This is a genomic window from Pelagibius sp. (genome assembly GCF_965249265.1).
Taxonomy (GTDB): Bacteria; Pseudomonadota; Alphaproteobacteria; order Kiloniellales; family Kiloniellaceae; genus Pelagibius.
Window position 1 is genome coordinate 4517501 of the sequence record NZ_OZ252224.1, and the last position, 113691, is coordinate 4631191.

The 113691-nt window shown below is 64.4% G+C and carries 102 protein-coding genes, 2 tRNA genes, 1 rRNA gene and 1 pseudogene (1 of these 106 running past the window's edge); 34 read left to right on the top strand and 72 right to left on the bottom strand.

Annotated elements, in window-relative coordinates; all coding sequences use genetic code 11:
• Positions 1–131 precede the first annotated feature (131 nt).
• From ACP146_RS21090 to ACP146_RS21100, 3 genes are all read right to left on the bottom strand, one after another.
• A tRNA-Ala gene (locus tag ACP146_RS21090) sits at positions 132–207 on the bottom strand.
• A gap of 129 nt (positions 208–336) precedes the next feature.
• Positions 337–413, bottom strand: a tRNA-Ile gene (locus ACP146_RS21095).
• A 253-nt stretch (positions 414–666) separates the two neighbouring features.
• Positions 667–2166 (bottom strand): 16S ribosomal RNA (locus tag ACP146_RS21100).
• 581 nt (positions 2167–2747) lie between these two features.
• Between ACP146_RS21100 and ACP146_RS21105 the strand changes: the two genes are divergently transcribed.
• Positions 2748–4313 carry a peptidoglycan DD-metalloendopeptidase family protein gene (locus ACP146_RS21105; RefSeq protein ID WP_422368725.1) on the top strand — a complete coding sequence of 522 codons (1566 nt, stop codon included), beginning with the start codon at positions 2748–2750 and terminating at the stop codon, positions 4311–4313.
• Between the two features lie 206 nt (positions 4314–4519).
• Complete coding sequence (locus ACP146_RS21110) at positions 4520–5152, top strand: LysE/ArgO family amino acid transporter (protein WP_422368726.1); 633 nt, start codon at positions 4520–4522, stop codon at positions 5150–5152.
• 56 nt (positions 5153–5208) lie between these two features.
• On the opposite strand, the gene ACP146_RS21115 is transcribed toward ACP146_RS21110, so the two are convergent.
• The 4 genes from ACP146_RS21115 to ACP146_RS21130 form a co-directional block, all read right to left on the bottom strand.
• The gene (locus tag ACP146_RS21115; RefSeq protein WP_422368727.1) at positions 5209–6090 is read right to left on the bottom strand and encodes a dienelactone hydrolase family protein; all 882 of its coding nucleotides are present in this window, start codon (positions 6088–6090) and stop codon (positions 5209–5211) included.
• Between the two features lie 158 nt (positions 6091–6248).
• Positions 6249–6899 carry a flavin reductase family protein gene (locus ACP146_RS21120; protein ID WP_422368728.1) on the bottom strand — a complete coding sequence of 217 codons (651 nt, stop codon included), beginning with the start codon at positions 6897–6899 and terminating at the stop codon, positions 6249–6251.
• 28 nt (positions 6900–6927) lie between these two features.
• Complete coding sequence (gene clpB / locus ACP146_RS21125) at positions 6928–9519, bottom strand: ATP-dependent chaperone ClpB (protein WP_422368729.1); 2592 nt, start codon at positions 9517–9519, stop codon at positions 6928–6930.
• A 290-nt stretch (positions 9520–9809) separates the two neighbouring features.
• Positions 9810–10850 carry a cytochrome-c peroxidase gene (locus tag ACP146_RS21130; protein WP_422368730.1) on the bottom strand — a complete coding sequence of 347 codons (1041 nt, stop codon included), beginning with the start codon at positions 10848–10850 and terminating at the stop codon, positions 9810–9812.
• Positions 10851–11193: 343 nt separating this feature from the next.
• Here ACP146_RS21130 and ACP146_RS21135 point away from each other — a divergent pair, with 343 nt between their 5' ends.
• Positions 11194–12813, top strand: a complete 1620-nt coding sequence (locus tag ACP146_RS21135) for a BCCT family transporter (protein ID WP_422368731.1) — start codon at positions 11194–11196, stop codon at positions 12811–12813.
• A 178-nt stretch (positions 12814–12991) separates the two neighbouring features.
• On the opposite strand, the gene ACP146_RS21140 is transcribed toward ACP146_RS21135, so the two are convergent.
• Entirely contained in the window at positions 12992–13405 is a 414-nt protein-coding gene (locus ACP146_RS21140; protein ID WP_422368732.1) for a universal stress protein, read from the bottom strand.
• A gap of 468 nt (positions 13406–13873) precedes the next feature.
• Between ACP146_RS21140 and ACP146_RS21145 the strand changes: the two genes are divergently transcribed.
• Positions 13874–14629 carry an MOSC domain-containing protein gene (locus ACP146_RS21145; protein ID WP_422368733.1) on the top strand — a complete coding sequence of 252 codons (756 nt, stop codon included), beginning with the start codon at positions 13874–13876 and terminating at the stop codon, positions 14627–14629.
• 31 nt (positions 14630–14660) lie between these two features.
• Here the strand turns inward: ACP146_RS21145 and ACP146_RS21150 are convergent, their stop codons facing one another.
• From ACP146_RS21150 to ACP146_RS21190, 9 genes are all read right to left on the bottom strand, one after another.
• Positions 14661–15314: a DUF4167 domain-containing protein gene (locus ACP146_RS21150; protein WP_425032971.1), complete on the bottom strand. Its 654-nt coding sequence runs from the start codon at positions 15312–15314 to the stop codon at positions 14661–14663.
• Positions 15315–15512: 198 nt separating this feature from the next.
• Positions 15513–16418 (bottom strand): peptide chain release factor N(5)-glutamine methyltransferase, encoded by a 906-nt coding sequence (gene prmC, locus ACP146_RS21155; protein WP_422368735.1) that lies wholly within the window; start codon positions 16416–16418, stop codon positions 15513–15515.
• Positions 16415–17491: a peptide chain release factor 1 gene (gene prfA, locus ACP146_RS21160; RefSeq protein WP_422368736.1), complete on the bottom strand. Its 1077-nt coding sequence runs from the start codon at positions 17489–17491 to the stop codon at positions 16415–16417. The genes prmC and prfA overlap by 4 nt, the downstream gene beginning before the upstream one ends.
• 9 nt (positions 17492–17500) lie before the next feature.
• Positions 17501–18820, bottom strand: a complete 1320-nt coding sequence (hemA, locus tag ACP146_RS21165) for a glutamyl-tRNA reductase (RefSeq protein ID WP_422368737.1) — start codon at positions 18818–18820, stop codon at positions 17501–17503.
• 13 nt (positions 18821–18833) lie between these two features.
• A complete protein-coding gene (hisS, locus tag ACP146_RS21170; protein WP_422368738.1) occupies positions 18834–20090 on the bottom strand; it encodes a histidine--tRNA ligase in 1257 nt (418 codons plus the stop codon).
• Between the two features lie 17 nt (positions 20091–20107).
• Positions 20108–21268: a flavodoxin-dependent (E)-4-hydroxy-3-methylbut-2-enyl-diphosphate synthase gene (gene ispG, locus ACP146_RS21175; protein WP_422368739.1), complete on the bottom strand. Its 1161-nt coding sequence runs from the start codon at positions 21266–21268 to the stop codon at positions 20108–20110.
• A 130-nt stretch (positions 21269–21398) separates the two neighbouring features.
• Positions 21399–22787, bottom strand: coding sequence for a RodZ domain-containing protein (locus tag ACP146_RS21180; RefSeq protein WP_422368740.1), 1389 nt, complete (start codon positions 22785–22787; stop codon positions 21399–21401).
• 153 nt (positions 22788–22940) lie between these two features.
• Complete coding sequence (ptsP, locus tag ACP146_RS21185; RefSeq protein ID WP_422368741.1) at positions 22941–25220, bottom strand: phosphoenolpyruvate--protein phosphotransferase; 2280 nt, start codon at positions 25218–25220, stop codon at positions 22941–22943.
• Between the two features lie 62 nt (positions 25221–25282).
• Complete coding sequence (locus ACP146_RS21190) at positions 25283–26503, bottom strand: aspartate kinase (RefSeq protein ID WP_422368742.1); 1221 nt, start codon at positions 26501–26503, stop codon at positions 25283–25285.
• Between the two features lie 226 nt (positions 26504–26729).
• Here ACP146_RS21190 and ubiG point away from each other — a divergent pair, with 226 nt between their 5' ends.
• Positions 26730–27500, top strand: coding sequence for a bifunctional 2-polyprenyl-6-hydroxyphenol methylase/3-demethylubiquinol 3-O-methyltransferase UbiG (gene ubiG / locus ACP146_RS21195; protein ID WP_422368743.1), 771 nt, complete (start codon positions 26730–26732; stop codon positions 27498–27500).
• A 12-nt stretch (positions 27501–27512) separates the two neighbouring features.
• Here the strand turns inward: ubiG and ACP146_RS21200 are convergent, their stop codons facing one another.
• A complete protein-coding gene (locus ACP146_RS21200) occupies positions 27513–27935 on the bottom strand; it encodes a DUF1178 family protein (RefSeq protein WP_422368744.1) in 423 nt (140 codons plus the stop codon).
• A 29-nt stretch (positions 27936–27964) separates the two neighbouring features.
• Here ACP146_RS21200 and ACP146_RS21205 point away from each other — a divergent pair, with 29 nt between their 5' ends.
• Entirely contained in the window at positions 27965–28558 is a 594-nt protein-coding gene (locus tag ACP146_RS21205; protein ID WP_422368745.1) for a class I SAM-dependent methyltransferase, read from the top strand.
• Between the two features lies 1 nt (position 28559).
• On the opposite strand, the gene grxC is transcribed toward ACP146_RS21205, so the two are convergent.
• Both grxC and ACP146_RS21215 read right to left on the bottom strand, forming a co-directional pair.
• A complete protein-coding gene (grxC, locus tag ACP146_RS21210) occupies positions 28560–28823 on the bottom strand; it encodes a glutaredoxin 3 (protein ID WP_422368746.1) in 264 nt (87 codons plus the stop codon).
• 117 nt (positions 28824–28940) lie between these two features.
• Complete coding sequence (locus ACP146_RS21215) at positions 28941–29729, bottom strand: double zinc ribbon domain-containing protein (RefSeq protein WP_422368747.1); 789 nt, start codon at positions 29727–29729, stop codon at positions 28941–28943.
• A gap of 136 nt (positions 29730–29865) precedes the next feature.
• Between ACP146_RS21215 and ACP146_RS21220 the strand changes: the two genes are divergently transcribed.
• Positions 29866–30825, top strand: a complete 960-nt coding sequence (locus ACP146_RS21220) for a methyltransferase domain-containing protein (RefSeq protein ID WP_422368748.1) — start codon at positions 29866–29868, stop codon at positions 30823–30825.
• Between the two features lie 11 nt (positions 30826–30836).
• On the opposite strand, the gene ACP146_RS21225 is transcribed toward ACP146_RS21220, so the two are convergent.
• The 5 genes from ACP146_RS21225 to ACP146_RS21245 form a co-directional block, all read right to left on the bottom strand.
• Positions 30837–31109, bottom strand: a complete 273-nt coding sequence (locus tag ACP146_RS21225; protein WP_422368749.1) for a ribbon-helix-helix domain-containing protein — start codon at positions 31107–31109, stop codon at positions 30837–30839.
• 194 nt (positions 31110–31303) lie between these two features.
• Positions 31304–31696 (bottom strand): 8-oxo-dGTP diphosphatase MutT, encoded by a 393-nt coding sequence (gene mutT, locus ACP146_RS21230; protein ID WP_422368750.1) that lies wholly within the window; start codon positions 31694–31696, stop codon positions 31304–31306.
• 124 nt (positions 31697–31820) lie between these two features.
• Complete coding sequence (gene argJ / locus ACP146_RS21235; RefSeq protein WP_422368751.1) at positions 31821–33053, bottom strand: bifunctional glutamate N-acetyltransferase/amino-acid acetyltransferase ArgJ; 1233 nt, start codon at positions 33051–33053, stop codon at positions 31821–31823.
• Between the two features lie 41 nt (positions 33054–33094).
• Positions 33095–34024 carry a peptidylprolyl isomerase gene (locus ACP146_RS21240; protein WP_422368752.1) on the bottom strand — a complete coding sequence of 310 codons (930 nt, stop codon included), beginning with the start codon at positions 34022–34024 and terminating at the stop codon, positions 33095–33097.
• A gap of 113 nt (positions 34025–34137) precedes the next feature.
• Positions 34138–35124, bottom strand: a complete 987-nt coding sequence (locus ACP146_RS21245; protein ID WP_422368753.1) for a peptidylprolyl isomerase — start codon at positions 35122–35124, stop codon at positions 34138–34140.
• 186 nt (positions 35125–35310) lie between these two features.
• Here ACP146_RS21245 and secA point away from each other — a divergent pair, with 186 nt between their 5' ends.
• Positions 35311–38052: a preprotein translocase subunit SecA gene (gene secA / locus ACP146_RS21250; protein WP_422368754.1), complete on the top strand. Its 2742-nt coding sequence runs from the start codon at positions 35311–35313 to the stop codon at positions 38050–38052.
• Positions 38053–38356: 304 nt separating this feature from the next.
• Here the strand turns inward: secA and acdA are convergent, their stop codons facing one another.
• Both acdA and ACP146_RS21260 read right to left on the bottom strand, forming a co-directional pair.
• Positions 38357–39562: a 3-sulfinopropanoyl-CoA desulfinase gene (acdA, locus tag ACP146_RS21255; RefSeq protein WP_422368755.1), complete on the bottom strand. Its 1206-nt coding sequence runs from the start codon at positions 39560–39562 to the stop codon at positions 38357–38359.
• 79 nt (positions 39563–39641) lie between these two features.
• Positions 39642–40625 (bottom strand): flippase-like domain-containing protein, encoded by a 984-nt coding sequence (locus ACP146_RS21260; RefSeq protein ID WP_422368756.1) that lies wholly within the window; start codon positions 40623–40625, stop codon positions 39642–39644.
• Positions 40626–40830: 205 nt separating this feature from the next.
• Between ACP146_RS21260 and ACP146_RS21265 the strand changes: the two genes are divergently transcribed.
• Positions 40831–41238, top strand: a complete 408-nt coding sequence (locus ACP146_RS21265) for a diacylglycerol kinase (RefSeq protein ID WP_422368757.1) — start codon at positions 40831–40833, stop codon at positions 41236–41238.
• A gap of 60 nt (positions 41239–41298) precedes the next feature.
• On the opposite strand, the gene ACP146_RS21270 is transcribed toward ACP146_RS21265, so the two are convergent.
• The 10 genes from ACP146_RS21270 to ACP146_RS21315 all read right to left on the bottom strand — a co-directional run bounded on the left by ACP146_RS21270 (position 41299) and on the right by ACP146_RS21315 (position 52569).
• Positions 41299–42288, bottom strand: coding sequence for an ABC transporter ATP-binding protein (locus ACP146_RS21270; RefSeq protein ID WP_422368758.1), 990 nt, complete (start codon positions 42286–42288; stop codon positions 41299–41301).
• Positions 42288–43322 carry an ABC transporter ATP-binding protein gene (locus tag ACP146_RS21275; RefSeq protein ID WP_422368759.1) on the bottom strand — a complete coding sequence of 345 codons (1035 nt, stop codon included), beginning with the start codon at positions 43320–43322 and terminating at the stop codon, positions 42288–42290. Before ACP146_RS21275 ends, ACP146_RS21270 begins: the two co-directional genes overlap by 1 nt.
• Positions 43323–43350: 28 nt before the next feature.
• Positions 43351–44250, bottom strand: coding sequence for an ABC transporter permease subunit (locus ACP146_RS21280; RefSeq protein WP_422368760.1), 900 nt, complete (start codon positions 44248–44250; stop codon positions 43351–43353).
• Positions 44250–45173, bottom strand: coding sequence for an oligopeptide ABC transporter permease OppB (oppB, locus tag ACP146_RS21285; RefSeq protein WP_422368761.1), 924 nt, complete (start codon positions 45171–45173; stop codon positions 44250–44252). Before oppB ends, ACP146_RS21280 begins: the two co-directional genes overlap by 1 nt.
• A gap of 128 nt (positions 45174–45301) precedes the next feature.
• Complete coding sequence (locus ACP146_RS21290) at positions 45302–46888, bottom strand: peptide ABC transporter substrate-binding protein (protein ID WP_422368762.1); 1587 nt, start codon at positions 46886–46888, stop codon at positions 45302–45304.
• 321 nt (positions 46889–47209) lie between these two features.
• Positions 47210–48166 (bottom strand): acetyl-CoA carboxylase carboxyltransferase subunit alpha, encoded by a 957-nt coding sequence (locus ACP146_RS21295; RefSeq protein ID WP_422368763.1) that lies wholly within the window; start codon positions 48164–48166, stop codon positions 47210–47212.
• Positions 48167–48333: 167 nt separating this feature from the next.
• Positions 48334–49311 carry an HpcH/HpaI aldolase/citrate lyase family protein gene (locus ACP146_RS21300; RefSeq protein WP_422368764.1) on the bottom strand — a complete coding sequence of 326 codons (978 nt, stop codon included), beginning with the start codon at positions 49309–49311 and terminating at the stop codon, positions 48334–48336.
• 157 nt (positions 49312–49468) lie between these two features.
• Complete coding sequence (gene xerD, locus ACP146_RS21305; RefSeq protein WP_422368765.1) at positions 49469–50497, bottom strand: site-specific tyrosine recombinase XerD; 1029 nt, start codon at positions 50495–50497, stop codon at positions 49469–49471.
• A gap of 22 nt (positions 50498–50519) precedes the next feature.
• On the bottom strand, positions 50520–52448 hold the full coding sequence (locus ACP146_RS21310) for a hypothetical protein (RefSeq protein WP_422368766.1): 1929 nt from the start codon (positions 52446–52448) through the stop codon (positions 50520–50522).
• Positions 52429–52569 (bottom strand): hypothetical protein, encoded by a 141-nt coding sequence (locus ACP146_RS21315; protein WP_422368767.1) that lies wholly within the window; start codon positions 52567–52569, stop codon positions 52429–52431. Before ACP146_RS21315 ends, ACP146_RS21310 begins: the two co-directional genes overlap by 20 nt.
• A 183-nt stretch (positions 52570–52752) precedes the next feature.
• Between ACP146_RS21315 and ACP146_RS21320 the strand changes: the two genes are divergently transcribed.
• The 4 genes and pseudogenes from ACP146_RS21320 to ACP146_RS21335 all read left to right on the top strand — a co-directional run bounded on the left by ACP146_RS21320 (position 52753) and on the right by ACP146_RS21335 (position 56598).
• Positions 52753–53370 (top strand): shikimate kinase, encoded by a 618-nt coding sequence (locus tag ACP146_RS21320; protein ID WP_422368768.1) that lies wholly within the window; start codon positions 52753–52755, stop codon positions 53368–53370.
• A pseudogene (gene aroB, locus ACP146_RS21325) lies at positions 53367–54473 on the top strand (3-dehydroquinate synthase); the annotation flags it as partial. The gene ACP146_RS21320 and the pseudogene aroB, both read left to right, overlap by 4 nt.
• Before the next feature lie 170 nt (positions 54474–54643).
• The gene (locus ACP146_RS21330) at positions 54644–55960 is read left to right on the top strand and encodes an HlyC/CorC family transporter (RefSeq protein WP_422368769.1); all 1317 of its coding nucleotides are present in this window, start codon (positions 54644–54646) and stop codon (positions 55958–55960) included.
• Between the two features lie 191 nt (positions 55961–56151).
• A complete protein-coding gene (locus ACP146_RS21335; protein ID WP_422368770.1) occupies positions 56152–56598 on the top strand; it encodes a cyclic nucleotide-binding/CBS domain-containing protein in 447 nt (148 codons plus the stop codon).
• A gap of 63 nt (positions 56599–56661) precedes the next feature.
• Here ACP146_RS21335 and creD read toward each other — a convergent pair whose 3' ends face one another.
• Positions 56662–58137 carry a cell envelope integrity protein CreD gene (gene creD / locus ACP146_RS21340; RefSeq protein ID WP_422368771.1) on the bottom strand — a complete coding sequence of 492 codons (1476 nt, stop codon included), beginning with the start codon at positions 58135–58137 and terminating at the stop codon, positions 56662–56664.
• Positions 58138–58370: 233 nt separating this feature from the next.
• Between creD and ACP146_RS21345 the strand changes: the two genes are divergently transcribed.
• On the top strand, positions 58371–58922 hold the full coding sequence (locus ACP146_RS21345) for a DUF2889 domain-containing protein (RefSeq protein WP_422368772.1): 552 nt from the start codon (positions 58371–58373) through the stop codon (positions 58920–58922).
• Positions 58923–59042: 120 nt separating this feature from the next.
• On the opposite strand, the gene ACP146_RS21350 is transcribed toward ACP146_RS21345, so the two are convergent.
• A complete protein-coding gene (locus ACP146_RS21350; RefSeq protein ID WP_422368773.1) occupies positions 59043–59714 on the bottom strand; it encodes an NnrU family protein in 672 nt (223 codons plus the stop codon).
• Between the two features lie 173 nt (positions 59715–59887).
• On the opposite strand from ACP146_RS21350, the gene ACP146_RS21355 reads away from it, so the two are divergent.
• Entirely contained in the window at positions 59888–61063 is a 1176-nt protein-coding gene (locus ACP146_RS21355; RefSeq protein ID WP_422368774.1) for an NnrS family protein, read from the top strand.
• Here the strand turns inward: ACP146_RS21355 and ACP146_RS21360 are convergent.
• Entirely contained in the window at positions 61060–61347 is a 288-nt protein-coding gene (locus ACP146_RS21360) for a BolA family protein (RefSeq protein WP_422368775.1), read from the bottom strand. The two genes, ACP146_RS21355 and ACP146_RS21360, sit on opposite strands and share 4 nt — an antisense overlap.
• Before the next feature lie 71 nt (positions 61348–61418).
• Between ACP146_RS21360 and ACP146_RS21365 the strand changes: the two genes are divergently transcribed.
• From ACP146_RS21365 to cobT, 4 genes are all read left to right on the top strand, one after another.
• The gene (locus ACP146_RS21365; RefSeq protein WP_422368776.1) at positions 61419–62363 is read left to right on the top strand and encodes a DMT family transporter; all 945 of its coding nucleotides are present in this window, start codon (positions 61419–61421) and stop codon (positions 62361–62363) included.
• 102 nt (positions 62364–62465) lie between these two features.
• Positions 62466–63032 (top strand): J domain-containing protein, encoded by a 567-nt coding sequence (locus ACP146_RS21370; protein ID WP_422368777.1) that lies wholly within the window; start codon positions 62466–62468, stop codon positions 63030–63032.
• A gap of 77 nt (positions 63033–63109) precedes the next feature.
• A complete protein-coding gene (gene cobS, locus ACP146_RS21375; protein WP_422368778.1) occupies positions 63110–64114 on the top strand; it encodes a cobaltochelatase subunit CobS in 1005 nt (334 codons plus the stop codon).
• A 10-nt stretch (positions 64115–64124) separates the two neighbouring features.
• Positions 64125–65996, top strand: coding sequence for a cobaltochelatase subunit CobT (cobT, locus tag ACP146_RS21380; protein WP_422368779.1), 1872 nt, complete (start codon positions 64125–64127; stop codon positions 65994–65996).
• A gap of 187 nt (positions 65997–66183) precedes the next feature.
• On the opposite strand, the gene ACP146_RS21385 is transcribed toward cobT, so the two are convergent.
• Positions 66184–66951: a dienelactone hydrolase family protein gene (locus ACP146_RS21385; RefSeq protein WP_422368780.1), complete on the bottom strand. Its 768-nt coding sequence runs from the start codon at positions 66949–66951 to the stop codon at positions 66184–66186.
• Between the two features lie 184 nt (positions 66952–67135).
• Between ACP146_RS21385 and ACP146_RS21390 the strand changes: the two genes are divergently transcribed.
• Entirely contained in the window at positions 67136–68131 is a 996-nt protein-coding gene (locus ACP146_RS21390; protein WP_422368781.1) for an esterase-like activity of phytase family protein, read from the top strand.
• 264 nt (positions 68132–68395) lie between these two features.
• Here ACP146_RS21390 and rpmB read toward each other — a convergent pair whose 3' ends face one another.
• The 4 genes from rpmB to ACP146_RS21410 form a co-directional block, all read right to left on the bottom strand.
• Positions 68396–68689 carry a 50S ribosomal protein L28 gene (rpmB, locus tag ACP146_RS21395; RefSeq protein WP_422368782.1) on the bottom strand — a complete coding sequence of 98 codons (294 nt, stop codon included), beginning with the start codon at positions 68687–68689 and terminating at the stop codon, positions 68396–68398.
• Between the two features lie 244 nt (positions 68690–68933).
• Positions 68934–69926, bottom strand: coding sequence for a methylmalonyl Co-A mutase-associated GTPase MeaB (gene meaB / locus ACP146_RS21400; RefSeq protein WP_422368783.1), 993 nt, complete (start codon positions 69924–69926; stop codon positions 68934–68936).
• 58 nt (positions 69927–69984) lie between these two features.
• Entirely contained in the window at positions 69985–70422 is a 438-nt protein-coding gene (locus ACP146_RS21405; RefSeq protein ID WP_422368784.1) for a VOC family protein, read from the bottom strand.
• A gap of 106 nt (positions 70423–70528) precedes the next feature.
• The gene (locus tag ACP146_RS21410) at positions 70529–71884 is read right to left on the bottom strand and encodes an IS4 family transposase (RefSeq protein ID WP_422364713.1); all 1356 of its coding nucleotides are present in this window, start codon (positions 71882–71884) and stop codon (positions 70529–70531) included.
• Between the two features lie 270 nt (positions 71885–72154).
• Between ACP146_RS21410 and ACP146_RS21415 the strand changes: the two genes are divergently transcribed.
• Genes ACP146_RS21415 through ACP146_RS21425 form a run of 3 tightly spaced genes read left to right on the top strand, consistent with a single transcriptional unit; the run spans position 72155 to position 73260 of the window.
• Positions 72155–72403, top strand: a complete 249-nt coding sequence (locus ACP146_RS21415; protein ID WP_422368785.1) for a hypothetical protein — start codon at positions 72155–72157, stop codon at positions 72401–72403.
• Complete coding sequence (locus tag ACP146_RS21420; RefSeq protein ID WP_422368786.1) at positions 72393–72773, top strand: hypothetical protein; 381 nt, start codon at positions 72393–72395, stop codon at positions 72771–72773. Before ACP146_RS21415 ends, ACP146_RS21420 begins: the two co-directional genes overlap by 11 nt.
• 31 nt (positions 72774–72804) lie before the next feature.
• On the top strand, positions 72805–73260 hold the full coding sequence (locus ACP146_RS21425) for a hypothetical protein (protein ID WP_422368787.1): 456 nt from the start codon (positions 72805–72807) through the stop codon (positions 73258–73260).
• A gap of 165 nt (positions 73261–73425) precedes the next feature.
• On the opposite strand, the gene ACP146_RS21430 is transcribed toward ACP146_RS21425, so the two are convergent.
• The 3 genes from ACP146_RS21430 to nrtS all read right to left on the bottom strand — a co-directional run bounded on the left by ACP146_RS21430 (position 73426) and on the right by nrtS (position 78033).
• Complete coding sequence (locus tag ACP146_RS21430; RefSeq protein WP_422368788.1) at positions 73426–75267, bottom strand: ABCB family ABC transporter ATP-binding protein/permease; 1842 nt, start codon at positions 75265–75267, stop codon at positions 73426–73428.
• Positions 75268–75507: 240 nt separating this feature from the next.
• Positions 75508–77664: a methylmalonyl-CoA mutase gene (gene scpA / locus ACP146_RS21435; protein ID WP_422368789.1), complete on the bottom strand. Its 2157-nt coding sequence runs from the start codon at positions 77662–77664 to the stop codon at positions 75508–75510.
• 105 nt (positions 77665–77769) lie between these two features.
• Positions 77770–78033, bottom strand: a complete 264-nt coding sequence (nrtS, locus tag ACP146_RS21440; protein ID WP_422368790.1) for a nitrate/nitrite transporter NrtS — start codon at positions 78031–78033, stop codon at positions 77770–77772.
• A 307-nt stretch (positions 78034–78340) separates the two neighbouring features.
• Between nrtS and ACP146_RS21445 the strand changes: the two genes are divergently transcribed.
• Positions 78341–79204, top strand: coding sequence for an AraC family transcriptional regulator (locus ACP146_RS21445; RefSeq protein ID WP_422368791.1), 864 nt, complete (start codon positions 78341–78343; stop codon positions 79202–79204).
• A gap of 81 nt (positions 79205–79285) precedes the next feature.
• On the opposite strand, the gene ACP146_RS21450 is transcribed toward ACP146_RS21445, so the two are convergent.
• A complete protein-coding gene (locus ACP146_RS21450) occupies positions 79286–80461 on the bottom strand; it encodes a YbfB/YjiJ family MFS transporter (protein WP_422368792.1) in 1176 nt (391 codons plus the stop codon).
• An 81-nt stretch (positions 80462–80542) separates the two neighbouring features.
• Entirely contained in the window at positions 80543–80914 is a 372-nt protein-coding gene (locus ACP146_RS21455; protein WP_422368793.1) for a winged helix-turn-helix transcriptional regulator, read from the bottom strand.
• 170 nt (positions 80915–81084) lie between these two features.
• Here ACP146_RS21455 and ACP146_RS21460 point away from each other — a divergent pair, with 170 nt between their 5' ends.
• A complete protein-coding gene (locus tag ACP146_RS21460) occupies positions 81085–81801 on the top strand; it encodes a hypothetical protein (protein WP_422368794.1) in 717 nt (238 codons plus the stop codon).
• On the opposite strand, the gene ACP146_RS21465 is transcribed toward ACP146_RS21460, so the two are convergent.
• From ACP146_RS21465 to ACP146_RS21480, 4 genes are all read right to left on the bottom strand, one after another.
• Positions 81788–82375 carry a histidine phosphatase family protein gene (locus tag ACP146_RS21465; RefSeq protein ID WP_422368795.1) on the bottom strand — a complete coding sequence of 196 codons (588 nt, stop codon included), beginning with the start codon at positions 82373–82375 and terminating at the stop codon, positions 81788–81790. The genes ACP146_RS21460 and ACP146_RS21465 overlap by 14 nt on opposite strands.
• A gap of 65 nt (positions 82376–82440) precedes the next feature.
• Complete coding sequence (locus tag ACP146_RS21470; protein WP_422368796.1) at positions 82441–84237, bottom strand: adenylate/guanylate cyclase domain-containing protein; 1797 nt, start codon at positions 84235–84237, stop codon at positions 82441–82443.
• Between the two features lie 37 nt (positions 84238–84274).
• A complete protein-coding gene (locus ACP146_RS21475) occupies positions 84275–85150 on the bottom strand; it encodes a TIGR01459 family HAD-type hydrolase (RefSeq protein WP_422368797.1) in 876 nt (291 codons plus the stop codon).
• Positions 85151–85266: 116 nt separating this feature from the next.
• A complete protein-coding gene (locus ACP146_RS21480) occupies positions 85267–86583 on the bottom strand; it encodes an EAL domain-containing protein (protein ID WP_422368798.1) in 1317 nt (438 codons plus the stop codon).
• Positions 86584–86808: 225 nt separating this feature from the next.
• Here ACP146_RS21480 and arsC point away from each other — a divergent pair, with 225 nt between their 5' ends.
• A complete protein-coding gene (arsC, locus tag ACP146_RS21485; protein WP_422368799.1) occupies positions 86809–87156 on the top strand; it encodes an arsenate reductase (glutaredoxin) in 348 nt (115 codons plus the stop codon).
• A 67-nt stretch (positions 87157–87223) separates the two neighbouring features.
• Here arsC and ACP146_RS21490 read toward each other — a convergent pair whose 3' ends face one another.
• Positions 87224–88234, bottom strand: coding sequence for a quinone-dependent dihydroorotate dehydrogenase (locus ACP146_RS21490; protein WP_422368800.1), 1011 nt, complete (start codon positions 88232–88234; stop codon positions 87224–87226).
• A gap of 94 nt (positions 88235–88328) precedes the next feature.
• Positions 88329–88688 (bottom strand): DUF952 domain-containing protein, encoded by a 360-nt coding sequence (locus tag ACP146_RS21495; RefSeq protein ID WP_422368801.1) that lies wholly within the window; start codon positions 88686–88688, stop codon positions 88329–88331.
• 384 nt (positions 88689–89072) lie between these two features.
• On the opposite strand from ACP146_RS21495, the gene ACP146_RS21500 reads away from it, so the two are divergent.
• On the top strand, positions 89073–89705 hold the full coding sequence (locus ACP146_RS21500) for a LexA family transcriptional regulator (protein ID WP_422368802.1): 633 nt from the start codon (positions 89073–89075) through the stop codon (positions 89703–89705).
• A 179-nt stretch (positions 89706–89884) separates the two neighbouring features.
• Positions 89885–90730, top strand: coding sequence for a branched-chain amino acid aminotransferase (locus ACP146_RS21505; RefSeq protein WP_422368803.1), 846 nt, complete (start codon positions 89885–89887; stop codon positions 90728–90730).
• 69 nt (positions 90731–90799) lie between these two features.
• Here the strand turns inward: ACP146_RS21505 and ACP146_RS21510 are convergent, their stop codons facing one another.
• From ACP146_RS21510 to ACP146_RS21550, 9 genes are all read right to left on the bottom strand, one after another.
• Positions 90800–91477 carry a response regulator transcription factor gene (locus tag ACP146_RS21510; protein WP_422368804.1) on the bottom strand — a complete coding sequence of 226 codons (678 nt, stop codon included), beginning with the start codon at positions 91475–91477 and terminating at the stop codon, positions 90800–90802.
• A 204-nt stretch (positions 91478–91681) separates the two neighbouring features.
• On the bottom strand, positions 91682–93259 hold the full coding sequence (locus tag ACP146_RS21515) for an ATP-binding protein (protein ID WP_422368805.1): 1578 nt from the start codon (positions 93257–93259) through the stop codon (positions 91682–91684).
• 16 nt (positions 93260–93275) lie between these two features.
• On the bottom strand, positions 93276–94955 hold the full coding sequence (locus tag ACP146_RS21520; RefSeq protein ID WP_422368806.1) for an ATP-binding cassette domain-containing protein: 1680 nt from the start codon (positions 94953–94955) through the stop codon (positions 93276–93278).
• Positions 94952–96049, bottom strand: a complete 1098-nt coding sequence (locus ACP146_RS21525) for a hypothetical protein (protein ID WP_422368807.1) — start codon at positions 96047–96049, stop codon at positions 94952–94954. The genes ACP146_RS21520 and ACP146_RS21525 overlap by 4 nt, the downstream gene beginning before the upstream one ends.
• 144 nt (positions 96050–96193) lie before the next feature.
• Positions 96194–97054 carry an alpha/beta fold hydrolase gene (locus tag ACP146_RS21530; protein WP_422368808.1) on the bottom strand — a complete coding sequence of 287 codons (861 nt, stop codon included), beginning with the start codon at positions 97052–97054 and terminating at the stop codon, positions 96194–96196.
• 69 nt (positions 97055–97123) lie between these two features.
• The gene (locus ACP146_RS21535; RefSeq protein ID WP_422368809.1) at positions 97124–97696 is read right to left on the bottom strand and encodes an aspartyl/asparaginyl beta-hydroxylase domain-containing protein; all 573 of its coding nucleotides are present in this window, start codon (positions 97694–97696) and stop codon (positions 97124–97126) included.
• A 235-nt stretch (positions 97697–97931) separates the two neighbouring features.
• Complete coding sequence (locus ACP146_RS21540) at positions 97932–98576, bottom strand: hypothetical protein (RefSeq protein WP_422368810.1); 645 nt, start codon at positions 98574–98576, stop codon at positions 97932–97934.
• A gap of 257 nt (positions 98577–98833) precedes the next feature.
• Positions 98834–99610, bottom strand: a complete 777-nt coding sequence (locus ACP146_RS21545; protein ID WP_422368811.1) for an anti-sigma factor family protein — start codon at positions 99608–99610, stop codon at positions 98834–98836.
• Positions 99610–100107 (bottom strand): RNA polymerase sigma factor, encoded by a 498-nt coding sequence (locus ACP146_RS21550; protein WP_422368812.1) that lies wholly within the window; start codon positions 100105–100107, stop codon positions 99610–99612. The genes ACP146_RS21545 and ACP146_RS21550 overlap by 1 nt, the downstream gene beginning before the upstream one ends.
• Before the next feature lie 131 nt (positions 100108–100238).
• On the opposite strand from ACP146_RS21550, the gene ACP146_RS21555 reads away from it, so the two are divergent.
• Complete coding sequence (locus ACP146_RS21555) at positions 100239–101540, top strand: S8 family serine peptidase (protein WP_422368813.1); 1302 nt, start codon at positions 100239–100241, stop codon at positions 101538–101540.
• A 95-nt stretch (positions 101541–101635) separates the two neighbouring features.
• On the opposite strand, the gene ACP146_RS21560 is transcribed toward ACP146_RS21555, so the two are convergent.
• From ACP146_RS21560 to ACP146_RS21575, 4 genes are all read right to left on the bottom strand, one after another.
• Positions 101636–103216: a lysine--tRNA ligase gene (locus ACP146_RS21560; protein ID WP_422369681.1), complete on the bottom strand. Its 1581-nt coding sequence runs from the start codon at positions 103214–103216 to the stop codon at positions 101636–101638.
• A 103-nt stretch (positions 103217–103319) separates the two neighbouring features.
• On the bottom strand, positions 103320–103802 hold the full coding sequence (locus ACP146_RS21565; protein WP_422368814.1) for a periplasmic heavy metal sensor: 483 nt from the start codon (positions 103800–103802) through the stop codon (positions 103320–103322).
• 12 nt (positions 103803–103814) lie between these two features.
• Entirely contained in the window at positions 103815–104330 is a 516-nt protein-coding gene (locus ACP146_RS21570) for a hypothetical protein (protein WP_422368815.1), read from the bottom strand.
• Positions 104331–104522: 192 nt separating this feature from the next.
• Entirely contained in the window at positions 104523–105077 is a 555-nt protein-coding gene (locus ACP146_RS21575; RefSeq protein WP_422368816.1) for an RNA polymerase sigma factor, read from the bottom strand.
• 179 nt (positions 105078–105256) lie between these two features.
• Here ACP146_RS21575 and ACP146_RS21580 point away from each other — a divergent pair, with 179 nt between their 5' ends.
• Positions 105257–108091 (top strand): ATP-dependent DNA helicase, encoded by a 2835-nt coding sequence (locus ACP146_RS21580; RefSeq protein WP_422368817.1) that lies wholly within the window; start codon positions 105257–105259, stop codon positions 108089–108091.
• Positions 108092–108094: 3 nt separating this feature from the next.
• Here ACP146_RS21580 and ACP146_RS21585 read toward each other — a convergent pair whose 3' ends face one another.
• Positions 108095–108634 carry a PAS domain-containing protein gene (locus tag ACP146_RS21585; RefSeq protein ID WP_422368818.1) on the bottom strand — a complete coding sequence of 180 codons (540 nt, stop codon included), beginning with the start codon at positions 108632–108634 and terminating at the stop codon, positions 108095–108097.
• Positions 108635–108914: 280 nt separating this feature from the next.
• A complete protein-coding gene (locus tag ACP146_RS21590) occupies positions 108915–109895 on the bottom strand; it encodes an AEC family transporter (RefSeq protein WP_422368819.1) in 981 nt (326 codons plus the stop codon).
• A 130-nt stretch (positions 109896–110025) separates the two neighbouring features.
• Here ACP146_RS21590 and ACP146_RS21595 point away from each other — a divergent pair, with 130 nt between their 5' ends.
• The 4 genes from ACP146_RS21595 (at position 110026) to ACP146_RS21610 (ending at position 113347) form a co-directional block, all read left to right on the top strand.
• A complete protein-coding gene (locus ACP146_RS21595) occupies positions 110026–110430 on the top strand; it encodes a tellurite resistance TerB family protein (RefSeq protein WP_422368820.1) in 405 nt (134 codons plus the stop codon).
• A gap of 237 nt (positions 110431–110667) precedes the next feature.
• Complete coding sequence (locus ACP146_RS21600) at positions 110668–110931, top strand: usg protein (RefSeq protein ID WP_422368821.1); 264 nt, start codon at positions 110668–110670, stop codon at positions 110929–110931.
• Positions 110932–111134: 203 nt separating this feature from the next.
• Positions 111135–112217: a COX15/CtaA family protein gene (locus ACP146_RS21605; RefSeq protein ID WP_422368822.1), complete on the top strand. Its 1083-nt coding sequence runs from the start codon at positions 111135–111137 to the stop codon at positions 112215–112217.
• 56 nt (positions 112218–112273) lie between these two features.
• Entirely contained in the window at positions 112274–113347 is a 1074-nt protein-coding gene (locus ACP146_RS21610; protein WP_422369682.1) for a CobW family GTP-binding protein, read from the top strand.
• Between the two features lie 53 nt (positions 113348–113400).
• Here ACP146_RS21610 and ACP146_RS21615 read toward each other — a convergent pair whose 3' ends face one another.
• On the bottom strand, positions 113401–113691 hold the 3' portion of the coding sequence (locus ACP146_RS21615) for a hypothetical protein (RefSeq protein WP_422368823.1). Its footprint extends 138 nt past the window's final position; only the last 291 of its 429 coding nucleotides appear in the window; its start codon lies beyond the right edge, outside the window; its stop codon occupies positions 113401–113403.

Below are 113691 nucleotides of genomic sequence, written 5' to 3' on the forward strand. Positions count from 1 at the left end.
CCGCTCAGTCCTCGCTAAAAGCGGCTGCGCGCCTGTCAGGCCCGGCCCAGATTTCTAGAGAGCCTTTCCGTATCGCTCGGCAAAAAACAGTCCCCCGGACTGTTTTTCGGACTGTTTTTCCTGGCGAGCGATGGTGGAGGCGGACGGGATCGAACCGACGACCTGAAGCTTGCAAAGCTACCGCTCTCCCAACTGAGCTACGCCCCCTTGGATCTGCGCAGGTATCAGGCCTGATGTAAGTCCCGAGCGCCCGATAGGCCGGCGCTTCTTCCGCAAAGAGCTTTTCACTATCGCTCGGCAAAAACAGTCCCCCGGACTGTTTTTCCTGGCGAGCGATGGTGGGCCAGGGAAGACTTGAACTTCCGACCTCACGCTTATCAAGCGCGCGCTCTAACCAACTGAGCTACTGGCCCCTTTGAGCTATGGACCGGTTCAGTGGTCCGGCTGAGCGCGTCTTCCAAAAGGAAGATGCCTTTAAGCCTGTCTTTCATCCATGGAAGGGATACGCAGACGGCGGACCTGGCGCCTTGCCGGATCTGCCTTGTTACAGGCGCTGCAAGCAGCACCTGTGGGATCTTTCGTCTTCGGCGTTTTTTGTAAGCAATCGTCTTGAGTTCTCTGGCCCTTATGTCTTTCGACTGGCCAGAGGCTCGGGACGATCCTTAGAAAGGAGGTGATCCAGCCGCAGGTTCCCCTACGGCTACCTTGTTACGACTTCACCCCAGTCGCTGACCTTACCGTGGTCGGCTGCCTCCCAAAGGTTAGCGCACCGGCTTCGGGTAAAACCAACTCCCATGGTGTGACGGGCGGTGTGTACAAGGCCCGGGAACGTATTCACCGTGGCATGCTGATCCACGATTACTAGCGATTCCACCTTCATGCTCTCGAGTTGCAGAGAACAATCCGAACTGAGACGGCTTTTTGGGATTGGCTCGGCATCGCTGCCTCGCTGCCCACTGTCACCGCCATTGTAGCACGTGTGTAGCCCAGCCCATAAGGGCCATGAGGACTTGACGTCATCCCCGCCTTCCTCCGGCTTGTCACCGGCAGTTCCCCTAGAGTGCCCGGCCGAACCGATGGCAACTAAGGGCGAGGGTTGCGCTCGTTGCGGGACTTAACCCAACATCTCACGACACGAGCTGACGACAGCCATGCAGCACCTGTGTGGCGTCCAGCCGAACTGAAGGATCCTGTCTCCAGGAACCGCGACGCCCATGTCAAGGGCTGGTAAGGTTCTGCGCGTTGCTTCGAATTAAACCACATGCTCCACCGCTTGTGCGGGCCCCCGTCAATTCCTTTGAGTTTTAATCTTGCGACCGTACTCCCCAGGCGGTGTGCTTAACGCGTTAGCTGCGCCACCGAGACACTAAGTGCCCCAACGGCTAGCACACATCGTTTACGGCGTGGACTACCAGGGTATCTAATCCTGTTTGCTCCCCACGCTTTCGCGCCTCAGCGTCAGTACCGGACCAGATGGCCGCCTTCGCCACCGGTGTTCTTCCTAATATCTACGAATTTCACCTCTACACTAGGAATTCCGCCATCCTCTTCCGGACTCTAGATTATCAGTTTTAGAGGCCGTTCCTAGGTTGAGCCCAGGCCTTTCACCCCTAACTTGATATTCCGCCTACGCGCCCTTTACGCCCAGTAATTCCGAACAACGCTTGCCCCCTCCGTATTACCGCGGCTGCTGGCACGGAGTTAGCCGGGGCTTCTTCTCTGGCTACCGTCATCATCTTCACCAGTGAAAGCGCTTTACAACCCTAAGGCCTTCTTCACGCACGCGGCATGGCTGGATCAGGGTTGCCCCCATTGTCCAATATTCCCCACTGCTGCCTCCCGTAGGAGTCTGGGCCGTGTCTCAGTCCCAGTGTGGCTGATCATCCTCTCAGACCAGCTATAGATCGTCGGCTTGGTAGGCCGTTACCCCACCAACTACCTAATCTAACGCGGGTTCATCCCAGGGCGCTAAAGCTTTCCCTCTTAAGGCGTATGCGGTATTAGCCGCCGTTTCCAGCGGTTGTCCCCCACCCCGGGGTAGATCCCCACGCGTTACTCACCCGTGCGCCAGTGTCCATCTCTCCGAAGAGAAACTTCTCCTTCGACTTGCATGTGTTAGGCCTGCCGCCAGCGTTCGTTCTGAGCCAGGATCAAACTCTTAGGTTGACCTCACTCGAAAGCCCCAATTCTCCATAAGGAAAACCAGAACCCCAAGCTCATCAACGGGATCCTCTCAATTAAACGCGCGAAATCTTCCAACTAAACCCAGCATCAGCCCAGCCCCAGCAAAAACCAAAGCCAAACCAATAGCCAGACCGTCAAAAGATCCGTCATTTCCATGAATACGCGAACATCAAAAGGCCCCAATGCCAAAACATCAAAACCCCAGACAATCCAGGCTCAACAACAAGCCCGCCGCCCGCGTATCCCTTCCATATCAAACAATGTCAAACAGCAGCGCGGCAGCGTTTGGCTCGGGGCCTTGGCTGCCGCGGAGGCCGGGTTATAGGGCCCGCCCAGGGGGACTGTCAAACCCTTTGTGAAAAGAATTTTAAGGCTGCGGGAAGTTTTTCGGTCCCGCCGTGTCATAGCATGGGCATTAACCGCCTTTGAGGTTGACAACCCCTTGTACGATCAGCGATTTTCAAAATTTAGTTAACGATTTGGTGGTATCACATTTACCGCCGTCGTGGCTGGCCACGGGGGGCCTTCCATAGATTCGTCCAGTTGCGGAGCTTTTTGATATCGTGACGAACCGTCAAGCAGGGCTCGAATCGCTCGTGCGATTCGCGAAGAAAGTCAGTTTTCCCGCAATTCTCGCCATTCCGCTGGTCGGCGGCGCCGTCGCCGCCAGTTGGTCCTCGGCCGACATCACCGGCAGCGACAGCCTGCCGGCGAAAGCGCAGGGTCCGGCAGCGATCACGCCGAACGAAGTCTTGCCGGCCGGCGTCTCTCCCGCCGCCGGTGACAAATCCGACCCCCTGGCCCAGCAGCAGACGGCTTTGCCCCCTGAGGCACTGTCCAGCGAACCGCTGCCGAGAGCCTCTTCTCTCACCGTTGCCGGCACCCTCGCCCAGCAGGGCGAAGCCGAAGCTCTGGAAGAGTCGGAGGCCGCACCGCCGCCGATCACCCGCCAGATCGTCGTCGCCCCGGGCGACACCTTGATGAAGCTGCTGGTCCAATCCGGTGTGGAGCGCCAGCACGCCTATCAGGCGGTCACCGCCATGGAGCCGGTCTTTTCCGCCCGGCGCCTGAGGCCCGGCCAGGAAATCGACCTCGCTTTCGCCGATACCGGCGATACCGGGACCGAGAGCGACAGCCTTGGCCCCCTGCTTGCGGTCAGTTTCCGCCCCACCCTGGAACGCGACATCCAGATCAGCCGCGCCGATCCGGCCGAAGACTTCGCCGCCGAGGCCATCGAGCGCCCCGTGGCGCGGCAATTGGCCTATGCCCAGGGCAGCATCCAGTCGAGCCTCTCGGTCGCCGCCCGCGAGGTCAACGTCCCCAACCCGGTGCTGGCAGAGGCGATCCGCGCCTTCAGCTACGACGTCGACTTCCAGCGCGAGATCCAAAAGGGCGACGACTTCGAATTTTTCTACGAGATCTTCGTCGACGAAGACGGCCGACAGGTGCGTACCGGCGAACTGCTGTTCGCCGCCATGACCCTTTCCGGCAGCCGCACGGAGCTCTATCACTACGAGCGCAGCGACGGCAGCGCCGACTTCTACACGCCGAAAGGCACCTCGGTGCGCCGATCGCTGATGCGCACACCGATCGACGGCGCCAGGCTCTCCTCCGGCTTCGGCATGCGCAAGCATCCGATCCTCGGCTATTCGAAAATGCACAAGGGCACCGACTTTGCCGCGCCGCGCGGCACCCCGATCTATGCCGCGGGCAACGGTGTCGTTGAAAGAGCCGGGCGCAACGGCGGCTACGGCAAGTATGTGCGCATCCGCCACGGCTCCAACTACAAGACCGCCTATGCCCACATGCACCGCTACGGCAAGGGCGTCAAGGCAGGCGCCCGGGTGAAGCAGGGCCAGATCATCGGCTACGTCGGCTCCACCGGCCGCTCCACCGGTCCGCATCTGCACTACGAGGTCATCCTGAACGGCAAGCAGGTGAACCCCTTGAAGGTCACCCTGCCCCGCGGCGACAAGCTGAAGAAAAGCGAGATGGCCGACTTCGCCGCCCACCGGGCCGAGGTCGACCGCCAAGTGGCCATCGCCATGGGCGGCATCCTGATGGTACAGAAGGCTTGCGAGGATGCGGAGCCTCTGGAGCAGGGTTCGGCGACCGACCGAGAGTGCTGAGCGGGCCAAAAGCCTGAAGACATGAGGACAGGGTCCATGCACGGTTGCCTTCTGATCGCCGGTTACCTGGAAAAACGTTCGCGACGCCGAAACTAGGGCTACCTCCCTTGTTCAGGGAGAGGATTCCGGTTTATCGGTAGTCATCGCCCCACCCTGGCGGCCAATAGCCGGAGACGGGCCGGGGCGTTCGCGGAGTTTTTCGAATCATGTCCACAGAACTTACGGCGGCGATCGCTGGCCTCGGCCTGGGCGCGAGCCTGATCATCGCCATCGGCGCCCAGAACGCCTATGTCCTGCGCCAGGGCCTGCGGCGGCAGCATGTTTTTGCCGTCGCCTCCCTTTGTTTCGTCATCGACGCCGGCCTCATCACCCTGGGGGCGGGCGGTTTCGCCAGCCTGCTGCAGGCCGTACCCAGCCTTCCCGACATCGCCGCCTGGGGCGGCGCCGCCTTTCTCGGCGCCTACAGCCTGCGGTCCTTCCACGCCGCCCTCAAACCGGGCAGCCTGACGGCGCAGAACGGCGAAGGGACGGCGGGCGGCAGCCTGCGGGCGGCGGTGCTCACCGTCCTGGCGCTCAGCCTTTTGAACCCCCATGTCTATCTCGACACGGTGATCCTATTGGGCGGTATCGCCGCCCAGTATCAGGGAACCGAGCGCCTGGCCTTCGCGATCGGCGCCGTCGTCGCATCGGGTCTCTGGTTTTACGGGCTCGGCTTTGGCGCGAGACGTCTGGCGCCGTTCTTTGCGAGCCCGAAGTCCTGGCGTCTGCTGGATGCTTTCGTCGGCTGCGTCATGGCCGCCATCGCCATCAGTCTGGTGGCCAGCCAGCTAAACGGATAGCCCTGGCATCGGGACCGGCCCCGGCCGGCCCCGAACACCTCACCGCCGGACGGGTTCTATACCAGATGCTGTTTGAACAGGGCGATGGTCCGCTCCCACGACAAATCGGCCGCCGCCTCGTTGAAGCGCGGGGTCGAGTCATTGTGAAAGCCGTGCCGGGTGCCGGGATAAACATGCGCCTCATAGTCGGCCCCGCTGGCCTTCAGGGCCGCCTCGTAATCGGGCCAGGTCGCATTCACCCGCTCATCGTCTTCTGCATAGTGGATTGCCAAGGCCGCCTTGATCTTCGGCACGTCGGCGGTTTCCGGCGCCCGGCCATAGTAGGGCGCCCCGGCCGAGAGATCCTCGCCCAAAGCGACCGCCAGAAGGTTGGTCATCATGCCGCCCCAGCAGAAGCCGGTGGCGCCGAGCTTGCCGCTCGACAGGCTGTGGGACTTCAGAAAACGCGCGGAGTTGATCATGTCCTGACGCAGCTTCGGCTGCTCCAGGGATCTCTGCATGGCGCGGCCGTCGTCGTCATTGCCGGGGTAGCCGCCGATCGGGGCGAGCCCGTCCGGCGCCAGAGCCAGGAAACCCTCGACTGCCGCCCGCCGTGCGACATCGGCGATATAGGGGTTGAGGCCCCGATTTTCATGGATCACCAGGACCGCCGGGAAAGGCCCTTCACCGGCCGGCTGGACGAGGTAGCCGCGCATCTCGCCTGAAGTGCCGCCGGGCGAGGGATAGGTGACGTAGGTCGCCTTGATGCGCTCGTCGTTGAAGGAAATGGTCTCGGCCGCGGCATAGTCCGGCAGCATGGCCTGCGCCATCGCCAGGCCCGAAACGCCGGCGACGGTGAGGGTCGAAGCCCGGTTCAGGAAATCGCGGCGGCTCAGCCGGCCATGGCAATATGCGTCGTAGAGTGCGTAAACGCGGTCATCAATCTTCCCTTTGCCCATCTCCCTGTCTCCTCTGCCTGTTTGCTGGAACGATCATTCAATTACTTCAGTCAGAGAATAGCGGCAGCTTCATGAAAACCGGAAGAGACAATCATCGGCTTCACGCGGTCTTGTTGCGCAAGAACCGTCGTCGGGAACAAAAGCTTATTCAGAGATTTCTAATCGGCAGCATCTTCCGCCAAGGGCCAGGACGGCCGGGACATGGCAAAAACCTCGTCCACCCTGGTGTAGTCCATGTAGCCGAGGCGGGCGATGGGCTTCAGCTTGGCCATGTCGACCAGGCCGTCGGTCAAGACCGCTTCGTCGATGTGGAGACCGATCACCTGGCCGAAGACCACGGCGTTGCGCGCCGTCGGGTCGTCCGAGGGCAGGTCGACGGTCTGCAGATAGGTGCATTCCATGTGGATGGGCGAAGCCTTCACCCGCGGCGGGGCCACCAGCGTCGACGGAATCATCTCAAGCCCGGCAACTTCGGCTTCGTTCACACCGGCCGGGGCCGGGGCCGAGGTCTGGTTCATCGCCTCTCGCAAGTCCCAGGTAACGACGTTGCAGACGAACTCCCCGGTGCGCTCGACATTGGCCAAAGAGTCCTTGGCGCCATCCGGCGGGCCGTCGGCCTTACGCCCGCCCGGGGCGAACATCACCACCGGCGGGTCGCCGGCCACGCCGTTGAAGAAGCTGTAGGGGGCGAGGTTCACCCTTCCCGCCTCGTCGACGGAGGTGATCCATCCAATGGGACGCGGCACCACACAGGCCTTGAAAGGGTTGTGCGGCAGACCGTGGTCGCCGACCCGGGTATCGTAGAACATCAGGCTCCCCCTACAAACGCCGGCAGGCTCACGCCGCCGCGACCATCTCACCGTTGATCGTCAGGCCCTCGGGCCCGCCGCTGACGGAGACGGTATCGCCGTCGCCGATCTTGCCTTCCAGGATCAGGCTGGCCAAGGGGTTCTGAAGCTCCCGCTGGATGACCCGCTTCAGCGGCCTGGCGCCGTAGACCGGATCATAGCCCTTGTCGGCCAGCCAGACCTTGGCCTGTTCGTCCAGGTCCAGCACGATCTTGCGCTCGGCCAGCATGGCCAACAGGCGGGCCAACTGAATATCGACGATGCCGGTCATCTGCGGCCGGGTCAGGCGATGGAACAGCAGCACCTCGTCGAGGCGGTTCAGAAACTCCGGCCTGAAGGCGCCGCGCACAACCTCCATCACCTCGCCGCGCACGGCGTCGCTGTCCTGGCCTTCCGGCTGAGCCGCCAGAATGTCGGCGCCGAGGTTCGAGGTCAGGATGATCATGGTGTTGCGGAAGTCGATGGTGCGCCCCTGGCCATCGGTCAGGCGTCCGTCGTCCAGCACCTGCAGCAGGATGTTGAAGACATCGGGATGGGCCTTTTCGACCTCGTCGAAGAGCACGACCTGATAGGGCCGGCGGCGCACCGCTTCGGTGAGCGCCCCACCCTCCTCGTAGCCGACGTAACCCGGCGGCGCACCGATCATGCGGGCGACCGCATGCTTTTCCATGTACTCCGACATATCCAGGCGCACCATCGCGGTCTCGTCGTCGAAGAGAAAACGCGCCAGCGCCTTGGTCAGTTCGGTCTTGCCGACGCCGGTGGGACCGAGGAAGAGGAAGGAGCCGATCGGCCGGTTGGGGTCCTGCAGACCGGCACGGGCCCGCCGCACGGCGTTGGAGATGGAGACAATGGCCTCCTCCTGTCCGATCACGCTGCTGCGCAGAGCGTCTTCCATGGCGAGCAGCTTCTCGCGCTCGCCCTCCAGCATCTTGTCGACGGGAATGCCGGTCCAGCGGGAGACCACGGCCGCAATGTCGCCGTCGGTCACCTCCTCATTCAGGATGTGATGCTCCTGGGCCTTCGCCGCGGCCTCAAGCTGGCTTTCCAGACCCGGGATCACGCCGTACTTCAATTCGCTGGCGCGGTTCAGGTCGCCCTCGCGCTGGGCGATGTCCAGCTCGCCGCGCGCCTGATCCAACTGTTCCTTCAGCTTCTGGGCGTCGGCCAGCTTGTCTTTTTCGGCCTGCCACTGACCGGTCAGTTCGGCCGACCTGGCTTCAAGCTCGGCGATCTCTTTCGTGAGCTTCTCCAGCCGCTCTTTGGAGGCCTTGTCGCTTTCCTTCTGCAGGGCGTTCTCTTCGATCTTCATCTGCACGAGGCGGCGGTCGAGTTCGTCGATCTCCTCGGGCTTGGAGTCCATCACCATGCGCAGGCGGCTGGCGGACTCGTCGACCAGATCGATGGCCTTGTCCGGCAGGAAGCGGTCGGAGATGTAGCGGTTCGAAAGAGTGGCCGCGGAGACGATGGCCGAATCGGTGATGCGCACGCCGTGATGCAGCTCGTATTTTTCCTTCAGGCCGCGCAGGATCGAAACGGTTTCCTCGACACTCGGCTCCGGCACGAAAACCGGCTGGAAGCGCCGCGCCAGGGCAGCATCTTTTTCGATGTGCTTGCGGTATTCGTCCAGCGTGGTGGCGCCGACACAATGCAGATCGCCGCGCGCCAGCGCGGGCTTCAGCATGTTGGAGGCATCCATGGTGCCCTCGGCCTTGCCGGCGCCGATCAGGGTGTGCAGTTCGTCGATGAAAACGATAATCTCGCCGCCGGCTTCGGAGATTTCCTGCAGCACCGCTTTCAGGCGTTCCTCGAACTCGCCGCGGAACTTCGCCCCCGCCACCATGGCGCCGAGGTCGAGCGACATCAGCCGCTTGTCCTTCAGATTGTCCGGCACGTCGCCGTTGACGATGCGCTGAGCCAAACCTTCGACGATGGCGGTCTTGCCGACACCGGGCTCGCCGATCAGCACCGGATTGTTCTTGGTCCGCCGCGACAGCACCTGCACGGTGCGGCGGATTTCTTCATCACGCCCGATCACTGGATCGAGCTTGCCTTCGCGCGCCACTTCGGTCAGGTCGCGGGCGTATTTGTTCAGGGCTTCGTACTGATCTTCGGCGGTCGCCGTATCGGCGCGCCGGCCCTTGCGCATGTCGTTGATGGCTTGGTTCAGCGACTTCGGCGATACCCCGGCGGCATCCAGCGCCTTGGCCGCCTCGCTGCCCGGCAGCATGGCAATGGCCAGCAGAATGCGTTCCGCCGTCACATAGGAATCGCCGGCCTCTTCGGAGAGCTTCTCGGCCTGGGCGAAGAGGTCGTTGGTTTCCTGCGCCAGATAGAGCTGGCCGGCCCCCGCGCCCTCCACCTTCGGCTGCTTGGCGAGCGCCGAGTCCACCGCCTTCATCGCCGCCTCGGGCTTCCCGCCTGCCGCGCGGATGAGATTGCGCGCCAGGCCCTCGTCATCGTCGAGCAGCACCTTCAAGAAATGCTCGGGCGTCAGACGCTGATGATGTTTCCGGCTGGCGAGAGTCTGCGCGGCCTGAAGGAATCCGCGTGAGCGTTCCGTATAGCGATTGAGATCCATCTATATCCCCTTCTCCCGCACCCGTGAGCGGCATGCAGGTGAGTTATGCCATGGTACTGCACCCATCGCGCCCATCCCAGCGGCACGCGAGAGCCCAGTTTTCCTTGGAAAACCGGCCAAACGGCCCGGCATCCTTAGAACATATGGGCTGTTGCAAAAAAGACACAAGGCCCTTCAAGTCACCATTTTCACTGATAATCCTCAATATTTTCGAACGGTCACCGCTTGCCTTCCGTCTCGGCGCCGGCGGCAGGTCAAAAGCCCGCCGCCGGCGCCGAAGGAGGACCGGTTCAGCGCAGGATCTCGGCGGTCGGGCGCGGGGTCGTCGCGGTCTCCGCCGGCAGGACCGGCAGCGTCACCTCGGGAACCGAACCCGTCAGGCTGTCCAGAAAGGCCACGATCGAGTCGGCTTCTTCTTCCGAGAGCGCCTCGCCGAGCTGCGACTCGGCCATGATCTGTACCGCCACCTTCAGATCCCAGACCTTGCCCGAGTGGAAATAGGGCGCCGTCACCGCAACGTTGCGCAGCGGAGAAGCCCGGAACACATACTCGTCATCAACCGTCTCGGTAACGGCGAAGCGGCCCTTGTCGTCCGGCGGCAGAATGTCTGCACCCGGTTTTTCGATCAAGCCGAAGGGATAGTACCCCTGCCCGCCGAGGTTGACGCCGCTGTGACAGGAGACGCAGCCCTTGTCGACGAAAAGCGCCAAGCCTCTCGCCGCTTCCGGCGTGATCGCCTGATCGTCCCCGTTCAGGAAAGCATCAAAAGCGCTCGGCGTGATCAACGTCGCCTCGAAAGCCTCGATCGCCTTGGCCATGTTGTCGAAACTGATCGGCTCTGCATCCTCGGCAAAGGCGGCGGCAAACCACTCGGTGTATTGCGGCATGCTCCTCAGCGTCGCGACCACGGTTTCCGGTGTGTTCGCCATTTCGACCCCGGCCTGGATCGGCCCCTTGGCCTGGGCCTTCAGGTCTTCGGCCCGGCCGTCCCAGAACTGCGCCTCATTGAGGACCGCGTTCAGTACCGTCGGAGAATTTCGCGGCCCCTTCTGCCAGCCGTGGCCGATCGAGGTTTCAAGGTTGTCGTCACCACCGGTCGCCAGGTTGTGACAGGAATAGCAGCTGAACACCCCGGACGCCGAAAGCCGCGGATCGAAGAAAAGCGCCTTGCCCAGGGTGATCTTCTCCGGCGTGATCGGATTGTCCTTCACACTGGGAATTGTCGAGGGTAGCGGCTTGAAATACTCCAAGGCGGTATCGCGCAACTCGCTCGCTCCGGCGGCGCTCACCATGCATGCGGAAATGAAGAGCGTTGAAATGAAGTGTCTCATCCTGATCTCCTTGAGTTTCTGGAAAAGATCTCCCAAATTCAACGGACAAGGGCGCTGATTTACATCAATTCTAAACTGCGGCATGCTGTCGCAATCCTGCGGTCAGGCGCCACCGGGCTGTCGCAAATTGACAATAGGCACTACTGATTCAGACGGTTCGACGAAGCCGGAAATTCGTATCGTTGATGATCCGCGGCATCAGAAAAAACAACACCGGCCGGCGGAATCAATCGGGCTGCTGAAAAGTACAGCCTCTGAACAGCGAGCGCTCTTACGACGGAGTCCGGACAACGGAGTCCGGGAAACCCCGTCCGGGAGTCTTTCGATACAAATGGGGGTCAGCATGAGCAATCCCGATAAGGTCGACTACAAGGTCGGTCAGGATAACATCACGCCTTTCGGACTGGACATTCACAACCCGGTCTTTCTCATCTCCGGGCTTTCAATCGTCGCCTTCGTTCTGATCACCCTGGCGTTCCAACAGGAAGCAACCGGGTTCTTCAACTGGTTGAGGCCCTTTTTGACCTCCACCTTTGATTGGTTCTTCCTGCTTTCCGGCAACATCTTCGTTCTCTTCTGCCTGATGCTCGTCGTTACCCCCTTGGGGAGCGTGCGCCTGGGGGGCGTCGACGCCAAACCCGACTATTCCTACCTCGGCTGGTTCGCCATGCTGTTCGCGGCCGGCATGGGTATCGGCCTCATGTTCTTCGGCGTGTCCGAACCGATGTCGCACTTTGGTTCGGCGATGGGCGGCGTCACGCTGGAGGGCGGCGTGCGCAGCGACTGGGCACCCCTGGGTGCTGCTGCCGGCGACATCGAAGCGGCGCGCAATCTCGGCATGGCGGCGACCATCTTCCACTGGGCCCTGCACCCCTGGGCGATCTACGCCGTGGTCGCGCTGGCGCTGGCCTTCTTCGCCTATAACTACAACCTGCCGCTGACCCTGCGTTCCGCCTTTTATCCGATCTTCGGCAACGCCGTCTGGGGCTGGACCGGTCACATCATCGACACCCTGGCGGTCTTCGCCACGCTGTTCGGTCTGGCGACCTCGCTGGGCTTCGGCACCGAGCAGGCTTTGGCCGGTCTCAACTTCCTGTTCGATACGCCGACCGGCAACGGCGCCCGGGTGCTGTTGATTGCCGCCATCACCGCCGCCGCCCTGATATCGGTCCTGCGCGGCCTCGACGGCGGCGTGAAGGTGCTCTCGGAAATCAACATCGGACTGGCCGCCCTGCTGATGGCCTTCATCATTGTCGTCGGACCGACCACGGCGATCTTCGACAGCGTTGTCTCCGGCGGCCTCGCCTACGTGAAAGAGATCGTACCGCTGTCCAATCCCTTCGGCCGTGAGGACGCCAACTTCTCCCAGGGCTGGACGGCCTTCTACTGGGCTTGGTGGATTTCCTGGTCGCCCTTCGTCGGCATGTTCATCGCACGGGTTTCGCGCGGCCGTACAGTGCGGGAGTTCGTGACCTGCGTGATATTCGTCCCGACTCTGGTCAGCATCATCTGGATGGGCGCCTTCGGCGGCACCGCCATCGAACAGGTGATCGCCGATCCCACCGCTGCAGTACAGTCGGCAGCCTTGGAACTGAAACTCTTCGAGATGCTGAAAAACCTGCCGCTGGCCAGCATCACCTCATTCCTCGGTATCGTGCTGGTGATCGTGTTCTTCGTCACTTCGTCGGATTCCGGTTCGCTGGTGATCGATACCATCACCGCCGGCGGCAAGACCGACGCGCCGGTGTCGCAACGGGTGTTCTGGTGCACCTTCGAAGGTCTGGTGGCGGCCACCCTGCTGCTGGTCGGCGGCGCGGGTGCGCTGACCGCGCTCCAGGCCATGGCAGTCTCCACCGGCTTTCCCTTCACCATCGTGCTGCTGGTGATGTGCGTCAGCCTCTTCATCGGGCTTTCCAGGGAGCGCAAGATGATGGCGGGCACAGCCGCGCGCCAAGCCGAGTAGCAATGGGAAGATGGCAGGCCGACCTGCCGGACCCGGTTTCGAATTGGGCCTCTCCAGGATGGAGAGGCTCTTTCGTTTTCACTTACCAGCCATGCCAAGCCTGAAAGAACCAAGCGCCCGGCTGGCTGCGCTCAGCCGGTCCCGACTAGTGGCAATTCCAACGACCACCAGTCCGTGCCTAGCGAACGACAAAGACCGAGATTGCGCTGTGTGCGGAGAGATAGCCCGCGTTTGACGAAAAGATGTGCTCGGCGAATCCCGGCACGTGCGAAGCCATGACGATGAGGTCGGCACCGATTTCCGCCGCCTCGCGGCCCAGCCTATCGTCCAGTTCCACGGCCGGGTCGGGCGTGACAATGGCATGCGCGGTCACTTCCAAACCGCGCTTGGCGCCCTCCGCAGCGGCAAAGGCGTTCAGCTTGGCGGCGAACTCTTCAGGGCTGCCGGCGACCGCGCTGGGGGTGGACGCCGTTACCCCGACCAGATGCAGGGAGGCCTGGTAGTGCTTCGCCAGGTCCGCAGCGGTCGTCAGGGCCTTGTCCAGCTTTTCGACATGGCCGAGGTCCACCGGGATCATGATTTTCCGATACATAGGGTCTCCTGTGATCTCCGCGGCCGGGCGATCCACGGTCGGTGCATTGGGCCGCAAGATCTTCAGCCTGCATGACCTCTGCGAGACCGGGCAATGAGCCACGTCAAGCAGGCGGCAGCCGTCCGCCGGGGAAAAGAAGAAACCCCTGCCGTGCCTTTCGGCTGACAGGGGCGGGTCATTGCCCAAGAGTAGGATCAGGAGAGATCAATGCATACCCCGCCACGAGGACACTGCGTACCTTGAGGCCCGGACACGAAAACCATCGCGACCCCGGCCCCCGGAACCCGCCGAATCGGCAGCGAAGAGCACGGGCGAAACATAGCGCCGCCATTCTGCAATTGCAACTCATTATCAATTGCAGAATGGCCTTTTTTGGCACCCCCGCGCGACGCCGATCGCCGGCCCACGGCTTGACTCCGCCGCGGCGAAGGCGGTTAGTTGCAGTGCAACATTTCTGAAAGACGGCAAATGAACGCGCAAGTGCAGCAGATCTATCGATTTCCGGTGAAGGGCCTGAGCCCCGAGCCCTTGAATTCTGCCGCCCTGACGCCGGGCGCCGGGCTGCCGGAAGACCGCCGCTTCACCCTGGCCTACGGCCTGACGACCGGTGCCAAGCGCGGTTTCTTTCAGCTGACCAGCGAGGAAAAGCTGGCTCAGTTAAGCCTGACCTACGATGACGCGGAGCCGCGCCTGACCATCCAGCGCCAGGGCCGCCAGGTGGTCAGCGCCGATCCCAGCGATCAGACCGGCCGCATACTGCTGAATCAGTTTTTTGCCGGTTTTCTGGCGGGCTCTCCCCGGGGGACACCGTCGTTTCAGGAGTCCACGGCGGAAGACCGGTCCGAGGCCCTGCCGGAAAGCATCTCGATCATCAATCTGGCGAGTGTGCGCGACTTCGAACGGGTAGCCCGCGCCAGCGTCGATCCGATCCGCTTCCGCGGCAATATCCTGATCGGCGGCCTGCGGCCCTGGGAGGAGTTTTCCTGGCTGGGCAAGGAGTTGGCGCTGGGCGCGGCGCGGCTGAAAATCACGGAGCGCACGGCACGCTGTGCCGCCACCAATGTGAACCCGGATACCGCCCAGCGCGACATGAACATCCCCCTCACCCTGCGCAAGGGCTTCGGGCACATGGATATGGGGGTCTATGCCGAGGTTGCCGTCGCCGGCACCGTAAAAGTCGGCGACAGTGTTACGCTTGCAAGCGAAACGCCTGCCCGCAGCTAGATCAGCAATTTACCAGAGACCAATATCCCGATCAGGGCGCGGCCGGATCGCTCTCGGCTTCAACAATGCCCGGTTCGACGGCAGCGCTCTCCGCGGGCTTCTCTGTCTTGCGGCCACCGGTCTCTTGATCAGCAGCCTTTGGCTTACGCGGGCGTCCGCGCCGCTTCGGCCCGGCCGGCTTGCCTTCACTCTGCTGGCTGACAGGGTCCTGTGCAGCCGATTCCTGTTTGGCCGATACTTGATTGGCCGATACTTGATTGGCTGATTGCTCTGCGCCGTTCTGGAAATCGCCAGCCGCTTCTGCTGCCGGGCTGGATTGGGCGGCCGTTTCCTCAGCCCCGCCATTCACCGGAGTCGCCGCCTCGGCCTCCGCAGCCGCTGCGGACGGCCGGTTATCCTGACGCCGATCGGGGCGTTGCGGGTCTGTCGAGTCGCTCAAGATCCGATAATAGTGTTCGGCATGCTGGAAATAGGCTTCGGCCGCAACGCGGTCGCCGGACGATTGTGCATCGCGGGCCAGTGTCAGGTATTTTTCATAGACCTGTCTGGCATTCCCCCGAACCCGCCCATCGGGTCCATTGCTGTCATAGTTGTTGGGTCTTGAAGGACCGCCACCACCATGCTGCTTGCGATTTGTCCGGCCACGCGGTCTACGCCCACCGTTATTGGAACCTTGTCTCATCATTCGCTTGCTTCAGAATGGATAAAGTGCCGCTCGCGCTCCTTAGAACCACTGCGGACCATCTCCGCTAGCGGTAAACCACACACAAGTAAATTTGGGGTGGTGACGCGTCTCCCGAGACGCTTGGAGCCCCTTGGCTCGGCAAGTTCAAGGTAGAGGCCTTTCGGCGGATTTCCAACTGTTTTTTTACTTAACCGGCATCTAATCCGAGGCAGATTCACGACTTTTGCGCGCCTGCGTGGCAAGAACGCAACGTTCGATCCCGGAAAGGTCACGGGCCGTCCAAACCGTTGAAAAACCGGCCTCCTCCAGAAGACCTTTCACGGCCGCGGCCTGGCCTGCGCCGACCTCCAGGGCCAACAGACCGGTCGCGCGCAGAACCGCCGCCGCCTTTGGGATCAGAGCCCGATAGGCATCCAATCCGTCGGCCCCGCCGTCGAGAGCCCGGGCCGGATCGTAGGCCGAAACCTCCGGTTCCAGGGTCTCGATATCGCCCGTCGGAATATAGGGCGGATTGCTGATGACGATGTCCCAGGGCTCACCGCTTTCCGCACTCGGCAGGGCGTCTTGCCAGGACCCCGCGACAAAGGCCGCCCGTCCGGCCAGCCCCAGGCGCCGCGCGTTCTCCGTTGCCACGGCAACCGCGCCGGGGGCAATGTCAATGCCCAGCCCGCTGGCCCGCGGCAGCTCGCTGATCAAGGCCAGAAGCAGACAGCCCGAACCACTGCCGAGATCGAGCAGGCGCATCGCTTCGTCGTATTGTGCCGCCCATTGCAGCACCGTTTCGACCAGTGTCTCGCTGTCCGGCCGCGGATCGAGAGTCTCCGCATCGAGCAAAAGCTCCAGGCTCCAGAACTCGCGCCGCCCGAGAATGCGGGAGATCGGCTCCCGCCGCAGCCGGCGCGCCACAGCCGCCTCCACCGTCGCCGCCTCGCTGTCGCTGAGGCGCCGCTCCGGACTGGCCAGTAGAAGCTCAGGCCCACCACCCAGCAGGCTGCAGACCAGCAGGCGGGCATCGCGGCGCGGCGCTTCGATCCCGGCATCGGCCAACCGCCTTGCCGCCTCCGCAACGGTTTGTTCGAGGGTCGGCGCTTGAGAAACCGTCACTGCAGTTCGGCCAGCTTGGCGGCCTGATCCGCCGCCGTCAGCGGGTCGATCAATTCGTCGAGTCCCTCGCCGGTCAGAACCCGCTCCAGCTTATAGAGCGTCAGGTTGATGCGGTGGTCCGTCACCCGGCCCTGGGGAAAGTTGTAGGTGCGGATGCGCTCGGAGCGGTCGCCGCTGCCGACCTGGCTGCGGCGGTCCGCGGCGCGCTCGGCATCCTGCTGCAGGCGCTGAACCTCGAACAGGCGGGCCCGCAAAACCTTCATCGCCTTGGCGCGGTTCTTGTGCTGCGACTTCTCATCCTGGCACTGCACCACCACGCCGGTCGGCAGATGGGTGATCCGCACCGCCGAATCCGTGGTGTTGACGTGCTGACCGCCCGCCCCCTGGGAGCGGTAGGTGTCGATCCGCAGGTCTTTTTCCTCGACGTGAACGTCGACCTCTTCGGCCTCCGGCAGCACGGCAACGGTGGCCGCCGAGGTATGGATTCTCCCGCCGGACTCGGTAACCGGTACGCGCTGCACGCGATGCGCGCCGGACTCGTATTTCAAATGGGCAAAGACGCCGCTGCCGGTGATGGAAGCGCTGGCTTCCTTGTAGCCGCCCAGCTCGTTCTCCGATGTATCGATCAATTCGAAGCGCCAGCCCTGCTGTTCGGCGTAGCGTTGATACATGCGCATCAGGTCGGCGGCAAAGAGCGCCGCCTCATCGCCACCCGTGCCTGCGCGGACCTCCAGAATAACGTTTCTTGCGTCGGCCTCGTCTTTGGGCAGCAGCAGAATCTTCAGGCGTTGCTCAAGCTCCGGCAGGCTTGCCTTCAGATCATGGAACTCCTGCTCGGCCATGGCCCGCATCTCGCTGTCGGATTCGGGATCGGCCATCAGCTCCGCCAGATCGCCCATTTCGTTCTGGGCATTGCGCAGAGCCTCGATCCCCTCGACCACCGGGGTCAGGTCCGAGAATTCCTTCAGCATCGCCGTGTGCTCGGCGGAACCCGGATTGTCGTGGGTCGCCACCAGGTTCTGCAGCTCGTCGTAACGGCTGAGCACGCGGTTCAGGCTTTCATCGAGATTCACGTCTCGTCCTCACTCATCTTCTTTTTTCGTTTCCGCTTTGCCGTCTTCCGGGCGCAGCGCAAACAGCTTGCGCAGGCTGGCTTCCATATCCTCACCGGATTTGAGGTCTTCCGCCGCGGTTTTGCGCAGCACCTCGGAGGGATCATGCAGCAGCTTGTTCACCAGCAGCCGGGTAGCCTCCTCGGCATCGTCGGCGCCGCCGTCAAGGACAGCCTTGCGTACCGCCTCGAAGTGACTGCGCAGCGCCACCAGGGAAGGCGTTGCCGTGCGCGCCGCCTGGGCACGGCAGAAACGCTCAAGCTCCTCTTCCAGCACCGCCCAGGCCATGGCGTTGGCCGCGGCGCGTCCGCCGGACTGGGTCTTGGCCAGGCGCTCCAGATCGTCGAGGTCATAAACAAATGCGCCTTCAAGGCCGGCGGCGGAGGGTTCGATATCCGAAGGCACGCCGGCATCGATCACAAGCATGGGGCGCCGGCGGCGCTGCCGCAGGGCGGCCTCGATCTGTTCGGCATCGAGGGAAAAGCGCCCGGAACTGGAATCGGAAATAACGATATCCGCTTCCGCGAGATGGTGGTCCAGGTCCTCCAAAGGCGCGAAGTTGCAGGCCAGCCGTCTGGCCGTCGCCTCGGCACGGGCGGTTGACCCGTGCATCACGAGCAGGCGCTCGACACCGGCAAGCCTGAAGTCGCTGCAAAGCATCTCGCCCATCTCACCAAGGCCAAGCCAAAGCAGGGTCAGCACATCGAAGCGGCCGTGCAGATCTTCGGCGACCTGCGTGGCCACCAGTGTCATGGATCCCGCCTGCTGGCCGATCGGCGTCTCACTGCGGATGCGCTTGGCGGCGCCAAAGGCCGCCTGCATCGCCGCATCAATGACCGGCCCCGATAAACCGGCAGAGACCGTCGAGCGGTAACAGAGCTTCACCTGGCCTAGAATCTGCGGTTCGCCGACGACGACGCTGTCGAGCGACGCCGCAACCGCGAAAAGATGGCGCAGAGCCTCCGCCCCCGTGAAGCAATAGCTCTTGCCGGCCAGGGCCGTCGGTTCGATCCGCGCAAAATCCGCAATCAACTGCAGCAGTTCGGCGGCAACGCTCTGGCCGGGGCGGGCAAGCACCGCGAACTCAAGACGCTCGCAGGTGGCAATGACCAGACCTTCGGCGCAATTTGCCCGACGCAGCGACTCCAGGAGGATCGCCTGATCCGGTTCCTCATCGAAGAAGCGCGCCCTCAGGCCGGCATCGAGACCACGGTGGTTGACGCCAACCAGGACCAGTCTCTGGAGGGCTTCCGGATTCAGCGCCTGAACATCGCCGTTGCTGTCGGACATCGCGGCGGCTTCGCTAAGCGAGGCGGGAGAGGCGCTCGACCAAAGAACTGAGGGAGACGAGCTCCTGCTCTCCCGAATCCAAATCACGCAGCGTCGCAGACTGCGACGCCAACTCCTCATCGCCCAGAAGCAGCGCCGCGCGCGCGTTCTGTTTGTTTGCCCGCTGCAGGCGTTTCTTCAGGTTGCCCGAGTAGCCCAGTTCGACGGTAAACCCGGCATGGCGCAGTTGCTGTGTCAGCGCCAGCGCCGTCACCGCCGCCGCCTCACCGACAGGAACAACAACGACGGGGCGCGGCGCCGGCTCCTTGCAGTCACTCAGCATGGCCAGACGCTCGATCCCCGCCGCCCAGCCGACGCCGGGGGTCTGCGGCCCGCCCATGGTCTTGATCAGGCCGTCATAGCGCCCGCCGGCCATGACCGCGCTCTGGGCGCCCAGTCGGTCGGTAGTGAACTCGAAAGCCGTATGACAGTAGTAGTCGAGACCGCGCACCAGCCGCGGATTGAGTTGATAGTTGATGCCGAGATTGTCGAGACCGGCCCGCACGGCCGCGAAGAAGTCCACGCTCTCCTGGTTCAGGTAGGCCTCGAAGAGCGGGGCACCGGCGACCAGCTTGCGGTCTCCCTCGTCCTTGGAATCGAGAATACGAAGCGGGTTCCTCTCCAGGCGGCTGCGGCTGTCTTCCGACAGGCTGTCGATGTGGCCGGAGAAATACTCGACCAGCGCCGCACGATAGGCAGCCCGGCTTGCCGGATCGCCCAGGGTATTCAGTTCCAGCACCACGGCGTCGCCGAGGCCGAGTTCTTCCAGAATGTGCGCGCCGCAGGCGATGACCTCGATGTCGGCCTGGGGCTGGGGCACGCCGATCAGTTCGACACCGATTTGGTGGAACTGCCGCTGGCGGCCCTTCTGCGGACGCTCATGGCGGAACATCGGCCCGGCATAAAAGGCCTTCACCGGAATCTGCTGGGCCAGGCCGCCGGAGATAAAGGCGCGCGCGACCCCGGCGGTGTTCTCGGGCCGCAGGGTGATGCTGTCGGTCTCCTCCGTCCGTCCACCGGCAATGAAGGTGTACATCTCCTTGGTGACGACGTCGGAGGTATCGCCCAGGGTGCGCTTGAAGACCTCGGTAAACTCGAAGATCGGTGTCGCCATCTCCTGAAACCCGTAGCGCAACGCAATCATGCGCGACGCCTCTACCACCGCGCGGTGGCGGCGCATGGCCTCGGGCAAAAGGTCGTGGGTACCCCTGACGGGCTGCAGGCTGCTCAAGATTTTCTCCGGAGGGGCTAAGAGGCCGCGGCGGCCGCTACCGTGTTTTCGTTGGCACCCTCGCCGGCTTCCTCTGCCGCCTTGGCCGCCTCGATCTCAGCCGCCTTGCGCTCCACCATCTCCACCAGGTGATCGACGATGTTGTCGTCCTTCAGGCGATGGTCGGGCAGTCCGTTGATGTAGACCTGATGGGTACCGCGGCCGCCACCGGTAAAGCCCACATCGGTCATCAGCGCTTCGCCGGGACCGTTCACCACGCAGCCGATGACCGAGACGGTGAGCGGTGTGGTGATGTGGGCCAGACGCTTTTCCAGAACCTCGACGGTCTTGATGACCTCGAACTGCTGGCGGGCGCAGGAGGGACAGGAGATCACATTGACGCCGCGGTGACGCAGGCCGAGAGACTTCAGGATGTCGAAGCCGACCTTGATTTCCTCCACCGGGTCGGCTGAGAGCGATACCCGGATGGTATCGCCGATCCCGGCCCAAAGCAGGTTGCCGATGCCGATCGACGACTTGATCGTGCCGCTCTGCAGGCCCCCGGCCTCGGTGACGCCGAGGTGCAGGGGATAGTCACAGGCCTCCGCCAGGGCGGTGTAGGCGGCGACCGCGAGAAATACGTCGGAGGCCTTGCAGGAAATCTTGAACTCGAAGAAGTCCTCGTCTTCCAGAATCCTCGCATGGTTCAACGCGGACTCGACCATCGCCTCGGGACAGGGCTCGCCGTACTTCTCCAGCAGCTCGCGCTCCAGAGAGCCGGCATTGACGCCGATGCGCATGGCACAGTTGTTGTCCCGCGCGGCTTTCACCACTTCGCGCACCCGCTCGCGCGACCCGATATTGCCGGGGTTGATGCGCAGACAGGCGGCACCGGCCTCGGCCGCTTCGATCCCGCGGCGGTAATGGAAATGGATGTCGGCAACGATGGGAACCGTCACCTCCGGCACGATCTTCTTCAACGCCGCAGTCGATTCCTCGTCGGGGCAGGAGATCCGCACGATATCGGCCCCGGCCACTTCCAGAGCGCGGACCTGGGCGATCGTCGCCTCCACATCGCTGGTCAGCGTATTGGTCATCGACTGCACGGTGATCGGCGCGTCGCCGCCCACCGGCACCGAGCCGACATGGATCTGGCGCGATTTGCGCCGGTAAATGTCCCGATAGGGCCTTACGCTCATGCGATCCTTCCTGCGGGCAGCGGGTTGCGAGAGACCCGCCGGAGACGGGGTCACGCCATCGCGCGCAAGATGCGCTGAAACCGCAGAAACTTCAAGGCTGGCCGGAAGGCCGGATCAGAGCGGGTGTGCTCTAGCGACCGCCGTCGCTCAAGAGTTGCTCGGGATCGAGGGGAACATTGCGGCGAACCGCCCCGACCGGGCCCAGCGGCGCCAGGGGCGTGCCGTCGATCGTGATTTCCAGACCGCCCGCATTGCCGGTCAGAAGGGTCAGATCCTCTTGATTCGGCACCCGGTAGCTGTCGCCGACGCGCAGCACCCGGGTAAGCAGCAGCGTTCCCTCGCGGTCGCGAACCTGGACCCAGGCATCCTGAGTGGCCTTCAAAACGATCCGGGCATCGGTATTGTCGCCGCCATAGACCTGCGGTTCCTGATTCAGAAGGAAACTGCTGGGCTGTCCGTTCGTCGGAGCGGCCGGAATGGCATAGGCGGTTTGGCCGGAACCGGCGGCCAAGGAGCTGTCGCCGGTCTCGCCCGACTGGGTGGCCTCCGACGCCGGCGCAGCGGCGAGCGGTGGCTCGGCTTGCTCGAAGGTCACCACCGGTGCCGGCTGCGGTGCTTCGTTGGCGGGCGCCGAGGAGGAGTCAGCCGTATTCGACGGTGTAACCGGCAGCGCTGCGGACTGTTGCGGGGCGTCTTCGGAAGCCAGCGGATCTGCGGCTGAGGGCGCCGTTTCCACGGCTTCGGGCGCCTCTGGCGCCGCCTGGCCGGCAGAGGCTTCGGCCGGCGCGGGCACTGACGCCTCGGCGGTAGCCGCTTCTGCCGGCTCGCTGGCCGTCGAAGCGGCAGCAGGCGCCGTCGGCGCGGTTTCAACGCTTGCTGTGGTGCTGTCGGTGGTCTCGGCAGATGCAGCGGCTTCTGTCTCGACCGTCGCCGGACTGCCGCTCGCCACCGCCGCTACGGCGGGCGCTTCCGCCGGCGGTTCTTCGGTCACCAGTTCCTGGAGCCGCTCGGGCACCGGCGAGACCAGATCGGAAATCGTCTCACCCTTGTTGGACAGATAGAACCAGACCCCGTAAGCGCCGGCAAAGAGCAGGGCCGCAACCAGGAACACCGCGCCGCCGGGCATCTTGCCCTCCGGCGCCGGGGTCGGAAAATGCAGCTTGGTCTGACCGTCCAGGCCCTGCACCTCGTTCTTGAAGCGCTCGACGATGGAATCGCCGTCCAGGCCGAGGAATTCGGCATACGTCCGAACAAAACCGACGGCATAAGTGGCGCCGGGCAAATTCTCGTAATTAGCGCGTTCGATGGCATCGAGATAGGAATAGCGAATGCAGAGCACCTGGGCGATCGAGCGCAGATCCTGGCCATACTGCTGGCGCGCCCGAATCAGGGTATCGGCGACCTTTTCGCCTTCCAGTGCCTGGGGGACGGCAATCTCCGGCGCGGGTTCGGAAACCACCTCGGAGATTTTGTCAGGATCGACGAGCTTCGGCTCGCTTTTCTTGGCTGTCTGGGCCACAGGTCCTCACCAGATTCTGCAATCGGGACTGTTTTTTGCCCTGCAGGTGCGGGCTAACGGGAGCCGTCCTCGAACGGTTGTTCCGCGAAAGCCAGATTGACCGGCACCACAATCCCGACAAGTTAACAATTTTCTCTTCGACACAGCAACGCGTTAGATGGGGATGTCCTGCTCGAGCGCATAGGACCTTAACTGTTCTCGGATACTGTGATCGGGTAAAGTTAATAAACGATTGATGTTAATCGTCAGCTCGTTGAGGTCGAGGCTGCGGACCATGGTCTTCACCGGTCCGACGAAGCCCGGCGCCATGGAAAGCCGCCGCACCCCGCAAGCCAGCAACGCCAGCGCTTCCAACGGCTGTCCCGCCATCTCGCCGCAGACCGTCAGGGGAACGCCATGGGCATCGCACTGGCGGGCAACATCGCGCACCAGCGTCAGCATTGCCGGTGAAAGCCCGTCGTAGCGCCGGGCCAGCCGCGGGTTGCCCCTGTCCGCCGCGAAGAGGAACTGCATCAGATCATTACTGCCGAGGGACAGGAAGTCGCAGCGCGGCAACAACTGCGGCAGTTGCAGAGCCAGCGCCGGCACCTCCAGCATGGCGCCGACCTTGATATCCGCCGGCAGCCGGTCTCCCAGGGCCTTCTCACGGTCAATCTCGCGCTGCAGCAGCGCTTTCGCGGCCTCGAACTCCGCCACTTCGCTGATCATCGGAAACTTGACGATAAGGTTGCGCCCCGCGGCCGCCCGCAACAGGGCACGAAGCTGCTGGCGCAACAGCGCGGGCCGGTCCAGGCCGATGCGCACCGCCCGCCAGCCCATCGCCGGGTTGTCTTCCTGGCCGCCGCGCCAGTAGGGCAGCAGCTTGTCGCCGCCGACGTCCAGGGTGCGGAAAGCAACCGGTTTGGAGCCGGCCTCATCGAGGATGCGGCTGTAGATATCCGCCTGGGTTTCCACACCGGGAAAGGAATCGCGGATCATGAAGGGTACCTCGGTCCGGTAGAGTCCGATCCCCTCCGCCCCGGCATCTTCCAGATGGGTCAGGTCGATCATCAGCCCCGCATTGATCAGCAGGGTGACCTCCTGGCCGTCGCGGGTAACCGACGGCAGATCGCGCACCGCCCGAAACGCCGCCTGCTGCCGTTCCTTGTGCGCAATGCTTTCCTTGAAGCCCGCGCGCACCGACTTGCTGGGCCGCAGCAGAACCTGCCCGGTTTCACCGTCGACGATAACACTCTCGCCGTCGCCGATCTGGGTCGTGATGCCGTCGCAGCGCCCGATCATCGGGATCTGCAGGGCGCGCGCGACGATGGCGACATGAGAGGTGGGGGCGCCCTGTTCCAGAACCACCGCCCGCAGACGCTTCTGGTCGTAATCGAGCAGCTCGGCGGGCCCCAGATCATGGGCGACCAGCACCATGTTCTCCGGCAGGTCGTCGCGGCGCTTTTCGTCGAGCCCCAGCAGATGATGCAGGAGGCGGTTGCCGAGGTCGTCAAGATCGGCGAGACGGGCCCGCAGATAGGGGTCCTTGATGGCCGCCATCCGCGCCCGGGTCTCGTTCTGGACTTTCTGCACCGAAGCCTCGGCCGTCAGGCCGCCGCGCACGGCATCATGCATGCGCCGCAGCCAGCCGCGGTCGTCAGCAAACATGCGGTAGGTTTCCAGCACCTCGCGGTGCTCGCCTTCGGGCGCCATATCCTGACGCGCCAGCATGGCGTCCAGGGCGCTGCGCATCTCGCCCATGGCGGCATCCAGGCGCTCACGGTCGGCCTCGGGGTTTTCGCTGACCACCTGGGAGATCACGATGCCGCGGTGATGCGGTACCGCGACACCGATGGCCAGCCCCTGGTTCAGCGCGATGCCGCTGAGCCGCGCCGGCATCGGGCCGTTGTCGTCGTCCTGCCCGCTGCCGGCGTGCTCCAGAAGACGATCACCGGACAGCAGTTCCGCCAGGACCATGGCGACGGTCTCTAGCGCCTCCACCTCCTCCTCGCCGTAGCTGCGTTGCGTGCGGTTCTGGACCACCAGAACCCCGAGCACCCGACCGCCGCGCATGATCGGTACCCCCATCAGGGAGTGATAGATCTCCTCGCCGGTTTCCGGACGGTAGGCGAAATTTGCGTGGCTTTGCGCATCAGCCAGGGCGACCGGCCGGGCCTGGGCGGCAATGAGACCGACAAGACCTTCGTTCACCTGCAGCTTGGTTTTATGCACCGCCGCCGGTTTGAGGCCCTTGGTCGCGAAGAGTTCGAGCGTCTCGCCGCTGCGCATGGCGTAAACCGAGCAGACCTCGGCAACGATATGCTGGGCGATCAGGTCGACGACCTTGTCCAGACGTTCCTGGCTGGAACCGCCGGCCTTCATCAGGTCGCGCAGCAGACGCAGGAGGCGGCGCGAGCCTGCCCAGCCGTGTTCCAAGTCAGAAGAGGCGGTCATATCCGAAGGCTCCGCCGCGCCAACAGTTGCTTTAGAGGAGTAATCGCATCGCCGCGCCGCAACTAGGCGGCATCCAAGCCGTAGGCGCTGTGCAGCCCGCGCAGCGCCAGTTCAGTATACTCCTCGGCGATCAGCACCGAGACCTTGATCTCCGAGGTGGAGATCACCTGGATATTGATGCCGCGGTCGGCCAGCGCCTTGAACATCTGCTGGGCGACACCGGCGTGACTGCGCATGCCGACGCCGATCACCGACACCTTCACGACATTGGGATCCGACAGCAGTTGGTCGAAGCCAAGTTCCCCCTGGCTGCGCTGCAAAACCTCCTCGGCCCGCTCCAAATCCGACTTGCTGACCGTAAAGGTGAGATCGGTGCGGTCGGTCTCCGCCGAGATGTTCTGAACGATCATGTCCACGTTGATCGCCGCATCGGCCAATGGGCCGAAGATTTTCGCGGCGACGCCCGGTTGATCCAGAACCCGCAGCAGGGTGATTTTGGCCTCGTCCCGGCTGTAGGCTATTCCGCTGACAACGGCTTGTTCCACGATCTCTTCCTCGTCGACGACTAGGGTACCAGGGTTGTCCGAAAAACTGGAGCGAACCTGGATACGGACATGGTGCTTCATGGCCATCTCGACCGAACGGGTCTGCAGCACCTTGGCCCCCTGAGAGGCCATCTCCAGCATTTCCTCGTAGGTGATCTTATCCAGCTTGCAGGCCTTCGCAACGATCCGCGGATCGGTGGTGTAGACGCCGTCCACATCGGTGTAGATGTCGCAGCGCTCCGCATTCAACGCCGCCGCCAGCGCCACCGCCGAGGTGTCGGAACCGCCACGGCCGAGCGTCGCAATCCGCCCCTGGGCGTCGACCCCCTGAAAACCGGCGACGACGGCGACCTGGCCTTCCGCAAAGCGGCGCTCCATCTCGTCCACCGCAATGCCCTCGATCCGGGCGCTGCCGTGCGCGTCATCGCAGCGGATCGGAATCTGCCAGCCGAGCCAGGAGCGGGCGGAAACCCCGAGGTCCTGAAGCACGATGGCCAGCAGGCCGGCGGTGACCTGTTCGCCGGAAGAGACGATCACGTCATATTCCCGCAGGTCGGCCAGAACCGCCGCGTCGCGGACCAGGTCGACCATGGAATTCGTGACCCCGGCCATGGCGGAGACCACCACGGCAACCTCGTTGCCCTGATCGGCCTCTGCCTTCACCCGGCGCGCGGCATTGCGGATCCGATCCAGATCGGCAACCGAAGTGCCCCCGAATTTCATCACAATGCGGGCCATAGCTGTCCCTGGTCTAAGGCGGTGATCTCAAGCGTGACGCCGATCTTGCGGCTGCAATCTCCCGGGCAGGGCATTGCCCAAAAGACGGCGGATATCCATACTCTTAGCGCCCCCTCGACGCAAGTCTGCGCGGGGTCAGGCAGGGCATTGAAAATCGGCAGGCATTCCCCTTTTTCCCGAATGGCCTAAATTCCCGATAGGGCCCGTTATCTGACAAGGAAACAGCATGAGCCAAGTCGCGCAGCACAAGGAAGGCACCGCCGCGGCCAGCGTCGATCCGGAGGAGATCGCCAAGTTTACCGCCATGGCGGAGGCCTGGTGGGACCCGGACGGCAAATTCCGCCCCCTGCATCGCTTCAACCCGGTGCGCCTGGAATACATTCGTGATCGCCTTTGCCGTCACTTCGGCCGCAACCCCAAGGAAGAACGGCCGCTGGCCGGGCTGCGCCTGCTGGACATCGGCTGCGGCGGCGGATTGTTGAGCGAACCCCTGGCGCGGTTGGGGGCCGAGATGACGGGCCTGGATGCGGCAGAGAAGAACATCCGTATCGCCGCTCTGCACGCCGCGGAATCGAAACTCGACATCGACTATCGCCATGCCACGGCCGAGGATCTGGCGGCGGCGGGGGATACTTTTGATGCCGTCCTCAATATGGAGGTGGTCGAACATGTCGCCGATGTGGACAGCTTCCTGGGCGCCTCGGCAGCCCTGGTACGCCCAGGCGGCGTCATGATCGTCGCCACCTTGAACCGTACCCCCAAGTCCTTCCTGCTGGCCATCGTCGGCGCGGAATACGTGCTGCGCTGGCTGCCGCGGGGGACCCACGAATGGCGCCGCTTCGTCCGCCCCTCGGAACTGAGCCAGGGCTTGCGGCGGGCCGGGCTGGAGATCGCCGAGATGACCGGCGTCGCTTTCAATCCGCTGACCGACCGCTGGCGGCTGGCGCCGCGCGACCTGGATGTGAACTACATGATTTTGGCTGAGAGGCCGGACTGAAGCGGGATCGGCCTAAGAATTCTCTCGCGGCAGCCAGGGAACCTTCTGGACGGAGACGCCCTCTTCCTCCAGGGCCTGAGCCTCTGCGTCAGAGGTCTCGCCATAGATGCCGCGGGTCTCGGCCTCGCCGTAGTGGATCTTCCGCGCCTCCTCGGCGAACTGCGGACCGACATAGTCGCAGTTCTGTTCCACGTGATTGCGAATTTCCTTAAGCATGCCGCGGATCTTCGCCGCTTTTTCCTTGTCGGCGACCGCAACCTGCCGCGCCTCGCCCTTGGCGACATTGGGCGCCATCAGCGCCTTTTCGACCTTCTTGGTGCCGCAGACCGGGCAAAGCACTTTGCCCGCGGCCACCTGCTCGGCATAGCTGGCGCTGTCGGGGAACCACGCCTCGAAGACATGATCCTTGCGGCATTTCAGGTCGAAGACAATCATGGTCCTTTAGCCTTAGCGAAAGAAGCCTCTTGAAACAAGGTGATAGTCAAAGCGGACAGGGTCCGCAGATCCGGACGAAAGGTCCCGAAAACAACGGCCAGCCGCCCGCGAAAGCAACCGCCCCCTCGCCCTGGATCGTGCGCTTTGCGCCGCTTGTCAGGTCTGGCGGCAGCGTCCTGGACCTGGCCTGCGGCTCCGGCCGCCACAGCCGGCTGTTTCTGGACCTCGGGCACCCGGTTCTGGCCGTCGACCGCGACGTCTCGCGCTTTAAAGGACCGGACCAGCAGGCGAATCTGGAGATCCTGGCCTGCGATCTGGAAACCGGCGGCGTTCCCGCCTTTCTGAACCGCCGTTTCGACGCCATCGTCGTCACAAACTATCTCTACCGGCCGCTCTTGCCGTCGATCGCCGCCGCGCTGGCGCCCGGCGCACTGCTGCTCTACGAAACCTTCGCCCGGGGAAACGAGAAATTCGGCCGACCAAGCAACCCCGATTTCCTGCTTGAGCCCGGCGAACTGCTGACGTGCTTCGGCGGCGGCCTGCGGGTGCTGGCCTACGAGGATCTGGAGGTCAGCGCGCCCAAACCCGCCGCCGTCCAGCGGATCTGCGCCCGCCGTGATTAACTCAAGTCGCGGCCTGCAGCAGGGGTTCCAGCTTGTTGCCCGCTTCCAGCGCATAGAGGTCGTCGCAGCCGCCGACGTGCCGGTCATTGATGAAGATCTGCGGCACCGAGGTGCGCCCGCCGCTCCGCTCCACCATCTCGGCTTTACGCCGCGGATTCAACATCACATCGATTTCCGTAAAGGCGGCGCCTTTCTTTTCGAGCAGCTTCTTGGCCCTGTAACAGAAAGGACAAAGCATGCTCGAATAGACTTCGATCTTCGTCATGATTAACGACCTACCCATAGAACTTCCAACTACCCCATCCGAGAAAGTGGGCCTCCGAGGGGCCGTTGTCCAGGGGCGCAGTCGTCCGAAGGGGCTGCTCGTCCAGGGGTTGCCGGTTCAATCGCGCAGAGCGCGGGCGAGAACCACGACGTCCACCGCCGCGGCCCCGCCCGAAAGAGCGGCCCGGGCGCAGGCCGAGACCGTCGCGCCGGTGGTCATGACGTCATCGACCAGCAGCAGCCGGCGGCCGCGCAGGGCATCGCGGCGCCCGGGGCGCACCGCAAAGGCGCCGGCAACGTTGCGGCGGCGGCGATCGGCGCTCAGCCGGCCCTGGCTGGGGGTCGCCCGGCGGCGCACCAGCAGGTCGGGCAGTCCGGGCAGTCCGCTGCGCTTTGCCAGCGCCTCGGACAACAGGGCCGCCTGATTGTAGCGGCGCAGAAAAAGCCGCCGCCAATGCAGCGGCACCGGGGCAATGAGGTCGCAGTCCGCAATCAAGTCGGCTGCCACCCGTTCCATCCAGAGCGCAAAGGTTCCGGAGGCCTCGGTGCGGTCGGCGTGTTTGAAGCCCAGAACCAGCCGGCGGCTCGCGTCGTCATAGCGCAATACCGCGCGCGCCCGCTGAAAAGGCGGATCGTTGCGCAGGCAGGCACCGCAGCTCAAACCACCCTCGGCGCCGTGGTGCGGATCATGGCCGGGATCGTGATCAAAAGGCAGGCCGCAACGGCTGCAATAAGGTTCACTGACGAAGCTCATGGCCGCCCAACAGGCAACACAGAGCGCCGCTTGCTGGTCGATCAGGAGACCACAGGAAAGACAGCGGGGCGGCAGGATAAGGTCAACGGCGCCCCGCCAGGCGGCAACCGCCGTCCCCGATACGGTGCGCCGCAGTGCGCCCTTGGGTGCCATGTTCTTTTCCATTCCCGACAAATCTGATGGAGCGTTTGGCGCGGGTCAATCGGTCAAAGACTTTACCTGCCTTGAGCCGCTGTTGATGTGGGTTCTCGCCTTGGGCTTTCCCGGAGCGGCGGCGGAAGCCATATTGATGGACATGAGTGAGTCGCCTGAAATCTTCGACCGGCAGGGCCTGCGGCTGCACCGCGACCGGGCGGCGGCTGGTATCGCCGGCCATGACTTTCTGATCCGCGAAGTGGGCGAACGTCTGCTCGAGCGGCTGGAGGACATCAGGCGGACTTTCCCCCTCGCCCTCGACCTCGGCTGTCACAACGGCATCGCCGCTGAAATCCTGCGCAAACGGCACAACGGCCGACTGGAAAAGCTGCTCCAAGCCGACCTCTCGCCGGCCATGGCCAGGCTGGCCGCGGGCAACGGCAACGCTGCCCTGGTTTGCGACGAAGAAGCCCTTCCCTTCGCCACCGCGTCCCTCGACCTCGTGGTCTCCGTCCTCAGCCTGCATTGGGTCAACGATCTGTCCGGCTGCCTTCTGCAGATCGGTCAGGCACTGAAGCCGGACGGCCTGTTTCTGGCCGCCATGATCGGCGGCAACAGCCTGCCAGAGCTGCGCGAATCCTTGATGCAGGCGGAGATCGAGATCGAGGACGGGGTCAGCCCGCGGGTTTCGCCCTTTGCCGACCTGCGCGACATGGGCGGCCTGCTTCAGCGCGCCGGTTTTGCCCTGCCGGTTACAGATATCGACAGCATCACGGTCACCTACCCCTCCGCCCTTGCCTTGATGCAGGACCTCAGGGGCATGGGGGAAACCAATCTGGACCGCAACCGCCGGCGCAGCGTGACACGCCGTCAAACCCTGCTGCGCGCCGCGGCGATCTATGCCGAGCGTTACGGCGACGGCGAGGGCCGCATCCCGGCACGGTTCGAGATCATCTACCTGACGGGCTGGCGGCCTGATGCCTCGCAGCCACAGCCATTGCGTCCCGGCAGCGCCGCTGCACGCTTGGCCGAAGCGCTCGACAGTAAGGAGATCGCAAGCGGAGATACCGCTCTACCGGTAGGTAGAACGGCTGGACGCCCTGAGCCTTCATAACCTGGAAGCCGCTAGCGTTGTGCTGCTTTCGGGTTTTCGCCGTGCGAAATCCCCGCATGTCCATCCTCCGTGGCGGCGGCACGGAAATAATTGAGGATAAAGACACGCACACCGGCCGTCAGTCCGGATTGAGTCCGTTCACGATCGATCTGCGCACAGAGATCATGAACCGTCCTGGACTCACGGGTACAGATTTCGTTGAGCGCATCCCACATTTCCGGTTCCAACCGGATGCTCGTACGTCTGTCCGAAAGCGTGATGTTACGACTGATAAGAGTAGACACAAGCCTCCGAGGGAATATCTCTAATCAATAATCCGGAACTAATTTACCGGTCGATCTTAACGTCCGACAACCACCAGTAGCAAGCTTTCAAGAGACCTACCCGGGAATGTCGTAGAGATCGACCTTGGTCAACGAAATTCCTCGGGCTTCGGCGGCTGAGGGCACGCTCAGGCCGCGACCCGTAGGTGAACAAACTAAAGAAGATCGCGCAATACGGCGATCAGCGGTGCATCAGCCGCCGGCATTTCATAGTCACCGAGGCGCGGCGGTTTCACCCAGGCGAGCGCCTGGCCTTCGCGCGCCTGCACCGTACCGCGCCAGGTCCGGCAAACGTACAACGGCATCAGCAGATGAAACGACTCGTAGGCATGCGAAGCAAACGCTATGGGCGCAAGGCAGCTTTGCCGCGTGTCGATGCCCAGTTCTTCCTGCAGTTCCCGGACCAGCGCGGCTTCCGGTGTTTCGCCCGCATCGACCTTGCCGCCCGGAAACTCCCAGAGCCCTGCCATGGAACGGCCCTCGGGGCGCTGGGCTAGGAGAACCCGGCCGTCTGCGTCGACCAAAGCCGCCGCCGCAACCAGCAACATGGGTTGCGCTTCGCCCTGCCGTTCGTCGGCGCTCCAGCAGCCGGCGCTGTCCGGTTGCCCAGGACCGTCTGGTTGCCCAGAGTCATCTGGTTGCGATGCGTTACCCGGCGTATCCGGCAAGCCGTCAGCTCCGATAGTCGGCATTGATCGAGATGTATCCATGGGTCAGATCACAGGTCCAGACCGTCGCCTTGCCGCGGCCGACGCCGACATCCACCTCGATTTCAATGTCTGCGCCCTTCATGTGTGCGGCGACCGGCGCCTCATCGTACCCCGGAACCACCTCACCGGCAGCCGCAACGGCGACACCGCCGATCCGGATCGCAAGGCGGTCGCGGTCGGCCCGCTCGCCGGACTTGCCGACTGCCATGACAATGCGCCCCCAATTCGCGTCTTCGCCGGCGATGGCCGTCTTCACGAGCGGCGAGTTACCGATCGCCAGACCGATGCGCCGCGCCGCCACCCGCGACGCAGCGCCGCTGACCGTTATGGTGACAAACTTGCCGGCACCCTCACCGTCACGTACCACCTGCTGCGCCAGATCGCGGAGAAGGGATTCCAGATCGGCCCTGAAGCGTTCAAGGCGACGGTCTCCGGCAGAAGTAATCCGCGGATGCTTCGCCTTGCCGCTCGCGGCCAGCAGCAGCGTATCGCTGGTCGAGGTATCGCCGTCGACGGTGATGCTGTTGAAACTCTGATCGGCGCCCCTTTTCAAAAGCGCCTGCAGAACCGGGGCGGGAAGCTTGGCATCGGTGGTGACGAAGGCCAGCATGGTCGCCATGTCCGGGGCGATCATGCCCGAGCCTTTCGAGATACCGCAGAGGGTGACCGGCTTGCCGTCGATCTCGCTGAGACGAGAGGCCCCCTTCGGAAAAGTATCGGTGGTCATGATCGCTTCCGCCGCGGCCTTCCAGGCATCGGGCTTCAGACCGGACGTCAGTTTCGCCAGCTCGCCGACCACCAGTCCGTCGGGCAGGGATTCGCCGATAACGCCGGTCGAGGCAACCAGTACCTCGCCACGCCTACAGCCGAGCCGCTTGGCGGTGGCGGCGACGATGCGATCGACCGAGGCGGTTCCGGCCTTGCCGGTGAAAGCATTGGCATTGCCGGAATTCACGACGATGGCGCGCAGGCGTCCGCGGGGAAGCTGCGCCCTGCACCACTCGATCGGCGCTGAGGCGGTCTTGGAGCGGGTGAGAACCCCGGCAACGGTGCTGCCGGGCTCGAAGGCGATCATGCAGAGATCGGTCCGGCCCTTGTATTTGATACCGCAAGCCGCCGTGGCCAGGGTGACACCGGTCACCGCAGGCATCGACGGAAAGCGCCGCGGCGCCAAGGGAGATCTCTTCAAAGCCACGACGCGGCCTCCACAGACATACCCTGCACTGCGTGCTGTCTTTAGTTGCTGGTTTCGGGGGCCGCTTCGGGAGTCCCTTCCGGGGCCGTTTCAGGAGCGGCTTCCGGGGCTGCTTCTTCCGCCGGCTCCGGCCCGCCGAGCAGAACCTCGACCTCGGCGCGCTCCCGCAGTTCGGCGTAGAGTTCCTCGACAACCTCCTGGGAAATCTGCTCACGGAGCTGTCCGTCCAAGGCCTCGATGCTCGGCGGTTCGCTCATGCGGCTTTCTTCAAGCTTGATGATGTGAAAGCCAAACTGCGTTTGCACGGGTTCGGCCGAATGGCTGCCGACCTCCATGGCAAAGGCGGCATCGGAAAACTCCGGCACCATCTCGCCGGCCGAAAACGGCGGCAATTGACCACCGTTGGTCTTGCTGGGACCGGTGGAGTGTTCTTCGGCCAGCGCGGCAAAGTCGGCGCCGCCGTCCAGATCGACGATCAGCGCTTTGGCCGCGTCCTCGGTCTCCACCAGAATATGGCGGGCCACGAGTTGAGGCTGCGGCGGATTCTCCGCGAGATAAGCCTCGTAGGCCTCTCCCAGCCGCGCCTCGGTAACCCTTGCATCGATGGTGCGCTGGATATAGGTCTGCCGGATAATAATGCCTTCGATCTCCGCCACGCGCGCCTGCACTTCGGCATCCTCGGCCAGATCGGCCTTGCGGCCGGCATCGGTCACCAGGGCGTTGTTCACCAACTGCTGAACCAGCTGCGGCATCAGAAAGGCCGCCTGTCCCTGCAACTGCGGCGGCAGGGTCTGAATGAAGGCGATGAGGTCCGACTGGCGGATTTCGTCACCGTTGACGCGGGCAATGACGGCGTTCTCTTCCGGCGCCTCGGCGGCGGGATCCGCTGCACTGTCCTGGGCGAGAACGGGTTGGGAGGCCAGCATCGCGCCGCTGAAAAGCAGGGCGGCGGCCAGGGGTTTTCTGAACATCTGGGGAAATCTCCTTAAGCAGCCGCTGGGCCGGGATCGGCGCGGGAATGCGGCAGAATGTATGTTGTCTTCCGGTGCTTGTCGCTTTTGCGCAGGGTCGCCGACGTCGGGGATCATTGATCGCTACTCTCGCCGCCGGCGCCCGAGGCCGTATCTTCGGGAAACATTTCCAAAGAGGCACGCTGACGCAGACTGCCGACCAGACGGCCCATGGCCTCGCGGGTGAGTTCTTCACGCAACTGGTCACGCATATCGAGAAAAGAGGGAACGTCATCGTCGCGGCGGTCGACCAGAAGGATGACATGCCAGCCGAACCCGGTCTCCACCGGCTCGGCCGTGTAGCTTCCCGGCTCCAGCGCGTTCAAGGCTTCGGCAAAATCCGGGTCCATGCGGCGGGAGAAGAAGTAGCCGAGATCGCCGCCGCGCTCCGCCGAGGGACCGATGGAGCGCTCCCGCGCCAAGGTCGGGAAAACCTCGCCGGCATCCAGCTCTGCGATGACCGCTTCAGCCTCCTCCTCGGTCTCGACGATGATGTGGCGGGCGCGCACCTCAAGATTGGCGCGTCTGAGCGCAACCATTGCGTCGTAGCGGGCCCGAACCGCGGCCGTCGTCACGTTTTCGGCGACATAGCGCTCCAGAAAGACGTTGGACAGCAGCCGGTCTTCCAATTCGACACGGCGGCGGCGCACCTCCTCGTCCTCGCTCAAGCCCTGCTCCCGGGCCGCTTCGGCCAGCAGGCGGACATCGACGAGGCGGTCCAGCAGGGCCGGAAACACCGATTCCAACTGTTCCTGGTAGCGTTCCGGCAGATCCTGGGCCGAGGCCATCACCGCGGCCCAGCGGATTTCATGACCGTTGACGCGGGCCACGACCGGATTCTGAAGCGCCATCTGTTCCATGGCATCGCCGAGACGCGCAACCTCGGCCTTGTCCTCTGCCGCATCCGCGCCCTCTGCGTCCAGCGCCGACTTGGGCAGCGGCAGAAGCAGATCCTCACCGCTCTCCTGGGCCGCCAACGGCGCCGCCGTGAACAGCAGGAACACACCAAAAACGGCAGATATCCGTCGAAAAATCGCCTGCAAGGCGGGCAGACTGGCCACTGCTGCTCTACCTCTCCTGAAGTCCGCGTCCCCAAGGCTCACCGCTACGCATCATGCATGCCGAGGGCCATATCACAAGGGGCGAGAAGGCCCCAGCCGCCATCGTTGACAGCCTGAAGCCAGGGCCCTATGTGTCACTGCACGGATATTCCGGCCCCGGCCCTTTCTTTGCTCTAAGGATTTAACATGTTCGGCGCGCTCGCCAAGCGGCTGTTTGGAACCGCTAATGACCGGTTCCTGAAAGGCCTCCATTCAACTGTTACGGCGATCAATGCCCTGGAGCCCAAACTTCAGGAGCTGAGCGACGACGACCTGAAGGGGCAGACCGAGGCTCTGAAAAAGCGGCTCGCCGCCGGCGAGACCCTCGACGACATCCTGCCGGAAGCCTTTGCGACGGTGCGAGAGGCCGCCAAGCGCACCTTGGGCCAGCGGCACTATGATGTGCAGCTGATCGGCGGCCTGGTGCTGCACCAGGGCATGATCTCGGAAATGAAGACCGGCGAGGGCAAGACCCTGGTCGCCACCCTGGCAGTCTATCTGAATGCCCTCGGCGGCAAGGGCGTGCACGTGGTCACGGTGAACGACTATCTGGCCAGCCGCGATGCCGCGTGGATGGGCCAGGTCTATCGCTTTCTCGGACTGGAAGTCGGCTGCATCGTCCACGGCCTGACCGAGGAAGAGCGCCGCGCCGCCTACGCCGCAGACGTAACCTACGGCACCAACAACGAGTTCGGCTTCGACTACCTGCGCGACAACATGAAGTTCAGCCTGGAAGAAATGGTCCAGCGCGACTTCAATTTCGCCATCGTCGACGAGGTTGATTCCATCCTGATCGACGAAGCGCGCACGCCGCTGATCATCTCCGGTCCGGCGGAGGACTCCTCGGAATCCTACGTCGCCGTCAACAAGCTGATCCCGTCTCTGGTCGAGGAAGACTACGAAAAGGACGAAAAGGCCCGCACGGTCACCTTTACCGAGACCGGCGCGGAGCACATGGAAGAACTGCTGCGCGAAGCCGGCCTGATTGAAGAGGGCAGCCTCTTCGATATCCAGAATGTCAGCCTGCTGCATCATGCAAACCAGGGACTGCGGGCGCACAAGCTGTTCCAGCGCGACACCGATTACATCGTGAAGGATGACAAGGTCGTCATCATCGACGAATTCACCGGCCGTATGATGGAGGGCCGGCGCTATTCGGAAGGTCTGCACCAAGCCCTGGAGGCCAAGGAAGGCGTCTCGATCCAGCAGGAAAACCAGACCCTCGCCTCGATCACCTTCCAAAACTATTTCAGGCTCTATCCGAAACTGGCCGGCATGACCGGTACGGCCATGACCGAGGCGACCGAGTTCCAGGAAACCTACAGCCTGGAAGTCATCGAAATTCCGACCAATGTCACCGTGATCCGTGAAGACTTCGACGACGAGGTTTATCGGACGGCCGACGAAAAGCATCAGGCGATCCTGGAGCAGATCCGCGACTGCCAGGGGCGCAACCAGCCGATCCTCGTCGGCACGGTTTCGATCGAGAAGTCCGAGCTGCTCGCCGGCCTGCTGGCCAAAGAAAAGATCAAGCACCAGGTGCTGAACGCCCGCTTCCACGAACAGGAAGCCTTCATCATCGCCCAGGCAGGCGTGCCCGGCGCCGTTACCATCGCTACCAACATGGCGGGCCGCGGCACCGACATCCAGCTCGGCGGCAATCTGGAGATGCGCATCAGCCAGGAGGCCGCTGCCATCGAAGACGAAGCCGCCCGCGCAAGAAAGATCGAGAAGATCGAGGCGGAGATTGCCGAGGCCAAGAAGGTGGCGCTCGAAGCCGGCGGGCTCTACGTGATTTCCAGCGAGCGCCACGAAAGCCGGCGCATCGACAACCAGTTGCGCGGCCGTTCGGGCCGCCAGGGCGACCCCGGCGCCTCCAAGTTCTTCCTTTCCCTGGAAGACGACCTGATGCGCATCTTCGGTTCGGAGCGTATGGACTCCATGCTCCAGAAGCTCGGCCTGCAGGAAGGCGAGGCCATTGTCCATCCCTGGGTCAACAAGGCACTGGAAAAGGCGCAGCAAAAGGTCGAAGCGCGCCACTTCGAAGGCCGCAAGTACATCCTGAAGTACGACGACGTGATGAACGACCAGCGCAAGGTCGTCTTCGAGCAGCGCAAGGACCTGATGCGCGCCGAAGACGTGCGCGAAACCGTGGCCGAGATGCGCGAGGAAGTCATCGAATCGATGGTCGAGCGCTGCATTCCGGCCAATGCCTATTCCGAACAGTGGCAGATCGACAGCCTGCACGAGGAGGCGCTGCGGCTCTTCGGCCTCGATCTGCCGGTTCACGACTGGGCGAAGGAAGAGGGCATTGCCGACCAGGAGATCCGCGAACGCATCACCGGCGGCGTCAATCAGAAGATGGCCGCCAAGTCGGCGAACTTCGGACCGGAGATGATGCGTGGCCTGGAAAAACAGATCCTGCTGCTGGTCCTCGATCGTCAGTGGAAAGACCATCTGCTTTCTCTCGACCACCTGCGCCAGGGCGTTCAGCTCCGCGCCTACGGCCAGCGCGACCCGCTGATCGAATACAAGCGCGAGGCTTTCGATCTCTTCGAAAACATGCTGTCGGAAGTGCGCGAAGAGACCATCAGCCTGCTCAGCCGCGTCGAACTGCGCCCCTCGATGGAAGAGGTCGTGGTGCCGCGTCCGCAGCAGGAAATGCATGAAGGCCGCCAGGACGTCGCCCTGGCAGGCGCAGGTGCCGGCGCCGACGGTGCGCCGCCCGAAGCCGCGCCGCCACCGCGCCAGCAACCCGTCTCAAGCCGCGCCGCCGCTGCGGAAATCGATCCCAACGACCCCACCACCTGGGGCAAGACGCCGCGCAACGCGCTCTGCCCCTGCGGTTCCGGCAAAAAGTATAAGCACTGCCACGGCAAGCTGGGCTGAGCCGATTTGTCGTCATGCTCGGACTTGTTCCGAGCATCCATCGACATGGCAAGCTGCGACCTGCACTGGATCGGATCATGTTTTGCGGAACCACTTTGTGGTTGCGCCAAAACATTTGAATCCGATCGCATCAAACAGTTAGAGCAGATTCACCGGGTTGGATCGATCGCTGACGCGATTCCATCAAACCCGGATCTGCACTGGGGAAATCACGCTATCAGACGCTTGGGTCGCTGACGCACGGACCCTCGGGACAAGCCCGAGGGTGACAGAGCGCCAAATCCGCCGGGAAACCCAGATGGCTTCAGTCGCCGGCCCGCGCCAGGTTTAGATAGCCGTCGCGGCTCTGCGGCAGTTTGCGCCCCAGGATGCGCCCGGCGATCATGGTTCTGAGGACCTGTGCCGTGCCGCCGCCGATGGTGAACATGCGGGCGTCGCGCACCATGCGCTCCAGCGGGTTGCTGCGTGAATAGCCGGCGGCGCCGAAGAGCTGCAACGCGTCGTTGGTGACTTTGATCGCCATTTCCGAAGCGAAGACCTTGGCTTGGGCGGCTTCCAGGGCATCGGGAAAGCCCGCGCAGTCGGTTGCCTGGCGGATCAGCCCGCGGGCGGCGGAAAGCTGGGTCGCCATATCCGCCAGCATCCACTGCAGGCCCTGAAACTCACAGATCGGCCGGCCGAACTGTTCGCGCTTCTGGGTGAAGGCCAGCGCTTCTTCATAGGCGCCCTGGGCAATCCCCAGGGCCACCGTCGCCGCCCCCGCACGCTGGGCGTTATAGGCTTCCATCAAGGCGCCGAAACCGCGCCGCAGCCCCTGTTCCGGGCGCAGCAGCATGTCTTCCGGCACTTCCAGATTATCGAAGAGGATTTCGGTTTCCGGGATGCCACGCAGGCCCATGGTTGGTTCGCGGCGGCCGACGGTTAAACCCTTGGGTGTTCCCGTCTCAGGATCGCGCAGGACGATGAAGCCGCCGATGCCCTGTTCGACGCCGTTTTCGAAGACCCGCGCGAAGATGAGATGCAGCCGCGAAACGCCGCCGCCGGTGATCCAATGCTTGCCGCCGTTCAGGACATAGCGGTCGCCCTGTTTGTCGGCGCGGGTGGTCATTTCCGTCGCCGCCGAGCCCGCGCCCGGCTCGGTGATGCAGATCGCCGGCTTGTCGCCGGCCAAGACCTGCGCGGCCGCCAGGCGGCACTGCTCTTCACTGCCATAGGCCATGATGGCACCGATGGCGCCCATGTTGGCTTCCACTGCGATGCGCCCGGTGACGCCGCAGACCTTGGCCATCTCCTCGATCACCAGGGTCGCTTCTAGATAACCCAGGCCGGGACCGCCGTAGTCCCGCGGAATCGTCATGCCGAAGAAGCCGGCCTCGCGCAGCGCCCGGCAGTTGTTCCAGGGATAGGCCTCCTGCCGGTCGACCTCCGCCGCCATCGGCGCGATTACCGCCTCGGCAAGCTGAGCCGCCCGCGCCTTGATGGATTCCTGTTCCGCCGTCAGCCGTGCCATCACTCTCCGCCTTTTGTTGAGCGGCGAGTATGGGAACCCCGGGGGCCGGCGGTCAAGGCGATCTGCGGATGGTCATACCCTAGCGTGCCGCCAGGGCAAGGCGGCCTTCGCTGATCTGATAGAACAGCAGCCCGGGCAGGCCGACCAGCAGCTCGCGCATGCGCTTGGCAAGGGATACCGAGAGCGCCACCTCCGCCGGCACACCGACCAGGGCGCCGAGCAGAACGAAGCCGCCTTCCTGAACGCCGTAAGCACCGGGCACGGCAAAAGCGGCGGAGCGCAGCGTCTGGGCCAGGCACTCGATCATCAGCGCCTCCAGAACACTGACAGGATGGCCGAGCAGGGCAAGCGCCAGCCAGACCTCGGCAGCGAGGACCAGACGGGACACAAGGCGGATGACGAGATGGGCGAAGAGCCGTCCCGGTGCCGCTCCGACGGCGCTGAGCGCCGCATCCAGCCCGCCGAGGCGTTCGACGAGGCCGCCGGCCTCCCGGCCCTTCAGGTGTTTCATGAACACACGCTCGCCGGCTGCCACGAGACGGAGCAGCAGTCCCCGGCGCTGGGCCAGGAAGAATGCCGGAATCAGGGCCAGAAGCAGAACCGCGAAGAGGACCGCGCCGGGCACCACCGCGCTGTCGCTGGCCAGAACGAGAACGAGGCCGACGCCGATCAGAGCGACGAAGGCCTGACCGGCGGTCTGCAGCACCTTGTCGACAATGGCGGTCGCCACCATCATCGGCGCCGGCGCCGCCCGCCGCGCCAGCCAGACCGCCTTGGCCACCTCGCCGCCGATCTGGGCCACCGGTAACAGCCAATTGATCGAAACCGCAATCCAGGACGCCAGGCAAAGCCGCTGTAGGGAGGGACGATTCCCCGCCGGAAAAATCACCGACCAGGCAAGACCGGAAAGCAACAGGGGTATGAGGAACAGAGGCACCAGCCAAAGCAGGCGAAAACCGGCCTCGCTCAAGGCCTTGGCAACATCGCCGAAGCCCTGCCAGGCGACGACAGCCACCGCCAGAGCAAGGCCGATGAAAAGTGCGGGAAGAGCGAGTCTACTCACTACAAATCGACCGAAAGTCGTTGAATTGCCTGTTGGCAGACCGCCAGATGACCTGTCACATTTGTGCAACGCCTCAACCGGCGGTCTCCCCAGGCTGGTTACGGATCTTTCATTACAGTCAGTGTTACCTATCTAAGGGGTTCTGAATCAAAGACTAAAGCCCCCAAACAGCTTTCCGTTTATTCCATTAGTGTGATTGGCCGCGATGAATCAGGATAGAGAGCAGAAACCTCAGGAACGCGTCGAAGAACTAAGCTTGGCCGCGCCGCCGGTCCGCTTTGCCCGCCTAAGCTATGCCTGGAGCGGGATCATCACCGCCTGGAGCGAAGAAGCAGGGTTCCGCAATCATGTGCTGGGCGCCCTGGCCATGGTGACCACGTTGGTCATTCTCGAACCCGCCATGGTCTGGTGGGGCGTCGCCCTGCTTTGTTCGGCCTTGCTGCTGGCTTTGGAACTGATCAACTCGGCAATCGAGCGGGTCATCGATCACATCGACGGCAATCTTCACCCCCGCATCAAGGCCATCAAGGACATGTCCGCGGCCGCCGTGGTGGTGGCGTCTTTCGGTGTTTTCCTGCTCGGCATCGTCATGATCGCCGATACCCTGGCATAGCGCCCGCAGCACGGCATCGCCAATCCGCAACCCAGCGAGCCGCCTTGCATTGATCGCTGTCTATTCGCGCCAGTGATGGCAGGCGACCATGCGGCTGTGGCCGCTGCCGTCTTCCTCCAACGGTGGGCGCTGCTCGGCGCAGAGTTCGGTCGCCTTGGGACAGCGGGTGCGGAACACGCAGCCCGAGGGCGGGGCCATGGGTGACGGCAGATCGCCCTGCAGCACCAGGCGGTGCTTGTTGCGTTCCTTGTCGGGATCGGGGATCGGCACGGCGGAGATCAGCGCTTTGGTGTAGGGATGCCGCGGCGACTCGTAGATCGAGGCCCGGTCGGCAATCTCCATCACCCGGCCGAGGTAGAGCACCATGATCCTTTGACTGATGTGGCGGACCACCGAAAGATCGTGGCTGATGAAGAGCAGCGAGAGGCCGAACTCTTCCTGCAGGCGCATGAGAAGATTGATGATCTGCGCCTGGATCGACACATCCAGGGCGGAGACCGGCTCGTCGCAGATGATCAGCTTCGGCCCCAGCACCATGGCGCGGGCGATACCGATGCGCTGGCACTGGCCGCCGGAGAACTCATGCGGATAACGGTTGATCATCTGCGGCAGCAGGCCGACCTTGGCCATCATGTCCTTCACCCGCGCCTTCATCGCATCCTTGCCGATGTTCGGTTCGAAGGTGCGCAGCGGCTCGCCGATGATCTCCCCCACCGTCATGCGCGGATTGAGGCTGGCCAGCGGGTCCTGGAAAATGATCTGCATCTCCTGGCGCTTGGCGCGCAGGGCGTCGTGATCGAGGCCGGAGAGATCCTCGCCCAGCCAGACCACCTTGCCGTCGGTCGGCGGAATGAGCTGCAGAACGGCCCGGCCGAGGGTCGACTTTCCGCAACCCGATTCGCCCACGATGCCGAGGGTCTCGCCGGGACTCAGTTCGAAGCTCACGCCGTCGACGGCCTTCAGCGGCGTATAGCGCCCGGCGAAGATGCCGCCGGTGCGGATATTGAAGTGGACCTTCAGATCGTGGACCGAAAGAATTGGGGCCGCCATCACACTCCCCCCTGATTTTGGTTCTGCGCTGTCGGTTGTTGATCGGCCAGAGAATCCAGATGACAGGCCTTGCCCCGCCGCGCGTCCAGGGCCTGCAGGGCCGGCGCCTCGACCCGGCAGGTATCGAAGACATAGGGGCAGCGCTCCTGATAGGCGCAGCCCGGCGGCAGCGCCTGCAGGTTCGGCGGTTGGCCCGGAATGGCATTCAACTCGCTGGCGCCGGCCTGGTCCAGCCGCGGCATGGACCCCAGCAGCCCGAGGGAATAGGGATGCTGGGGACGATAGTAGATGTCGCGCACGTCGCCCTTTTCGACCACCCGGCCGGCATACATCACCATGACCCGGTCGCAGAGCCCCGCCACCACGCCGAGGTCGTGGGTGATCATGATGATGGCGGTGCCGAAATCACGCTTCAGATCGCCCATGAGGTCGAGGATCTGGGCCTGGATGGTGACATCGAGCGCCGTCGTCGGTTCGTCGGCGATCAGCAGGTCCGGCTCGCAGAGCAGCGCCATGGCGATCATCACGCGTTGGCGCATACCGCCGGAGAACTCGTGCGGATAGAGATCGAAACGCGCCTTCACCCCGGGAATACCGACCCGGTCGAGCAACTCGATACTCCGGGCGCGCGCCTCGGTCTCGCTGACCCCCTTGTGTTCCACCAGTACCTCGGTCATCTGCCTGGAGATGCGCAGAAAGGGGTTGAGCGAGGTCATGGAGTCCTGAAAGATCATCGACATGGTCACGCCGCGGATCTTGTTCAGCTCGCGCGGCGACATCCCGATAAGTTCTTTGTCACGATAGCGCGCCGAACCGATGCTGCGGCCGTTCTTGGCCAGCAACCCCATGATCGACAGGAAGATCTGGGTCTTGCCGGAACCGGACTCGCCGACCACACCGACGCTCTCGCCCTTGGCGATGTCGAAGCTCACCGAGTTGACAGCGTGTACCTCACCGTCAGGGGTTGCGAAGCGGGTATCGAGATCCTTGACCTCCAGAACCTTCGGGGCTGCGCCTGTGTTGTCTGTCGTCATAACTGTCGATCCTTCCGAAGAACCACGTTTACCGATCCTTCGGATCGAGGGCGTCGCGCAGGCCGTCACCGATGAAGTTGAAGGCGAAGAGCGTCAAGGCGAGGAAGGTTGCCGGGAAAATCAGCATCCAGGGCGATTGCTCCATCACTCTGGCCCCCTCGGAAATGAGCACGCCCCAGGAAGTCAAAGGTTCCTGCACGCCCAACCCCAGGAACGATATGAAGCTCTCGGTCAGAATGACCTGGGGGATGGTCAGCGTCATGTAAACGATGACCGGTCCCAGGACGTTGGGAATGATATGGCGAAAGATGATCTTGGTGTTGGATACGCCGCCCGCATGGGCCGCCTCGATGAATTCCTTGCGTTTCACCGAGAGTGCCTGCCCGCGCACGATGCGCGCCATCGTCAGCCATTCGACTGCGCCCAGGGCGATAAAGATCAGGAAGATGTTGCGGCCGAAAATGACCATCAGCAGGATGACGAAGAACATGAAGGGCAGCGAATACATCACATCGACAAAGCGCATCATCAGATTGTCGATACGCCCGCCCATGAACCCGGCGATGGCGCCGTAGGTAACACCGATTACAAGACTGACGGTGGTCGCCAGGATGCCGACCATCAACGACACCCTGGCGCCATAGAGCGTACGCACGAAGAGGTCGCGGCCGTTGCCGTCGGTGCCGAACCAATGCGCATTGGCAAAGTCGGGCGGCACCTGAATACGGTCCCAGTAAAGCTCGTCATAAGGATGCGGACTGAGAAAGGGCGCAAAAATCGCCATGATCGCGACAACGCCGAGGATGATCATGGAGACCACCGCGGCTTTGTTGCGGAGCAGGCGTTTACGGGCGTCCTGCCAAAGGCTGCGCCCTTCCAGTTCTTCCATGCCGGCCATGGCATCGGCAGAGGCGGTGGTATGGATCATCACGAATAACTCACCTTGGGATCGAGCACGGCATAGAGCAGATCGACGATCAGATTGAGCACCATGATCAGCACGGCATAGAAAATCATCACACCCATCACCAGGGTATAGTCGCGGCTGAGCGCACCCTGAATGAAGTAGCGGCCAATGCCCGGGATATCGAAGATCGTCTCGATCACCACGGAGCCGGTGATAACGGCAGCGGTTGCCGGACCGAGATAGGAAACGACGGGCAGTAGAGCGCCCCTCAGCGCATGGCGCACGACGACAAGCTGCTCACGCAGGCCTTTCGCGCGGGCCGTGCGGACGAAGTTGGCGTTCAACACCTCCACCATCGACCCGCGGGTCAGACGCGAGATGTAGGCAATCTGCGGCAGGGCCAGGGCGACGATAGGCAGGATCTTGTTGGCCAGGGCACCGCCGCCCCAGCCCGCCACCGGCAGCCACGACAGATAAACACCCAGTACGAGGGTCAAAAGCGGCGCCATCACAAAGTTGGGTATGGCGATTCCCACCATCGCCGCCCCCATGACCGAATAGTCGGTCATGGTGTTCTGGCGCAGCGCCGCAAAGGCGCCGAGCGATACGCCGATAATCATGGCCAGAAGAATCGCCGTGCCGCCGATCTGCAGGCTGGCCGGAAAGCCCGACATGATGAGCTCGGCCACCGAAAAGTCCCTGACCCGGAAAGAGGGACCGAAGTCACCTTGGACCAAGCCACCGAGATACTTGAAGTACTGCTGCCAGAGCGGCAGGTCGAGATTGTAGTGCGCCAGCACGTTTTTCTCGATCGCCGGCGGCAGGACGCGGTCGGAATCGAACGGCCCGCCGGGCGCAAGGCGGATGAGGAAAAACGCCAGCGTGATGATGACGAAAAGTGTGGGTACCGCGACCAGAAGACGGCGTATCGCGTAGGCAACCATGGAACCAGCTCCCCTGATCCCTGTCGTCGCCGCGCCAAAGAAGACCGACGGGCGCCAAGGCGGCCCGCCAACCCTAAGCGGCTCGGCGAAAGAACCCTCCGCCCCTTAGAGGCGGAGGGTCCCTACGATCAGGGTTTGATCGACAGAAAGCGGGTACGCTGAATGTCTTTCACATTCGCTTCCCAACCGACCACGTTCTCCGAGACCAGGTTCTTGGAGACGTAGTAGTAGATCGGGATAACCGGCTGGTCTTCCATGGCGACGGCCTCAGCGGAACGCAGGTACTGTGCCCGCTTGTCCATGTCCGTGGTCGTGGCGGCCTTGGCCATGTAGTCGTCGAACTGGGGATTGGAGTAGCGCCCATAGTTCTGGCGACCGGTCCGCGTCTCCAGAAGATAGAGGAAGTTCTGCGCATCGTTGTAGTCGGCAATCCAGCCGGCGCGGGCGATGTCGAAGTCGTTCTGCTCGAGCTTGTTGTAGTGCGGCGTCACTTCCTGATTGAAGAGTTCGGCCTGCACGCCGAGCTGCTTCCACATGGCGGACACGGCAATCGCGATACGCTTGTGGTTCTCACTGGTGTTGTAGGAAAGCGTCAGCTTGACCGGATTGTCGGGCCCGTAGCCGGCCTCGGCCAGCAGCGCCTTGGCTTTCTCGACCCGCTCCTTGTAAGGCACCTCCATCCAATCGACGAAGGCCGGATCGCCGTAGTTGCCGGTGCCGGGCGGAACGAAGCTGTAGGCCGGAACCTCACCGGTCTTCAACACCTTGTCCGTGATCGCCGCGCGGTCGATGGCCATGGAAAGGGCCTGGCGCACGCGCTTGTCGTCGAAGGGCGGCTTGGTGGTGTTGACCGGGTAATAGTAGATGCCCAGGTAAGGCGCGACGCGGGTCTGATCCGGCAGGTTCTTCTTCAGGAAGTCGAACTGTTCGGAGGCAAAGTCCTTGGCAATATCGATTTCGCCGGAGCGGAAGCGCTTTTGCACGGCACCACGATCCTCAGAGGGGAAGAACTCCACCTTGTCGATGGCGACGTTCGCGGCGTCATAAAAATCTGCGTTTTTGATCAGACGCACATGGGTATTGGGCACCCACTCGTCCAAGACATAGGCGCCGTTACTGGCAATGTTTTCTTTCTTGATCCAGTCGTCGCCGTGGGCTTCCACCAGGTGCTTGGGCACGGGGAAAGCGGTGTAGTGCGTGAGCTGTTCGATGAAGTAAGGCGTCGGTGCTTCCAGAGTGATTTCCAGCGTCTTGCTGTCGATCGCCCGCGCGCCGAGTTTCGACGGGTCGGTCAGGCTGGCGTTGTTGATGTTTTCGGCATTGCTGATGGGATAGAGCAGGGAGGCGTACTTGGCGGCCATTTCCGGCGAAAGAATGCGGCGCAGCGCGAAGACGAAGTCGTCGGCGGTCACCGAGGTGCCATCGGACCAGCTGTGATCGCGCAGCTTGAAAGTATAGGTCAGGCCGTCGTCGCTGATGGTCCAGCTCTCGGCGGCGCCGGGAACCACTTCGCCGTCAGGACCCTCAGTCGTGAGCCCCAGGAACATGTCACCGATGATGCGGTTTTCCCAGACGCCGGCGACGTGATGAGGGTCCAAGGTCGCTGGTTCGCCCATGTTCCCTACACGAAGGACCGTCTCGGCCTGCGCCGTTCCGGCCAGCGCGACTACAAGGCCAAAGCCCAGTGCCGCGCGTTTGAAGTTTTTGAGAAACATGTAACGCTCTCCCATTGTTGTTGTTGTGAAGCCTTCCCCACCTCCGCAGCGGTTCCCCCCCGGAAATCCGACGCCTTACCGGTGAGCCGACGCCTGCACGCCGGTCGTTAACCGTCATAATAGAGCCCCAACAGGCTAGCGTTACAAGCCTCCTTCTGTAGCAAAATGCAGGGAAGGGTTGTTACGTATACATACAGATTTTGTTCCTAGACATTACGGCCAGGAATGCTGTTTAGGCATGGACTCATAACCGGATCGCATGATGGTCCAGGAACCCGGCGACAGCCTGCCGGGAAGGCGGTGGGGTGAGGGAAACCGGCTTCAGCCGAGCCCGGTCTTGCCCATGTCCAGGAACTTCTCGCGGCGCTGTTGCTTCAGGTGTACGCCGGGTTCACGCAGCAGTTCGCGGATGCCGGACTCCAGCTCGTCACCAACGGCAGCAATCGTCGAGTCACCCCCGCGATGGGCGCCGCCCAGAGGCTCGGCGATGATGCCGTCGATGACCCCCAGCTTCAGCAGATCCTGGGCGGTCAGGCGCAACGCTTCGGCCGCGTCCTGGGCCTGTTCGGCGGAGCGCCAGAGAATCGAAGCACAACCTTCGGGCGAGATAACCGAGTAGATCGAATGCTCCAGCATGAACACCCGGTTGGCTGCGGCCAGGGCAATGGCGCCGCCGGAGCCGCCCTCGCCGATGATGACCGAAAGCAGCGGCACCTGAACGTCCAGACAGACCTCGATGGAACGCGCGATGGCTTCAGCCTGGCCGCGCTCCTCGGCACCGACGCCGGGATAGGCACCGGCGGTATCGACCAGAGTGATGACCGGCAGGCCGAAGCGCTCGGCCATACGCATCAGGCGCTGGGCCTTGCGGTAGCCTTCGGGCCGGGCCATGCCGAAGTTGTGCTTCACACGGGAGGTGATGTCGGCGCCCTTTTCGTGGCCGATAACCACGACAGAATAGCCGCGGAAGCGCCCGAGGCCGCCGACGATGGCATGATCCTCGGCAAACAGGCGATCGCCGGAAAGCGGCGTGAAGTCCTCCACCAGGGCGGAAATGTAGTCGCGGAAGTGCGGCCGGTCGGGATGGCGCGCCACCTGGGTTTTCTGCCAGGCGGACAGCTTGCCATAGGTCTGGCGCAGCAGCCGGTCGACCTTGCCCTGGAGCTTTTCGACCTCCTCGGCAATGTTGATCTCTTCGTCGTCGGAGAGATGCCGCAACTCTTCGATTTTGCCTTCGAGCTCGGCGATCGGCTTTTCGAAATCAAGGAAGTTATGCATGTCAGACTGTCTAGCACAGCCGCCGGGGCCTGGCACGCCTTAGGTGACGGACCTGTGACACTGTCAGGCAGCCCTCAACGGCATCTTGTGTTGCGGCGATGACGAAACCGCTCGCCCCCGGAAACCCCGGCAATCCTTGGGGTATCCGGGGAACCGGGTCAAAAACCTCAGCCCTTGGCGATCTGCCGGGCCTTTTTCACCATCACCTCGGCCTGCTTGATAGAGGCGATGTCGATCAGCCGGCCATCCAGTGAGACCGCGCCCTTGCCTTCCTTGGTCGCTTGGCGCATCGCCTTGATGATGCGCTTGGCCTTGTCCACTTCGGCCTTGGAGGGGCTGTTGACCTCGTTAGCCAGTTCGATCTGGCTCGGATGAATGGCCCACTTGCCCTCGCAACCCAGCACCGCGGCACGATTGGCCTGGGCGCGGAAACCCTCGGGATCCGAGAAATCGCCGAAGGGCCCGTCGATGGGCCGCAGGCCGGCGGCGCGCGCCGCCACCACCATGCGGGCGATGGCGTAGTGCCACATGTCGCCCCAGTGATAGAGACGCTCGCCCGCATCGTCGGGGTCGGTCAGCACGCCGTAGAGTTCGTTGGGGCCGCCGATGACCGTGGTCCGCGCCTTGGTCGAGGCGGCATAGTCGGCGACGCCGAAGTGCAGGCTCTCGTTGCGCGGCGAGGCCTTGGCGATCTCGTCCACATTGGCCATACCCAGCGCGGTTTCGATGATCATCTCAAAGCCAATGCGTTTTTTGCGCCCGACCGCCTCTTCGGCCTGGCTGACCAGCATGTCGACGGCATAGATGTCGGCGGCGGTGCCCGCCTTCGGGATCATGAAGAGATCGAGACGCTCGCCGCCCTGCTCGATGATGTCGATGACATCGCGGTACATGTAATGGGTGTCGAGGCCGTTGATGCGCACCGACATGGTCTTGTTGCCCCAGTCGATGTCGTTCAGGGCTTTGATGATGTTCTTGCGGGCCTGGACCTTGTCGTCCGGCGCTACCGCGTCCTCAAGATCCAGGAAAATGACATCGGCGTCGGACTCCGCGGCCTTCTTGAAGAGTTTCGGGTTGCTCCCCGGCACGGCCAATTCACTGCGGTTCAGGCGTGCGGGCGCCTGTTCGACGATGGTGAAGCTCATGGAAATCCCTCTGCTGGATCTGGGAATGGATCAAAGGTCGGAACGCCGGCACGCAACGCCGGAGACTCCCGGCTGCGGCACCCCGACGGGCTCGCGGGCAAACTGGTCATACCACTTGCGTTTGTCAACCCGAACCTCGCCCGAATCAGCCGATTTCTCAGCCCGTCCGGCCTCTTGACGCCGGGCCTTTCGGTGCCGGCTCCTTGGCGAGGGGATGGTGGGTCTGAACCAGGGTCTTCAGCCGCTCGCCCAGAACATGGGTGTAGATCTGCGTGGTCGAGATGTCGGCATGGCCGAGCATCTTCTGCAGCGAGCGCAGGTCGGCGCCGTGGTCCAGCAGGTGGCTGGCGAAAGCATGCCGCATCACGTGGGGCGAAACCTTGGCCGCATCCAACCGTGCCCGGCGCGCCAGATCCTTCAAGAGCTGGCCGACACGGTGGCGGGTGATGTGGCCGCTGGCCCCGCGGGACGGAAACAGCCAGGGCGAGTCCAGGCGCACCGCCCCTGTCTTGCCGGCCGTCTTGCCGGCCGTCTTATCGGCTGCCTTGCCGCCCTTGCCCGCCTTCGGCAGGAAATCGCCGCGGACCGCAAGATAGTCGGAAAGGCTCTGCCGGGCGGCATCGCTGAGCGGCACCATGCGTTCCTTGTTGCCCTTGCCGCGCACAATCAGCAGGCGTTGATCGCGCTGGGTCGCCGCCAGGCGCAGAGAGACCAGTTCCGAGACCCTGAGGCCGGTGGCGTAGAGCAGCTCCACCAAAGCCGCCAGGCGCAGGCCCTCCGCATCCTGGCTGGCGCGCGCCTCGGCCAGCAGGGCATCGACCTCCGCCTCGCTCAATACCTTCGGCAGAGACCGGCCCTGCCGGGGCGAGTCGATGGCGGCGCTCGGATCGTCTTCGCGCAGTCCCTCGCCAACCAGGAAGCGATAGAACTGGCGCAGTGCCGAAAGCCGCCGGGCCGCCGTGCGCGGCGCCATGCCGGCCTCGGCAAGGCGGCTGAGAAAAGCCTTCAGGTCCGCCGTGGTCGCCGCTTCCAACCGCCCGCGGCGCGGCCGCAGAAAGTCGGCGAAGGTTTCGAGATCGCGGCGATAGGCCTCCAGCGTGTTCTCCGCCGCGCCGCGTTCCGCCGCCAGCATCTCCAGAAAGGGTTCCAGTTGCGGCGTCGTCACAAGGGCTTGCCGGGCAGGCATGGACCGTTCCTAAGCGCCGTGCCTAAAGCCCGGCATCGAAAGCGGACTCCAGGGCAAGAGCCCGGGCTTCACGGCCGAGGCCGAGGGTGTTGAGGGCGGAGACGGCATATCCGAGAGCAAGAGGATGGGCATCCCCCGCTGGCCCGTCACCCAAAACAAGTGCCGCGAGCAGGACGCTCTCCCCCCGCCGGCCGGCCGCAGCCGCATCGCCAAGTGCCAGGAGCTGCGACAGGTTTTCCAGGGGCGGCAGGCCGGCCCCGGCAGAACCATCGAGCATGCCGGGCCAGGCAGCGGGTTCGTCCTGGCCGAGGGAACGCGACAGAATCATCGCCAGCAACAACCGGTTTTCGGACGCCCCGCCCTCACCGGCTTCGCCTCCCCCGACTTCAGGGGCCGCGATTTCGGGGGCTGCGATTTCGCGGGCTGCGAGCGGCTCGCCGCCGCCGACCAAGCGGGCATAAGGCTGCAGGGCTTCGTAGGCAGCCTGGGAATCCGGATTTTTCAATCCGTCGACCCTGAGGACTCCGGCCCAGGCCCCGGCCCTTTCGAACTGGCCGACACGGTAAAAGCTGCGCGTCGCCGCCGGGGCGAACCAGGCCAGTTCCAGGACCGGCGCCAACGTCTCCAACAGGGGCTGAACCGCCCGGGTCATGGCGTGGCCGCGGCCTGCCGCCTCCGCCGCCGTCAGGGCGGCAATCAGGAACTCGGCCTTTGCGGAGGCGATGTTTTCGCTGTCGGCAGCGTGGAACAGCAGCGCCCGGCCGCGCAGCCCGCCCGCCTGTTCGGCGCGCGCCAGCGGGTCGGCAAGCTCCGCCGCGTCGAAAGGAATGGCGTTATAGGCCTCGGCCAGAGCCGCACCCGGCAGGATGGCGGCTTGGACCAGCCGCTCCATGGCCATTGCCCGGTCGAGTGCGGAGGCCTGATCCATCGCGGCAAGACCGTGCAGCAGCAGCGGGGCGCCGCTCTCGGCAAGACCCGCCGGCGGGGCAGCCTTGCCGACCCTCAGCATCGCCAGCGTCAGAGGCGTCGCCGTATCGGCGGTAAGGCCGTCGGGTTCGCCGCCGATAAAGAGGTTGCTGGCTCCATAAAACGCGGGATCGCCGTCCGGGTCCTGTTCGCGCAGCAGGTCGAGCGCCAGGAAGGCCTGGTCGCGCTGCTCGGCGGAAAAGAGGCAAAACACCAGGGCCCGAGCCCAATAGGGCTCCGCCGGAAAGCGCGCCACGACGGTGCGGACCTGCGTGCAGGCCTCCTCGTCCCGGGCCTGCAGCAGCAAGCCGTCGACACGGGCCTGGGCCAGCCAGGAGTCGTCGAGACGTTGCGGCACGATGTCGAGCAAGCGGCTGAGGCCGGCCAGTTCGCCCATGGCATAGAGGCGCTCGGCCCGCAGGCGCAGGAAGGTGCTGTCCTGCGATCCGGCGACGGCATCGGCCAGGGTCGCCGGTCCCGCGGCCTTGTCCCGCCGTTCAGGCGCCTGGGCATTGCTCAACAGCAGGCGGGTGGTCAGGGCCCGCAGGGTCGGCGAGGCCGGATCCCCGGGCAGTGCGGCAATCAGTGCCTGGACAAAGCCGCGGTCGCTGCCGGCCCAGGCATCACGGCCCAGACCGCCGAAATCCGGCTCCAGGATGCCGAGGGACTCGCTGTCCAGCGCCTCCAACTGGTCAACCTGAATACCCTCGTACTGGGGCGTGTCCCCCAAGGAGGAATCGGGGCGCGACGAGTCGGGCGGCGTCGATTCCGGTTGAGACGGGGTCTGCTCTGTTTCCGGCGCAGCCTCCGGCTCGGCGACGGTCGGCGGAAACAGGCTGATCGGCGCCTCCTGGGCTGCCGCGGGGGACAGCGAGGCACTGCTCAGCACAAGGGCGGTCGCCAGAGGCAAGGCAAGACGCTGGGGCATGACGATCAATCGGATGGCGGCGTGCAGGCCGCAGCAGTCAGCGCGGGAAGCGTTCATCGGGCAGCACCTTTTCGACCGGTGCCGACGGCGGCGGAATGTCCCAGGTGAGAAGAAAGAATCCGCCGGACACGATGAGGCCGGCAAGAACGACGAGGGCGATGAGGCTAGTCTTTTTCATCAAAACCTTTGTCTGCAGTCCGAAAGGCCCAGCTTCTCGGACCGGTTCAAATGGTCCGGCCGGTGCCGCAGGGCACCACCGTAGTACTTGCGCGCGCCCGAAGATTCTATGATATGGTCCGAATCTGGCGCGAAGGCGGCAGTTTACCTAGGGTCTATCACCGTTGCAATGATCGGCAGGCGCGTGGCTCGCACAGGCTCAGACGGCTCAGCGCCGACAGCAGAAAAGCTGAAACTTCCCCGCACCATTGCCCTGGTCGGCTTGATGGGTGCGGGCAAGTCCTGTATTGGCCGCCGCCTGGCGGCGGCTCTTGAGCTGCCTTTCGTCGATGCCGACAAGGAAATCGAGGCGGCGGCCGGCTGTTCCGTGCAGGACATCTTCACCGAACATGGCGAGGCCGCCTTTCGCGCCGGCGAGCGGCGGGTGATCGCCCGCCTACTGGACCAGCCGACAGTCATTTTGGCCACCGGCGGCGGCGCCTTCATGGATGCCGATACCCGCGCACTGATCCGCGAGCGGGCAATCTCGGTCTGGTTGCGCGCCGATCTCGACCTGCTGCTGCGGCGCACCGGACGGCGCAACACCCGTCCGCTGCTGAAACGCGGCGACCCTCGTCAGATCCTCAGCGACCTGATCGAACAGCGTCATCCGGTCTATGCCGAGGCCGACGTCGTGGTCGATTCCGTCGACGGTCCGCCCGAGATGACCCTGGCCCGCGTAACGGAGTCCATCCGCAGCTATCTGGAGAATCACGACGCGGCCGGGCAAGATCTTTCCGGAGGGCGGAGCGCGGCCCAGTGACCGATCATCAGAGCCTGACCGTCGACCTGGGCGACCGCAGTTACGACATCCTCATCGGCACCACCGTGCTGGCCGAGGCCGGCAGGCTGATGCGGCCACTGCTGAAGAGCGACCGGGTGGTCATAATCACCGACACGAATCTTGCCGAGTTTCATCTCGCAAGGCTGGAGCGCGCGCTGGACGATGCCGGACTGCAGCACGACAGCATCGCCGTTCCCCCGGGGGATTCCAGCAAGTCGCTGGATCAATTGGGCAGCCTCATCGACAAGCTGCTCGCGGCCAAGGTCGAACGCAGCACCACCGTCATCGCGCTCGGCGGCGGCGTCATCGGCGATCTGGCGGGTTTTGCCGCCGCCGTCACGCTGCGCGGGCTCGACTTCATTCAGATCCCCACCAGCCTGCTGGCCCAGGTCGACAGTTCGGTGGGCGGCAAGACCGGCATCAACAGCCGGCACGGCAAGAACCTGATCGGCGCCTTCTACCAGCCGCGCCTGGTGCTGGCCGACACCTCGATCCTGACCACCCTGCCGCGCCGGGAAATGCTGGCCGGCTATGCGGAGGTGGTGAAATACGGGCTGATCCAGGATGCCGCCTTTTTTGCCTGGCTGGAATCGCACGGCGCCGATCTGATCGAGGGCGACCGCCCCGCACTGGAACACGCCGTACTGACAAGCTGCCGCTGCAAGGCCGCGATTGTTGCCGCGGACGAACGCGAAGGCGGCCGCCGGGCGCTGCTGAACCTCGGCCATACCTTCGGCCACGCGCTGGAAGCCGAAACCGGCTATGGCGGCGAACTGCTGCACGGCGAGGCCGTCGCCGTCGGCATGGTGATGGCCTTCGATCTCTCGGTGCAGCGCGGCCACTGTCCGCCCGAAGACGCCGACCGGCTGCGCCGTCACCTGGCCGCCGTCGGCCTGCCGACCGGCTTTGCCGACCTGCCTCAGCGCCATTGGGATGCCGGACGCCTGCTCGATCACATGAGCCGCGACAAGAAGGTCGAACGGGGCCGCATCAACTTTATCCTGGCCCGCGGCATCGGCGAGGCCTACATCGAAGGTGCGGTGGAAAGTGATGAGGTTATGGCACTGCTGACCGCCGCCATCGGCCAATCGGACCAGCTCGCGAACGAAAACAGCGCTGCCGACATCACGTCCCGCGCAACCCTGGGCAGCTAGGGCACCTTCACTGCCATGCCCCAGTGCCCCCTCCAGGCTAAAGCAGACCTGCAACAACCCAGCCCACAACACACCCCACAACGCACCGCAGACGGATAATGGACATCGACATCGTCATCACCCTCGGCGCCATTCTGGCGTTGCTGGTTGTTTCCGCCTTCTTCTCCGGATCGGAAACCGCGCTGACCGCCGCTTCGCGCCCGCGCCTGCATAACCTGGCACACTCCGGCAACCGCCGCGCCAACCTGGTGAACGACCTCTGGCACGAGAAGGAGCACCTGATCGGCAGCATTCTGCTGGGCAACAATCTGGTGAACATTCTGGCCTCGGCCCTGGCCACCAGCGCCCTGATCGCTCTGTTCGGGGAAGCCGGCGTTGTCTACGCGACCCTGGGCATGACCATGCTGGTGCTGATCTTCGCCGAGGTGCTGCCCAAGACCTACGCCCTCCAAAATGCCGACCGCGCCGCTCTCGCCGTGGCCCCGGTGCTGCACGTTATCGTCCTGCTGCTGAAGCCGGTCTCAATGGCTATCCAGGTGCTCGTGCGGATGGCGCTGTCGATGCTCGGAGTCCAGGTGCGCCATACGCTGTCCGGCGAAGCTTCAGAGGAACAGCTGCGCGGCGCCATCGACCTGCACCAGGGCGAAGGCGAGGGCGAGGAGGAAAAGCACGAGCGGGAGATGCTGCGCTCGATCCTCGACCTCGGCGACGTCTGGGTCGAGGAGATCATGGTCCACCGCAAGGAGGTGGTGGCCATCAACATCGATCAAAGCCCCGCGCAGATTGTCGAGGAGGTGCTGGCCAGCCCCTATACCCGCCTGCCCTTGTGGCGCGACGATCCCGACAACATCGTCGGCGTGCTGCACGCCAAGGCCCTACTGCGCGCGGTGCAGGCCGCCAACAACAACCTGGACGGCCTCGATATCGTGGCCATCGCCAACGCCCCCTGGTTCATCCCGGAGACAACCGACCTGCTGTCACAGTTGCAGGCTTTTCGCAGCCGTCACGAACACTTCGCGGTGGTGGTCGACGAATACGGCGAGGTTCTGGGTATCGTCACCCTGGAAGACATTCTTGAAGAGATCGTCGGCGACATCGCCGATGAGCACGACGTGGAAATGGAGGGCGTGGTTATCGAGCGCGACGGCGCGGTCGTCACCGAGGGCAAGGTAACCCTCCGCGACCTGAACCGGCGCTTTGAATGGCGCCTGCCGGACGAGGAAGCCTCCACCATTGCCGGCCTGATCCTGCACGAAGCACGCTGCATCCCCGAGATCGGGCAGCTCTTCACCTTTCATGGCTTCAATTTCGAGATCCTCGAGCGCAAGCGCAATCAGATCACCTCGATCCGCATCAACGAGACGCCGGAAGCCGATACCAAGACGCCGGAAGAAGAGCCCGCCAACCCTCAGTGATGCCCAAAAGTCCTGGAGCCCATCACCAGCATAGCGCGTATCGGAAAGCGGCGGCGGCTGAAAGCGCCCTCACCCTTGCCACAGGCGGGATACAGCCTGTCGCTTGACGGCCCAGGCGGGCGCCTGCACAATTGGACGCAACATCAGTCCATAATGTCTCGCGAAAATCAGCGTGCAGGCGGGAGGAATATATGCACCGAAAAGTTGTTCCTGACATTGTCAACGAGCAGCGCATCGAGCTGCTTCCGGCAAGCACCACCGTCCGCGAAGCGACCCGCAACATGTCCGAGCGCCACATCGGCGCCGTTCTCGTCGGAACCGCAGAGGACCTGCAAGGGATCTTCACCGAGCGTGATGTCCTGACCCGCGTGGTCGCACGCGGCCTCGATCCGGACAGCACCAAACTGGAATCGGTGATGACGCCGAACCCGGATACCGTGGGCCCGAATGATATCGCGGCCAGCGTGCTGGACCGTATGCGTGAGTCCGGCTATCGCCATCTGCCGGTGCTGGCCGAGGGAAAAGTCGTCGGGATCGTGTCGATCCGCGACCTCTATGCCGCGGTTAAGCGCGAGCTGGAAGAGAACCTCCAGCAGCGCGAAGCCTTCATCTTCGACACCGGCTACGGCACCGGCTGACTCTGTCGCTTGCGCGAACCGCGCCGCCTCGACTGAAGAACGGCGGCGCGGGTTTCAGTTCGCTTACGCCCCTGCTTGCGTCGGCGGCGCATCGGCTTTCTCTTCAGGGTTTGCCTGATCGGACGCGCCCTGGGCGAGACGGCTGCCGAGGGCATACCAATCGAAGTTGCGGGTCGCATACATGGCGGCAGCCAGAAGCGCCAACAACAGGAAGCTGCCCATCATCATCGCGTGGTCTTCCGACTGCAGGGTGATGAAGAGGTAGCCGTAGACCCCCGCGAGCAGACCGCCGAGCACCAGCCCGCGGCTGCGGCTGGCGGTGATCTTGGCCGCATAGAGCGTAACCAGCGCGACACAGGCCAGAGCGGCGGAACCGTAAGCGGCGGCAAAGCCGATCACCTCGGCCAGGGAGAGCTGCAACAGGAAAAACAGCGTGACGGCGGCACCGACCATCAGGTACTGCACCGCATGCAGACGCCGGCGGCCCAGCGCCTCGAAAATGAAAAGCGTGCCGAAGGTAACGACGACAAAGAGCAGCCCGTACTTCACCGAACGTTCGCTCTTGCTGTAGAAATCCACCGTGTTCAGCAGGCGGGTTTCAACGCCGTTGCCGACAATCTGTCCGGCGAGAACCGATGCGCCGCCGTTGTCGTCGCGCGCCACCTGCGGCAGGCCGCGCGCAAGGTGGGAGACCTGCCAGCGCGCCGTGAAGCCTTCGGCATTCACTTCGTTGGTGACCGGCAGGTTGACGCCGGCAAAGCTCGGGTGGGGCCAGTCACCGGACAACGCGATGTCGCTGCTGCGGCCCAGCGGAATGAAACGCAGGCGATGACTGCCCTTCAGTTCCAGATCGAAGGTGAAATCCTGCGTACCAGTCGTTGACGACAGCCCGGGCAGCGGCGCCTCGATCCAGGACAGGTTCCCGTTCTTGCCGCTGGCCCCGGGCAGCGGATCGCTGCGCACATCGAACAGCACCTCCCGCCCGCCCCAGTCGAGCCGCGGTGCGTTTGCGCTGCCCCGGAGGTCGGCGACGTGCACCAGGAGCCTCGCCTGGCCGTAGAGCAGTCTCGCGTTTTCCGTAACCGGCAGAGACGACGCGGCGGGGACCTCGAACCGTCCGCTGACTTCCGCCCTGGTGGTATAGAGCAGCGCCTCGTAGATACCCCGGCGGCGGGTCTGACTGGTCAGCGCCGCCGAGACGTTGTGATCTTCCGGCAGAATGTAGAGATGGTGGCGGAACCAGCGCTGCTCTTCGACATAAAGCGGCTTGTCCTTGGTCCAGTCCGGCGCCTTGACCTTGACCATTCTGGGTTCCTCGACCGGCAACAGCAGCACCGGGCCGGCAATGGTCTGCGCCCGGCCCCAGCTTTCGCCCAAGTTGCGTTCGACCGACTCGCTCAGATAGGCGCGCTCGCGGATCACCGACCAGACGTATTCCAGCGGGATGGTCATGATCAGAACCAGAAAACCGAGCAGGCCGATTTTCAGGAGTGCCGCGTAGCGTGTGAAAAAGCCCGTCATGGTCTTGCTGTCTTGCATGGTCGTTTCCCTGCGTCTGGTCTCTACGATTGCCGTGCGGCGATGGCCGCGGCAGTCCCCGAGGCTTTGTGACGGCCCGTTGTGGCGGAACCGGGGTGCAACCAAGCCGTTTCCTGGGCGAGATTGCGGCCTGCATGACCCAAATCGGGCGCCGAATCGGCCTTGGTTGACCTGCCGGGCCCGGGTCCTATAGTCACGGGCTCTGTCTGAAACAGCCGTCGCGGTATTGCGTTATGCCCCTGCCCCCCGCCACCGTGGAGCGCACCAAGCTTCACAACCGGACCTATGATTTTCAGGGCTATCAGCGCGCCGACGGTCTATGGGATATCGAAGGACGGATCGTCGACACCAAGACCTACGCCTTTGAGAACGATTACCGCGGCGAGATCAAACCGGGCGAAGCGCTGCACGACATGTCGATCCGCCTGACCATCGACGACGACTTCGTGGTCCACGACATCGAGGCGGTGACCGACGACAGCCCCTTTGCCATCTGCCCGGCGGTGACGCCGAACTTCAAGGCCATCATCGGCTGCCAGATCAAGCCGGGCTGGCGCCAACTGGTGCGCAAGCAGATCGCCGCCGCCGACGGCTGCACCCATCTGGTGGAAATGCTGGGGGCCATGGCCACGGTCGCTTTTCAGACCCTCTATCCCGTACGCGCCAAAAAGGCCGGCGCGCGCAAGCCGGGGCAACGCCCGACTCTGCTTGATACCTGCCATGCCTTTCGCAGCGATGGCCCCATCGTGAAAAAGTCCTGGCCGGATTTCTACACCGGCGAGTAATTCTTTCGCGTTTTGCGGCACCGCCCCGCTCCCCCTCCCGGCCACCCACCAGGATAATGGAATTGGGTGGCCGGGAGGGGGAGAGGGCTGGAACCGTGCCGACGCAAGTCGGCAAACTCATCAAAAATACGCCAGCGGGTAAGCGCCGATCACCGGACCGTGCAAGAGCAGCAAGACCGCGTAGAGAGCCAGTCCCAAGACGACTTCCAGAACGGCGCGCGGCGTCATCAGCTTTACCAGACGCGCGGACAAAGGCCCGCCAGTTACGGCCAGGGCGGCGGCGAAGTCCGCTGCGGGCAAGCGCTCCCTGGCCCGCTCCTCCAGGCGGCGCATACCCAGCAGGCTGAAGAGCGCAAAAGCCCCGAAGAGAATCAGGGCCACCAGATCGCCGTTGGCGACGACATGGCCTGCCGACCAGAAAAAGAACGCCCAGAGCACGGGATGGCGAACCACCGCCAGCAGGCCGGGGCGCTGCGCATCAATGGCGCCGCCGGCAAAGGAAACCGAAAGCGGATTGGGCCGCAGAGCGCCGCCGACGAAGAGGATGCAGGCCGGCAGCATGGCAAGGAGAGCGACCAGCGCGGTCACCGGGCCGGGCGCCCAAAGCTCGACATAGGGCGCCGCCAGGGCCGCCATGATCACCCAGGCGATGGCGGCCAGCGATACCAGGGAGTAGAGCCCGACATAGGCCGGCCGCCCGATCTTTGCGATCAGAAAGCCCCGCAGGCCGGTCGCCGCAGGCAAGACATGGGCGGCGAAGAAAAACAGGATGGAAAGGAAAAAGACCGTCATTCAGATACCGTCACTCAGATACTGCCCCCAAAACCGCGGCAAAGGCGCGCAGCCGCTGCAAATCGGCGTGCTGCCGATTGACATCGACACAAGCGCTCCAGACTATCGATAGATCACGCCGCCACACCAGCAAAGCCTGAAAGGAGCGGTGGATCCGTGCCGGAAAAAGCCTCATGACAGACCAGGCCACGCCATCGTCCGGCGATCAGCGCCGTGCCTACGACGGCCCGGCCCTCTTCTCTCAGGGCTTTCGCCCCTTTTTCCTCGCTGCCGGCGTACTGGCGGTGCTGGCCTTGCCGCTGTGGATGCTGCTGTTTCTGGGCAGCCTTGCCCTGCCGGGCATTACCGATCCGCTGAACTGGCATATCCACGAAATGCTGTTCGGCTATCTGAGCGCGGCCCTGGCCGGCTTTCTGCTGACGGCAATCCCCAACTGGACCGGGCGCCTGCCACTTTGCGGTGCGCCGCTGATGGCCTTGTTCGCGCTTTGGCTCGCGGGCCGCATCGCCATGCTGCTGGATGCCGGCAGCCCCCTCGGGAAGGCCGTTGCGCTCGCCTTTCTGATCGTTCTGGCCGCGGTGGTCTGGCGCGAAGTGCTGGCTGCGGGCAACCGCCGCAATATGCCTGTCTGCCTGCTGGTCACCAGCCTTGCCGCGGCGGAGGCCGTGTTTCACTTTGCCGAGCCGGCGCTGGGCATTCGCATCGGTTTCGCTACGGCGGCCATGATGATCCTGCTGATCGGTGGCCGTATCGTTCCCAGCTTCACGACCAACTGGCTGAACAAGCGGCAGACCGCCGCGTTGCCCAAACCCTTCGGCCCTTATGACAAAGCAGCGCTGGCGCTCAGCCTGGCGGCGTTGCTCTGTTGGATCGTTCTGCCAGATGCCGCGATCACAGCCGCCGGCTTTGCCGCCGCCGCGCTGGCCAACCTCTGGCGTCTGGCGCGTTGGCGCGGCAGCGCCACCGGGGCCGAGCCCCTGCTGCTGGTGTTGCATGTCGCCTTTGCCTGGATCCCGCTGGCCTTCGCGCTCTTCGCCCTGTCGATCCTGCAGCCGGACCTGGTCAGCGCGCAGCAGGCCTACCATGCCCTGGGGGCCGGCGGCATCGGATTGATGACCCTGGCGGTGATGACCCGGGCCAGTCTCGGCCACAGCGGTCAGGCGCTGACCGCCGACAGCGCCACGACGGCAGCCTATATCCTGGTGCTGCTCGGCGCGCTGGCCAGGGTCGCCGCCGACTGGACTGCCATGTCCACGGCGGCCCTGCATCTCGGCGCCACCTTGTGGACGCTCGGCTTCCTGGTTTTCGTGCTGCGCTTCGCGCCGATGCTGATGCGGCGAAAAACCTAAGCCGGTTTCACGGCCGTATCTTCTTCAGGGGTGAGAGTCTTCAGTTGCAGGGCGTGAACGCGGTCGGCCAGCTCCTCCGACAGAATCTCATAGACACGGCGCTGGCGGGCGACACGGTTCTGGCCGGCAAAAGCGGCCGAAACGATCTCCACCCGAAAGTGGGTTTCGCCGCCTTCGCGATAGCCGGCATGGCCCTTGTGTTTTTCCGAATCATCAACGACCCTCAGGCGTTGTGGCGCCAGGGCCTCGGTCAATTTCTGTTCAATCGTCTCTGCAACCGCCAAGGGCCCGCTCCTTCAGGTAAAGATCGACCTTGAAGGTGTGAGCGCGCCTCCCCGCTGTCAATGTGCAAGGCATGATCGACAAGACTGAAAGCGCGCCCATCATGGGTCCCGGGGCGGCCCGGCTGATGCTCCTGGCCGTGATTATCCTCTGGGGCACCAACTGGCCAATCATCAAGGTCGGACTCGAATTCATGCCGCCGTTGTGGTTCGCCGCGGCGCGCATGGCGCTGGGTATTGCCAGCTTCTTGCTGCTGCTGGCGGTTATGGGAAAACTCTCCCTGCCGACCCGGCGGGATCTGCCGGTGGTGTTCTCCATCGGTTTGGCGCAGATGATCGGCTTCGTCGCCCTCATCAACTTCGGCCTGCTCTATGTCGATGCCGGCCGCTCAGCCACCCTCGCCTACACCACGCCGCTTTGGGTCACGCCGGTCGCCGTCTGGCTGTTGGGGGAGGTTCTGACCGGACGCAGGATCTTCGGCCTGCTCCTCGGCCTCAGTGGCGTTGCCGCGCTCTTCAATCCCCTGGGTTTCGACTGGGGCGATACGAAGGCGCTGTTCGGCAATGCCTGCCTGCTGGGCGCGGCCCTCGCCTGGTCGATCGGTATTCTCCACGTCCGCGCCCACAAATGGGATTCCACACCGCTGCAACTGGCGCCCTGGCAGATGCTGGTCGCCCTGCCGCCGCTGACGGCGCTATCCTGGTTCCGCGAGGATTGGGGCAGCGTGGTCTGGACGCCGGAAACCCTGGGGGTGCTGTTCTACAACGGCCCCATCGCCACGGCCTTCTGCTTCTGGGCCTCGATCGCCGTCACCCGGGCCCTGCCCGCCATCACCACGGCCTTGTCCTTCCTGGCGGTGCCGGTCGCGGGCGTCCTTTTCTCGGCCCTGTTCCTGGGCGAAGTCCTGACCCCCACCCTGATCGCCGGCCTGGCGCTCATCATCGGCGGCATGGCCCTGGTGAACCTGCCGGAGAGCCGGGCCGGAAAATCACGCTCCGCGGCGGATCCAGCCGACTAGAGCACGGACCGCCACGCCCCTGTGCCGCAGGTCCCCTTGCGTTTCGGGCAACCCTGCCCTGCCTTGCACCGCAAAGGCCCGGTCTTCATACTTCGCCCTGTGATGCGCAGCAGCGAAAGCATACCCCCTTCGGCGGGCCCGGAAGAGGACAGCGGTGTCCGGCTGTGCGACCGGCCGGGCTGCAATGCCGAGGGATTGTACCGGGCTCCGCGCTCCCGCGAGGCCTTGAACAGCTATTACTGGTTCTGCCTGGAACACGTGCGCGAATACAATCTGGCCTGGGACTACTTCAAGGATATGGGCGAGGAGTCGATCGAGCAGATCCGCCGCCGGGACGCCGTCTGGCAGCGCCCGAGCTGGCCATTTGCCGGCGCCAGGAAGACCAACGGCGGCGCGCCGAACGGCCAGTTCCGCGACGACTTCGGCTTCTTTGCCGAAGAAACCGCCGAAACCGCGGCCAGCAAAGGGCGTTTCCCTCCAAACAGCAAGCAGGCCAAGGCCCTGGCGGCGCTGAATCTCAGTCCCAATGCGACCCTGGACGAGGTCAAGGCGCGCTATAAGTCTCTGGCTAAAGAACTCCATCCCGACCGCAACGGCGGCGACAGTGAAGCCGAAGAACGGCTGAAAATCATCAACCTGGCGTATTCGGACTTGAAGGCCGCCTTTTAGTCATGTTCAACAGGACAGGCGCAGGTCCGACCCCATAATCCCGGCCCTTAATCTAAGAACGACGGAATTTCTATCCCATGGCGACTGCAGACCCCACGGCCCAAGGCGGCATGATGCCGGAACAGGGCCCCGATATCGAAGTTTCGGTGCGGCAGACCTTCGGCATCGACAGCGATATCCAGGTCCCGGCCTTCAGCCAGGCCAGCGACTACGTGCCCGAAGTCGACGAATCCTACCGCTTCGATGATGACACCACCCTCGCCATCCTGGCGGGTTTCGCCCACAACCGGCGGGTCATGGTCCAGGGCTATCACGGCACCGGTAAGTCGACCCATATCGAACAGGTCTCGGCGCGCCTCAACTGGCCCTGCATCCGGATCAATCTGGACAGCCACATCAGCCGTATCGACCTGGTCGGCAAGGACGCCATCGTTCTGAAAGACGGCAAGCAGGTGACCGAATTCCGCGAAGGTCTGCTGCCCTGGGCGCTGCAGCGGCCCACCGCCCTGGTGTTCGACGAATACGACGCCGGACGCCCGGACGTGATGTTCGTCATCCAGCGGGTGCTGGAGGTCGAGGGCAAGCTGACCCTGCTGGACCAGAACCGCGTCATCCGCCCGCACCCGGCCTTCCGCCTGTTCTCCACCACCAACACCATCGGTCTGGGCGATACCACCGGCCTCTATCACGGGACCCAGCAGATCAACCAGGGCCAGATGGATCGCTGGAACATCGTCGCGACCCTGAACTACCTGCCGCATGACGAGGAAACGGAGATCGTCCTCTCCAAGTGTCCGGACTACGATTCCGCCGAGGGGCGCGAGAGCCTCGCCGCCATGGTGTCGCTGGCCGACCTCACCCGCAGCGGCTTCGTGAACGGCGACATCTCCACCGTCATGAGCCCCCGGACGGTTATCACCTGGGCGGAAAACGCCAAGATCTTCAGCGATGTCGGCTTTGCCTTCCGCGTGACCTTCCTCAACAAGTGCGACGAGATCGAACGGCCGATCGTTGCCGAATACTACCAGCGTTGTTTCGGCAGCGAGCTCCCGGAGTCCGGCGTCAAGGCGAACCTAGCCTGAACCACTTATCATGAGCCAACCGGAAAACCCGCTCGACCTCTTCAAGCGCACCACCGCGGCGACGGTGCGGGCGATTGCGGAGCGCGACGACATCAACGTCAACTTCGCGCCGCGCGGCCAGGGCCTGGTCGGCAAGGAAGTGAAGGTGACGCTGCCGGCGCGCAACCTGCCGGCGGAGGACGCCGCCCTGGTGCGCGGCGAATCCGATGCCGCGGCCCTGCGCCTGCGCCACCACGACGGCAGCCTGCACGCCAGCAGCCGGCCGCGCACCCAGGAAGCGCGGGAAATTTTCGACGCGGTGGAGCAGGCACGCTGCGAGGCCCTGGGCATGCGGCGCATGTGCGGGGTCGCCCAGAACCTGGACGCCGCCCTCAGCGAGCAGTACCGCACCCGCGGCCTCAACCGCGCCACCAGCCGCGAGGACGCACCGCTCTGCGAAGCGCTGCGCCTGCTGGCCCGCGAGGCCATCACCGGCACACCGCCGCCCCCGGCGGCCAAGGCCCTGGTCGATCTCTGGCGCCCGGTGCTGGGGCCGGAAATCTTTCAGGACATTGCAGAGTTGGGCAGCTGCGCCGAAGACCAGGCAGCCTTCGCCGAGACCGTGCGCGACATGCTGACCCACTTGGACATCGACATCGGCCTGGAAGACGAACTCGAACAGGACGACAACGACGATTCCCAGCAGAGCGAAGAGAGCGAGCAGGACAACAACGGCACCCAGACCGAAGGCGAAGACTCCGCCGAGACGCCGACCACCCTGGACGGCGAGGACAGCGAGGGCGACGAGTCGGAGAGCAGCGATCCGCAGACCGCCGAGGCCGACAGCGAGATGATGGAGGGCGAGGGCGAGGACGATCCCGGACGCCCCGGCCAGTTGCCGGAACTCTTCGGCCACAACACCCAGGACGACGAAGCCTACCGCGCCTTCACCCAGGAATTCGACGAGACCATCGAAGCCGAGGAACTCTGCGATCCCGACGAACTGACCCGCCTGCGCCAGTTGCTCGATCAGCAACTGGCCCAGTTGCAGGGCGTCATCTCGCGCCTCGCCAACCGCCTGCAGCGCCGCCTCATGGCGAAGCAGACCCGGGCCTGGGATTTCAATCTGGAAGAGGGCCTGCTCGACACCGCGCGCCTCGCCCGGGTGGTGATCAGCCCCATGCACTCGCTCAGCTACAAGCAGGAGCGGGACATGGACTTCCGCGACACCGTGGTCAGCCTGCTGATCGACAACTCCGGTTCCATGCGCGGGCGCCCCATCACCGTGGCCGCCATGAGCGCCGACATCCTGGCGCGCACGCTGGAGCGCTGCGGCGTGAAGGTCGAGATCCTCGGCTTCACCACCCGCATGTGGAAGGGCGGGCAGTCGCGCGAACGCTGGATCGGCGCCGGCAAGCCGCCCAGCCCGGGCCGACTCAACGACCTGCGTCATATCGTCTACAAGTCGGCCGATGCGCCCTGGCGGCGCGCCCGCAAGAACCTCGGCCTGATGCTGCGTGAAGGCATCCTGAAGGAAAACATCGACGGCGAGGCCCTGCTCTGGGCGCACAACCGCCTCATCGGCCGGCCTGAGCAGCGCCGCATCCTGATGGTGATTTCAGACGGCGCGCCGGTCGACGACTCGACGCTCTCGGTGAACCCGGGCAACTACCTGGAGCGCCATCTGCGCGACGTCATCGGCTACATCGAGAACCGCTCGCCGGTCGAACTGCTGGCCATCGGCATCGGCCACGACGTCACCCGCTACTACCGCCGCGCCGTCACCATCGTCGACGCCGAACAGTTGGGCGGCACGGTGATGGAGAAACTCGCCGAGCTCTTCGACGAGGAAGGCCCCGGCGCCACCCAGCCCGCCCCGCGCCGCCGCGCCCGGGCTCGGTAGGAACCAAACGCTTTTTTGCTCTGCCGCTGCGCGGCAAGTCCCCCCTCACCCCGACCCTCTCCCACAAGGGGAGAGGGAGAACCAAATGGGCGCGCATTACTACCCTCTCCCCTTGTGGGAGAGGGAGGGCCCCGCGAAGCGGGAGGGTGAGGGGGAACACCCGCTTCCCGCGTCAGCGGGCCAGTACCTAAGCCAGATTCTTCTTGAAGAAGGTCAGGGTGCGGCTCCAGGCCAGGGCGGCGTCTTCCTCGTCATAGCGCGCCGAGGAGGGGTTGGCGAAGGCGTGGTTGGCGACGTACCAGTGGTTCTGGAAGGGCTTGCCGGCCTTGGCCATCTCCGCTTCGAAAGCGCCGACCATGGCTTCGTCGATGAAACCGTCCTCGGTGCCAAAGTGGCCGAGCACCGGGCCCGACAGTTTCTTCAGGTCCTCGGCGGGGCGGGTCACCCGGCCGTAGTAGACCACCGTGGCATCGACCGGCGCGGCGATGGAGGCGTTCAGCGACCAGCCGCCGCCGAAGCAGAAGCCGACGGTGCCGACCTTGCCCGTGCTGCTGGGGTGCTTCTTCAGCCAGGCGATCCAGGAGGTCAGGCTGTCGCTGGCTTCCTCCGGGTTCACCGCCTGCATCAAAGACCGGGCGCCCTCGGGCTGATCCGCCGTCTTGCCGTCGTAGAGGTCTACCGCCAGGGCGACGAAGCCCTCCTTGGCGTATTCGGCGGCGACGGTCTTGATTTGATCGTTCAGGCCCCACCATTCATGAATCACCACGATGGTACCCGCCGGGGTATTCTCCGGCACCGCCAGGGAGGCCGCCACCTTGCGCCCGCCCTCGGTGGTGATCGACACCTCCTCCAGACCGGCGGCGGCTGCCCGCGCCAGATGAGGGTTCGCCAGAATGGTTGCCAGCGGAATGCCCGCCAGCGAGGTCAGCACGTGACGGCGTGCAAGCTTCTGCATCTTCTAATCTCCCTCGGATGATCACGAAATCGCCCAAAACCGGCAGCATGCTCCGGTACTTGCCGCGAGCAGTCGGAAAGCAATATAGAACAGGGGTCGCAGCGCGGCGAGGCGGCCTCGCTGTTTTTTGATCCGCTTTTGCGGCTGATGTCGACGGACCGATTCTTGAAAAGGGTAGCGCGACGTGAAGCAAGGTTCCTTTCCCCTTTTCATCGCAGCGGCGGTCCTGCTCTTTCTCTTACAGCCAATCCCGGCAGCGGCGCAGACCACCCTCACGCTGCAAAGCCAGGTACTCGTACTTAATCCGGAGGACACGGAACAGCAGACAGTCGGCGGCCTGCGCTGGCGCGGCGGCCTTGCGTTGAGCGCCCAGGATGCCGCTTTCGGCGGCCTCTCGGACCTGCTGATCGACGCCGACGGCCGCACCATCACCGCGGTGAGCGACAGCGGGCGCTGGCTGCGCGCCGCGCTGCTTTACGACGCCAAGGGCGACCTCTCCGATGTTGTCATGGCGCAGTTCGGCGCGTTGAAGGAAGCGGACGGGTCACCGCTGGCGGGCAAACGCCGCCAGGATGCCGAGGCCCTCGCCCGCTTCGCCGACAGGGCCCTGGTGATCGGCTTCGAAAGGGATCACCGGCTCTGGCGGCTGCCCTCGGTCAAGCACCTGGGCGGGCAACCTCTGCCGATGACAGCGCCGCCGGGTCTCGCCGGGGCCGGCAGCAATGCGGGGATCGAGGCTCTGGTCGCCCTGGCCGACGGAAGCCTGCTGGCCTTCACCGAGGGGCAGCTCAGCGGCGAAAACTTCCGCGTTTATCTCTGGCAGAACGGCAAGGGCTGGGCCGACCTCGCCCTCAAACCCGCCGGCATCTTCCGGCCGACCGGCGCGACCCTGCTGCCCTCCGGCGACGTGATGCTGCTGGAACGGCGTTTCACCATCCTCGGCGGCGTCGGCACCCGCCTGCGGCAGATTCCAAAATCCGCCATCAAGCCCGGCGCAGTCCTGGAAGGCCGTGAAATCGCCGAACTGCGCGCGCCGCTGACCCGTGACAATTTCGAAGGCATCGCCGCCCACCGCGCGCCCGACGGCAAGCTCCGCCTCACCCTCCTCGCCGACGACAACTTCAACGCCCTGCAAAGAACGCTGATCGTTCAGTTCGAGCTGGTGGAGGACGAGAGTTAGCCGGGCTTGTTCAAGGTATTCATTCGGGAGCCAAAACTGGCACCGCCGTCATACTCGGACTTGTTCCGAGTATCCATGAGTGGGCCAGTCTCGAACCACCCCTGCGGAGGTTCCAGCGAACGGCATGATAGACCCTCGGAACAAGTCCGAGGGTGACGGGAGAAGAAAGGCATCAAAAGGCCGCCCCGGATCCAGCCGCGACGCCCAAAAGCAAAAGGCCCGCCGGAGCGGGCCTCTGTCGAAGAACCTGAGAGTGGCGCGCGACTAGGCCGCCTTTTTCTCCAGGGCCTTTTTGATCTGGCGCTTCAGATCGCGGGCGCGCTTGCCGAGCTTGTCGGCGCTGGTCGAGAGCAGGTAGGCGTCGATGCCGCCACGCTTCTCGATCGTGCGGATCGCCCGGGTGGAGAGACGCAGCTGCACCGTGGTGCCCAGCGCGTCGCTCAGCAGGCTGGTTTCCTGCAGGTTCGGCAGGAACCGCCGGCGGGTCTTGTTGTTGGCGTGGCTCACGTTGTTGCCGGCCTGAACGCCTTTGCCAGTGAAATCGCAACGTCGTGCCATGATCGCAAATCCTGCATTTTTCGGCCCAGTCCCGGGAATTCCCTGGGGAAAGCAAGGCCACCATTGAAAAGGGTTACCGGGCGGCGGGCCACCCGGTGCGGGCTGGTTTCTAAGGCAGCCGGGGCGGCAGGTCAAGCCGAAAGGCCGAATCAGCCGGAGAGAGGCAAAAACGGCTGGAATCGGGGCCGATTTCCCGCTTCCCGCGTCAGCGGGCAAAAGACATCCCCCCGGCCCTCAACCCGCCTTACTTCCCCAAAAACAGGCCGATCAGGCGGGCGGCGGCGGTGCCGGGGGCGGTTTTGCCGGCCTGCACCTCCGCCTCCAGCCCGGTGACGGCCTCAGCCACCGCCGGATCGCCGCGCAGGCGCTCCAGCATGCCCTCGCTGACGTCGCGCCACATCCAGGCGCCGGCCTGGGCGGCGCGCTTGGCGGCGCGGGCGCCCTTGGCTTCCATGATTTCCTGGTGTTTGCCGATGGTCTCCCAGACCTCGGCGATGCCCGTTCCCGCCAGGGCCGAGCACTGCAGCACCGGTGGGCGCCAGTCCGGATCGGGGCTGCGCAGCAGGCCGAGGGCGGCATGGTATTCAGCCGCCGCGCGTTCCGCCGCCGCTTTCAGGTCGCCGTCCGCCTTGTTGACCACCAGCAGGTCGGCCAGTTCGACAATCCCCTTCTTGATGCCCTGCAGTTCGTCGCCGCCGCCCGGCGGCAGCAGCAGCAGGAAGATGTCGACCATCTCCGCCACCGCGGTCTCCGACTGGCCGACGCCGACGGTCTCGACGATCACCACGTCGAAGCCGGCAGCCTCGCAGGCGATGATGGATTCCTGGGTACGCCGGGCGACACCGCCCAGGGTGCCGCCGGCCGGTGACGGGCGGATGAAGGCCCGGGGATCGCGCGACAGCTCCTCCATGCGGGTCTTGTCGCCGAGGATCGAGCCGCCGCTGACCTTGGAGGTGGGATCGACCGCCAGTACCGCGACCTTGTGGCCTTCGCCGATGAGATGCAGGCCGAAGCGCTCGATGAAAGTCGACTTGCCGACCCCCGGCACGCCGGTGATGCCGATGCGTACCGAATTGCCGGCGGCCTTCAGCGCCTCATCCAGAATGAACTGGGCTTCGCCGCGATCCCCGGCCTTGGAGGACTCGATCAGCGTGATGGCGCGCGCCAGGGCCCGCCGGTCTCCCTGGCAGAGCCGGCTGATCAGATCCTCGGTCCCCTCGAATCCCCGATCAGACATGAGTACTTTCAGACATAGATGCTTATGGTCCGTTCCGCCGGGCAAAGGCAAGCCCTGCTTAGGCCTCTTCCCCCGTCAGGGCGCCGGGGCCGAGCGGCTGGCCGTAGCTGAACTCGACGAAGTTGCCGTCCGGGTCCTTGAGGCCGCAGTAATAGCCGACGGGATAGGGCTCCTGGCGCGGCGCCCAGGCAAGACAGCCCGCACGCTCCGCCCGCGCCGCGATGGCGTCGACCGCCGCCCTGCTCTCCAGCGCAAAACCGAAGTGGCTGAAGTCGCCTTCCGCCTGGTCGCGACCCGGCCCGCCGGGCAGCAGCACGATGATGAAGTCCTTCTCCCGCCCGGGCTCGGCCAGCCAGACCACGCGGAAGCCGTCCCCATCCGGATCGCCGTCGTCGCGTTCGTGCACCGTCTTCATGCCGCAGTAGTCGCGGTAGAAGGCGATGCAGGCATCCAGATCGCGCACATGCAGCGCCAAGTGGGTGAGGCTCGGAGTCATCGGAAAAGGCTAGCGCGGGAGACGGCGTGGCGCAAAGCCCCCTCACCCTCCCGCTGACGCGGGATACCCCCTCACCCCGGCCCTCTCCCCTTGTGGGCTATGGGATTCACACATTTTCGATGTTTGTTGCGAGTGCGAATCCGGTGAGTTGTGCTGCGAGGGTTTGCCAACCGGTTTTCATGGTCTTTGGTCCGGGCGGTTTGTAGTAGCAGTTCCATCCGCCGAGGCGGGCGCAGACCCAGGCGAGGAACGCGAGGCTGTCGGCTGGATGCGGATTTTTCTGGCGCTCGGTGTTGCCTTCGAGCGTCTTGGAGATCGCCTGGAGTGCGGGCAGAAAGCCGGCGTCGAGGGCGTCCGTCGCCGGTCGGCGCGAGCCGTCGCGGGCATCGACCAGTTGCATGATGCGGGCCGCCGCGCCGAGCGCCATGGCGGCGAACTTCATCAGCCGCCCGGCATCGTGCATCTGGGTTTCGTCGAAGCGCAGGCCGTCGCTCTTGCAGGTTCGGAACAGCTGCTCGATGCGCCAGCGCAGGCGGTAGAGCTGAACCGCACGCTGCGGCGCGATGTCCGCCGACGACAGCAGACGCCAGTGCAGCGCCGCCTTGCCCGCCGGCGGATCGGGCTCGCGCGCTTCGACGACGGTCATCTCGACCATCTCTGCGGCATGCGCCTTCTTCAGCCTCGAGGGGCGGACGATCCGCACACGGCGTGCCCGCAGTTCCACCGTGGCCTCGCGGCCCTTGTCGCCCGGCCCACGCGGGCCGACCTTCACGACAGACCGGCCTTGCGCAGGTTCCGCCGCCAGTGCCTCGAACAGGCGGCGGCCATCCGCCCCGTCTGCTTCGTTCTCCCCGTCCGCCAAGCCACGGTCGTGGCGCGCCCGCACCACAAGCTCCACGCCCTCGGGCTTGCCGGCAAACAGCGTGTAGACGTCGCTTTCCCGGTCGGCCACCACGGTTACGCTGGCGGCGCCGGCCAAACCCTCGCCGGCGCAGCGCGCCCCGGACAGCCAGCGACCGCTCTCCTTGTCCGAAGGCGCACGCCGCCGACGATCGCCCGCCTTGACCGGCGGCCGGGTCCAGATCTCGGCCCCCACAAGGCCAAGCACCGCCTCGTCCTCGGCGTCCACCGCAAGCAGCGGGTGCAGGAAAAAGGCCGGGCTCGTGCCATCCGCCCCGCATCCAAAACCCCGGCGGTTGGCCGCGCGGTTCTTGAAGTTGATCTCGCTCGTATCCTGGATGCAGATCACATGCCGACCCGCGCACACCGCCGCCGTCCGGGCCGCAAGGCCGGACAGGATCGCCGCAACGCTGGAATGCGGCGAAGACAAAAACCGGTGGCACGCCATCTCACCAGCCCGGTCACCACCAACCTTGCGCAATACGCAACTGCCGCTCGACACCAACTGGTCCATCATCCATTCCGACCGACCCGCAACACGCACGTCTCCAAACCCAGCCATCCAGATCCCCCAAAAAAACCTGGATTGCTTGAATCACATCATCGCCTCAAAGAGAAGCAATTCCGTGAATGCCGTAGCCCATCAAGGGAGAGGGGGAACCAAAAAAGAAGGGCTCGGCTCCATTGCCCTCTCCCCTTGTGGGAGAGGGAGGGACCCGCAAAGCGGGAGGGTGAGGGGGCTTCATCCACCATCTGGCACCGATGACAAAAGACTCGACAGCTCATTGCAATTTGGTACATTGGTACATAAATAACATTGAGAACTACGATCATGATCGAACGCGTGCAGACCGGCGTGCGCCTGGAAAAGCGTCTGCTGAAGGTCCTGAAGGGCCTTGCCGAACTGAAGGACCTGAGCCTGGGCGACCTGCTGGAAGGCATCGTCCTGCACAGCTTCGAGGGCAAGGCGCCTTTCGATACCGAGACCCTGAAGGCCATCGAGGACCTGAAGCGGGTCTACGGCCTGGACCTCACCGCCGCCGACAGCCACAAACTGAAGGAGAAGGATGATGGGCGATGAAGAGTTCCTGCACCGCCTTGCGGACTGCAGCCTGCCCAAGGATGAATTCAATCACCGCGGCCACGTGCGCGCCGCCTATCTGGTGCTGAACGAAACCGAAGGATTCGGTGCCGCCCTGGCGCGCATGCGCCGGCTGATCACGGCTTATGCCGAGAGCATCGGCAAGGCCGGCCTCTATCACGAAACCATCACCGTCGCCTCCATGGCGCTGATCAACCAGCGGATCGCGGAAAGCGGTGAAAGCTTATCCTGGGAAGCTTTTGCCGCGGCCAACCCCGATCTCTTCGAGAAAGAGATCCTTGCCACCCGCTACGAAACGGCAACGCTGAAAAGCGATCTCGCCCGCCAGGTCTTCCTGCTGCCAGGGTAAAGAGAAGAAAAGTCATTCAAAGGACCAAGGCATGACAGACTTTTCGATCTCGTTGGGCCAAGACCAGTTTGACTATGAGGGCGAACTGGTTGCATTGGGCTCACTGAAGATTGGCGAGTTTCGTGAGAGCTTTCACGCTTCCCTCTCTTACTGGGGCAGAGACAGATATCTCACTCAATGGCGTGAAGCCCTGGAACGGCTAATCAAAGGCGCACCTCGTTCAGCACTTGTCACATCGATGCACAGCCCCGCGACCACCAATCTGATTCGCTGGTGGCCGCTGTACCGGATTGGCGACAACGCCCACTTCCAGGAACAAGTGCTCTTTATGAATCAGTTGGAGCAGCCTTTCGAGGAAGCAGATCTCTACAGACTTGTTCCGCCGCGCGAGACAACTTCAGAAGACAGTGAACGACTTTCAGAGTGGGCATTGAATCTGACGGCAATCGAGACCTTTCTTGAGTCGGAAACCCCTCGAATTTCGTAGCGCTTAAGGGCCCACATCGGTTGCCCGGGTCAGCGCAGCCCCCTCACCCCGACCCTCTCCCACGAGGGGAGAGGGGGAAACAACAAGGATCGCGCTGTAAAAACCCCTCTCCCCTCGTGGGAGAGGGAGGGGCCCGCGTAGCGGGAGGGTGAGGGGGCCTTTTTGTTACTCCGCCGCGTTGTCGGCGGTTGCCGGAGCGGTTTCGTCGTCAGAGGTCGCTGCTTGCTGCCTGGCCCACATCTGGGCGTAGACGCCCTTCTGTTCCAGCAGGCTTTCGTGGCGGCCGCGTTCGAAGATGCGGCCCTGTTCGAGGACCAGGATCTCGTCGGCCTCCACCACGGTGGAGAGGCGGTGGGCGATCACCAATGTGGTGCGGTCGCGGGAGACCTCTTTCAGGCTGGCCTGGATCGCCCGCTCGGTCTTGGTGTCCAGCGCCGAGGTCGCCTCGTCGAAGAGCAGGATCTGCGGGCCTTTCAGAATGGTGCGGGCGATGGCGACGCGCTGCTTCTCGCCGCCGGAAAGTTTCAACCCACGCTCGCCCACAGTCGTTTCATAGCCGTCCGGCAGGCCCTCGATGAAATCGTGGATGCGCGCCAGCTTCGCCGCCTTCACCATCTCCTCTTCGCCGGCCTCCGGCCGCCCGTAGTGCACGTTGTAGCCGACGGTGTCGTTGAAGAGCACGGTGTCCTGGGGAACGATGCCGATGGCCCCGCGCAGGCTGTCCTGCGTCACCTCGCGGATGTCCTGGCCATCGATCTTCACCGAACCTTCCAGCACATCGTAATAGCGGAAGAGGATGCGGGAGATGGTCGACTTGCCGGCGCCCGAGGGCCCGACGATGGCCACGGTGTCGCCGGCCTTTACCGAGAAGCTCACATCTTTCAGGATCGGCCGGCGCGGGTCATAGCCGAAGCTCACATGTTCGAAGGCGACCGCGCCGCCGTCGAGCGCCAGAGCCGGCGCACCCACCTTATCCGTCACCTCGGCATCGGAGGTCAGCAGCTTGAACATGGTCTCCAGGTCGATCAGCGACTGTTTGATCTCGCGGTAGACCGTGCCGAGGAAGTTTAGCGGCATGGCGAGCTGCAGCAAGTAGGCGTTCACCATCACAAAGTCGCCGACGGTCATGTCGCCCGCGACCACGCCCTGGGCGGCCAGCACCATGAGCAACGTAATGCCGATGGCGATGATCACCGACTGACCGGTGTTCAGCAGCGACAGCGAGGTGCGGCTCTTGATCGAAGCCTCTTCGTAGCCGTGCAGGGCGACGTCGTAGCGCGCGGCCTCGTGCCCTTCGTTGCCGAAGTACTTCACGGTTTCGAAATTCAGCAGGGAGTCGATGGCCTTGGTGTTGGCGTCGTTGTCGGCATCGTTCATCCGCTTGCGGATTTCGATGCGCCACTCAGTCACCTTGAAGGTGAACCAGACGAAACCGGCGATGGTGATGAAGGGCACCACGGCGAAGCGCCAGTCGAAGAGGTACCAGAGAATGCCGCAGGCCAGCAGGATCTCGATCAGGGTCGGGATCACCGAGAAGGCGGTGAAGAACAGCAGGAACTCGATGCCCTTGGTGCCGCGGTCGATGGCCCGGCTGAGCCCGCCGGTCTGGCGCTCCAGATGAAAGCGCAGGGAAAGCGCGTGGACATGGCGGAAGGTCGCCAGCGCCACCCGGCGCACCGCATTCTGGGCGACGCGGGAGAACAGCGCATCGCGCAGTTCACCGAAGGCCAGGGCCGCCACCCGGACGAAGCCATAGGCCAGCAACAGGCCGAGCGGCAGCACCAGGATCAGCTCTGCCTCCGGCGAGAGGGCGTCCACCGCCTCGCGCAGCACCAGCGGCACGGTGACCGTCGCCACCTTGGCGCAGACAAGCAGCACCATGGCCGCCACGACGCGGGCCTTCAGATCACCACGCCCCTGCGGCCAGAGATAGGGCAGCAGGTTGGTCAGCACCTTCAGTTGGCCGAGGCCGGCCTTCTGGCCCGGCTCTATGGTCGTTGCACGCATTGTCTCTCCTGCAGGTCAGGATATAGAGCAGCCGGCCCGAATGCCCAAACTTTCTGTGTGATGTGACCAAAGCCCCCTCACCCTCCCGCTCCGCGGGCCCCTCCCTCTCCCACGAGGGGAGAGGGAAATAGAGCCGAGCCCTCCCTTTTTGGTTCCCCCTCTCCCCTCCGTGGGAGAGGGTCGGGGTGAGGGGGACTCATCCCGCGCAGCGGGAGGGTGAGGGGGCTTTTGGTTTTCCGCCTAAGCAGCCGCCGTGCGGCGCTGCTTCACGATGCCGAGGATTTCGCTGGCGGCGTGGGGGATGTTGCTGCCGGGGCCGTAGATCGCGGAGACACCCGACTTCATCAGGAAGTCGTAGTCCTGGGGCGGGATGACGCCGCCACAGACCACGATGATGTCGTCGGCGCCCTGGGTTTTCAGGGCCTCGATGAGCTGCGGCACCAGGGTTTTGTGGCCCGCGGCCTGGCTGGAGATGCCGACGATGTGGACGTCGTTCTCGATGGCCTGGCGGGCGCCCTCCTCCGGGGTCTGGAACAGCGGGCCGACGTCGACGTCGAAGCCGATGTCGGCGAAGGCGGTGGCGATCACCTTGGCGCCGCGGTCGTGGCCGTCCTGGCCCAGCTTCACCACCAGCATGCGCGGGCGGCGCCCCTCCTCCGCCTCAAAGGCTTTCACCTCACCTTGAATGCGCTGGAAACCTTCGTCGCCCTCGTAGGCCGAACCGTAGACGCCGGTGACGGAACGGATGACCGCGCGGTGGCGGGTGTAGACCTTCTCCAGCGCGTCGGAGATTTCACCGACGGTGGCTCTGGCGCGGGTCGCTTTCACCGCGAGGTCCAGCAGATTGCCGCTGCCGTCCTTCGCGGCCGCCGTCAAAGCATCCAGCGCCGCCGCGCAGGCCTTGGCGTCGCGCCCGGCGCGGATCTTCTGCAGGCGCGCGACCTGCTGTTCCCTGACAGCGGTGTTGTCGATGTCGAGCACCTCGACCGGGTCGTCGTCCTCGGCGACATACTTATTCACGCCGACGATGACCTCCTCGCCGCGGTCGATGCGGGCCTGACGCCGGGCCGCCGCCTCTTCGATCCTGAGCTTGGGCATGCCGGTTTCCACCGCCCGGGTCATGCCGCCCAGGTCTTCCACCTCGGCGATCAGCTTGCGCGCCTCGGCGACCATGGAGGCCGTCAGGCTTTCGACGTAGTAGCTGCCGGCCAGGGGGTCGGCCACCTTGGTGATGCCGGTCTCCTCCTGCAGGATGAGCTGGGTGTTGCGGGCGATGCGCGCCGAGGACTTTGTCGGCAGGCCGACCGCCTCGTCCAGCGCATTGGTGTGCAGCGACTGGGTGCCGCCCAGGGCCGCCGCCAGGGCCTCCACCGCGGTGCGCACCACATTGTTGTAGGGCGACTGTTCTGTGAGCGAAACGCCGGAGGTCTGGCAGTGGGTGCGCAGCATCAGGGAGCGCGGGTCCTTCGGCTGAAAGTGCGTCTGCATGAGATCGGCCCAGAGGAAACGCGCGGCGCGCAGCTTGGCGATCTCCATGAAGAAGTTCATGCCGATGGCGAAGAAGAACGACAGGCGCGGCGCAAAGGCGTCAACGTCCAGGCCCTTCGACAAGGCCGCCCGCACGTATTCGACACCGTCGGCCAAGGTGAAGGCCAGTTCCTGCACGCAGGTCGCCCCGGCCTCCTGCATGTGATAGCCGGAAATGGAAATGGAATTGAAGCGCGGCATCTCCCGCGAGGTATGGCCGATGATGTCGGCGATGATCCGCATCGAGGGTTCGGGCGGATAGATGTAGGTGTTGCGGACCATGAACTCCTTCAGGATGTCGTTCTGAATGGTGCCGGAGAGTTTCTCCGGCCCGACGCCCTGTTCCTCCGCCGCGACGATATAGCCGGCCAGCACCGGCAGCACCGCGCCGTTCATGGTCATGGAGACCGACATCTCGTCCAGGGGAATGCCGTCGAAGAGGATCTTCATGTCCTCGACGGAATCGATGGCCACCCCGGCCTTGCCGACATCGCCGACGACGCGGGGATGGTCGGAATCATAGCCGCGGTGGGTCGCCAGATCGAAGGCAACCGAAAGCCCCTTCTGCCCGCCGGCCAGATTGGCGCGATAGAAGGCGTTGGACTCTTCGGCGGTGGAAAAACCGGCGTACTGGCGCAGGGTCCAGGGCCGCCCGGCGTACATGGTCGCCCGCGGTCCGCGGGTGAAGGGCGCGAAGCCGGGCAGCGAGCCTGTCGTCTCGAGGCCCTCCAGGTCTGCCGCCGTATAGAGCGGCTTCACCTTGATGCCCTCCGGCGTCTCCCAGGCCAGGGTCTCGGGGTCGGCACCCTTCAGGTCCTTCGCCGCCAGGGCCTGCCAGTCCGCCAGGGTCTTCTCCGGCCAGTCGCTCATCGTCTCCGCCCTCTTCTCATCGCCGGCCAATCCGGCGCAAATCCGCTCATTTCGCAGGTGCAGTATAAGCCGACGAACGATTTCGGGCAAAGGGGCGGCAGAACCCTAGTTTCCGGGAGCGTCAGGCTTGGCCAACAGCGCCGAAACCGCGCCGTAGGTGGCGACGCCGTAGGGCACGATGTAGGTGAGTAGGGCCTTCATCAGGTCGAGGCCCTGGCCGGCGAGGAGCCGGTCGCCCTGATTGATGGCGATCAGCAGCGTGCCGACGACGAGGGCGACGCCAAGGGAGCGGCGCACCACGGCGGGCCGCAGGGCGGTGGTGAACCAGTGGTTCATGACGTCACAATCCCGGATTTCATGGCCAAGCATCCCTGCTCTCAGATGGCAGCATAGCGCCCTTCCACAACAGCCGAGAAGGCCTCTCACCTTCCCGCTGACGCGGGAGTCCCCCTCACCCTCCCGCTCCGCGGGGCCCTCCCTCTCCCACGAGGGGAGAGGGTGTTACAGCGCGCCATTGTTGTTTCCCCCTCTCCCCCCAAACAGCCCTGGGGTGGGAGAGGGTCGGGGTGAGGGGGAGCCTCCGACAACCACGTCTCTCAATTCAGCAAGACAGATCAAGCGGACCTCGGGTAGGTCTTTGTCAGTCAACAAGGACCGCCCACGAAGGAGCCGCCCCATGAGCCAGAGAGAGACCACCCGCCAGACCTGGCTGGCCCGCTTCCTGCGGGTCACTGACTACGTCACCGAGAATCTGGACGGCGATCTGGATCTGGAGCGCCTGGCCGAGGTCGCCTGCCTCTCGCCCTATCACTTTCACCGCTGCTGGTTCGGCTTCACCGGCGAGACGCTGGCCCAGATGGTCACCCGCCTGCGCCTGCATCATGCCGCGGGCGATCTGATCGCCGGCGACGAGGCCATCGAAAATGTGGCGCAGAAAGCCGGCTACGGCTCCGCCGCCGCTTTCACCCGCGCCTTTACCCGTGCCTTCGGGCGCAGCCCCGCGGCCTATCGCGCCGAAAGACGACTCTCACCACCGCTTTCCCTGATCCCCCAAGAAGAAGGAGACCTTCGGATGTTCGATGTCCGTGTCGAAGAAACCCTGCCCATTACCCTCGCCTCGATCCGCCATGTCGGCCCTTACATGGAGGTCGAAAAACCCTTCAACCAGGTTTTCGGCTGGGCCATGGGCGCCGGCGTCATGGGGCCGAACACCCGTGTCATCGGCGTCTACCATGACGATCCCAATGACGTTCCGGAGGCCGAGCTGCGCTCCGACGTCGGCATCGCGGTCGAACCGGGCACCGCCACCGAAGCGCCGGTCCGGCTGGTCGAGGTTCCCGGCGGCCGCCATGCGGTGCTGCACTTCAAGGGCGCCTATGCCGAGCTGCTTGGCGCCTACAACTGGCTCTATGGCACCTGGCTGCCGCAGAGCGGACAGGAGCCGGCGGATGCCCCCTGCTACGAGGTCTATCTGACCAATCCGCGCGAGGTCGCGCCCGCCGACAACATTACCGAGATTCATCTGCCGCTGAAGAACTGAGTCTCTTTCCCAGCGTCGAACCCTTCTCGAGGCCCGTCTGCCGGTTCCCCCTCCGGCGGCGGGCCTTCCCCTTGCTGCGCTCTAGCGACTTCGCCACTGCATCGTGAGGGCGAAAGCCACGACCAACGCCGCCGCGGCAACCAAGCTCGGCAGCAGGAAGGAATTGCCGAAGCCATAGGCATAGCCGGCGAAGCTTGGCCCGATCATCTGGCCAAGGCCGAAGGCGGCGGTCATCAGGGCGATGGAGCGGCGCGGGTCGCCTGATGTCAGGGCGCGCGCATAGACCAGGCCGAGCGCCGTGATGCCCATGAAAGTACCGCCCAGGAGGATCGCCGCGGCAAAGACGGCGGCCGCGGAGCTGCCGAGCACCGAAAGTGCCACACCGATGCCTTCGGCCAGACAGGCCAGGGCAAAGCCCCGCGCGGTGCCCTGACGCCGCGCCACCCAGGTCCAGAACGCCACCGAGGGCACGGCGGCCAGCCCGACCACCAACCAGATATAGGGCTCCAGCCAGGCGATCTCCGGGGTCAGCCGCACCAGGGTGGAGATGAAGGTGGCGGTGATCACGTAGCCGAAACCGAACAGTCCATAAGCGAAAATAAGGGCGACGAGGCGCCGCCGATTGCCCTCAACCCGGGACACCGGTTTGGTTGCAGCGCCTTCCGGTTCCGGCGGGATCAGACGAAACACGGCGAGGAAGGCCAGCAGGGAGAGCGCACCGCTGGCCAGCCAAAGCCCCCGCCACTCCAGGCCGCGAGCGGCGAGCCCTGCAACCAGCAGGGCTGAGAGGGCAATCCCGGCACCGACCCCGGCAAAGTGCAGGGCGGAGAGGCCCGGCCGCCCGACCGTGGCAAGACGGTCGAGCACCAGGGCGGAGGCAAAGACCAGCACGAAGGCGCTGGCCACCCCGCCGGCAAAGCGCAAGACGATGAAAAGGGTCAGCGAAGCTTCCGCCGCCATGGCTGCTGTGGTCAGGGCCGAAACCGCGAGCGCGGCAAGGAACCAGCGCCGCCGCCCGCCGGGCAGCGCGGCCTTGGCCGCCGCGAGGGCACCCAGCAGATAGCCGAGGAAGTTCGCCGAGGCGACAAGCCCGGCCTGGGCCTGGCTGAGCCCGAGCGTCTCCACCATGAAAGGCAGGATCGGCGTATAGACGAAACGCCCGATACCCATGGCGGCGGCCAGGGCGATGCAGCCGCCGAGGGCAACCGCGGCGGCACCGCTGCCCATCGCGTCAGGTGATTTCGAATCGTCGCTCACCCTACAAGGCTAGCACGCGTTCTGGTGCCGGGATCTGCAATTCCCAAAAATAGAATCGTCCGGGTGAGGATTGAGATCGGATTACTTCGCCGCGTCAGCGCCGATCAGCGCGGCGGTGCCGTCGATGTTGGCGAGGCCCCAGTCCCTGACCGCCGCGAGAACAGGCCTCAGGCTGCGGCCCTTGTCGGTCAGGTGGTACGTCGCGCGCTTGCCCGAGAGCGGCGAGCGACGTTCCACCAAGCCCTGTTCGACCAACAGGTTCAGACGGTCGGTCAGGATGTTGCTGGCGACACCTTCGGGCGAGCGCTGAAACTCAGAAAAGCGGGACCGACCAAAAAACAGATCCCGGACCACAAGAAGGGTCCAGCGGTCACCCAACAGGTCCAGCGTGCAGGCCAAGGGACAGGATGACCGTTTTTCACCATCACCCCGACTGTTAACGCTCTTACTCATCAAGGACCTCCGCCTGACCGAAGAACCGCCTCTTCGCGACGTTCGCAGTGATCAGGTGATCCACAGGTTTCAAGCTTACGTAGTTTACTTGCAAAATGCAAGTATCAGGCCGTAGAAGTGACGACGCGCATGCAGCTCCGCCACGGCCAGACGACCGAGGGAAAGCCGCCATGTACGATCTGATGCAAGCCCACCCGATGACCTTGATCATCGTCATGTCAGCGGTGCTGGTGACGCCCCTTTACATGCTCTGCACTTACGTCTTCAGCGGTGCTTCAGCGCGCAAAGGCGCACTGATCGGCAGCGGTTTCCTCTTGTGGGGGGCGGTCATGACCTGGTTCTGCCTGGCCGGGATCGTTCAGGACATGGGGCCGTTGGGCAGCCTCGTGGTGCCGGTTTGCTGGCTGTTGCCGAGCCTGATCCTCTTCATTTGGCGGGATTGGTTTCTCAGCGAACCGCTGTCCCAGCGCTGGCTGATCGGCCTTCAGGTCTGGCGCGTTATCGGCGGCGTTTTTCTGATCGAGATGGTGGGCAGGAATATCCCGGGTGTCTTCGCTTACCCGGCCGGCATCGGCGACATCCTCGTTGGCATCACCGCCGTTGCCGTGCTGGTTTTCTATCGGCGGCGCAAGTACATCGCACCCGGCGCCGTTCTTCTCGTACTCGGTCTTGGCGTCGCGGATTTCCTCAGCGCGTTCTTTTTCGGTTTCACCTCTTCCGCAGGTCCGCAGCAGCTTTTCTTCCCGGAGATCGCCAACAACTCGCTTCTGTTCCCGACCGGGATGATCCCTCTTTTCCTGGTGCCCTATGCGATCTTCTTCCACACGTTGTCGTTCCTGACATGGCGGCAGCCCAACGCCCAAGAACAGCGCCTCAGGGCGGCGTGATTTCGCCGACCACTTCAGGCCGATCACTGCCGTTGGGGCGCAGGACCAGCCCGCCGCCGGATTTTACCGGCTCCTGACCGATCACCGTGAAGGCATGGGTATGGCTGACCAGCACCAGAGGCGGCCCATCGGCAGAAGGTGCGAGGTCGATGATGTAACGGCGCAGCGCCGCGTAGGTCGCTTCTTTATCGCCGGTGCTCCAGTGAAAGTAATTCAGCGCCGGCTCTTCGGTCACCGGACCCATGTCGAGCAGTTCTGCGGTCTGCTTGGCGCGGCAATACTGGCTGCTGACGAGTCGCACCACCGTAACATCAGCCGCTTCAAACCGCGCCTTGAGTTCCGCTGCCTGCCGACGGCCCGGCGCTTCGACCCGACGCTGGGTGCGGCAGTTCCGCAGATCGAAATCATCGGCATCGGAACCGCCGGCCTTCACATGGCGCAGCAGGACGACATAGCCGCCGTCATTCAGCCGCGCCAGATCGAAGTCCTCGGCAACCGCAGGGGCCGGCATCGAAAGGGACAAAAAACACAGCAGCAGCGCCGCACCGGCGCGCAGCAAAATAACAGCATTCATGTGACCCCCCCGGAATGCGAATTCTAGCTTCCCGCATTCCTTCTACACGGAAAGCAGCGGCGGCTCTAGAGCCGGACGCGGCAGAAGTCGACGGGCGCGTCGAAGCCCTTGAGGCTGGTCGTCTCACGGACACAGCTGATCCCGTCCAGCAGACGCACCACCGGCAGGTCTCCGGCGACGGCCTCGGACAGCACAAGATCCCCGCCTTCGCTTTTGCCCTGCAGGCGCGCGGCCATGTTCACCGTGGTGCCGAAGTAATCGAGGCGCCCGTTCAGCGTGACGGCGATGCAGGGACCTTCATGCACGCCCAGCTTGATGGCAACCGGAACCTGTTCCCCGGCATTGAAGGCGGCGACTTCACGCTGCACCGCCAGACCGGCCTCTACGGCATCGGCCGGCGCGGCGAAGGCCGCCATCACCGCGTCGCCGATCGTCTTCACCACCGCCCCGTTGTGGCGGCGCACGATCGCCCCGATGAAGGCGAAATGATCGCGCACCAGATGATAGGCGGCAGCATCGCCGATGCGCCCGTAGAGATCGGTCGAGCGCCGGAGATCGGTGAACAGCAGGGCGATCCGGGATACCGATACCTCATCGCCGGGCCGCAGCACCTGATCGGAAAAGAGGTCGCGGAAGGCCTGCATCGCCGTCACCCGGTCGGCGGTCAGGGCATCGCGCACCCAACGCAGCTCCTCGACGATCACAGTGCGCGGACGGCTGGTGTCATTGCGCAGCACGACCTGGCCGGGGTCGGCTGCCGGGCCCGGTGTCACGCTGTCCTCGGCGATCAGCACCTCCGGCAAGCCGCCGCCCTCGGCCACCTCCACCTCGCAATCCGGTCCGGCCTCCAGCGTGCGGAGGACATAGCGGCCCGGCGGCAAATCGCAGACCTCGCTGAGACCGGCGCCGGCTTCCACGGTTCGCTGAACCCAGACATGCGGGGTCGACATCGGGCCGAAGAGGCAGTGTTCGCCCGCCCCCAAAGGACGCACCGCGGGCGCCGGGGCGAAGCTCAATTCGACATTGCGGGAGAAATCGCGGCCGTAGTCGATGTTGCAGGTGTCGCAGTGCGCGCCCTGGGGCAGACCGTCGAGCGCCTCCACCGCCGCCTTGGGCACCCGGCAGCGCGGACACAACAGGTCCCAACGCATGGTCAGCAGCCCGGCCCGCACCGATTCCAGACAGAGCTCGATCACCAGACGCTCATCCTCCGCCCAATCCCGCGCCAGCGCCAGGGGTCGAAGGTGGACGAGATCGGCCTCCTGGGCAGAGAGCAGATGGTCGGCCAAGCGTTCCGCCAAGCCATGGCCGTGCGGTCCCGCTTCGATCCTTGCAATCAGCTCGGTCACCAGTTCGCGCGTGGCCGGGGTCGGCGGCGGCGCCTTGAAGGTAAATGGGAAAGGGCTGGCGCCGGCGGCAAAACGATCCGCGTCGACGGCGAGGCGGGCGAAAGTCTTGGCGGTGTTGGAGAAAAATCCCGCCTTCAGTATCAGCCGGCCGAGAAGACTGGCCGGTGTCGCCGAAAGCGTATAGTCCGCATGGCAGGCCTTGCCCCCCTCCTCCGCCGTCACCACCAGGCTTGCGGTCATGTCCTTGAGCGGGCCGGTTTTGAACTCACGGCGATGCTCGAACCAATGGCCGGTAACCCAATTGGTCGGCACCTCACGCCAGGCGAGATTGACGGGGCCGATCTTGGCAGCGCCTTCGAAGCGGACGGTGCCGTCGTCCTGCAGGGTTTCGGTGACCTCATAGCGCGGCAGCCCGGCGGCTTCATTAAAGCGCACGGTGTCGGCGAGAAGAGGCCAGATCTTTTCCGGCGGATTCTGAAAGCGCCAATGAAAGGTTTGGCTTTGTGTCTCCACAGTCCTCACCGGTCTCGTCACAGATACGCTGCGGCGGCTACCAGCGCATATCGGGCAGCACAGCCGTCGGCAGGGTCCGCGCCTTGCGCACAAAGGCGTCAAAGCGATCCGGGTCGATTTCCCCGTTATCTTCTACGCCCAGTTCGGCGCCATGGATGCCCGCCGCGATAAAGATCGAGTCGATCCCGGCCGCCGCCGCCCCGGCGACATCGGTGCGCAGGGAATCCCCGATGGCCGCAATACGTTCCGGGGCGATCCCCGGCAGCAGGGCAAAGCAACTGCGGTAGACCTCCGGATGGGGCTTGCCGTGCCAGCGCACCCTGCCGCCGTGTTGCTCATAATCGAGCGCCAGGGCGCCGGCGCAGATCTCCCGCCGGCCGCCGCGCACAACCTCCAGATCGGGATTGGTGCAGATCATCGGCAGGTTCAGGGCAAGGGCCCGATCCAGAAACGCCCGGTAGGTCTCCACCGTGTCTTCGGCATCGAGATTACCCGTGTTCATGATGAAGTCGGCCTCGTCCAAGGTCTCGACGAAATCGAAGTCGAGCCCGTCCCGCATACCCAGATCCCGTGCCGGACCCAGATGGTAGCAGCGCCGGCCCAGGGCCTGATACCAGGCATCGGGGCGGTTCTTCAGATGCTGCCAGGCGTCTTCGCCGGAGGACATCAGGGCATCGGGCAGGTCGGGGGGAATCCCCAGTTCGGCATTGCGGGCGGTAATCACGTCGATGCGCCGCGGCGCATTGGAGAGAATGACCGAGCGTTTCCCGGCCGCCTTCATGGCCTCCAGCGCCGCGACCGCCGGCGGGAAAGCCGTGATCCCGTCGTGCATCACCCCCCAGAGATCGACGATGAAGGCATCATAGCGATCCGCCAGGGCCGAAAGGCCCGGAAGCACAGGGGGATGAGACATGAAAGCTCCGGAACAGCAGGCTTTAGATCAGGGACTTCTGCCATAGCTCGGAAAGGAAGCAAAGAGAGCTTTTGCGGTGGACGGCCCGCAGGTTCCCGGCGATCGGCGCCCCGCGGCTAAGCCGCCGGGCGAGCGAGCCGGGGTTCGCCGAAGAGATAACCCTGGGCGCAGTCGATACCGATATCAAGAATCTCCACCAGGGCGTCCTCGTCCTCGACCCGCTCGGCCACCAGTTGGATGCCGTTTTCCTTCAGCTCGCTGAGCAGGCGCTCGGAAAGCTCCGGCTCCGCCAACAGCACCTCGGCGCGCACCTTCACAAAATGGAAGTTGCGCCGTGCCATGGCGGCAGCATCGATCTGCAGATCCATGACCCCGTCGAGCGAGAAGCGGCAGCCCAGGTCGGCCAGCCGGCGCAGGTAGTCGCCGGCACTGGAATCCCAGTTGTTGTAGGCATTCTGGGGGAACTCGAAGACCAGGTTGCCGGCCAGCTCGCGATTGCTTCTCAGGAACTCGATAAAGTCGGAAAAGAAAACGTCGTCGCCCAGGGTATGGCTGGATATGTTGCAGAAGAAATCGACGGCCTCGTTGCGCCGTTGGACCTTGCGGATCAACTGGACGCAGCGGATCAACAGCATGTTGTCGATGGCGGTCACCAGACCTTCACGTTCCGCAAGATGAATGTACTGCTCAGGCAGGATCATGAAGCCATCGGTGGTGCGCAGGCGCGAGAAGCACTCGTAGGCGGAGCGTTTGCGCTGCGGCAGCAGGACGATAGGTTGCAGGACAAGGTCGATGCGGTCATCGCGCAGCGCCTGGCGGGCGACTTCCAGCACCGCCGAGTCTTCGAGCCCGAGCGCCACCGGCGGCAGGACACCCGGCTTCTGGTTGGCGTTCGCCGGCAGGGTAGAGATGTTGGCGCCGGCGTCTTTCTGGTCTGCCGGACGCGGACGCAAGGGATGGGGCTTGGCCAGCGGCGAAGCTGTGGCAGCCTGAATCACCTCTTCCTCCGGCGGCTGCTCTGCTGTTTGCGGGCGTTCCTGCTGAGGCGCCTTGGAGGACTTGGCAAGCCTGGTGATCAGCGACTGCAGAACCTTCACCTCGGCAATCACCTCGTCGACGGATTTGCCGGACTTGCTGACCCCGCCCACGGCCTCCAGAGCCTCGCGCAGCACGGCCAGTTCGCGCCGCGTCCAGGAAAGCTCCTCCAGCGCATCGCCCTGGGCGACCCGCAGGGAAAGCAGCTTTTCGGTCAGGAAAGCCTCCCGGCCGAGACGGGCATAGACCTCATGCAGCAAACCACCGCCGATCACCACGAAAAGGCAGAGAACGATGGCGGCGCGCTGATCGATCAGGGGGTGCCACTGCGGCGCATAAAGCAGCACCGCCGCGGCGGCGCAGGCGTAGATCAGGAAAATCCCGAAATGCTTAAGCATCGCGGCGCCCCCGGACGGCGACAGCCGCACTGGAGAGAAGATCGGACCGGTCCATAACCCACAGTTTGCCCGGGCAATCTTGAAAGAGGGTTAATGGAATCTTGCTGAATTCAACCCCGACCGGGATCGCCGCGGGGCAAGAGCGCTTGACGACGGCGGCAGGCCCGCTATGAGAGTCCTCCGCAACCAGCCTTGCGGGCAATCAAGATCAGGAGGAACCGGGTCATGGCCGTCACCATCTATCACAATCCCCGCTGCAGTAAGTCCCGCCAGACCCTGGCGCTGATCCAGGATCGGGGCATCGAACCGCAGGTCGTCGAGTACCTCAAAGACGCCCCCGATGCCGAGACTCTGGACCGGCTGCTGAAAGCCCTTCAGAAGGAGCCGCGCGATCTGATGCGCCGCCAGGAAGCGGTCTACAAGGAGCTGAATCTGAACGACCCGAAACTCAGCCGCGACGCCCTGATCGCTGCCATGGTCGCCAATCCGATTCTGATCGAGCGGCCGATCGTCACAAAGGACGGCAAGGCCGCGCTCGGCCGCCCGCCCGAAGCCGTGTTGGATATCCTTTAAACAGGCTCATGCTAGATCGTTTTCGACTTACGTCGCATCGGTTCCAGCCGTCAAAACATGAGAGACTCTAACCGCCGTAGCGGTGGTCGGCACCGACCGCGGCGGCAAGGCTGTCGAAGCCGTCGTCGCGCAGCAGCCCCGCCAGCTCGCGCTTGATGCGCGAGACCTGCGCCGGCCCGCGATAGATCAGCGCGGTATAGAGCTGAACCAAAGAGGCCCCCGCGCGGATCTTGCGGTAGGCATCGGCGCCTGAGGAAACGCCGCCCACACCGATCAGCGGAATCCGGCCCTCGGTCAGCCGATAGAGATCGGCCAGCACCGCCGTCGATGGCCCGAACAACGGCCGGCCTGAAAGGCCGCCGGCCTCGTCCCGCGCCGCGCCTTTAAGAGTCTCCGGCCTCTCGATGGTGGTGTTGGTGGCGATGATGCCGGCGATGCCCTGGTCCAGACAGACCGCTGCGATGTCCTGCTTGTCCTCCTCCGTCAGGTCGGGGGCGATTTTCAGCAGCAGCGGCGGCGCCGGCGCCGGCAGGGCGGCCGCCACACGGGCCAGCAGGGCGGCCAGTTCTTCCCGGCCCTGAAGGGCGCGCAGACCGGGGGTGTTGGGGGAGGAGACGTTCACCACCAGGTAGTCGGCAAGCGGGCCCAGGGCAGCCGCACCCCGTTCATAGTCGGCGGCGGCATCCTCGGTATCCTTGTTCTTGCCAAGGTTGATGCCCACGACACCGCGATGCTGCCCGGCATGCTGCTGCGCGCGAAAGGCAGCAAGGCGCGCGCGGGCGGCTTCGAGGCCTTCGTTATTGAAGCCGAGGCGATTGATCACCGCCCCGTCCTCCGGCAGACGGAAGATTCGCGGGCGCGGATTGCCGGGCTGCGGTCGCGGCGTGATGCTGCCGACCTCGACAAAGCCGAGACCAAGCTGAAGCATCGGCGCCATCACTGCGGCGTTCTTGTCGAAACCGGCGGAGAGACCGAGTGGATTGGGAAAATCGCGTGACCAGAGCCGGGTCGCCAGGATCGGGTCCTCAGCCTCGGTTTGCCGGGGCGCCAGCCCTGCGGCAAGGGCTTTCAACGTCACCCCATGCGCGGTCTCCGGGTCCAACAGCCTCAAGGCCGGGCCGATCACATGATCGAACAGGGAGGCCGCGGCGGAAATCGATCTTCTCCGGGTACTAGAAAAGCTTGGGGAAAACGTGGCGGCCGTCCGGACCGAGCGGCAGGTCGTCAACCCGGCGCACCGCATCCACCGGCAGCGGACCGTAGAGATGGGGAAACAGCGCCCCGCCGCGCGCGGGCTCCCACTTCAGGGCCGCACCCAGCGGCTCGGCCGCCACGGTCAGCAACACCAGACCGTCCTGGCCGGCGCGATGCTTGGCCGCCGAGGCTTCCACCTGCGCGGCGTCGGAGAAGTGGATAAAGCCGTCGGCCTGATCCTGCGAGGATCCCGGATACTGGCCGCGCGCTTCCGCGTCTGCCCACTCCTCGCGGCGGCAGATGTGAAAAATCGTCGGGGTCGTCTTGCTGTCTGTCATGGCCGCCACGGAATAGCGTTTTCAACTTACGTCGGATCGGTTCCGGCCCGCTCCCCCTCCCGGCCACCCAACACCAGTATCCTATGGGTGGCCGGGAGGGGGAGCGGGCCGGCGCCGTCAAGACAGTAAAGACTCTAGATCATGGCCGGGACGTTTGAAACCTTTTGACGGTGGCACCATCAGGCGCCGCGCGTCTGTGCCCTGGCGCGGGGACGGCAAGCAGCGCACTGCCGCCAGACCGCACAAAATCAATCATAGATTGTTGTTTATCGCCCCCTGCGTGATGAAGCCGTAACAAATCGACGCGGCTGTTCTTTTCGAAACGACTAGTGTTGAGACTATGTTCTTGCTGAATTAGGTCTCGATTTATAAGACAATGTTCCCATGCTCGAGCACCAAAGCGTATGGCGTGCGATCGACCGCCTCGCGGCACGTTACGGCCTCTCCCCCTCCGGCCTTGCCAGACAGGCAGGCCTGGACCCGACGACTTTCAACAAAAGCAAGCGCATTACCAAGGAAGGTAAGCAGCGCTGGCCAAGCACGGAATCGCTGGCGAAGGTGCTGAATGCCACCGGCGCTTCCTTGAGCGAGTTTGTCAGCCTGGTCGAGAACCAGCAGAGTCCGGCGAACTTCCGCCGCCTGCCGAAGCTGCGTTTTGCCCTAGCGGCCCAGCCCGGCTACTTCGATGCCCAGGGCCGGCCGCTGCGCGCCCATTGGGAAGAGACGCCGTTTCCCGACGTCTCCGATCCGCATGCCTATGCCCTGGAGATCACCGGCGACGGCCTGCAGCCGATCTTTCGGCAAGGCGATCTGGTGGTGGTCTCGCCCAGTGCCGAAGCCGGAGCGGGCGACAGGGTCCTGGTGCGCACCCAGCAGGGTGAAATGCTGATCGTCGATCTGCAGAGCCGCAACGACCAGGAACTCTGGATAAAGTCACTGGGCCGCGAGCAGCCGGCGCGCAGCCTGCCGGCCAATCAGGTGCAATGGGTGTCGCGGATTGCCTGGGCCGGTCACTGACCGGCCGCCGGTCCATCTCCCGGTCCATCTCACGGTCCGCTGCCGGATCCCGCAAGATCGTCCAAGACCCAAAGGCCGCCGCTGTGCTTTTCCTCAGCGCGGTGAGCCGATAGGCTGGCCCGGCGGGCGCGCCCCGCGAAACCCGTTAGCAGCCCGTTAGCAGAGTGAAAGATCAGCCCATGACAATGCCCAAGGCCGTGCACTTTCTGGATGGTGAATGGATCGAAGGGAACCCGCCGATCATGGGACCCATGACCCATGCCGCCTGGATGGCCTCGGTCGTCTTCGACGGCGCACGTGCCTTTGAAGGGGTTACGCCCGATCTCGACCTGCACTGCGCGAGGCTGGTGCGCTCCGCTGAAAGTTTCGGCCTGCAGGCGGTTCACGCCGCCGGCGAGATGCTGGAAATCGCCCAGGAGGGGCTGAAGCATTTTGACAAGGATGCGGCGCTTTATCTGCGCCCGATGCTCTGGGCCGACACGGGCTTTGTGGACTGCGATCCGGAGAGCACAAGGTTCTGTTTCACCCTCTACGAGGCCCCGCTGCCGCCGGGGGACGGCTTCTCTGTCTGCCTGTCGAGTTTCCGGCGGCCCATGCCTTCTATGGCGCCGACCGATGCCAAGGCGTCCTGCCTCTATCCCAATTCCGCCCGCGCCCTGCGGGAGGCCGGCAAACGCGGCTTCGACAATGCGGTGGTGCTGGATGCCCTGGGAAATGTGGCGGAGCTGGCGACGGCGAACATCTGGATTGCGAAGGACGGTGCCGCCATCACGCCGGCGCCCAACGGCACCTTCCTGAACGGCATCACCAAGCAGCGTGTCGCCCAACTGCTGGAACAGGCAGGCGTGCGTGTCTATGAAAAACAGGTCACCTGGCAGGATGTCCTGACCGCCGACGAAGTCTTTTCCACCGGTAACTACGGCAAGGTGGTGCCGATCTCCCAGGTGGAGGAGCGGCATTTGCAACCCGGGCCGATCTATGCGACGGCGCGCGAAGCTTATTGGAACTGGGCCCACGGCGGCTGAACGGCCGGTCCGCCAGTCGTATCACTTGCCAGTCGCATCACTTGGCAGTCGGGTCACTTGGCAGTCGGGTCACTTGGCGGTCAGGCGATAACCGGCGCCGCGCACGGTCTGTAACCGCTCGCCGCTGTCTCCCAGCTTCCGGCGCAGCCGTCCCACATAGACATCGACGATATTGGTAAGCGGGTCCTCGCTGGCGCCCCAGACCGTATTCAGGATTCTTTCGCGCGAAAAAACGCGGCCGGGCTTGGAAAGAAACAGCTTCAGAATCTCCCGCTCCTTTGCAGTCAGGTCCAGAGGCCTGCCGTCGACCGTCGCTTCCAGGGTCTCCAGATCAAAGACGATCTCACCGGCCTGCAAAATGGTCTCAGGATCGGTTTGGACAAAGCGGTCGGCGCGGCGCGCCAAGGCCTCGACCCGGGCGATCAGTTCATCAAATTCGAAGGGTTTCACCATGTAGTCGTCGGCACCGAGCCGCAGACCCTCGACCCGTTCATCAAGGGCGTCCAGCGCCGAGAGAATCAGGATCGGCGTCACGTTGCGCCGGGCCCGCAGCTTGCGGCAGAATTCCTGCCCCGGCAGGCCGGGCAGCATCAGGTCAAGCAGGATGACGTCGAAGTTTTCCTGAATGGTCATTTCCATCGCCGTCTCGGCATCAGGCGCATGGCTGACCATCCAGCCCTCGGCACGCAGGCCGCGCAGAACGAAGTCGGCAACACGCGCCTCGTCTTCCACCAACAAGACGTTCATCTCCTGCTGCTCCTGCCTGCCGGCCGGTATCGGCAAGCGCAACGCGTGACCTCCTGTTGCTCGCAATGAGCCATGACAGCTTCCCCTTCCACGGCAAGTTCGTTTGTCATCACAACAACGATCTCTGCAGGGGCGTATTCCCGAAAGCCTGTGACAAGAATGGAGTAGTACCGCCAGAACCGGTGTCGGTTCAGGAAAACGCCTTCAGGAGACGGCGGCGAGCTGGGCACGATCCGGCAGCGTGAAGCGGAACTGCACACCGCCGCCCGGTTGGCTGGTCAGGGCAATCTGGCCGCCATGCGCCTCGACGATGGCTTTGGCGACCGGCAGGCCAAGGCCTGCACCGCCGTCATAGCGGATCGCCGCGTTGGAGCCGCGGAAGAAGCGCTCGAAGACGTGCGCCAGTTCATCCTCGCTAAGACCTGGACCGTCATCGGCGATGGTGATCGCAAATCCCCCGGGCGCCGAGTCAAGCCGAACACGAACCTCCCGTCCGCCATAACGCAAGGCGTTCTCCAAAAGGATCGTCACGACCTGGCGGATACGGCGCGGATCGGCGCGCAGCCGGGTCGGCGCGACGGTCACTTCGAATTCGACATGCTTGTCGATGAAACCCAACGCGGCGCTGGCCTTCACCGCCCGGCCAATCAACTCGGCAAGATCGACGTCCTGCGGGCGAATGCGAACCTCGCCGCTTTCCTGCCGCGCGACAAACAACAGATCATCGACAATCCGTGTTGTGTGGTCGGCAGCCTCCCGGGTTCTGATCAGCACCTCGCGATAGTCTTCGGCCTTGGCGTCATCGCCACGCAAGGCAACATCGGCCTCGCCGCGGATGATCGTCAATGGCGTGCGCAGCTCATGGCTGACATCGGCCAGCAGCCGCTTGCGGTTGGCCTCTGTCTGGCGCAGCGTCTGCAACAGCTTTTCAAGCTGTGCCGTGCGCCGCGAAACCTCTTTCTCCAGGGCGTCGCGCGACGCGCTCAAAAGTTCCTGGCGTTCAGCGACCTTCCCGGTCATTTGATTGAAGGCTTCTGCCACACGATCAAGCTCGGTCCCGCCCGGCACTTCGATGCGGTGACCGAGGTCACCGTGCCCGACCGCCTCGGCACCATCCAGCAAACGCTGCAGCGGTTTCGTCAGACCACGCCGCAGCATGAGAATGCCGAAGGCAGCGGTGATCGCCGCAATCAAACCGGCGATTACGGCCGCCCGCTGAAACACGGCGACGGCGGCGTACATCTCCGCTTCGGTTTCATCGACTTCTTCCTGCTCTTCCGCCAGGGCTTCGGCGATCAGGGCTTGAAAGTCGGCATCGATTTCCTCGTCAAGGACTCTGGAAAGCTGGGCCTGGTATCCTGCCGGGTCGGTTGTCTCGCGCAGAGACTGTAAACGCGCGAATTCACGCAACAAGGAAGCAATCTGTCTTTCGATCTCGGCAAGCAGTTCAAGCTCTTCGATCTCTTCGTCGCCGACAAGCAGAACTTCTTCGGCAATCAGAATGCGAAGCTGGCTGAAGTCGTTCCGGATCGCCCTCAGCAGGCGCGCTTCCCCACTGCCCTTGTCGCGATCGCCGATCAGAAGCGCATCGCCGAACTGTTTGAAGAGTTGATAGGTGTGATTGGAGAGCGACAGGTATTGCTCATGCACCCGGTGGGCAAGACGCGAGCGTTCCAGATGATGTTCCGCCGAGCGGGCCGACCAGAAGGCCAGAAAGGCGCTGACCAAAGCGATGGCCAGCAGCCCACTGAAGGAAAGGGTCAGCTTGGAGAGGTAGCGCAAGGCGCCGGATCCGGGGTCAGGCGGCCCGGCGCGGTGCGAAGAAGCGCGCCGTCGGACCCTCGCCAGCCAACAACTCAGCCGGAGGACCGGCCTCCACCACGCGACCGTCTTCGACGAACCACAGCGCATCCATACGACGGGCGAGAGCCAGGTTATGGGTGATGATCAAGGTTGTCGCATCGCTCTGCCGCACCAGACGTTCGACCAGAGCCGGTCCGTCAACATCGAGAGCATCATCGGGTTCATCGAGCAGCAGAAGGCGCGATCTTGAGAGCGCCGCGCGGGTCAACAGCACCCGCCTTGCCTCACCGGCCGAGAGGTTCCTGCCGCCCTCGGCCAGCTTGCCGTCCAGACCGCCGAGTCGAGCCACGACCGGCCCCAACCCAAAGGCCTCCGCTTCGGCCAGGATCGCCGCGTCGTCGGGACGCTCGGCGCCGCCCATGGTCAACGCCCGACGCAGACTGCCGGCAAGGATCGGCGAACGGACGCCGATCAGCGTGATCATCCGCCGCCGTTCGCCGGCGCCGAGGCTGGCGGGCGGCAGGCCGCCGAGCGTGACCCGGCCGCCGCGCGGCTGTTCCAGGCCGGCGGCCAGGTTCAACAGTGAGGACTTGCCGGCGCCATTGCCGCCGACGATAGCGATCTTGCGCCCCGCCGCGGCGGTCATGGTGATGCGCTTGAGGTTGCCGGCCGAGACTTTCGAGAAGCGCAGCGGCTGCGGCACGTTGGGGAGCGGCTCGCGGCCGTGCTTGGCGGGACGCGCCAGCTTGGGGGTCGAGAGCAGCATCTCGCACTTGTCGCGGGCCGCGACCCAGGCACGATGCCGGTCCCAGACCCCGGCAAGATCGCGCATCGGCTGGATCATCAAGCCGACGGCGGCCAGAGCCCCGGCCGTTTCCGGCGCGGCGACACCGCTGCTGAGTGCCATCAGAAAAAGACTTGCCGCGGCAATGCCGGAGACAGCATCGGGAACAGCACGCAGCAGAGCCGCGCCTTTCGCCCGTTCGAGAGCCGAGGCGATGAGTTTTTCGGTGCGCCGCAGAAGATGCGCCTTCTCGGTGCGGATGCGGCCGAGCAGCCGCAGTTCCGGCGCGTGGGGCAGACGTTCGCTCATGTCGGCGGCCAGGCGCGCCCGGCGCGCCCGCAAGCGCTTGTGCGCGGGACCGAGACGGGGACCGGCCAAAACCATGATACCCAGCCCGAGAACGATGGGAACCGAAGCGGCAATGCCAAGGTTGGGATTCAACAGGAAGAGAACGCCGGTTGCCGCCGGCAGCACGATGACGGCGGAAACCAGGCGCGCGATCCCGAGACTGACCCAGCCGCGCACCGCGGCCAGATCCCCGACGAAGCGCATCGCCAGACCACCACTGCGGCGCTGTGCGACATCGCGCGCCGACATCTCGGTCAAATGACCGAAGAGCTTGAGCCGCAGCGAGGCGGCATAGTCCTGGCCGACCCTTTCGGCCACCACCCTTTCGCCGACCCGCAGAGCCGCGATGGCGACCCCGGCGGCGGCAACGAGGCCCAGCGCCAGCAGGGGCAGGACCGAAGACTCATCGCGAAAGGCGGCAAAGACATCGCGGGTCGCAAAGGCGGCGACGCCGGCTGCCGCCGCCTGGCAGAGGGCGAGGACCGCGACCAGAGCGATCCTCCGGCCACGGCCCTCGCCGGAAACTGACGGCAGCAAGCTCATGCCGCAACTCCGACTTCGGCGATACCCAGGGGTGCCGCCTGCGCCGCAGCGCCGTCGACGAGGCGGGCCAGAAGCGCATTGGCCTGTGCCGGATCGCTCAGCGCATCGCGGGTGACGACCCTGACGCCGGTCGCATTCTCGGCTTCCCGCGCGCCCAGCGGCGAACAGCTCACCATGCCGGTCAGCACCGCGGGCTCGACACCCATGCCCCGCAGGGCCGCACAGCCGCCGGCCGCGGCCAAGGCGTCCGGCGCCGCAAAGATCACACCGGCAAAGCCGTCCCGGATCTTCGGCTTCTTAAGAAGGTCGGCGGTCTCTTTCTGGAACACGCCGTCGGCCAGTTCGACGACCGCAACCTCGCAGCCCTGGCGCTCGGCATCGGCCAGAAGCGTCGTAAGCCCGGCCTCGATCCGCGCCAGGGGCTGGCGATAGGTGGAGACCATTCCGGCATCGGTGAAATCGGCGACATAGGCCGCGCCGGTGTCGACAAAGGCGTTGAAGTCACCGAAAGCGCCGGTTCCGGTAGCCTTGATCGCCGCCACTTCGTGACCGGCGCGGCTGAGACCGTGGGCGAGGCGCGCCACCGCCGTTGTCTTACCGGAATTCATGGACGCGCCGACGACGCCGATGACCATCATCCCGGTCGACTTTTTTGTTTCTTTCAGCGCGTAGCTGGCAAGATTGATCACCTTGCCCGAAGCGTGGGTCAACAGGCCCAGCGGCACCACGCGGGTCGGGGCCGACATCCGCGCATGGCTCTGACGCATGCGGCCAAGCACGCCGCCCCCCGCCAGCATATCGGCGCCGGCAGGGTCAAGCTCGGCCAATCCCTCGAACTGATCCGGGGCATAGCGGTCACCGCAGGCCAGGACGACCAGGTCGCCGACATAGAGTTCCGAGCCCCGACCCTCGGCCAACTGGATCTTCTTGTGAGACCCGATGCGCTCGACACGGCCGAGCACGAGATCGCCGGAAATCGCATCGCCGAGCGCTTCGCTGAGACGCACCGCATCCTTGCGTTGGACTCTGCGGGTCGAGAACGCCCACTTGGCACGGGCGAGAACTTCCGAGGTAATGGGGGTCGTGATGGTCATCTTTATATCTCCTAGAGCGGGTCAGTAACCGATGTGACTCTCGGCGTTAACAATAAGAAGGCTTACTGAAGGCGTTATGTTGGCGGAATGAAGGGCCGTAAAATCCGGGATGAAAGGCGGATGAACGGCACATCGCGGCGCAGGCTACAGAGCGGCGAAGGTCTCCATCTGGCGGCTCTCAAACACCATGCCGTCAAGACTTTCAACATCCGGCATCACCAGTCGGTCGAGACCGCCCCGGGTGATGCAGGCGCGAAAGTTGTGACCGCAGTCGGGCAGCACTTTCAGTTGGATGTCCGGATTGAGGTCCCGCTGCCGCGCCGCCGCGCGCAGAGCCGCGGTCCAGTTGGCAGCACGGCTCAAACGGTCCTTGCCCTGCTGCGCATCGATCGCTTCACCGCTGCGGGTGTTGCCGTCCTGCACATTGTCTTGCGCACCGACACAGACCTGGATGGGAATCCGCAGGAAGCCGTCCAGCCCGGCTGCCAAACGCGGCCCCCAGTCGTCGGAACGGCCGGACCGTTCCGCAAGACCGTAGGGGAAAGCCGCTGCATCGGGAAAAGTGTACCAGCCGGCCGAGGCCACCGTCAGGCGGGAGACGAGATGCGGGTAGAGCATCGCGAAGCGATGAGCGAACTGCGCGCCGCCGGAGTAACCGGCAAGATCGAATTTGCGTGACTGCCAGAGGCCGGCCAACTGCAGCTCACGCAGCAGGGAAAGCAGCGCCAGGTCGGCGCGCTGGCGGCGCACGACCTGCTGATAGTGCGGCCAGCGCTTCTTGCTGAACAAGGGTGCGATAACCGGCCGGCCGAGCGCAGCGGCGCGTTCGCCGTAAAAACGTGCCTGGTCCCGCGCCCCGCGCCGAATGCCGTGCACGGCCACCAGCGGCACGGCATCGGCTGCCATTTCCTTCGGCAGCGCGAGCCAGCAACCCAGGGACTCTCGGCCCCGGGCCCGCCGCTGTTGAAGCGTGAAAGCCGTCGCGGGTCCTGAACCTCCACTCAAGGGGGAGTCCTTGCCTTGGGGGGAGTCGGCGCTAAGGGGGCGGGTAACGGTCATCACTCAGTTCCTCTTTCAGGCAGCAGTTGCTGAGACTCTGTCCGCCATCTCTTGCGGCAGCAGGTCGAAAATCATGTGAATGCGATCCAGGGCACCGTCGTTAAAGGCTTCGTGAACCTGCTTGTTGTCGAACCACCAGAGCTCGCCTTCCGCCATGCGGACTTCCTCGTCGCCGGCTTTCAGCCAGGAACCCTGGGTCGAACGCAGAACCAGATGAAAGCGATTGCGCAGCAGGTAGTAGTCACCGCGGTCGATATGCGGATAGACGCGCTTGCCGGCGGCGAGGCAGACGATCTTGGCGCGGCTGAGCAGGCTGTTCTGCTCTTGCGCGAAGTCTTTCAGAAACCCACGGGCGACCGGATAGAGTTTCGAACCGCCGGTCCAGCGGCTCTCGTGAACGTCGCGGCGTTTGCGCCCGCCGATGGCAGACTTGCGCAGACCGCGCAGCGGGATCGAAAGCGCCTCTCTTTGAACCTTGATTTTGTCCTGCCGGCCGGTGGCGTTTGCCCAGGCGCCTTCGATGGAATCAATCTCATCGAGGAACGGCTTGGGGTCGATCCCGGAGTGGATAAGTTTGAAGTACTTCATGTCGGTCTCCTGGTGGGCCCCTTGGGGCCGAGGGCTTCCTGCGGGGCTGTTGTAACGGGGCCGGCGAAACCCGGGTCGGCTGGCGCCGGCTGCTGGCCTATAAGCTTGGTCTACTCAAAGGAATTCGCAATCAACTGTTTGATTTTTAATAGATAATTCCGATACACTTCATCTCTTGTTCAGCAGCGCTTCACGCGCCGTTCAGGTGCTTTTCACCTTTGCTGAGACGGAGGCTTCAGTCGTTGCGGAGCCAGGCCACTTCCACACCCTTGCGGTGGTGGACTTCGCGGTAAGCGATCGGGCCTTCATCCGGCGCGTACCAGGTGGTGCGCACCCGACGGCTGTCGTTGCAGACCACAACATAGGCCGCTGTGGCCGCTTTGCCGGGACGCAGAACCTCGACCGCATCGGTTACCTCGCAGCGCGTTTGACGCGTGTAGCTGCGGCCCGTGTGAGAAACGGCGCTGCGTTCGTAGCGGCCAACGCTGCCAACCTTCAGGGGATACAGCGAATCGAGTTGCCTGACCTTGGCTTGACCGGTGTGCCAGTTGCGTGACTCACCGCAGTTGGCCCAACTGTCGGAGGGAGAAAACCAGTCCCCGGCGCGGGTCCACACACAGCCATCGCTCTGCCGCACCCGGACACCGTTGCCGAAGGGGCGCACCGTGTAGGTCTGCGTGCTGCCATCCATCAGACTGGAAACCGTCATGCTGCTGAGCGCGGCGGTCGTTGCCTGCGGAACACTGCGGATCGCGCCGCTGAGCGGCTGCGTGTCCGGGCGGGGCGATTCAAAGACCCTCGCCAGATTGGGCAACTCAAAACCGTCGACCGAGCAAGCGGCGAGCGGCAGGGCAAGAAGCAGGGCGCTAAGGCGTTTCATCACGGTATCTCCTGGTCACGGTCCGAAGACCATCTGCAGCCGATGACTATCGGCCTCTCTCACCAGGAAAACGCCGCGCTCGGGAGGTTATTCCCCAAGAATCGACCGCTGCGCAGAAACTCTGAAAAAGCCCGGAAAACCGGGCATCAGATAACCTGAGCCCGGGCCCGGCGTTGCGGCCGGGTCCGGGCTGTTCGACATAAATCCGATCTAATCGGCAACAGGGATTTCCCGGCTTGAAGAACGCCGGTGCGGCCTCAGCGCCAGCCGTCCTGCAGAAGCTTGGCCTCCTCGGCCGGGCTGAGGGCGGGCCCGGCGCCCAGCGAGTCGAGCATCGCGTTCAAGGCGTCCTCGGCCGGACCGGAAGCCGGCACGATGCCGTCGGCATTGGGCGCAGTGGCCGGGCCGGTGACGGCAATCTCGACTTGCCACTGGCCTGCATCGCTGCGGCAGGCAATGGCGAAGTCCATTTGGGTGGGGGTCTCGCCGGCAAGCTCGAATTCCCGACAGATACGGCCTTCGCCGTCACGGAAACTCAGCATCAACTGCAGCCCTTCCTCAGAGACGTCACCGCTCGCCAGGGTTTCCAGCGCCCTGTGCAGCGGGCCCGTGGTGGGAGCCGGCCCCAGGGCCAACAGGGGTTCGGCATGGTCCTGCCCGCCGTCGAAGAAAACGGTCGTAGAGGTAATGCCGATCACCAGGGCAATGCTGGCCGCCAGGGCCATTCCGACCCAGGGCCGGCGGGCCTCCCGCGCGCGGGCAAAATCCACCACCGTGGCGCCGGCCTGCGTCTCCTCAGTTCCCATAATGGTGGTGCGCAGTTCGCTCGAGACCGGTTGCGTCATCGGCCCGTCAAAAGCCTCGCGCAGCAAGCGATTGGCTTCGCGCACCTCTTTCGCATAGGCGCGGATCGCGGGATCGTTTTCGATCGCCGCCGCCACGACGGCCGCCTCGGCCGCATCCAGACTGCCGTCGACATAAGCGGCGATCTGCTCATCGCTGACCTTTTCCGGGGGGGTCGGGATTCCAGACATCACTCTTTCTCCTTCAGCAATGGCAGAAGTTTGGACCGGGCCCTTGCCAGGCGGCTCATAACCGTACCCACGGGGATTTCCAGGGTCTCGGCAGCGGCCTTGTAGGAATATCCTTCGATCGCCACCAGGGCGAGCGCAGCACGCTGTTCTTCCGGCAGCGTCTGCATCGCTTCGCGGACCCGGGCAAGGGTCAAGCGGCCCTCGGCCACCCTTGCGCCCCTGCCCTCATCCGAAAAACGGGCGAAATCATCGGGGTCACCCACCTCATTACGGCGACCGCGGCTGCGAACCCGGTCGATCCAAGTGGTCTGGACAATCCGAAACATCCAGCTGTCCAGCCGTGTTCCGGGCTGAAACTGCTCGAGTTTGCTGAGCGCTTTCACACAAGCTGCCTGCACGAGATCCTCTCCTTCGTCCCAAGACCCGGAGATTGCGTAGCCAAAGCGTCGCAATCTTGGCACCAGGGCAACCATCTCAACTCTGATATCGTCACTCATAGACAGTCCACCCTGCCTTCCATTTGTGGGATAACGCAGCCCGCGAACCAATATTCCAATAGCTGTCCGGAATTTTTTTTGATTTCCTCCGTTGTGCCTAGGTATAGCGCCGTCATCAAGGATTACAGAACATGCGCCTGCTCGTCCTTTTGCTCACTATCTGGCTTCTGCCAACCCTAGCCCTACCGGAGTCAAGCGGCGGATTGCTGTGGTCGGAGGCCCTGGCCGACGACGACGATGATGACGACGACGACGATGACGATGACGACGACGATCGCGGCAGCCGCGGTGGCGGCGGGAGCGGTGGTCGCGACAGCGGCGGACGGGATGACGGCCCCGGCCCGTTCAACTTCTTCGGGTTCGGTGCTGACCGTGACTTCATCGACCGTGAAATCATCGGCGTCGGGCTGAACGCCCTCGATATCGCCGCTTTGGAAATCGTCGGCTTCACCGCATCGGGCAATTTCAGCCTGGCGGCGCTCGGCACGTCAATCTCCCGGCTTTCGGTGCCTTCGGGCCTGGATATGGATGAAGCGCTGGAGCTGGCACGCACGACCCGGCCGGGCGCTTTGTTCGACTTCAACAATCTCTACGCCAGCGGCGGAGGCCGCTGCCTGGGGGAGCACTGCTGGTCGGCCGAACTGGTCGGCCTGGAGACAGGGGCCGGGACGGTTTGTACAGCAGGCCAGCGGATCGCCATTATCGATACTGCGGTGGACACCGGCCATCCGGCGCTGAGGAGTTCGTCGATAGAGACGAAAAACTTTCGCCCGGCGGATAGCGAGGCGGCAGGTGCCGGCCACGGCACCGCCATTGCCGCGCTCCTGGTCGGACAAGCCCCCAGAGAGCTGCCGGCACTGGCGCAGGGCGCCCAACTGCTGGCCGCTGAAGTCTTCTATATCTACGAAGGCGACGTGCGCACGGATACACTGGCAATCCTGCGCGCCGTCGACTGGGCGATCGGTTCGAATGCGCAGGTGATAGCGCTCAGCCTCAGCGGCAAAGCGAACAGTGTGCTGGAAAACGGCATCAGGGAAGCGGCCAAGAAGGCGAGCCTTGTCGCCGCCGCCGGAAACGGCGGTCCCCGCGCCGAACCTGCCTTCCCCGGTGCTTACCCCGAAGTTCTGGCCGTCACCGCCATCGATGACCGCAAGCGGCTCTACCGCAGCGCCAACCGCGGCGGCTACATCGAACTCGCGGCCCCGGGTGTCGACGTACGCTCGGCCGATGCCCGCGGCGGCTATCAGACCTGGACCGGCACCAGCTTTGCCGTGCCCTTCGTGGCGGCCGCCCTGCTGCATGCCGGTGCCGGCAGTGACCCCGCCACAGCGCGCAACCTGCTCAGGCAAACCGCCGAAGATCTCGGCGCCGCGGGGCGCGACGATGTTTTCGGCTGGGGCCTGCTGCGCAGCCCTAGAGTCAACTGCCGCTGAATCGATTGCAACGGGCTTGCCCGCTCAAGCCGCAGAAGGGGACCCTCGGAACGAGCCCGAGGGAGAGGGAAGCCGAAAACCGGGCCGAATCTGCTTTAAGCCGACAGGCTCTCGCCCGCCAGCACCTGGTCGATGAGCGCCAGGCTTTCCTCCAGCCCGTAGAGGGCCATGAAGGAGCCCATGCGCGGACCCTGTTCCTGGCCCAGCAGGATCTCGTAGAGGGCTTTGAACCAGTCGCGCAGGTTCTCGTAGCCGTGTGCCTTGCCGGCGGCATAGACCTCGTTCTGGATGCCCTCCCCGTCGGCATCGCCGGGCAGGGCGCGCAGGCGCGCAGCGAGGTCAGCCAGGGCCTTGCGCTCGTCTTCGCTGGGTGCGCGATAGCGCTTGTTCGGTTTCACGAAGTCGGCGTAGTAGCGCAGCGCGAAACCGACGAGGCGGTCGAGCATGGGATCGCCCTCCGGCGTGGCCTCGGGCGCGTAACGCGAAATGAAGCCCCAGAGCACCGCCGGGTCCTCGGTGTTGCAGACACTGGCCAGGTTCAGCAGCATGGCGTAGCTGAGCTTGGTGCCCGGCAACGGCGGCTGGCCGTCGTGGATGTGCCAGGTCGGATTCTCGAGGCGCTTCTCGTCCTGCCCGTTGTAGGCGGCGAGATGCGAGAGGTAGTCGTCGACCGCCCGCGGAATGACATCGAAGTAAAGCCGCTTGGCCGCCCGGGGCTTCTGGAACATGAACAGCGACAGGCTTTCCGTCGGCCCGTAAGTCAGCCAGTCCTCGGCGCTGAGGCCGTTGCCCTTGGACTTGGAGATCTTCTTGGCGTCCTCGTCCAGGAAGAGCTCGTAGTTGAAGCCCTCCGGTGGACGCCCGCCGAGAATCTTGCAGATCTGGTTGCCGAGCTTCACCGAGTCGATCAGGTCCTTGCCGGACATCTCGTAGTCGACCCCCAGGGCATACCAGCGCATCGCCCAGTCGGCCTTCCACTGCAGTTTGCAGTGCCCGCCGGTGACCGGAGACTCGACCTTGGCGCCATCCTCGTCTTGATAGACGATGGTGCCGGCCTCGGCGTTCCATTCAAGCACCGGCACCTGGAGCACCCGCCCGGTCTTAGCACAGACCGGCAGGAAGGGGCTGTAGGTCTCGCGGCGCTCCGGGCCCAGGGTCGGCAGCACCACGTTCTTCACCTTGTCGTAGTTGCGCAGCACCTGCAGCAGGGCTTCGTCGAAGCGCCCGGAGGTGTACCACTCGGTCGACGACTGAAATTCATAGTCGAAGCCGAAGGTGTCCAGGAAGCCGCGCAGCCGCGCGTTGTTGTGCGCCCCGAAGCTGTCGTGGGTTTCGAAGGGATCGGGAATTTGGGTCAGGGGCTTGCCCAGATGCTCGGCCACCATCTCCTTATTGGGGATGTTGTCCGGCACTTTGCGCAGGCCGTCCATATCGTCGGAAAAGCAGAACAGCTTGCTCGGCATGTCGCTGAGGCGCTGAAAGGCCTGGCGCACCATGGTGGTGCGCGCGACCTCGCCGAAGGTGCCGATATGGGGCAGACCGGAGGGGCCGTAACCGGTCTCGAAGAGGACATAGCCCTTTTCCGGTTTCTTGCCGGCCAGGCGCTTTACGACCCGTCTTGCCTCTTCGAAGGGCCAGGCGCGTGCGCCCTCGGCCAGTTCCCGCTCGTTTGCCATGGTACCGCTCATTCAAGAAAATCCGGCCAGAAAGTCCGGATAGACGGCCTGGACTAAGCCGCCTTCCAACTGCCGGGGACCCTATGCGCGGCGACGGCGGGCGTCAACGCCGCTCAGGCGGCGGCCAAAGCAGCGCACGCAGAAAGCTCGGCTCCTTCGAGCGTTCGAGAAAGGCCGATTTCTGCGCCGGGGAAAGCGTGGAGAGATAACCGTGCAGCGCCTCGACCATATCCAGGATCATGCCGCCGCGCGCCTGCCGCCGCTCGTTCAGGCGTGTCTCAAAGGCAGCGCGGTCAAAGACCGGCTGCGCCAAAGCCTCGACCATCATGGAACGAAAGCCGCCGGCCCCGCCGCCCGCCGTGGCGCGGCGCTCGGCAATCTGCCGGCGTAGCGCCTCCAGCCCCGCGACCTGCCCGGCGTCGAGGCCGAAGTCCTCGGTCGCCGCGGCGACCGGATCCTCGCGCATCATCGAGGCCGGCTTGCCGATCAGCTGCGGATAGATCAGCCCGGCCAGGAAAAACACGTTGACCGCCACCGAGGCGGCCAGGAGAAACCACAGGGATCGCCTGCCCATGAATTTGCCCACGACCGGCCTCCCCTAAATCAGCTCTTCAAGCGTGAAGGGATCGCCGGCGTCGGAGCCGGCGGTCTGCTGCGGCAGGATCCGCTCGGACTGATAGCGGCCCAGCTCAAAGGCCCCGGCACAGGCCAGCACCACGGCAACCACGGCAAAGGCCGGCACCGCCGGACGCAACCAGCCGCCCAGAAGGTGGGAGAGGAAATCGCTCTGTTCTTCGCTGTCAATCACCGGCACCGCAGGGCTCTCGAGCCCGCCGCCACGCAGCGCCTGCGCCCTCGCGACCGCCGCGGCAGGCGCCGCGACCGGCGTCTCCGCCAGTTCCGCCTTCAGCGCCAGCACTTCGTCGAGCAGCCGCGGATTGGCCGTCATGCGGCTTTCCACAAGGGCCGCTTCCGCCTGGCTGAGACGGCCGTCCAGATAGGCGGCCAGCAGCAGAGGATCCGGTGCCGCGGGAACGGCTGCCTCCGGTTCCGCCCAGCAGCTTTGCGCTTTGCGCCAGAGATCCGCGCCTTCTTTCGTCTTATCGTCCTTCATCTGTCCTAGTACCTTTTCCCCTAGAAACTGATCGGTTTGCTTTGGAACAAAGTAAATCGTGAATCAGTTTCTACGTCCTTATGCTTGAGGGCGATTGACGCTCTTGATTGAAACAATCAAGAGCGATCGCGCTCATGGGTTCACCCCTGGACCCTTGGTTGTGTTACGGCAAAAGTCTCAAAATCATCCCCGCTAAACATCTTCCGATTCACCCATTTCCGCTTGAAAGTGCACCCGCAGCTTCGCCAGGGCCTTGTGGTGCATGGAACGGACCGTCTGCGGGTCCACCCCCATCACGGCACCGGCCTCCCCAGGAGTCATGTCGCGGCGATAGAGCAGTTCGAGAACCAGGGCCTGGCGGGGCGATAGTACGCCTTCTGGGATTTTCACCCGCTCGGGCACCACGGGCTCGACCGCCAGTACGGCTTCCGGCTGATCGTCGATATCCTCCGTCCGCCGTTTCAGACGCCGCAGATGATCGATGGCGGCGGAATTGGCGATCACCGTCAACCAAGTGGTGATCTTGGCGCGCGACGCGTCATAGCTGCGCAACAGCCGGAAATCCTTCTGGCAGAGGCGGACGAAGACATCCTGCACGACGTCTTCGGCATCGGCGTTGCGGCCCGCCGGCAGCAGGCGCCGCCGCACGGCGGAAAAAATCACCGCCGCGTGGCGCGCGACAAAGCGATCCCAGGCCGCCTTGTCCCCCGAAAGCAAGGCCGGAAGATCGGCATCCCCCTCACCCACGCAGGCCTGTTCTTCCGCGCGGTCGCGGCGCTGTTCGGTCCCTCACCATTGATACAGCATAGCCTATGCGGCGACCGCAGACAGCGGGACATCGAAGCGCCCGGTTTTCATCCGTGTTTCTGGGGCTCCGCACAGATAGGACCATGACGGGCTCGGCGCCCTGCGGCTATAGTCCGCCGATGAGTTCTACATCCGTTCCCGCCGATTCCCCTGCGCCTCAAACCGGCCTGCGTCTGCCCGCCGCCCCCGTGCTGCTGGCCGGGCCCGGCGGCGCGGTCTGGATCGACCAGGAGGGCGAGGTCCAAACGCTGACGGCGGCGGAAGCCGCCACCCGGGCGCGGCAGCAACCGCCCCTGGTCTGTCATGCCCGGGCGGTGGCCCGCCGCCTGGACTGCGACCCCTTTTCCGCGTTCGACCTGCTGGAACTTTTCGCCTTTGTGCGACCGGCAAGCTTCTGTCCGCCGACACCCCACGGCCTCGCCTCAGTGCTGGGTTTCGCAAAACCCGGTGATGCCGAATCGGCCGCCATCCTGCTGCCGCAGGCCGCCCTGGCGCTGCTGCGCGAACTGGCGGCCCGCGGCACATCGCCTTCCGGTGGCGACCGCGATGCACCGGGTATCGCCTGGACCATGGCCCAGGCGGGCTGGCTCTGGGGACCCTTCGTGATTGCTGCGCTCGGTTTCGGTGAAGGCGGCGCCGTGTTGCCGAAGCGCAATCTCGGCCTCAGGGTCTGGGAGCGTCTGCCGGACTGGGAGGAACGGCCGCCGCGCGGTGCCCCCGGCACGCAGCCGGTTCCCGCAGCGGAGAGCCGCGCCCGTCTGGCCGAGGTGCTGGCCGGGCTGAACAGCGGCGAGGTTGAGCCGCGCCCGCAGCAGGCCGACTATGCCGCCGCCGCTGCCGCCGCCTTCGCGCCAAGGGCGGTGGAGGGCGAACCGCAGGTGGTGCTGGCCGAGGCCGGCACCGGCACCGGCAAGACCCTGGGCTATCTTGCCCCGGCCAGTCTCTGGGCCGAGCGCAACAAGGCCGCCACCTGGATTTCCACCTACACCCGCAACCTGCAGGGCCAGGTCGACGACGAACTGGCGGCGCTGTTTCCCGAACCGCGGGAGCGCGCCGCCAAGGTGGTGATCCGCAAGGGGCGGGAAAACTACCTCTGCCTCCTGAACCTCGCCGAAGCGGTAAGTCAGCTCCCGGCCCGCCCCCAGGATGCCGTGGCCCTCGGCCTCATGGCGCGCTGGGCGGCCCGCACCCGCAACGGCGACATGGTCGGCGGCGATTTTCCCGGCTGGTTCACCGACCTCTTCGGTCCGGCCCGCACCCTGGGCCTCGCCGACCGCCGCGGCGAGTGCATCTATTCCGCCTGCCAGCATTACCGGAAATGCTTCATCGAGCGCTCGGTGCGCGCCGCGCGCCAGGCGGACATCGTGGTCGCCAACCATGCGCTGGTGATGATCCAGGCCGCCATGGGCGGCGGCGACGACGGGCAGTTGCCGACCCGCTATGTCTTCGACGAAGGCCACCAGCTTTTCGAAGCGGCGGACAGCGCCTTTGCCGCCCATCTCTGCGGCCGCGAATCGCGGGAGCTGCGGCGCTGGTTGCTGGGCGCCGAGGGCGGCCGCCGCGGCGCCACCCGTCTGCGCGGGCTGAAGCGCCGCCTGGAAGATCTGATCGCCGGCGACACGGCGGCGCTGGAAGCCCTGGAGGAAGTGCTGCGCGCCGCCCGGGTTCTGGCCGGCGAAGGCTGGCGGCAGAGGATCGAGGAAGGCCGGGCCGAAGGTGCCAGCGAACGATTTCTGGAGATTGCCGCAAAACAGGTCTATGCCCGCAGCAGCGGCCAGGACCAGCCCTACAGCCTGGAGGCCCCGGCCCAGCCGCCGATCGACGGCCTGCCGGACGCGGCGGAAGCCCTGGCCGAAGATCTGCGCGACCTGATCCAGCCTTTGAAGGATCTGCGCCGCCTGCTGCTCGCGCGCCTCGATGAGGAATCCGAAAACCTGGACAGCGACAGCCGGCGGCGCATCGAAGCCGCGGCCCGCGGGCTGGAAACCCGGGCCCTGCTGCCGCTGGCGGCCTGGCGTGACATGCTGGACGCCCTGGCGGAGGAAACCCCGGCCGAGTTCTGCGACTGGTTCGCGGTGGAACGCATGGAAGGCCGTGACATCGACGTCGGGCTCTACCGCCATTGGATCGATCCGGGCCGGCCCTTCGCCGCCAGTCTCGGCCAGTCGGCCCACGGCCTGCTCATCACCTCTGCCACCCTGACCGATCACAGCGTTGGTACGACAGATACCGGCGCGCCGGAAGCCGAACGCGACGATGAGGCCGCGGCCTGGCGGGCGGCGGAGGCACGCCTGGGCACCGAACACATGGCCGCGGCGGTTTCCCGCGTCAGCTTGCCATCGCCCTTCGACTACGCCGCCCAGACCCGCATCCTCATCGTCCACGACTTGAAGCGCGGCGACCTGAACCAACTGGCCGCGGCCTATCGTGAACTCTTCCTGGCATCGGGCGGCGGCGCTCTCGGGCTCTTCACCGCCATCGCCCGGCTGCGCGCCGTCCAGAAACGTATCGCCCCGGCACTCGCCGAGGCCGGCACCGCGCTCTACAGCCAGCATGTCGACGGCCTCGACACTGGCACGCTGGTCGACATCTTCCGCGCCGAGGAAGACTCCTGCTTGCTCGGCACCGACGCGGTGCGCGACGGCGTCGACGTGCCCGGGCGCTCCCTGCGCCTCATCGCCTTCGACCGGGTGCCCTGGCCGCGCCCTGACATTATCCACAAGGCCCGGCGCCAGGTTTTCGGCGGCCGCGCCTACGACGAACAACTGACCCGGCTGAAACTGCGCCAGGCCTATGGCCGCCTGATTCGCCGCGCCGACGACCGCGGCGTCTTCGTGCTGCTCGATCCCTTGCCCAGTCGCCTGCTCGACGCTTTTCCGGCCAGCGTCACCGCCGAGCGCGTCGGCCTCGCCGAAGCGGTTGCGGCGGTCAGGGAGTTTCTCGCAGAGGTGTGAGGCTCAGCTCCGCTTGCCGTAGACCCGGATCACTTCCAGGAACTCGCGCATCGAGTTTTGTTTCTCGCTGTCCACCATCATCAGCATGGTGACCTTCTCGCCGTCGGCGGAGAGCGGCAGAATAATGCGCGCGTAGGAGCGCTGCTTTGTATCGGTTCGCAACGCCAGCACATGCGCCAAAGGCATACGCCGCTCGACCGCGATACAGTAGTGATCATGAACCAGTTGACCGTAGGCTGGCGGACTGAGTTCGCGCGGACGCAGGGTCGCCAGGTTATAGCCGTGCACATCGCAGATGCCGGTGCCGCTGAGGCGGTAGAGAAAATCCAGCGCGCCGTCTTCGGTCTGTTCGACATCGGCCAGCATGACGCGCGAAAGCAGCGCAGCGATTTCGGAAGGATCGATATCCTCGCGCGCCGGCGCAAAACGATCGCCGCGCTTGCTCTCCCAATACTCAAGAGCCTGGCGCAGATCAGGGTAGAGCGCGATGCCGTCACCCAGATCCAATTCCGCCGCCTGTATATCAGCAAGTACTTCTTGCATGCCCCATAGTCCGCATTGAAAGGGACTCAGGCAAGGCTCTTCGGCTCGAATAAGCGATTTGACTACTAGACTCGCCGAAGAGTCATAAAGGACAGCCAAAGTCAGGGGACCGAAGTGCACCGGCATTGACTCCTGCCGACCGTCCTCGTCGCGCCGACGAAGCTGCTGAAGCCGGCGCTGGAGAGCGCCCTGAACAAGGCGCTCGCCCAGCCGCAGGACAAACCGTCACAAAGAGACAGCCTGCTTGGCCAGCTCGCGCCGAACAAAAGCGGTCGGGCTCTCAGCCGATGCCCAGGTAGACGAAGAGCGCCGACAAGGTGCCGAGAGAAATCACGGTGGAAATCATGATGACGGCCGTCGAACGCTGGACGTAGATGCCGTACTGCTGGGCCAGCACGAAGACCAGGGCACCGGTCGGCAGCGCCGACTGGATCAGGGCGCCCGCCGCCCAGATCGGGTCCATGGTGAAGACGTGAAAAGCCAGCCACCAGGTGACCAGGGGCTGCACCGCCAGCTTCAGCAGGACCAGCCAGCTCACTTCCGTCATGCCGGCGGTAAAGGACTTGCCGACCATGAACAGGCCGATGGCAAAGAGCGCACAGGGCCCGGCGGAGGCGCCCAGAATGTCGCAGAAGGTCGCCACCGCCCGCGGGATCGGCAGGCCGAGACCGGAGGCGGCAAGCCCGGCGACGGCAGAAAGCACCAGCGGCGAACGCAGGATACCGCGCAGCACGCCGCCCAGCACCGCCAGACCGCTCTTTCCCTGCTGCACGTCGAGTTCCAGCAGGGCAATGCCAATCGCCATGATCACCGCCCCATTGAGGATTGTGGTGATGATCGCCGGCAGCATCCCGGCCTCACCGAAGGCCAGCATGAGCAGCGGGATGCCCATGTAGCCGGTATTGGAGAAGATGGCAGAGAGGCCGCCAAGCCCGAGCGCCCCCAGACGGTTGGGAAAGAAGAAGCGGGCCACCACGAAGGCGAGCAGGAAGGTAAAGGCGACACCGCCGCCATAGGCTGCCAGGAAAGGAAGGTTGAAAACCTGATCCAGCGACACCCGCGCCATGGAGATGAAGAACAGCGCCGGCAGCGCGATGAAGTAGACGAAGCGGTTCAGCGCCTCGCTGCTCTCATTCCCGAGGATGCGAAAACGACCGGCGGCATAGCCGGCCAGCATGATCGCGAAGACCGGAAAGACGACGTTCAGAATGGGCCCCATGCGGCGCAGCTTGCCCAGCGCCCCGGCGGCTGTCGAGCGCAAATGCCGCGCCCCTTATATGCGCTTTCTGCGGGCTTGACGCTGCCGCCAGCGCCTGCCTAGTCTGCGCCGCCGCCGGTCAGTCCGGTCTGTTCAGCTGTCCGCAAACCCAGAGAGCAAGAAGCGAAACGCAATGTCCGATCATCACACAGCCCTCGTCTACACCATGGTTCTGGTCTCCGCCGCAGACCGCGATATGACCGATTCGGAGCTGATGACCATCGGCGACACGGTAAAGCACCTGCCGGTTTTCGAAGACTACGACCTGAACGAGGTGCCGAAGGCTGCCCAGGCCTGCGCCGAACTGCTCGGCGATGAGGACGGCCTGGAGAAGATCCTGGGCTTCATCACCGAGAAACTGCCCAGCAAGCTCTCGGAAACCGCCTACGCCATTGCCCTGGACGTGGCCGCCGCCGACAGCGCGGTCAGCCAGGAGGAACTGCGTCTGCTGGAAATGCTGCGCCACCGCCTGCAGGTCGGCCGGCTGCCCGCCGCTGCGATCGAGCGCGGCACCCGCGCCCGCAATATGCGCCTCTAGCGGCCGGGCGAGGCTGCCGGGGCTGACCCGAAAGGCTCCCCATAGGTTGAAGTTGCTTTCCAGGCTGTCGGCACCCGTCGGCAGCCTGATCTTGTTTGGCCCTTAGCTGGTGGCAGCACTCTTGCCGCCGGGCTGCTAAGTTATTGTTTTGTTAACGGTATTTTGTTGAGGTTTCATCGACAGGTGGGCAAGCTTGAACCCTATCGGGTCCCAAGGGACGGAAGGATAGGAGGGAAGATGAGCGAGCTAGAACTGCAGATGAACGACTATCGGCTGACAACAGCCGAAATACTCTATCACCTGCCGGATCACCCGGCCCTGCTCCAGAGCTATATCTGGCAGGAGTACGACTTGGCGCCGCGCTACCCCGAACTGCACAAGTTCCTGGCTTTCTGGGAAGAAAACCTGGATGGACCGCTGCATTCGGTGAAAGTCGCCAACATTCCGATCATCACCGCGCCGGATACCCGCATCGCCGCCTGCTGCCTGACGCTCCAGTAGAAGCGGTCACCAGAAGCGGCGCGCGGCGCGGCAGAAAGTCGCGCCAGCTCCTTTTTGCACCCCAGCGATACGCCGTCACACTTGGCGGCGCGGCCCCGGGCCACTAGTTTACCGGCGATGAACGGACGAAATCGCCCAGCGGTGCAAGCCCTGTCGAATCCATCGGCAGAACCGACCGCAGAACCAACCGCAGTTGTCGCGGCATGACCGCCACCACGCCCTTTGCCTTTGCCGGCGAGAAAACAGCCACGGCCAGCCGCGCCGTCGGGTTCTGGCTGCTGGGCTGCTGTGCCATGGTTTTGGCCATGGCGGTGATCGGCGCCATCACAAGGCTCACCGAATCCGGGCTCTCGATCATGGAATGGGCGCCGATCAGCGGCGCCCTGCCCCCCCTCAGCCAGAGCGAGTGGCAGCGGCTCTTCGATCTCTACCGGCAGATCCCGGAATACCAGCAGGTTAACGCCGGCATGAGCTTGGCCGAGTTCAAGACCATTTTCTGGTGGGAGTATATTCACCGCCTTTGGGGGCGGCTGATCGGCCTGGTCTTCGCCCTGCCCTTCCTCTGGTTCTGGTGGCGCGGCCGTCTGGACCGGCGGCTCACCCGCTTGCTGCTTGTGGCGCTGCTTCTCGGCGCGCTGCAGGGCGCCCTTGGCTGGTTCATGGTTGCCAGCGGTTTCGGCGATCGCACCGACGTCAGCCAGTACCGCCTTGTCGCCCATCTCGGCCTCGCCCTGGTGATCTACGGTTATCTCTTCTGGCTGGCGCTGGGCCAGTTCTGGCCGCGGCCGGAACGCAGCCGCGACCCGGCCGCCACCAGCCTGCGCCGTGGCTGCCTGGTCGTGCTGGCACTGGTCAGCGTGACCATCGTGTCCGGCGGTTTTGTCGCCGGTCTGAATGCCGGGCTGATCTATAACTCCTTTCCGTTAATGGACGGCGATCTGGTTCCGGCAGGCTACGGCATGCTGTCGCCCTGGTTCCTGAACCTCTTCGAGAACCATGCGGCGGTGCAGTTCAATCACCGCCTCCTGGCAATCGTCACCGTCGTGCTGAGCCTGGCCATCTGGCTGTGGTCGCTGCGCCTGGATCTGCCGCCGGCAGTTCAGGGGGGCTTTGCCCTGCTGGCAATCCTGGCGTTGCTGCAGATGGCGCTCGGCATCGTCACCTTGCTGCTGGTGGTCCCCATCTGGGCGGCGGCCCTGCATCAGGCCGGCGCGATCCTGGTGCTGACCGCGATACTCTGGTGTCTCTATCACCTGCGTCTGCGCAAACCGGCTCAGCCGTCGTGAACGAAGATCCAAAAAGCACGGGCGAAGACCCAAAAAGCACGGTCGAAGACCTCGACATCCCCGAGGAGCCCTTGGCGGTCTCGGTCCTCACCGGTTTTCTCGGCAGCGGCAAGACCACCCTGCTGCGCCATCTCCTGGCCCATCCGGCGATGGAGGAAACCGCCGTCATCGTCAACGAGTTCGGTGAAATCGGCCTCGACCACCTGCTGGTCGAAAAGGCGACCGAAGATACCGTCCTGCTGAACAGCGGCTGTCTCTGCTGTACCATCCGCGGCGACCTCGTCGACGGCATGCGCGACCTCTACAAGCGCCGTGCGAAACGGGAAGTGCCGCCCTTCAAGCGTCTGGTCATCGAGACCACCGGGCTGGCGGACCCGGCGCCGATTTTACAGACCCTGATGACCGACCCTCTGCTGTCCAACCGCTTTCGCCTGGACGGCGTGGTCACGACGGTCGATGCCGTCAACGGGGACGCCACCCTGGACAGCCAGATGGAGTCGGTCAAACAGGCCGCCGTGGCCGACCGCATTCTCTTGACCAAAAGCGACCTGGCGGAGGAAACGGTACGGCACAGCCTCGAAACACGCCTGCGCAGCCTCAACCCCGCCGCACCGATCCATGAAACCGTTGAAGGCGTCATCGACCCGGCCATGCTGTTCAACGCCGGGCTCTACAATCCGGAGAAGAAGAGCCCGGACGTGCAGGCCTGGCTCAAAGCGGAATCCTATGAAGAAGGGCATAACGGTCATGGGCATGGGCACGGCCATGAACATGGGCATGATCACCATCATCACGACGTGAACCGCCACGACGAGTCGATCCGTGCCTTTTGCCTGACCTATGACAAACCCCTGGATTGGGACCGTTTCAATTCCTGGGTGGAAATGCTGATCACGCTCTACGGCGGCAACATTCTGCGGATCAAGGGGATGTTGAACGTCGACGGCGTCGACCAGCCGATCGTCATCCACGGCGTTCAGCACGTCTTTCATCCGCCGGTACGTTTGGCGGACTGGCCCGACGAGTCACGGGATTCGCGCATCGTCTTCATCGTTCGGGATCTGAAACCGGAGATGTTCGAGCACACACTGAAGGCCTTCAACGAAGACTCTTCATCACCGATCACGTAACGGGCTGCCGTTTCATCCTGGATTGGCTGCCCTTCGACAGCGGCCGGCTATGCTCAGTTGTTTCTTTGCCACTGGCGAACGATACCGGCGTTGCGCCGCACAAACGCGGTGAACCAGTCGTCAAAGGCGCGCCGGTCACCGCCACGCCAGCCGTCGGTGAGGATATGCGGCACACCCTCTTCACGGCGCACCGTCACGGAAATCACGCTGGGGTGGGCCGGATGGTCCGCCTTGGTGAAGAACAGCACCGTGCTCTCGGCGCTGAGTTCGACACGAATGGTGTCGCCCTCCTCACTTTGCGCACCGCCCTTCTCACCGGTCGCCTCGTCCAACATCTGCTGATA

What these genes read in the sequence shown, in the direction of transcription:
- meaB (WP_422368783.1), bottom strand. Translation starts at nt 69,926, where the DNA reads ATGTCTGATCGGGGATTCGAGGGGACCGAGGATCTGATCAGCCGGCTC.
- ACP146_RS21200 (WP_422368744.1), bottom strand. Translation starts at nt 27,935, where the DNA reads ATGATTGTCTTCGACCTGAAATGCCGCAAGGATCATGTCTTCGAGGCG.
- ACP146_RS21365 (WP_422368776.1), top strand. Translation starts at nt 61,419, where the DNA reads ATGATCGACAAGACTGAAAGCGCGCCCATCATGGGTCCCGGGGCGGCC.
- hemA (WP_422368737.1), bottom strand. Translation starts at nt 18,820, where the DNA reads ATGTCCGACAGCAACGGCGATGTTCAGGCGCTGAATCCGGAAGCCCTC.
- ACP146_RS21370 (WP_422368777.1), top strand. Translation starts at nt 62,466, where the DNA reads ATGCGCAGCAGCGAAAGCATACCCCCTTCGGCGGGCCCGGAAGAGGAC.
- scpA (WP_422368789.1), bottom strand. Translation starts at nt 77,664, where the DNA reads ATGAGCGACTGGCCGGAGAAGACCCTGGCGGACTGGCAGGCCCTGGCG.
- mutT (WP_422368750.1), bottom strand. Translation starts at nt 31,696, where the DNA reads ATGTTGCTGGTTGCGGCGGCGGCTTTGGTCGACGCAGACGGCCGGGTT.
- ptsP (WP_422368741.1), bottom strand. Translation starts at nt 25,220, where the DNA reads ATGACCGCCTCTTCTGACTTGGAACACGGCTGGGCAGGCTCGCGCCGC.
- ACP146_RS21540 (WP_422368810.1), bottom strand. Translation starts at nt 98,576, where the DNA reads ATGAAACGCCTTAGCGCCCTGCTTCTTGCCCTGCCGCTCGCCGCTTGC.
- ACP146_RS21555 (WP_422368813.1), top strand. Translation starts at nt 100,239, where the DNA reads ATGCGCCTGCTCGTCCTTTTGCTCACTATCTGGCTTCTGCCAACCCTA.
- ACP146_RS21445 (WP_422368791.1), top strand. Translation starts at nt 78,341, where the DNA reads ATGAGCCAGAGAGAGACCACCCGCCAGACCTGGCTGGCCCGCTTCCTG.
- ACP146_RS21135 (WP_422368731.1), top strand. Translation starts at nt 11,194, where the DNA reads ATGAGCAATCCCGATAAGGTCGACTACAAGGTCGGTCAGGATAACATC.
- ACP146_RS21420 (WP_422368786.1), top strand. Translation starts at nt 72,393, where the DNA reads ATGGGCGATGAAGAGTTCCTGCACCGCCTTGCGGACTGCAGCCTGCCC.
- ACP146_RS21115 (WP_422368727.1), bottom strand. Translation starts at nt 6,090, where the DNA reads ATGGGCAAAGGGAAGATTGATGACCGCGTTTACGCACTCTACGACGCA.
- ACP146_RS21405 (WP_422368784.1), bottom strand. Translation starts at nt 70,422, where the DNA reads ATGACTCCGAGCCTCACCCACTTGGCGCTGCATGTGCGCGATCTGGAT.
- ACP146_RS21350 (WP_422368773.1), bottom strand. Translation starts at nt 59,714, where the DNA reads ATGACGGTCTTTTTCCTTTCCATCCTGTTTTTCTTCGCCGCCCATGTC.
- ACP146_RS21460 (WP_422368794.1), top strand. Translation starts at nt 81,085, where the DNA reads ATGTACGATCTGATGCAAGCCCACCCGATGACCTTGATCATCGTCATG.
- ACP146_RS21335 (WP_422368770.1), top strand. Translation starts at nt 56,152, where the DNA reads ATGCACCGAAAAGTTGTTCCTGACATTGTCAACGAGCAGCGCATCGAG.
- ACP146_RS21355 (WP_422368774.1), top strand. Translation starts at nt 59,888, where the DNA reads ATGACAGACCAGGCCACGCCATCGTCCGGCGATCAGCGCCGTGCCTAC.
- ACP146_RS21560 (WP_422369681.1), bottom strand. Translation starts at nt 103,216, where the DNA reads ATGGCAAACGAGCGGGAACTGGCCGAGGGCGCACGCGCCTGGCCCTTC.
- ispG (WP_422368739.1), bottom strand. Translation starts at nt 21,268, where the DNA reads ATGAGCGTAAGGCCCTATCGGGACATTTACCGGCGCAAATCGCGCCAG.
- ACP146_RS21190 (WP_422368742.1), bottom strand. Translation starts at nt 26,503, where the DNA reads ATGGCCCGCATTGTGATGAAATTCGGGGGCACTTCGGTTGCCGATCTG.
- ACP146_RS21240 (WP_422368752.1), bottom strand. Translation starts at nt 34,024, where the DNA reads ATGTTCAGAAAACCCCTGGCCGCCGCCCTGCTTTTCAGCGGCGCGATG.
- ACP146_RS21550 (WP_422368812.1), bottom strand. Translation starts at nt 100,107, where the DNA reads ATGAGTGACGATATCAGAGTTGAGATGGTTGCCCTGGTGCCAAGATTG.
- ACP146_RS21215 (WP_422368747.1), bottom strand. Translation starts at nt 29,729, where the DNA reads ATGGCACCCAAGGGCGCACTGCGGCGCACCGTATCGGGGACGGCGGTT.
- ACP146_RS21385 (WP_422368780.1), bottom strand. Translation starts at nt 66,951, where the DNA reads ATGCAGAAGCTTGCACGCCGTCACGTGCTGACCTCGCTGGCGGGCATT.
- ACP146_RS21475 (WP_422368797.1), bottom strand. Translation starts at nt 85,150, where the DNA reads ATGTCTCATCCCCCTGTGCTTCCGGGCCTTTCGGCCCTGGCGGATCGC.
- grxC (WP_422368746.1), bottom strand. Translation starts at nt 28,823, where the DNA reads ATGACGAAGATCGAAGTCTATTCGAGCATGCTTTGTCCTTTCTGTTAC.
- ACP146_RS21280 (WP_422368760.1), bottom strand. Translation starts at nt 44,250, where the DNA reads ATGATCCATACCACCGCCTCTGCCGATGCCATGGCCGGCATGGAAGAA.
- creD (WP_422368771.1), bottom strand. Translation starts at nt 58,137, where the DNA reads ATGCAAGACAGCAAGACCATGACGGGCTTTTTCACACGCTACGCGGCA.
- ACP146_RS21415 (WP_422368785.1), top strand. Translation starts at nt 72,155, where the DNA reads ATGATCGAACGCGTGCAGACCGGCGTGCGCCTGGAAAAGCGTCTGCTG.
- ACP146_RS21545 (WP_422368811.1), bottom strand. Translation starts at nt 99,610, where the DNA reads ATGTCTGGAATCCCGACCCCCCCGGAAAAGGTCAGCGATGAGCAGATC.
- acdA (WP_422368755.1), bottom strand. Translation starts at nt 39,562, where the DNA reads ATGGCACGGCTGACGGCGGAACAGGAATCCATCAAGGCGCGGGCGGCT.
- ubiG (WP_422368743.1), top strand. Translation starts at nt 26,730, where the DNA reads ATGAGCCAAGTCGCGCAGCACAAGGAAGGCACCGCCGCGGCCAGCGTC.
- ACP146_RS21345 (WP_422368772.1), top strand. Translation starts at nt 58,371, where the DNA reads ATGCCCCTGCCCCCCGCCACCGTGGAGCGCACCAAGCTTCACAACCGG.
- ACP146_RS21495 (WP_422368801.1), bottom strand. Translation starts at nt 88,688, where the DNA reads ATGACAGACAGCAAGACGACCCCGACGATTTTTCACATCTGCCGCCGC.
- ACP146_RS21145 (WP_422368733.1), top strand. Translation starts at nt 13,874, where the DNA reads ATGAACGCGCAAGTGCAGCAGATCTATCGATTTCCGGTGAAGGGCCTG.
- ACP146_RS21430 (WP_422368788.1), bottom strand. Translation starts at nt 75,267, where the DNA reads ATGCGTGCAACGACCATAGAGCCGGGCCAGAAGGCCGGCCTCGGCCAA.
- ACP146_RS21505 (WP_422368803.1), top strand. Translation starts at nt 89,885, where the DNA reads ATGACAATGCCCAAGGCCGTGCACTTTCTGGATGGTGAATGGATCGAA.
- ACP146_RS21310 (WP_422368766.1), bottom strand. Translation starts at nt 52,448, where the DNA reads ATGAACGCTTCCCGCGCTGACTGCTGCGGCCTGCACGCCGCCATCCGA.
- ACP146_RS21120 (WP_422368728.1), bottom strand. Translation starts at nt 6,899, where the DNA reads ATGTTCTACGATACCCGGGTCGGCGACCACGGTCTGCCGCACAACCCT.
- nrtS (WP_422368790.1), bottom strand. Translation starts at nt 78,033, where the DNA reads ATGCTTGGCCATGAAATCCGGGATTGTGACGTCATGAACCACTGGTTC.
- cobT (WP_422368779.1), top strand. Translation starts at nt 64,125, where the DNA reads ATGAGCCAACCGGAAAACCCGCTCGACCTCTTCAAGCGCACCACCGCG.
- ACP146_RS21410 (WP_422364713.1), bottom strand. Translation starts at nt 71,884, where the DNA reads ATGGCTGGGTTTGGAGACGTGCGTGTTGCGGGTCGGTCGGAATGGATG.
- cobS (WP_422368778.1), top strand. Translation starts at nt 63,110, where the DNA reads ATGGCGACTGCAGACCCCACGGCCCAAGGCGGCATGATGCCGGAACAG.
- ACP146_RS21315 (WP_422368767.1), bottom strand. Translation starts at nt 52,569, where the DNA reads ATGAAAAAGACTAGCCTCATCGCCCTCGTCGTTCTTGCCGGCCTCATC.
- ACP146_RS21140 (WP_422368732.1), bottom strand. Translation starts at nt 13,405, where the DNA reads ATGTATCGGAAAATCATGATCCCGGTGGACCTCGGCCATGTCGAAAAG.
- ACP146_RS21510 (WP_422368804.1), bottom strand. Translation starts at nt 91,477, where the DNA reads ATGAACGTCTTGTTGGTGGAAGACGAGGCGCGTGTTGCCGACTTCGTT.
- ACP146_RS21455 (WP_422368793.1), bottom strand. Translation starts at nt 80,914, where the DNA reads ATGAGTAAGAGCGTTAACAGTCGGGGTGATGGTGAAAAACGGTCATCC.
- ACP146_RS21600 (WP_422368821.1), top strand. Translation starts at nt 110,668, where the DNA reads ATGAGCGAGCTAGAACTGCAGATGAACGACTATCGGCTGACAACAGCC.
- ACP146_RS21535 (WP_422368809.1), bottom strand. Translation starts at nt 97,696, where the DNA reads ATGAAGTACTTCAAACTTATCCACTCCGGGATCGACCCCAAGCCGTTC.
- arsC (WP_422368799.1), top strand. Translation starts at nt 86,809, where the DNA reads ATGGCCGTCACCATCTATCACAATCCCCGCTGCAGTAAGTCCCGCCAG.
- ACP146_RS21300 (WP_422368764.1), bottom strand. Translation starts at nt 49,311, where the DNA reads ATGAGCTTCACCATCGTCGAACAGGCGCCCGCACGCCTGAACCGCAGT.
- ACP146_RS21270 (WP_422368758.1), bottom strand. Translation starts at nt 42,288, where the DNA reads ATGGCGGCCCCAATTCTTTCGGTCCACGATCTGAAGGTCCACTTCAAT.
- ACP146_RS21570 (WP_422368815.1), bottom strand. Translation starts at nt 104,330, where the DNA reads ATGAAGGACGATAAGACGAAAGAAGGCGCGGATCTCTGGCGCAAAGCG.
- ACP146_RS21605 (WP_422368822.1), top strand. Translation starts at nt 111,135, where the DNA reads ATGACCGCCACCACGCCCTTTGCCTTTGCCGGCGAGAAAACAGCCACG.
- ACP146_RS21130 (WP_422368730.1), bottom strand. Translation starts at nt 10,850, where the DNA reads ATGAGACACTTCATTTCAACGCTCTTCATTTCCGCATGCATGGTGAGC.
- ACP146_RS21465 (WP_422368795.1), bottom strand. Translation starts at nt 82,375, where the DNA reads ATGAATGCTGTTATTTTGCTGCGCGCCGGTGCGGCGCTGCTGCTGTGT.
- ACP146_RS21275 (WP_422368759.1), bottom strand. Translation starts at nt 43,322, where the DNA reads ATGACGACAGACAACACAGGCGCAGCCCCGAAGGTTCTGGAGGTCAAG.
- ACP146_RS21110 (WP_422368726.1), top strand. Translation starts at nt 4,520, where the DNA reads ATGTCCACAGAACTTACGGCGGCGATCGCTGGCCTCGGCCTGGGCGCG.
- rpmB (WP_422368782.1), bottom strand. Translation starts at nt 68,689, where the DNA reads ATGGCACGACGTTGCGATTTCACTGGCAAAGGCGTTCAGGCCGGCAAC.
- ACP146_RS21585 (WP_422368818.1), bottom strand. Translation starts at nt 108,634, where the DNA reads ATGCAAGAAGTACTTGCTGATATACAGGCGGCGGAATTGGATCTGGGT.
- ACP146_RS21265 (WP_422368757.1), top strand. Translation starts at nt 40,831, where the DNA reads ATGAATCAGGATAGAGAGCAGAAACCTCAGGAACGCGTCGAAGAACTA.
- ACP146_RS21480 (WP_422368798.1), bottom strand. Translation starts at nt 86,583, where the DNA reads ATGCTTAAGCATTTCGGGATTTTCCTGATCTACGCCTGCGCCGCCGCG.
- oppB (WP_422368761.1), bottom strand. Translation starts at nt 45,173, where the DNA reads ATGGTTGCCTACGCGATACGCCGTCTTCTGGTCGCGGTACCCACACTT.
- ACP146_RS21295 (WP_422368763.1), bottom strand. Translation starts at nt 48,166, where the DNA reads ATGCATAACTTCCTTGATTTCGAAAAGCCGATCGCCGAGCTCGAAGGC.
- ACP146_RS21525 (WP_422368807.1), bottom strand. Translation starts at nt 96,049, where the DNA reads ATGACCATCACGACCCCCATTACCTCGGAAGTTCTCGCCCGTGCCAAG.
- ACP146_RS21520 (WP_422368806.1), bottom strand. Translation starts at nt 94,955, where the DNA reads ATGAGCTTGCTGCCGTCAGTTTCCGGCGAGGGCCGTGGCCGGAGGATC.
- ACP146_RS21330 (WP_422368769.1), top strand. Translation starts at nt 54,644, where the DNA reads ATGGACATCGACATCGTCATCACCCTCGGCGCCATTCTGGCGTTGCTG.
- xerD (WP_422368765.1), bottom strand. Translation starts at nt 50,497, where the DNA reads ATGCCTGCCCGGCAAGCCCTTGTGACGACGCCGCAACTGGAACCCTTT.
- ACP146_RS21500 (WP_422368802.1), top strand. Translation starts at nt 89,073, where the DNA reads ATGCTCGAGCACCAAAGCGTATGGCGTGCGATCGACCGCCTCGCGGCA.
- ACP146_RS21290 (WP_422368762.1), bottom strand. Translation starts at nt 46,888, where the DNA reads ATGTTTCTCAAAAACTTCAAACGCGCGGCACTGGGCTTTGGCCTTGTA.
- ACP146_RS21150 (WP_425032971.1), bottom strand. Translation starts at nt 15,314, where the DNA reads ATGATGAGACAAGGTTCCAATAACGGTGGGCGTAGACCGCGTGGCCGG.
- clpB (WP_422368729.1), bottom strand. Translation starts at nt 9,519, where the DNA reads ATGGATCTCAATCGCTATACGGAACGCTCACGCGGATTCCTTCAGGCC.
- secA (WP_422368754.1), top strand. Translation starts at nt 35,311, where the DNA reads ATGTTCGGCGCGCTCGCCAAGCGGCTGTTTGGAACCGCTAATGACCGG.
- ACP146_RS21580 (WP_422368817.1), top strand. Translation starts at nt 105,257, where the DNA reads ATGAGTTCTACATCCGTTCCCGCCGATTCCCCTGCGCCTCAAACCGGC.
- ACP146_RS21220 (WP_422368748.1), top strand. Translation starts at nt 29,866, where the DNA reads ATGGACATGAGTGAGTCGCCTGAAATCTTCGACCGGCAGGGCCTGCGG.
- ACP146_RS21595 (WP_422368820.1), top strand. Translation starts at nt 110,026, where the DNA reads ATGTCCGATCATCACACAGCCCTCGTCTACACCATGGTTCTGGTCTCC.
- ACP146_RS21425 (WP_422368787.1), top strand. Translation starts at nt 72,805, where the DNA reads ATGACAGACTTTTCGATCTCGTTGGGCCAAGACCAGTTTGACTATGAG.